Annotated in this window: 116 protein-coding genes, 1 tRNA gene, 1 other RNA gene and 1 pseudogene (2 of these 119 only partly in view); 94 read left to right on the top strand and 25 right to left on the bottom strand. The window is 41.9% G+C overall.

Annotated features, from left to right (window positions below; genetic code table 11):
• From HQQ94_RS08345 to HQQ94_RS22515, 21 genes are all read left to right on the top strand, one after another.
• Positions 1-136 carry the end of a hypothetical protein gene (locus HQQ94_RS08345; protein WP_173293979.1) on the top strand. Its footprint begins 383 nt before the window's first position, so only the last 136 of its 519 coding nucleotides appear in the window; its start codon lies beyond the left edge, outside the window; its stop codon occupies positions 134-136.
• A gap of 38 nt (positions 137-174) precedes the next feature.
• Entirely contained in the window at positions 175-813 is a 639-nt protein-coding gene (gpM, locus tag HQQ94_RS08350) for a phage terminase small subunit (protein ID WP_173293980.1), read from the top strand.
• 109 nt (positions 814-922) lie between these two features.
• The gene (locus HQQ94_RS08355) at positions 923-1378 is read left to right on the top strand and encodes a head completion/stabilization protein (RefSeq protein ID WP_173293981.1); all 456 of its coding nucleotides are present in this window, start codon (positions 923-925) and stop codon (positions 1376-1378) included.
• Complete coding sequence (locus HQQ94_RS08360; protein WP_173293982.1) at positions 1375-1872, top strand: phage tail protein; 498 nt, start codon at positions 1375-1377, stop codon at positions 1870-1872. Before HQQ94_RS08355 ends, HQQ94_RS08360 begins: the two co-directional genes overlap by 4 nt.
• Complete coding sequence (locus HQQ94_RS08365) at positions 1869-2516, top strand: hypothetical protein (protein WP_173293983.1); 648 nt, start codon at positions 1869-1871, stop codon at positions 2514-2516. Before HQQ94_RS08360 ends, HQQ94_RS08365 begins: the two co-directional genes overlap by 4 nt.
• 21 nt (positions 2517-2537) lie before the next feature.
• Complete coding sequence (locus tag HQQ94_RS08370) at positions 2538-3644, top strand: DUF2586 domain-containing protein (RefSeq protein WP_173293984.1); 1107 nt, start codon at positions 2538-2540, stop codon at positions 3642-3644.
• Between the two features lie 33 nt (positions 3645-3677).
• The gene (locus HQQ94_RS08375; protein ID WP_173293985.1) at positions 3678-4130 is read left to right on the top strand and encodes a phage protein; all 453 of its coding nucleotides are present in this window, start codon (positions 3678-3680) and stop codon (positions 4128-4130) included.
• 28 nt (positions 4131-4158) lie between these two features.
• The gene (locus HQQ94_RS08380) at positions 4159-4368 is read left to right on the top strand and encodes a TraR/DksA C4-type zinc finger protein (RefSeq protein ID WP_173293986.1); all 210 of its coding nucleotides are present in this window, start codon (positions 4159-4161) and stop codon (positions 4366-4368) included.
• Positions 4365-4907, top strand: a complete 543-nt coding sequence (locus HQQ94_RS08385; protein WP_173293987.1) for a pesticin C-terminus-like muramidase — start codon at positions 4365-4367, stop codon at positions 4905-4907. Before HQQ94_RS08380 ends, HQQ94_RS08385 begins: the two co-directional genes overlap by 4 nt.
• A gap of 2 nt (positions 4908-4909) precedes the next feature.
• Positions 4910-5302 carry a 3TM-type holin gene (locus HQQ94_RS08390; protein ID WP_173293988.1) on the top strand — a complete coding sequence of 131 codons (393 nt, stop codon included), beginning with the start codon at positions 4910-4912 and terminating at the stop codon, positions 5300-5302.
• Complete coding sequence (locus HQQ94_RS08395; RefSeq protein WP_173293989.1) at positions 5299-5556, top strand: hypothetical protein; 258 nt, start codon at positions 5299-5301, stop codon at positions 5554-5556. Before HQQ94_RS08390 ends, HQQ94_RS08395 begins: the two co-directional genes overlap by 4 nt.
• Complete coding sequence (locus HQQ94_RS08400) at positions 5553-5819, top strand: putative phage tail assembly chaperone (protein WP_173293990.1); 267 nt, start codon at positions 5553-5555, stop codon at positions 5817-5819. Before HQQ94_RS08395 ends, HQQ94_RS08400 begins: the two co-directional genes overlap by 4 nt.
• 41 nt (positions 5820-5860) lie before the next feature.
• The gene (locus HQQ94_RS08405; RefSeq protein WP_173293991.1) at positions 5861-6013 is read left to right on the top strand and encodes a DUF6890 family protein; all 153 of its coding nucleotides are present in this window, start codon (positions 5861-5863) and stop codon (positions 6011-6013) included.
• A 19-nt stretch (positions 6014-6032) separates the two neighbouring features.
• Positions 6033-8180 carry a phage tail tape measure protein gene (locus tag HQQ94_RS22510; RefSeq protein ID WP_254304026.1) on the top strand — a complete coding sequence of 716 codons (2148 nt, stop codon included), beginning with the start codon at positions 6033-6035 and terminating at the stop codon, positions 8178-8180.
• Positions 8177-8539 carry a DUF2590 family protein gene (locus HQQ94_RS08415; protein ID WP_173293992.1) on the top strand — a complete coding sequence of 121 codons (363 nt, stop codon included), beginning with the start codon at positions 8177-8179 and terminating at the stop codon, positions 8537-8539. Before HQQ94_RS22510 ends, HQQ94_RS08415 begins: the two co-directional genes overlap by 4 nt.
• On the top strand, positions 8520-9707 hold the full coding sequence (locus tag HQQ94_RS08420) for a baseplate J/gp47 family protein (protein ID WP_173293993.1): 1188 nt from the start codon (positions 8520-8522) through the stop codon (positions 9705-9707). The genes HQQ94_RS08415 and HQQ94_RS08420 overlap by 20 nt, the downstream gene beginning before the upstream one ends.
• A complete protein-coding gene (locus HQQ94_RS08425; protein ID WP_173293994.1) occupies positions 9707-10291 on the top strand; it encodes a phage tail protein in 585 nt (194 codons plus the stop codon). The genes HQQ94_RS08420 and HQQ94_RS08425 overlap by 1 nt, the downstream gene beginning before the upstream one ends.
• A complete protein-coding gene (locus HQQ94_RS08430) occupies positions 10291-11097 on the top strand; it encodes a phage tail protein (protein WP_173293995.1) in 807 nt (268 codons plus the stop codon). The genes HQQ94_RS08425 and HQQ94_RS08430 overlap by 1 nt, the downstream gene beginning before the upstream one ends.
• Positions 11094-11411: a hypothetical protein gene (locus tag HQQ94_RS08435; protein ID WP_173293996.1), complete on the top strand. Its 318-nt coding sequence runs from the start codon at positions 11094-11096 to the stop codon at positions 11409-11411. Before HQQ94_RS08430 ends, HQQ94_RS08435 begins: the two co-directional genes overlap by 4 nt.
• 4 nt (positions 11412-11415) lie before the next feature.
• Entirely contained in the window at positions 11416-11976 is a 561-nt protein-coding gene (locus HQQ94_RS08440; RefSeq protein WP_173293997.1) for a hypothetical protein, read from the top strand.
• Positions 11963-13387 carry a hypothetical protein gene (locus HQQ94_RS22515; RefSeq protein ID WP_254304027.1) on the top strand — a complete coding sequence of 475 codons (1425 nt, stop codon included), beginning with the start codon at positions 11963-11965 and terminating at the stop codon, positions 13385-13387. The genes HQQ94_RS08440 and HQQ94_RS22515 overlap by 14 nt, the downstream gene beginning before the upstream one ends.
• 526 nt (positions 13388-13913) lie before the next feature.
• Here the strand turns inward: HQQ94_RS22515 and HQQ94_RS08450 are convergent.
• The 3 genes from HQQ94_RS08450 to smpB all read right to left on the bottom strand — a co-directional run bounded on the left by HQQ94_RS08450 (position 13914) and on the right by smpB (position 16011).
• Complete coding sequence (locus HQQ94_RS08450; protein WP_173293998.1) at positions 13914-14561, bottom strand: DUF4760 domain-containing protein; 648 nt, start codon at positions 14559-14561, stop codon at positions 13914-13916.
• A gap of 438 nt (positions 14562-14999) precedes the next feature.
• Positions 15000-15354, bottom strand: a transfer-messenger RNA (tmRNA) gene (gene ssrA / locus HQQ94_RS08455).
• A 159-nt stretch (positions 15355-15513) separates the two neighbouring features.
• The gene (smpB, locus tag HQQ94_RS08460) at positions 15514-16011 is read right to left on the bottom strand and encodes an SsrA-binding protein SmpB (RefSeq protein WP_173293999.1); all 498 of its coding nucleotides are present in this window, start codon (positions 16009-16011) and stop codon (positions 15514-15516) included.
• A 268-nt stretch (positions 16012-16279) separates the two neighbouring features.
• Between smpB and HQQ94_RS08465 the strand changes: the two genes are divergently transcribed.
• A complete protein-coding gene (locus tag HQQ94_RS08465; RefSeq protein ID WP_173294000.1) occupies positions 16280-16714 on the top strand; it encodes an SRPBCC family protein in 435 nt (144 codons plus the stop codon).
• 27 nt (positions 16715-16741) lie between these two features.
• On the top strand, positions 16742-17074 hold the full coding sequence (locus HQQ94_RS08470) for an RnfH family protein (RefSeq protein WP_173294001.1): 333 nt from the start codon (positions 16742-16744) through the stop codon (positions 17072-17074).
• Between the two features lie 70 nt (positions 17075-17144).
• Here the strand turns inward: HQQ94_RS08470 and HQQ94_RS08475 are convergent, their stop codons facing one another.
• Positions 17145-17642 (bottom strand): outer membrane protein assembly factor BamE, encoded by a 498-nt coding sequence (locus tag HQQ94_RS08475; RefSeq protein WP_173294002.1) that lies wholly within the window; start codon positions 17640-17642, stop codon positions 17145-17147.
• A gap of 429 nt (positions 17643-18071) precedes the next feature.
• Between HQQ94_RS08475 and HQQ94_RS08480 the strand changes: the two genes are divergently transcribed.
• The 7 genes from HQQ94_RS08480 (at position 18072) to HQQ94_RS22970 (ending at position 27825) form a co-directional block, all read left to right on the top strand.
• Positions 18072-18887, top strand: a complete 816-nt coding sequence (locus HQQ94_RS08480; RefSeq protein WP_173296575.1) for an SAM-dependent methyltransferase — start codon at positions 18072-18074, stop codon at positions 18885-18887.
• A gap of 71 nt (positions 18888-18958) precedes the next feature.
• Complete coding sequence (locus HQQ94_RS08485) at positions 18959-19165, top strand: Os1348 family NHLP clan protein (protein WP_173294003.1); 207 nt, start codon at positions 18959-18961, stop codon at positions 19163-19165.
• Positions 19166-19352: 187 nt separating this feature from the next.
• Complete coding sequence (locus HQQ94_RS08490; protein WP_254304028.1) at positions 19353-21125, top strand: GGDEF domain-containing protein; 1773 nt, start codon at positions 19353-19355, stop codon at positions 21123-21125.
• An 86-nt stretch (positions 21126-21211) separates the two neighbouring features.
• Positions 21212-23083 carry a GGDEF domain-containing protein gene (locus HQQ94_RS08495; protein WP_173294005.1) on the top strand — a complete coding sequence of 624 codons (1872 nt, stop codon included), beginning with the start codon at positions 21212-21214 and terminating at the stop codon, positions 23081-23083.
• A gap of 98 nt (positions 23084-23181) precedes the next feature.
• Complete coding sequence (locus tag HQQ94_RS08500; RefSeq protein ID WP_173294006.1) at positions 23182-24546, top strand: lipopolysaccharide assembly protein LapB; 1365 nt, start codon at positions 23182-23184, stop codon at positions 24544-24546.
• Positions 24543-25901, top strand: coding sequence for a lipopolysaccharide assembly protein LapB (locus tag HQQ94_RS08505; RefSeq protein ID WP_173294007.1), 1359 nt, complete (start codon positions 24543-24545; stop codon positions 25899-25901). Before HQQ94_RS08500 ends, HQQ94_RS08505 begins: the two co-directional genes overlap by 4 nt.
• A 169-nt stretch (positions 25902-26070) precedes the next feature.
• The gene (locus HQQ94_RS22970; RefSeq protein ID WP_173294008.1) at positions 26071-27825 is read left to right on the top strand and encodes a GGDEF domain-containing protein; all 1755 of its coding nucleotides are present in this window, start codon (positions 26071-26073) and stop codon (positions 27823-27825) included.
• 73 nt (positions 27826-27898) lie between these two features.
• Here the strand turns inward: HQQ94_RS22970 and HQQ94_RS08515 are convergent, their stop codons facing one another.
• Positions 27899-28723, bottom strand: a complete 825-nt coding sequence (locus tag HQQ94_RS08515; RefSeq protein WP_173294009.1) for a zinc-dependent peptidase — start codon at positions 28721-28723, stop codon at positions 27899-27901.
• A gap of 251 nt (positions 28724-28974) precedes the next feature.
• On the opposite strand from HQQ94_RS08515, the gene HQQ94_RS08520 reads away from it, so the two are divergent.
• The 3 genes from HQQ94_RS08520 (at position 28975) to HQQ94_RS23075 (ending at position 30406) form a co-directional block, all read left to right on the top strand.
• Positions 28975-29484, top strand: a complete 510-nt coding sequence (locus tag HQQ94_RS08520; RefSeq protein WP_173294010.1) for a Dabb family protein — start codon at positions 28975-28977, stop codon at positions 29482-29484.
• Positions 29485-29496: 12 nt separating this feature from the next.
• Positions 29497-29721, top strand: a complete 225-nt coding sequence (locus tag HQQ94_RS08525) for a DUF3820 family protein (RefSeq protein ID WP_173294011.1) — start codon at positions 29497-29499, stop codon at positions 29719-29721.
• A gap of 157 nt (positions 29722-29878) precedes the next feature.
• Positions 29879-30406 carry a GNAT family N-acetyltransferase gene (locus HQQ94_RS23075; RefSeq protein ID WP_173294012.1) on the top strand — a complete coding sequence of 176 codons (528 nt, stop codon included), beginning with the start codon at positions 29879-29881 and terminating at the stop codon, positions 30404-30406.
• A gap of 70 nt (positions 30407-30476) precedes the next feature.
• Here the strand turns inward: HQQ94_RS23075 and HQQ94_RS08535 are convergent, their stop codons facing one another.
• Complete coding sequence (locus HQQ94_RS08535) at positions 30477-32231, bottom strand: bifunctional UDP-sugar hydrolase/5'-nucleotidase (protein ID WP_173294013.1); 1755 nt, start codon at positions 32229-32231, stop codon at positions 30477-30479.
• A gap of 106 nt (positions 32232-32337) precedes the next feature.
• A complete protein-coding gene (locus HQQ94_RS08540; RefSeq protein WP_173294014.1) occupies positions 32338-33444 on the bottom strand; it encodes a CNNM domain-containing protein in 1107 nt (368 codons plus the stop codon).
• 226 nt (positions 33445-33670) lie between these two features.
• Here HQQ94_RS08540 and HQQ94_RS08545 point away from each other — a divergent pair, with 226 nt between their 5' ends.
• The 8 genes from HQQ94_RS08545 (at position 33671) to der (ending at position 42552) form a co-directional block, all read left to right on the top strand.
• Positions 33671-34792, top strand: a complete 1122-nt coding sequence (locus HQQ94_RS08545) for a bifunctional tRNA (adenosine(37)-C2)-methyltransferase TrmG/ribosomal RNA large subunit methyltransferase RlmN (protein ID WP_173294015.1) — start codon at positions 33671-33673, stop codon at positions 34790-34792.
• 33 nt (positions 34793-34825) lie between these two features.
• On the top strand, positions 34826-35614 hold the full coding sequence (pilW, locus tag HQQ94_RS08550) for a type IV pilus biogenesis/stability protein PilW (RefSeq protein WP_173294016.1): 789 nt from the start codon (positions 34826-34828) through the stop codon (positions 35612-35614).
• Positions 35614-36528 (top strand): RodZ domain-containing protein, encoded by a 915-nt coding sequence (locus HQQ94_RS08555; RefSeq protein WP_173294017.1) that lies wholly within the window; start codon positions 35614-35616, stop codon positions 36526-36528. The genes pilW and HQQ94_RS08555 overlap by 1 nt, the downstream gene beginning before the upstream one ends.
• 72 nt (positions 36529-36600) lie before the next feature.
• Positions 36601-37716, top strand: a complete 1116-nt coding sequence (ispG, locus tag HQQ94_RS08560) for a flavodoxin-dependent (E)-4-hydroxy-3-methylbut-2-enyl-diphosphate synthase (RefSeq protein WP_173294018.1) — start codon at positions 36601-36603, stop codon at positions 37714-37716.
• 149 nt (positions 37717-37865) lie between these two features.
• A complete protein-coding gene (gene hisS / locus HQQ94_RS08565; protein ID WP_173294019.1) occupies positions 37866-39140 on the top strand; it encodes a histidine--tRNA ligase in 1275 nt (424 codons plus the stop codon).
• A gap of 12 nt (positions 39141-39152) precedes the next feature.
• Entirely contained in the window at positions 39153-39773 is a 621-nt protein-coding gene (locus HQQ94_RS08570; protein WP_173294020.1) for a tetratricopeptide repeat protein, read from the top strand.
• A gap of 11 nt (positions 39774-39784) precedes the next feature.
• Positions 39785-40972 carry an outer membrane protein assembly factor BamB gene (gene bamB / locus HQQ94_RS08575; RefSeq protein ID WP_173294021.1) on the top strand — a complete coding sequence of 396 codons (1188 nt, stop codon included), beginning with the start codon at positions 39785-39787 and terminating at the stop codon, positions 40970-40972.
• A 113-nt stretch (positions 40973-41085) separates the two neighbouring features.
• Positions 41086-42552, top strand: a complete 1467-nt coding sequence (gene der / locus HQQ94_RS08580) for a ribosome biogenesis GTPase Der (protein WP_173294022.1) — start codon at positions 41086-41088, stop codon at positions 42550-42552.
• A 32-nt stretch (positions 42553-42584) separates the two neighbouring features.
• Here der and HQQ94_RS08585 read toward each other — a convergent pair whose 3' ends face one another.
• Positions 42585-43040: a hypothetical protein gene (locus HQQ94_RS08585; RefSeq protein ID WP_173294023.1), complete on the bottom strand. Its 456-nt coding sequence runs from the start codon at positions 43038-43040 to the stop codon at positions 42585-42587.
• 845 nt (positions 43041-43885) lie between these two features.
• Here HQQ94_RS08585 and HQQ94_RS08590 point away from each other — a divergent pair.
• On the top strand, positions 43886-44236 hold the full coding sequence (locus tag HQQ94_RS08590) for a hypothetical protein (protein WP_173294024.1): 351 nt from the start codon (positions 43886-43888) through the stop codon (positions 44234-44236).
• Positions 44237-44620: 384 nt separating this feature from the next.
• Here the strand turns inward: HQQ94_RS08590 and HQQ94_RS08595 are convergent, their stop codons facing one another.
• Positions 44621-45058, bottom strand: a complete 438-nt coding sequence (locus HQQ94_RS08595; RefSeq protein ID WP_173294025.1) for a hypothetical protein — start codon at positions 45056-45058, stop codon at positions 44621-44623.
• A gap of 207 nt (positions 45059-45265) precedes the next feature.
• Here HQQ94_RS08595 and HQQ94_RS08600 point away from each other — a divergent pair, with 207 nt between their 5' ends.
• Entirely contained in the window at positions 45266-45748 is a 483-nt protein-coding gene (locus HQQ94_RS08600; RefSeq protein ID WP_173294026.1) for a peroxiredoxin, read from the top strand.
• A 132-nt stretch (positions 45749-45880) separates the two neighbouring features.
• Here HQQ94_RS08600 and HQQ94_RS08605 read toward each other — a convergent pair whose 3' ends face one another.
• The 8 genes from HQQ94_RS08605 to HQQ94_RS08640 form a co-directional block, all read right to left on the bottom strand.
• A complete protein-coding gene (locus tag HQQ94_RS08605; RefSeq protein ID WP_173294027.1) occupies positions 45881-46537 on the bottom strand; it encodes a 3-oxoacid CoA-transferase subunit B in 657 nt (218 codons plus the stop codon).
• 13 nt (positions 46538-46550) lie between these two features.
• On the bottom strand, positions 46551-47255 hold the full coding sequence (locus HQQ94_RS08610; protein WP_173294028.1) for a CoA transferase subunit A: 705 nt from the start codon (positions 47253-47255) through the stop codon (positions 46551-46553).
• Positions 47256-47281: 26 nt separating this feature from the next.
• Positions 47282-48172, bottom strand: a complete 891-nt coding sequence (locus HQQ94_RS08615) for a hydroxymethylglutaryl-CoA lyase (RefSeq protein WP_173294029.1) — start codon at positions 48170-48172, stop codon at positions 47282-47284.
• Positions 48173-50311: an acetyl/propionyl/methylcrotonyl-CoA carboxylase subunit alpha gene (locus tag HQQ94_RS08620; protein WP_173294030.1), complete on the bottom strand. Its 2139-nt coding sequence runs from the start codon at positions 50309-50311 to the stop codon at positions 48173-48175.
• A 1-nt stretch (position 50312) separates the two neighbouring features.
• Positions 50313-51152 carry an enoyl-CoA hydratase-related protein gene (locus tag HQQ94_RS08625; protein ID WP_173294031.1) on the bottom strand — a complete coding sequence of 280 codons (840 nt, stop codon included), beginning with the start codon at positions 51150-51152 and terminating at the stop codon, positions 50313-50315.
• A 46-nt stretch (positions 51153-51198) separates the two neighbouring features.
• On the bottom strand, positions 51199-52806 hold the full coding sequence (locus HQQ94_RS08630; protein WP_173294032.1) for a carboxyl transferase domain-containing protein: 1608 nt from the start codon (positions 52804-52806) through the stop codon (positions 51199-51201).
• 85 nt (positions 52807-52891) lie between these two features.
• A complete protein-coding gene (locus tag HQQ94_RS08635; RefSeq protein ID WP_173294033.1) occupies positions 52892-54061 on the bottom strand; it encodes an isovaleryl-CoA dehydrogenase in 1170 nt (389 codons plus the stop codon).
• Between the two features lie 86 nt (positions 54062-54147).
• Positions 54148-54546, bottom strand: coding sequence for a MerR family DNA-binding transcriptional regulator (locus tag HQQ94_RS08640; protein ID WP_173294034.1), 399 nt, complete (start codon positions 54544-54546; stop codon positions 54148-54150).
• A gap of 271 nt (positions 54547-54817) precedes the next feature.
• Between HQQ94_RS08640 and HQQ94_RS08645 the strand changes: the two genes are divergently transcribed.
• The 4 genes from HQQ94_RS08645 (at position 54818) to HQQ94_RS22530 (ending at position 60619) form a co-directional block, all read left to right on the top strand.
• Entirely contained in the window at positions 54818-56743 is a 1926-nt protein-coding gene (locus HQQ94_RS08645; protein WP_173294035.1) for a propionyl-CoA synthetase, read from the top strand.
• Positions 56744-57007: 264 nt separating this feature from the next.
• Positions 57008-58561 carry an NADP-dependent phosphogluconate dehydrogenase gene (gndA, locus tag HQQ94_RS08650; RefSeq protein ID WP_173294036.1) on the top strand — a complete coding sequence of 518 codons (1554 nt, stop codon included), beginning with the start codon at positions 57008-57010 and terminating at the stop codon, positions 58559-58561.
• 784 nt (positions 58562-59345) lie between these two features.
• Positions 59346-59984 carry a reverse transcriptase domain-containing protein gene (locus tag HQQ94_RS22525; RefSeq protein ID WP_254304029.1) on the top strand — a complete coding sequence of 213 codons (639 nt, stop codon included), beginning with the start codon at positions 59346-59348 and terminating at the stop codon, positions 59982-59984.
• Positions 59985-60016: 32 nt separating this feature from the next.
• On the top strand, positions 60017-60619 hold the full coding sequence (locus tag HQQ94_RS22530; RefSeq protein WP_309247241.1) for a group II intron maturase-specific domain-containing protein: 603 nt from the start codon (positions 60017-60019) through the stop codon (positions 60617-60619).
• Between the two features lie 82 nt (positions 60620-60701).
• On the opposite strand, the gene HQQ94_RS08660 is transcribed toward HQQ94_RS22530, so the two are convergent.
• The 5 genes and pseudogenes from HQQ94_RS08660 to HQQ94_RS08680 form a co-directional block, all read right to left on the bottom strand.
• Positions 60702-61388 (bottom strand): glutathione S-transferase, encoded by a 687-nt coding sequence (locus HQQ94_RS08660; RefSeq protein ID WP_173294037.1) that lies wholly within the window; start codon positions 61386-61388, stop codon positions 60702-60704.
• A gap of 582 nt (positions 61389-61970) precedes the next feature.
• A pseudogene (locus HQQ94_RS08665) lies at positions 61971-62994 on the bottom strand (transposase).
• Between the two features lie 379 nt (positions 62995-63373).
• Positions 63374-63449 (bottom strand) — tRNA-Arg (locus HQQ94_RS08670).
• Positions 63450-63616: 167 nt separating this feature from the next.
• Positions 63617-64783, bottom strand: a complete 1167-nt coding sequence (locus HQQ94_RS08675; RefSeq protein ID WP_173294038.1) for a flagellar assembly protein FlgT — start codon at positions 64781-64783, stop codon at positions 63617-63619.
• Positions 64784-64986: 203 nt separating this feature from the next.
• A complete protein-coding gene (locus tag HQQ94_RS08680; RefSeq protein WP_173294039.1) occupies positions 64987-66792 on the bottom strand; it encodes a GSCFA domain-containing protein in 1806 nt (601 codons plus the stop codon).
• A 356-nt stretch (positions 66793-67148) separates the two neighbouring features.
• Here HQQ94_RS08680 and HQQ94_RS08685 point away from each other — a divergent pair, with 356 nt between their 5' ends.
• Together HQQ94_RS08685 and HQQ94_RS08690 are read left to right on the top strand one after the other, a co-directional pair.
• A complete protein-coding gene (locus HQQ94_RS08685; RefSeq protein WP_173294040.1) occupies positions 67149-67775 on the top strand; it encodes a FlgO family outer membrane protein in 627 nt (208 codons plus the stop codon).
• Positions 67772-68218, top strand: coding sequence for an LPP20 family lipoprotein (locus tag HQQ94_RS08690; protein ID WP_173294041.1), 447 nt, complete (start codon positions 67772-67774; stop codon positions 68216-68218). Before HQQ94_RS08685 ends, HQQ94_RS08690 begins: the two co-directional genes overlap by 4 nt.
• A 134-nt stretch (positions 68219-68352) precedes the next feature.
• On the opposite strand, the gene flgN is transcribed toward HQQ94_RS08690, so the two are convergent.
• From flgN to flgA, 3 genes are all read right to left on the bottom strand, one after another.
• The gene (gene flgN, locus HQQ94_RS08695) at positions 68353-68778 is read right to left on the bottom strand and encodes a flagellar export chaperone FlgN (protein ID WP_173294042.1); all 426 of its coding nucleotides are present in this window, start codon (positions 68776-68778) and stop codon (positions 68353-68355) included.
• A 5-nt stretch (positions 68779-68783) separates the two neighbouring features.
• Positions 68784-69104, bottom strand: coding sequence for a flagellar biosynthesis anti-sigma factor FlgM (gene flgM, locus HQQ94_RS08700; protein WP_173294043.1), 321 nt, complete (start codon positions 69102-69104; stop codon positions 68784-68786).
• An 82-nt stretch (positions 69105-69186) separates the two neighbouring features.
• Positions 69187-69894, bottom strand: a complete 708-nt coding sequence (gene flgA / locus HQQ94_RS08705; RefSeq protein ID WP_173294044.1) for a flagellar basal body P-ring formation chaperone FlgA — start codon at positions 69892-69894, stop codon at positions 69187-69189.
• Between the two features lie 215 nt (positions 69895-70109).
• Between flgA and HQQ94_RS08710 the strand changes: the two genes are divergently transcribed.
• The 45 genes from HQQ94_RS08710 to HQQ94_RS08930 all read left to right on the top strand — a co-directional run.
• Positions 70110-71030, top strand: coding sequence for a chemotaxis protein CheV (locus HQQ94_RS08710; protein ID WP_173296576.1), 921 nt, complete (start codon positions 70110-70112; stop codon positions 71028-71030).
• Positions 71031-71160: 130 nt separating this feature from the next.
• A complete protein-coding gene (locus HQQ94_RS08715) occupies positions 71161-71994 on the top strand; it encodes a protein-glutamate O-methyltransferase CheR (RefSeq protein ID WP_173294045.1) in 834 nt (277 codons plus the stop codon).
• Positions 71995-72235: 241 nt separating this feature from the next.
• A complete protein-coding gene (gene flgB, locus HQQ94_RS08720; protein ID WP_173294046.1) occupies positions 72236-72634 on the top strand; it encodes a flagellar basal body rod protein FlgB in 399 nt (132 codons plus the stop codon).
• A gap of 2 nt (positions 72635-72636) precedes the next feature.
• Positions 72637-73053: a flagellar basal body rod protein FlgC gene (flgC, locus tag HQQ94_RS08725; RefSeq protein ID WP_173294047.1), complete on the top strand. Its 417-nt coding sequence runs from the start codon at positions 72637-72639 to the stop codon at positions 73051-73053.
• A 13-nt stretch (positions 73054-73066) separates the two neighbouring features.
• A complete protein-coding gene (locus tag HQQ94_RS08730) occupies positions 73067-73879 on the top strand; it encodes a flagellar hook assembly protein FlgD (RefSeq protein WP_173294048.1) in 813 nt (270 codons plus the stop codon).
• A gap of 105 nt (positions 73880-73984) precedes the next feature.
• A complete protein-coding gene (gene flgE / locus HQQ94_RS08735) occupies positions 73985-75367 on the top strand; it encodes a flagellar hook protein FlgE (RefSeq protein WP_173294049.1) in 1383 nt (460 codons plus the stop codon).
• Between the two features lie 209 nt (positions 75368-75576).
• Complete coding sequence (flgF, locus tag HQQ94_RS08740; protein WP_173294050.1) at positions 75577-76320, top strand: flagellar basal-body rod protein FlgF; 744 nt, start codon at positions 75577-75579, stop codon at positions 76318-76320.
• An 11-nt stretch (positions 76321-76331) separates the two neighbouring features.
• Complete coding sequence (gene flgG / locus HQQ94_RS08745; protein ID WP_173294052.1) at positions 76332-77120, top strand: flagellar basal-body rod protein FlgG; 789 nt, start codon at positions 76332-76334, stop codon at positions 77118-77120.
• Between the two features lie 9 nt (positions 77121-77129).
• Positions 77130-77819, top strand: coding sequence for a flagellar basal body L-ring protein FlgH (gene flgH, locus HQQ94_RS08750; protein ID WP_173294054.1), 690 nt, complete (start codon positions 77130-77132; stop codon positions 77817-77819).
• A gap of 12 nt (positions 77820-77831) precedes the next feature.
• On the top strand, positions 77832-78923 hold the full coding sequence (locus HQQ94_RS08755; RefSeq protein ID WP_173294056.1) for a flagellar basal body P-ring protein FlgI: 1092 nt from the start codon (positions 77832-77834) through the stop codon (positions 78921-78923).
• Between the two features lie 195 nt (positions 78924-79118).
• A complete protein-coding gene (flgJ, locus tag HQQ94_RS08760; RefSeq protein ID WP_173294058.1) occupies positions 79119-80126 on the top strand; it encodes a flagellar assembly peptidoglycan hydrolase FlgJ in 1008 nt (335 codons plus the stop codon).
• 43 nt (positions 80127-80169) lie between these two features.
• Positions 80170-82086, top strand: coding sequence for a flagellar hook-associated protein FlgK (gene flgK, locus HQQ94_RS08765; RefSeq protein WP_173294059.1), 1917 nt, complete (start codon positions 80170-80172; stop codon positions 82084-82086).
• Positions 82087-82098: 12 nt separating this feature from the next.
• The gene (gene flgL / locus HQQ94_RS08770; RefSeq protein WP_173294060.1) at positions 82099-83289 is read left to right on the top strand and encodes a flagellar hook-associated protein FlgL; all 1191 of its coding nucleotides are present in this window, start codon (positions 82099-82101) and stop codon (positions 83287-83289) included.
• A 78-nt stretch (positions 83290-83367) separates the two neighbouring features.
• A complete protein-coding gene (locus HQQ94_RS08775; RefSeq protein WP_173294061.1) occupies positions 83368-84189 on the top strand; it encodes a flagellin in 822 nt (273 codons plus the stop codon).
• 239 nt (positions 84190-84428) lie between these two features.
• A complete protein-coding gene (locus tag HQQ94_RS08780; protein WP_173294062.1) occupies positions 84429-85247 on the top strand; it encodes a flagellin in 819 nt (272 codons plus the stop codon).
• A 119-nt stretch (positions 85248-85366) separates the two neighbouring features.
• The gene (locus tag HQQ94_RS08785; protein WP_173294063.1) at positions 85367-85753 is read left to right on the top strand and encodes a flagellar protein FlaG; all 387 of its coding nucleotides are present in this window, start codon (positions 85367-85369) and stop codon (positions 85751-85753) included.
• A 37-nt stretch (positions 85754-85790) separates the two neighbouring features.
• Positions 85791-87161: a flagellar filament capping protein FliD gene (gene fliD, locus HQQ94_RS08790; protein WP_173294064.1), complete on the top strand. Its 1371-nt coding sequence runs from the start codon at positions 85791-85793 to the stop codon at positions 87159-87161.
• A 33-nt stretch (positions 87162-87194) separates the two neighbouring features.
• A complete protein-coding gene (locus tag HQQ94_RS08795; RefSeq protein ID WP_173294065.1) occupies positions 87195-87512 on the top strand; it encodes a hypothetical protein in 318 nt (105 codons plus the stop codon).
• 10 nt (positions 87513-87522) lie between these two features.
• Complete coding sequence (gene fliS / locus HQQ94_RS08800; protein ID WP_173294066.1) at positions 87523-87933, top strand: flagellar export chaperone FliS; 411 nt, start codon at positions 87523-87525, stop codon at positions 87931-87933.
• Positions 87934-88215: 282 nt separating this feature from the next.
• On the top strand, positions 88216-89649 hold the full coding sequence (locus HQQ94_RS08805) for a sigma-54 dependent transcriptional regulator (protein ID WP_173294067.1): 1434 nt from the start codon (positions 88216-88218) through the stop codon (positions 89647-89649).
• Between the two features lie 240 nt (positions 89650-89889).
• The gene (locus HQQ94_RS08810) at positions 89890-91008 is read left to right on the top strand and encodes a PAS domain-containing sensor histidine kinase (RefSeq protein ID WP_173294068.1); all 1119 of its coding nucleotides are present in this window, start codon (positions 89890-89892) and stop codon (positions 91006-91008) included.
• The gene (locus HQQ94_RS08815; protein ID WP_173296577.1) at positions 90995-92353 is read left to right on the top strand and encodes a sigma-54 dependent transcriptional regulator; all 1359 of its coding nucleotides are present in this window, start codon (positions 90995-90997) and stop codon (positions 92351-92353) included. Before HQQ94_RS08810 ends, HQQ94_RS08815 begins: the two co-directional genes overlap by 14 nt.
• A 134-nt stretch (positions 92354-92487) precedes the next feature.
• Complete coding sequence (fliE, locus tag HQQ94_RS08820) at positions 92488-92820, top strand: flagellar hook-basal body complex protein FliE (protein WP_173294069.1); 333 nt, start codon at positions 92488-92490, stop codon at positions 92818-92820.
• An 89-nt stretch (positions 92821-92909) separates the two neighbouring features.
• Complete coding sequence (gene fliF, locus HQQ94_RS08825) at positions 92910-94616, top strand: flagellar basal-body MS-ring/collar protein FliF (protein ID WP_173296578.1); 1707 nt, start codon at positions 92910-92912, stop codon at positions 94614-94616.
• Entirely contained in the window at positions 94603-95652 is a 1050-nt protein-coding gene (gene fliG / locus HQQ94_RS08830) for a flagellar motor switch protein FliG (protein WP_173294070.1), read from the top strand. Before fliF ends, fliG begins: the two co-directional genes overlap by 14 nt.
• Positions 95652-96986: a flagellar assembly protein FliH gene (gene fliH, locus HQQ94_RS08835; RefSeq protein WP_173294071.1), complete on the top strand. Its 1335-nt coding sequence runs from the start codon at positions 95652-95654 to the stop codon at positions 96984-96986. Before fliG ends, fliH begins: the two co-directional genes overlap by 1 nt.
• Before the next feature lie 79 nt (positions 96987-97065).
• Entirely contained in the window at positions 97066-98406 is a 1341-nt protein-coding gene (gene fliI, locus HQQ94_RS08840) for a flagellar protein export ATPase FliI (protein ID WP_173294072.1), read from the top strand.
• A gap of 56 nt (positions 98407-98462) precedes the next feature.
• Complete coding sequence (gene fliJ, locus HQQ94_RS08845; protein WP_173294073.1) at positions 98463-98909, top strand: flagellar export protein FliJ; 447 nt, start codon at positions 98463-98465, stop codon at positions 98907-98909.
• 169 nt (positions 98910-99078) lie between these two features.
• Positions 99079-100689, top strand: coding sequence for a flagellar hook-length control protein FliK (locus HQQ94_RS08850; protein ID WP_173294074.1), 1611 nt, complete (start codon positions 99079-99081; stop codon positions 100687-100689).
• A gap of 131 nt (positions 100690-100820) precedes the next feature.
• Positions 100821-101333, top strand: coding sequence for a flagellar basal body-associated protein FliL (gene fliL, locus HQQ94_RS08855; protein WP_173294075.1), 513 nt, complete (start codon positions 100821-100823; stop codon positions 101331-101333).
• Between the two features lie 168 nt (positions 101334-101501).
• Positions 101502-102530, top strand: a complete 1029-nt coding sequence (gene fliM / locus HQQ94_RS08860) for a flagellar motor switch protein FliM (RefSeq protein WP_173296579.1) — start codon at positions 101502-101504, stop codon at positions 102528-102530.
• Between the two features lie 107 nt (positions 102531-102637).
• Positions 102638-103021: a flagellar motor switch protein FliN gene (gene fliN / locus HQQ94_RS08865; RefSeq protein ID WP_254304176.1), complete on the top strand. Its 384-nt coding sequence runs from the start codon at positions 102638-102640 to the stop codon at positions 103019-103021.
• Positions 103022-103032: 11 nt separating this feature from the next.
• The gene (gene fliO / locus HQQ94_RS08870; RefSeq protein WP_173294077.1) at positions 103033-103407 is read left to right on the top strand and encodes a flagellar biosynthetic protein FliO; all 375 of its coding nucleotides are present in this window, start codon (positions 103033-103035) and stop codon (positions 103405-103407) included.
• On the top strand, positions 103404-104150 hold the full coding sequence (fliP, locus tag HQQ94_RS08875) for a flagellar type III secretion system pore protein FliP (protein ID WP_173294078.1): 747 nt from the start codon (positions 103404-103406) through the stop codon (positions 104148-104150). The genes fliO and fliP overlap by 4 nt, the downstream gene beginning before the upstream one ends.
• Before the next feature lie 7 nt (positions 104151-104157).
• On the top strand, positions 104158-104427 hold the full coding sequence (locus tag HQQ94_RS08880; RefSeq protein WP_173294079.1) for a flagellar biosynthetic protein FliQ: 270 nt from the start codon (positions 104158-104160) through the stop codon (positions 104425-104427).
• A gap of 73 nt (positions 104428-104500) precedes the next feature.
• A complete protein-coding gene (gene fliR, locus HQQ94_RS08885) occupies positions 104501-105298 on the top strand; it encodes a flagellar biosynthetic protein FliR (RefSeq protein WP_173294080.1) in 798 nt (265 codons plus the stop codon).
• Between the two features lie 104 nt (positions 105299-105402).
• The gene (gene flhB, locus HQQ94_RS08890; protein WP_173294081.1) at positions 105403-106536 is read left to right on the top strand and encodes a flagellar biosynthesis protein FlhB; all 1134 of its coding nucleotides are present in this window, start codon (positions 105403-105405) and stop codon (positions 106534-106536) included.
• A 127-nt stretch (positions 106537-106663) separates the two neighbouring features.
• A complete protein-coding gene (gene flhA / locus HQQ94_RS08895) occupies positions 106664-108751 on the top strand; it encodes a flagellar biosynthesis protein FlhA (RefSeq protein WP_375335694.1) in 2088 nt (695 codons plus the stop codon).
• Positions 108752-108762: 11 nt separating this feature from the next.
• Entirely contained in the window at positions 108763-110151 is a 1389-nt protein-coding gene (gene flhF, locus HQQ94_RS08900) for a flagellar biosynthesis protein FlhF (protein WP_173294082.1), read from the top strand.
• 4 nt (positions 110152-110155) lie between these two features.
• On the top strand, positions 110156-111037 hold the full coding sequence (locus tag HQQ94_RS08905; protein WP_173296581.1) for a MinD/ParA family protein: 882 nt from the start codon (positions 110156-110158) through the stop codon (positions 111035-111037).
• Positions 111030-111770, top strand: coding sequence for an RNA polymerase sigma factor FliA (locus HQQ94_RS08910; RefSeq protein WP_173294083.1), 741 nt, complete (start codon positions 111030-111032; stop codon positions 111768-111770). Before HQQ94_RS08905 ends, HQQ94_RS08910 begins: the two co-directional genes overlap by 8 nt.
• Positions 111771-111788: 18 nt before the next feature.
• Positions 111789-112172: a chemotaxis response regulator CheY gene (cheY, locus tag HQQ94_RS08915; RefSeq protein WP_173294084.1), complete on the top strand. Its 384-nt coding sequence runs from the start codon at positions 111789-111791 to the stop codon at positions 112170-112172.
• 13 nt (positions 112173-112185) lie between these two features.
• The gene (locus HQQ94_RS08920; RefSeq protein WP_173294085.1) at positions 112186-112923 is read left to right on the top strand and encodes a protein phosphatase CheZ; all 738 of its coding nucleotides are present in this window, start codon (positions 112186-112188) and stop codon (positions 112921-112923) included.
• A 15-nt stretch (positions 112924-112938) separates the two neighbouring features.
• Entirely contained in the window at positions 112939-115095 is a 2157-nt protein-coding gene (locus HQQ94_RS08925) for a chemotaxis protein CheA (RefSeq protein WP_173294086.1), read from the top strand.
• Between the two features lie 24 nt (positions 115096-115119).
• On the top strand, positions 115120-115343 hold the beginning of the coding sequence (locus HQQ94_RS08930) for a chemotaxis response regulator protein-glutamate methylesterase (protein WP_173294087.1). 889 nt of this gene lie beyond the right edge of the window; 224 of the gene's 1113 nt are visible here — the first part of the coding sequence; its start codon is at positions 115120-115122; the stop codon falls past the right edge of the window.

Here is a 115343-nt window from a genome sequence, read left to right on the forward strand (position 1 = left end):
CGATGCAACGGCTGAGATATCTGCTGCTGCAGATGAAATAAAAGAGGTGATCAGTGAGGTAAAAAAGTCGCCGGAGGTGCCTTTATCCTCGCCATCAAAGAGCGAAATGAAGCCCGAAAAAAGCTTGAACAAGTAAGACTGTCTGGCTCGGCATGTTACGCACCGAGTTTGCATTTGCAGTTAAGTGAACTTGATGGCGACCTTAAACAGTTAAAAGCGTTTGCCAGACGACAAGACAAGATAGCCCATAAACGTGATGTGTTGCTGCCCAAATGGCAACCCATAGTTGATAAATATTTGGCCGATGTAGGCTCAAAGGAGATAGAACCCAGTGATCACCCTATTTTTGCTCGTTCTATTATTTGGCTATTTGATGTCGGCGACTTTGGACGAGCGATTGAGCTTGGCTTTAAGGCCATTGAGCTGGGCCAAGCGATGGCTGCAGGTATTCGCCGCCAGTGGCCGAGTTTTATTGCCGATACCGTTTTTGAATGGTGCGAAATACAAGCAGAGCAGGGCCACAGCGTCGAGCCTTATTTCAGCCAAGTTTTTAGCCAGGTTGCACAGCATTGGCAACTGGCTGAGCCCATTACCGCTAAGTTCTATAAGTTTAAAGGTCTTAACCTACTGCGCAGCACGAACGGCGAGGTTAAGGCGACCCAAGTGGGCGACATCAGCACCTTGCAACAAGCGGATGCCTTGCTAGAAAAAGCCGCCAGTTTGCACAAAGGCGTCGGCGTTAAAACCGTCAGAAATAAAATAGAAATGAGAATACGTGCGTTAGAAGCTTACGGCTCACAAGAGCCAAGCTAGCGTAGGGAACGACTCCCAACCCCTCCAGTGCACTGGCTGAGTGTTTAACGGGCGACCGCTAAAAACCACTGTGACGCCAACTGCACTGAACCTAATTAATGAGAGAGCTATGAGCGGATTTGGTTTTGATGCAGGTGAACAGACAAGCATTGCTATCGACACAGATAGCGGTTGGCCTGAGCTATCAACGGGTGAGTTTCGTACTCATCGCCGCATTCCAGAAACCTTTGAAGAGCAAGCTCTTGCTGATTCACTCAATCGCAGCAGCGCCGAGATCCAGCTGCAATTAACTGAGTACATTGCCGCAACAGGCAAGAATGTCCCGTTTGCACTTGGTATTGGTTTGACCCCTCACTTTAGCGACAAACAGATAAGTATTTATCGCGGCGCGGTATATGCCCGCAGTCATGCGGATTTGTTGGGGTATTTTTCTGCAGTAGACCAAAAGGAAGCGGGCAATAACAAGGCGCAAGACTCAGAACAACAAGACACGATTTTATCTCAAAGTAGCCGTGGCATTCGCTTATTACTCGGCTTAGGCCGTGTTGGAGTGGATTCACTATGAGGAACGAACCCCAGACAAAAACACAGTTGCAGCAATTAACTGAGTTCCTACTCGCCAGTTTACAGCCAGTGATTAAAGCCAACAATATCGATGCGTGGCAAGAGCGCGGCACACTAATATTAAGCGGAGAAGACAAGGGAAGCGATGGCTATCAAGTGGCCAAGTGGAAGCACAGTGCCGTTATAGCGCTTGAAGATTTTCCGCACAGAAAAATAAATCCTTATAACCTATTGGCGATGGTTGCTGCCTATATGTTGGATAGCAATTGGCCGCGTGATATTTACGGTTTAGCGGATCCTGACATTGATATCGATGTGGTGAGTAAAGACAATTCTACGGTATTAATAGAAGTGCAGCTGATGGATGACATCGATCTGATCCCTGATAACAAGGGCCCGATTCAATTTAATGATGGCCGCTATCGGGTATCGCTAGTGCCTATCAATATTGCGGAAAGCATAGATATTGCTGTCAACATAGGCGGTGAATCATGAGTCTGATTATTACCCCTAATTCACACAATGCCCTGACAGTAAAGCAGCAACTTGCCATGCTGGCACTGCCTGCCAATAAACGGATTAAATTATTAAAGCAATTAGGTCGTAGTCAGCGAGCGAAAGCGCGGCAGCGGATACGTGAACAAAAGACCGTCTACGGTCAAAAGTTTGCTCAGCGTAGTGATGGTAAAAAAAGCAAATTATTAAAACGCTTGGGTAAAACCTTAGAACCCTATGTCAAAAATGCTAATCGGCTCGAACTTAAACACAAGGCCAGCTTTACCGGACGTATTGCCGCATTACAGCAAGAAGGTGGTGCTGAACAGATGAGCAAGCAGCGCATGGCTCGTATTCACGGCAAGCCGGATTATAACGCGCTGTGTTCTCGCGCCCAAGCTCGTGCATTAGCCACTGAAGGTTATCAAATTAAACGTAAAAAAGGCCGTACTTATCGTAAAGCAAGTATTAGCGAAATCATGGCCAATGTGTCACAAGGCCAAGCCTCGCTGATTTTGCAGCAGCTGAGAAATAAACCTAAAAAACAACGCTGGAACATTCCGGTACCTGCTCGCCCATTTTTGGGTGACACCCCTGCCAATGTGCAGGCCGAATTAGCCACATTGCTCAGTCAAACGAGATAAATCAATCAAGAGGATAGCCCTATGTCATTAGGTGAAGTAACCGTAAACAATCAAAACCAAGGACAGGGTGAGGTGCAGGCCATCGAGCGGCACTTTCTGTTTGTTGGTTTAGCGGGCAATGAGGCCGAAGAAAGTCAGCTGTATTCGGTTAACGCGCAAAGTGATTTAGAAGGCATGTTCGCAGGCAGTGTACTACGAGAACAAATTATTGCCGCTCAGCTGAACGCGGGACAAAACTGGACGGCGGCGGTGTATCCACTGTCAGACAGTGAAACTATTGCTAGCGCGATTGCTCATGCGAACGAGGTGCAAAGTTTTGAGACTGTGGTGGTGTGTGATGTGCAAACAAGCGCTCAAGCTATCAGTGGCATTGCAGATGTTGTGCTTGGTTTGCAAGGCTCACATGGCCGTTGGTGCTCGGCCATTGTCGCCTTGCTAGGTATTGATAATAGCAGTGAAACATGGTCGGCCTATGAAGCCAAGATGGTAAATATTGTAGCCGATTTAGCCCTGCCGTTAGTGATACCCGTGCCACAACTTAATGGCAATAACGCGGGCGTACTGGCGGGACGTTTATGTAATCGCAGTGTCAGTATTGCCGACTCGCCTATGCGTGTTGCAACAGGCGCGGTTAACGGTTTGGGCGTGATGCCCAAGGACTCAAATGATGCGCCGTTGTCACTAGCCACGCTTAACACCTTAGCTAAAGCGCGTTTGAGTGTGCCGCAGTGGTATCCAGACATGGCGGGGGTTTACTGGGGAGACGGCTCAACTCTCGAAGCCCAAGGCGGCGATTATCAAGTGATTGAAAACCTGCGTGTGGTACATAAAGCCAGTCGTGAAGTGCGGGTACGCGCTATCAGACGGGTGGCTGACCGTATTTTTAACTCAACCCCCGCCAGTATTGAGTTAAACAAAAGCTATTTTATGCAGCCACTGCGGGCCATGAGCAAAAGCATCACAGTCGCCGGAGTGCCGTTCCCCGGTGATATTACCCCGCCGCGTGATGGCGATATTGCCATTGCGTGGATGAGTAAAACCAAAGTCACCATAGCCATGATGGTGCGGCCCTACAACAGCCCCAAATCCATTACCGTCAACATCATGTTAGATCTTAGCGTTCAGTAACGCTGAGACTAACGAAAAGTACTAGGAGCTAACATGCGTTTATCCGGAATGAATTTTAGAACCCACATGGGTGACACTCAAATACAGGTTGATAGTGCCTCGGTGACCATTACCGATAACAGCGGCGTGTCACAAACAGCCGGAGTGCCAGACGGCGCGGTCGATGGTGATGTGGCCGCAAGCGGTGAGCTAACGGTTAATGCGGCTAATTTTGCGCTAATTAGCCAGCAAGCAAAATCAGCCGGTGCATGGCGCGCAATGGAAACGTTCGACATTCAGTTTTATGCGAAAACCGCACAGGATGAAATGAAAGTCGAGTGTTTCGGTTGCCGTATTAAATTGAGCGACTTGCTCGATATCGACAGCAAGGGCGGCAGCGCCAGCTTGTTTAAAATTCCGTTTGATGTGACTAGCCCTGATTTTGTCCATATCGATGGCGTGCCGTATTTACGCCCTGAAGAAATTGAAAACATAGTTCAGTCATAGCACTGAAAAAATAGCACAGAGAATAATAATGGATGATGCAGATTTAGCAGTAAAACACCAAGAACAAGCAGAAGCAAGAGCACGGGCTCAGCGCCTTATTGCTAAGCCTGTAAAACCCAGCGCAAGTCACTGTATTGAATGTGATGAGGCCATTGCTCAAGCACGGCGGCTTGCCGTTTTAGGTGTCGAGCTGTGCATTGAGTGCCAAGAGCTTACAGAGAAAAGGGCAAATAGATGACAAAAGTTCACTTTGGCTTTATTTCAGGTTTAGAAGGTGGCCCACGCTTAACGGGCTATGTGCCGGACTCTCAGTATTCAAATTCTGGGATCACCATTGCCACGGGTTTTGATTTGGGCCAGCGCAGCGTTCAAGACTTGCAGCGTTTATTGCCTCATGCATTGGTCGCTAAATTAAATTTGTATTGTGGGCTAAAGCGGCAGGCGGCGTTATCTGTGTTAGCTCAAAAACCATTAGTGATTAATGAGGATGAAGCCTGTGCCATTGACCTGTGCGTCAAGAGTCAGCTACTTGAACAGCTCACTGAGCGCTATAACCGAGTATCTACTTTACCGTTTAATCAGTTGCCTGAGCACTGCCAAACCGTCATCGCATCGGTGGCGTTTCAGTATGGCGATTTAGCCAGTCGATGCCCTAATTTTTGGGCGCTCGCAATAGCGCAAAACTGGCCCGCCATGGATGCGGAGTTGTGTAATTTTGGTGATAGATACCCGACACGGCGCAAGCGTGAGGCTAATTATTTACGGCTGAGGAGTTAACCATGGGCTGGTTTTCACGCCTATTAGGCGGCGCTAATCCTATTGAGGCCATCGGCAAAGCGGGGGATGCGTTATTTACATCGGATGAAGAACGCCAGCAGCTAAGCAATGATCTGGCAGAGATAAAGCAAAAACCCATGCTAATGCAGGCGCTGGCTAACACTATGGCCGCGCAACATAGATCGGTATTTGTGGCGGGCGCGCGACCCTTTTTAATGTGGGTGTGTGGCTTGGGCTTTTTATTTGCCTTTGTGATTAACCCCATATTGCAATGGTTATTACCAGAACTGGGCACCCCTGAATTGCCACTCGATGTCATGATGGAATTGACTTTAGCCATGTTAGGCCTAGCAGGGTTACGCACCGTTGAAAAAATCAAAGGAGTGGCTAAATGAATCAAGTGGCAGATTGGATGATGGTCGTTATGACATTTATCAGTTTAGTGCTGGGCGTGTTAGTACCGCTATTTTTCAGCCTGACTAATGCCCATAAAAATACGGCTAAAGAGCTGAGCGAACATAAAACCCATGTGGCAGAAAACTATGCCACTAAAGATGACGTAAAAGAGCTGGGCGACCGCATGGAACGCCAGTTAAAAGACGGCATCACCGACATTAAAGAATTAATTAACAACAGGAATGCAGCATGAAGAAGCCCATTACTCTCACCATCGGTACTACAGAATTTAACTTTAACATGACAGCCAATGACCACTCGGATTATATCGATATCATCGGCCGTGGTGGTTCGTTAACGTCGGCGTCAAATAACTTTGTGATCCGCACCATCGATAAAGAGCAAAAAGAAGAGTTTAAAAAATTGCTTGCAGAGTCACCAGGCGCGGAGGTGCAAATAGCGGGGACATTAAAAGGTGAGTTCGCGCCAATTCTGGACATTGCCGTAAAAAAATAACCGCGCTGGTTGAGTCGATTGATAACAACCAGTTTGAGCAGATGTTGACCATTAGACGGCACCTGTTACCCCATGAAGATGACAGTGAGCAGTCGATAGCCCGCGCACTGTGGCTACACAAGAACAATATACAAAACCTTGAAATAGTCACCGCCAACGGGGTGAATAGGGCGTTTTCAGGTAAGTCTAATTAGTAAAGGAGAGTGAACTGTTATGAGCTTACCAAGACCTTTGATGTTCACCGTTGGGTTAGTTGACCAAATTACTAAACCCATCGCTAGAATATCGCAACAGTTCAATGGGCTGGCGTCGAACTATCAAGCAGGCACCATGCAGATGGCCACTGGCGTGGGCGGCATGGCGGCGGCAGGTTATGCGCTGCAAAGTGCCTTAATGCCAGCGATTGAAATGGACCGAGTATTGGGTGAGGTTAAATCGCTGGATGTACGAGATTCAGCCCTTAAGCAATTAGCTAATACTTCTTATGAATACGCGCTTAAATATGGCAAGTCGTCCACCGAATTTGTGAGCTCAAGTTATGACATTCAGTCGGCTATTGCCGGGCTGAGTGATGCCGATTTATCTCAGTTTACACTGGCCTCAAACGTGCTTGCTACAGCAACCAAAGCCGATGCTGGCACCATTACTAATTACATGGGCACCATGTATGGCATCTTTAAAAGCAATGCTAATGCTATGGGTAAAAGTGATTGGGTGAACCAAGTCACAGGCATGACGGCCACCGCGGTGCAAGCGTTTAAAACCACTGGTGCAGAAATGTCGGGTGCATTTACAGCTATCGGCGCAGAGGCACAAAGCGCAGGCGTTGGGATGCATGAGCAAATGGCCATTTTGGGCACGCTGCAAGCGACTATGTCGGGCAGTGAGTCAGGTACTAAGTACAAGGCGTTCTTAGCCGGAGTGGGTAAAGCACAGAAAGCATTGAACCTGCAATTTACCAATGCCCAAGGCAGTTTGCTGCCTATGGTCGACATACTGACCAAAATTAAAGGAAAGTACGGCGAAACCTTAGAGGTGGCAGAAAGTGACGCACTGGCTAAAGCCTTTGGCTCATCTGAAGCGGTATCAACGGTTAAATTACTGATGGGCGATATCGACAGTTTGTCAGGTTCAATAAATGCCCTTGGTCAGGTTAAAGGCATGGGCAAGGCTGAACAGATGGCAGCAGCTATGACCGACCAAAGCGAGCGTTTAAGCCAATCTTGGTTTGTTATTCGTGCCGCGTTTGGCTCTGCCGTGTTGCCCGCGTTTAATGAGTTTGTCGGCTGGGTAGCCGATATGGGTAAAGAGGTGTTGTGGTTTACCCAAACATTCCCCAATTTAACCCGCGTGTTGGGTTATGGTGCCATCGCGATTTTAGGCCTCGTTGCCGCTGGAGGGCTGCTTACTATGACGTGTGGCTTGTTAAAGATGAGCTATGCTGGATTGAAAATAATGCTTTCTGGATTGAAAGTCGTTGGTAATGGGCTGCTATGGGTGAAAAAAGCTCTAACGCTTTCATCTTTGGCTGGAGCTGCTGCCACAGTGATAGAAACGACCATGAGTTGGGGAATGGTGGCAGCAACTAAAGCGGCCACCGCTGCCATGTGGATTGCGAATACTGCTTCTAAGGCGTGGGCTTTAACAACGGGCGTACTTTCTGGTGTTTTTCAAGTGCTACGAACGGTCATTTGGACGGTGACAGCGGCTATGTTAGCGAATCCTATGGTATTGGTAATCGGTGCCGCAATTGTGGCTGTTAGCGCACTGGTGTATTACTGGGACGATTTAGTCGCCACCATGTCAAACTGTGAGTGGGTGCAAGGTTTAGTGAGTGTATTTAGCAATGCATGGGAATCACTAAAGGGCATGTTTATTGATTACCTGAATTGGTATATCGACAAATTGAATTATATACCTGGTGTAGAAATAGACTTGATCCCGAGCATGGGTGAAGTTGACTCTGCCGCATTGCAGTCAACCCTACCTGACGCACTTAAGAACCACAACCAACAGGCTATCCCGTCATGGATGCAGCAAACCGCCGCCAATGATATTGCGCCGCCTGTGCCTATGGTTGGCCCGTGGATGAACAGCCCGTTAGAGGCAGTATCAACCCCGTCAATGCAGCAAACCTTAGATGTATCGTCAATTAACGCTAAACCTGTGGCAAACGAGTCTATTAGTAATGTGATAAGCCCGCGCATTAATCAGCAAGCAGCAATGAGCGCACAGGCCAATAGAGTGGCCAACCAATCAAGCAGTAAGAGCCAGAGCTTTGGTGATGTGATCATTAAAAACCCACCTAAAAACTTCAGTTTGGCTGAAATTGCCGACCAACAGGAGCTAATGACCGGATGAGTACCTTAAATAAATACAGCGATTTGCTTATTGTCGACGGCGGTTTGTCGCTTGATGTCGGCGCACAGCCAAATTTAACCAATACCCGCGCCAGTATTGCGCAAGATGTTAAACATCTACTGATGGAATCGGGCCTTGTAACTAAATTGCTGGCCCAGCGTAGCGTCACCATGCGCAATGACGTGTACACCGAAATGGAATTACTGATTGAAACGGACGTTCGCTTAGTACCAGGTTCTATTAGTTTAGATACTCAATCGCCATCGCTGATTGCGATCACCGCCACGACCTATGAATTTGGTCAACTGGCAGTTAACGTAAGTAATACAGAGGTACGCTATGCCACGCCCACAGGTTGATTTTGAAAAAGTATTAGCGGCCCAAGGGGTACCGCTGACCGCTGATGCGGTAACCGCGCTGATTGAGTCGGATGTGGTGGCTGCAAATTCGATTATTTCGAATAACAGCGCCATGAGTCCGTTTTGGAAACTGTTCGCCGCCTGTGTGGTAACGCCTGTTTTATGGCTGATTAAAACTCTACTGGCCAAACATGTATTACCCGCCATGTTTACTGCCACCGCTACCGAACTCTATTTAGAGCTAAAAGCGTGGGATGTGGGGTTAGAGCGTAAATCTGCGGTAAAGACCCAAGGTAATATCAGTTTTACTAAAACAGACATCAATGCCGAGGTGGTGATTAAAGCTGGCACTAAAGTGCTGAGCGATAACAGTCTTGGCGCTGTTTATACGCTGTTAGTGCTGGCTGATACGATAATCCCAGCAAGCACGAAAACCGCCACTATTTTGTGTGAAGCTATCAGCGCGGGGGCGGGGCATAATTTAGCCTCAGGTTATTACCATGTGTTGCCAACTCAAAACGATGGGATTGCGTCTGTTAGTAATGTGGGCGATTGGATAACTCGTGCAGGCGCTGACAGTGAAAGCGATGAACAGTTGGCGCTGCGCATTCGTGATCAATTTGCCAGTGTGGGCAATTATCATATTGATGCTGTGTATCGCGGAGCCATCGCCACGTTTGCGGGTATTAGCAGTGATTTACTTTATTTTGAGCATAACGCACCACGGGGTCCGGGTACTGCTAATTGTCATGTGATGATGGATGTGGGAGAAACGCCTCAGGCCATGATTGATGACATTAATAACTACATTAATGTGCTGGGTTTTCACGGCCACGGTGATGATGTGCGGGTGCTGGCCATGGCGACGAATCCGATAGCGCTAACGCTGGATATTTGGCATAAACATAATCTATCTGTGCACGATATTGCTGATTTGTTAGTTGGCATTGAGTCACGTATTCGCGCAGCATTTCGTTACTCTGACAATCACGAGTTAATCACTCGCACCCAACCCCAAAGCGAATTTATATTCTCACTGCTGAGCAGTGAACTGCATGCCCAATTGCCGCAACTAAAAAGCATTCGGTGGGGTAATGATGACCTCATTAGTGGCCTTGAATTGCCCCGTATCAATAGCTTAGTTATTACCAATAAGGGGGCGTTTTGATGAATCATAAAGCAATCGACACTAGCCCTAAATTGCCGAAACTGGCGCCACCGTGGTGGATGGATGGGGTAACCCTGCCGTCGACGCCTGAGCCACAAGAGCCCGCCATGTTAAGCGCTGGCATGCAGTCCTTTTGGCAGCGGGTGCGAGGCTGGTTTATTTGGCCGCTAGCCCAAAAAGACCCATTAACCTGCTCATTAGAAATGCTCAATTTATTGGCGTGGGAGCGCAATATTAGCCGGGTGAAAGACGAACCAGAATGGCTCTATCGCAAACGGGTGAATTTTGCGTTTATTAATGCCCGTGATGCAGGGAGTTCACAGGGGTTTATTAATATTATGAGTCGCTTGGGTGTACCTGTGTTAGCGATTGATGAGCGTAAAAGCGGCTTGGATTGGGACGTGATATCTATTGAGTTGGATGACGCGCGAGTGTTAAACGCTGCATTGCTAGGCTCAATCATTCAAGATTATGGACGCACCTGTCGCCGCTATGAATATGTGTCAAATAAGGCCGCATCGGTACAGCTCGCGGTGAGCGAGTGCAATAACGATTATCAAACATTAACAGCGAGAGCTCACTAATGGCACGACTGACTAACACTGGCCTTAATCTGATATCGAGCGCCGTGGGTAATGGCGTTGAACTTGAGATATCCAAATTTGTCTTTGCTAATATCCCAGAGCTTGACCATACAGCGCCTGAATCTGCTGATGAGCCTATGCCAGCACTTGAACATGTAGTATTTGAGGAGGCGCCAACCCGCACAGGTATCATTGATGAAAACCGTGTCACCTACAGTTTAATAATGCCCAATTGCTGCGGTGATTTTAGTTTTAACTGGATTGGCTTGGTGCACACCCATGCAACGCTGGGCGACCAACTCGTTATGTTTGGCTATGTGCCATTAACCCAAAAAACTAAAACCAGAGGGCGGGTTTCGGGCAACGTGCTAACTCGTAATATGGTGGTTGAGTATCTGGGCATTGCGAACGCCACTCCTATTGAAGTATCAGCTGAAAGCTGGATGTTTGATTTTGGTGACGAGCTGACGCTGATTAATCAGCGGATTGATGCGATTGACTCTAGAGTATCGGTGTTAGTTGAAGAGAAAAAACTGGTTGTACTAAATGCTGATAACACGTGCAAGCCAGCTTGTCGTCATCGATTTATGACTCATAGTGAGCAGAGATTACCAATTGCAGATGACGGTAATTTAATGTCATTTGTTGTTGATTGGGCTTTAAATTTAGCCGCTGGGGACTGTCGATTAATCGCACCTATGGGGGAAAAAATTCAAATGCACGATGGTTATCATGATGATGTGTTAATTAGATCTACAGGTGTTGAATTTAGCTTATATCGAATAAATGGAGCATGGAGATTATGAGTACTGGGGTTTTACAAAGTGGAAGTCAAAAAAGAGTATTAAGAGGTAAGTATAATGGCGCTCCTGGTGTTGTTAAAATACCGCCAGTAGATGTAAATAAATCGCATGTAAACATCACCTCTGTTGCATGGACCTCAAGTGCGGGGTCAACAGCGAGCCCAAAAGTGACGGTAGGGTCGGCAGGTTCTGTGACGGTATATTTACGTGATAGCACAACCTTAGAAATTAATAATAAGGTGGCGTATCAGGGAGGTAATTCTTCGTCAACAAAATATGAAAACGTCCCAGTGTTTTGGGAAATTATAGAAGGGTAAGCCCATGAGCCAAATTGCGCTGGATGGCGAATTAATTCGCCTTAAATCATGCAAGTTAACCTTGACCATGCAACTTGCTGAGCAGGACATGTCGGGGCAAACATCCAATACGGCCAGTAGCGAACAAGGCGATAAGGCCAAGGAAATAAAAGTGACCGGCTTAATTCCGTTTACCGATAAATCCATGCTAACCCGCCTGTTTGAATTAGCATTAAGGCGCGATGATAGCGGCAATCGAAAAGTGAGCCGCATTGGATCTGATTTAGCGCGGGCGGTGAAGATTCGCCAGGTGAAATTTTGTGGTCAAATAAACGCGCCGGAACATGGATCACTGATGGCGTGGAATGTGAGTTTTCAGTTACGGGAACATGTCAGCGTGTCTGAAGTGGCCGAGGCTCGCCAAGCAAAAAATGCTGTCAAAGTGGCTCAAAATACAGAGCAAACGGCCAGCGTGATCCCCTCTGCGGCAATAACCGATGCACCGCCAGAAATCGCCATGTCATCAGCTGAACGTTTTTTACATTACATCGATAACTCATTAGGTGATGGCGATGCGGTTACATAAACGCTTAACTGTAGGCACCCAAACGCTAGAAATTGCGGATTACCGTTTAGTGTTAGAGTTATCATCAGCTGGCCGTGGGATCTTTAACGTTAAAGGCGATGTTAAGCGGGGCCAAATTGTGGCCTTTGACATAGGTTACAACAATAAGCTGCAGCGTTATTTCAGTGGCTACGTGACTAAAGTTACCCCAAGTGAAAAGGGTATGAATCGCATTGTGGTGCGGGAGTTATCCAGCATACTCGCCGAACATTTGCCGATTAATATTCGCCATGCTACCTGCAGGCAAGTCATCACCCAGTTAGCCACTGATTGCGGCTTAAGTTTTGTGCTACCCAATAACGCAGATTACCTTGATACACCCGTCCCGAACTTTACCAGCCAAGGCACGGGTTACCAGTTATTAGCCAGTATTGGCAATATATTTACCATTGCGGATTGTGTTTGGTACCAGCAACCGGACGGGCAAATTTATGTTGGCAGTTACCAAGACAGCCGCTGGCCATCAAGGCCAATAGACATAGACCATGGTTTAAGCAGCAATCAATTTGGTAATAGTTGGCAATTAATGGCCATGCCTGCAATGCGCCCTGGTGCGTTGGTGAATGGTCACTGCATCAAACAAGTCGAGCTTGAAAATGATGCCATGACATTAACGTGGACCGCCAGCAAAGCCGACGAACGCACCGAAAAGCGCAAAATAACCAATGTGTTTCCTGAGCTGGCTGGCGGCTATCATCTGCCAAGATGGGCTAAAGTTGTGAAACTGCCTGAACTGCCCACTATTGACGGTGAAAGGCACAGCGATGCATTTTATCCTCGCTATGGTGTTGATGTGCAGCTATTCGATGAAAACGGCAGTGATACCGAATTACTGTTACAAGCTGTGCCACTGCCATTATCTGGTGCAGGCAATCATGCAGGACAATTAGCGCCGCCCGCCATAGGGTCCATTGTAGAAATGGGCTTTGCTTATGGCAGACCCGATAAACCTTTTATTCGTTGTGTACTGCCCTTTGGCTGGGATTTACCCGCCATCAAACAAGGTGAGACTCGCACTCAAGTACGTGATGGCGTGTATCAACATATCGATGATAAGGGCAACTTCGAGAACAAAACCGATGAGTCACTAACCGACATCATAGGTACGTTAGCCAAGCTAACGTGTGAAACCAGAACGGTAGCCGCCAGAGCAGAGCAGTCCTATTGCAGCCCTAAAACATGGCTAGGCAGTGAAGGGGAGAACGTGCTGAAACTATTGTCAGAACTCATGGCCACCGTCAGTTCACTCGCCTCAACCTGTGCCAGCCACAACCACGGCAACAGCCCGCCACCAAATCAAGCGGGCAACTTCAGCAGCCAGTCATCACAAGCCAGCGCCCAAAAAGCCCGCCTCGACCCCATCACCAAGTAAACCAGCCCCACACCACGCCCTGAACACTCAGGGCTTTTTAATACCCAGAATAAAACCTCGAGGTAAAAGAAGGGTATTAACCCACGTAATTCATCACGCGGAATCTTTGCGCCACGGAATCCGCACTCTTCCTCCCCCTCCTGCGCGCTCTTTATCGTCATTTTTTTGCAGTTTTCTAATACTGCAGTTCATATCGCTAGCCCGCCCAGCAGTAGGGGTCTTTCGAAGATCGAAGATCTGAAAAGATCGCGGTTTATTTCAGTGTTTTTCAGTTTTAGCGGTATGAAAGGTTAGGGCCGTGAATGGCGAAACCCGCATAGGCTCTGGAATGTATCTCGATTTCGTGAGGTTTTTGTTGAAAAGGTGTTTTTCGATATAAACATTAAATCATTTAGAATCATATTGTTAAGTTAAGCGTAAACTGAAATTGGTTAGTAGTAATTAAAGCTTACAACAACTAAATATTAGTGAAAACCAACTTATTATCTTTAAGCTTGAGCACGTTTGAAGATCATCTAAATATGCATTACAGTTGGGCGGAGGTTATTTTTCCTGATTTTATATTTGATAAGTCTTTGAACACTTTTTTTAGTTGTTTTTTAGTTTCTTTTTCTTCGAAACTATCACGTCTAATAGCCCATTTAAGTACTAACCAATTAAAACTTTCAAAGAAGGAAACGTTAACTTTTTGTTTTGCATTTATGTAGCTCCTTAACATTAAGCCAATGTATAAAACTGTAGATTTATGGCTGTTATAAAGGTAAATTTCATCATAAATGTCATGCTTCATAGCGTTTGCAGCTTCTTCCCAAGAGTTTAAAGTGTATCTAATGGCTTTAGCTTCTGAAGTCAATGCATGCTCATCTTTAGCATAGTCTTCAAGAGGAAAGTCATGTCTTTTTTTAATTGCCTTAACCATAATATCAACATTATTAGCGTATTCTATGCTATTTAATAGAGATTGCTGGAAGTGTAATGAATTACTCTCTCTTGCTGTTCGTCTGATGTAAAAAATGTTTACTGCTGCGGCAGAAAGTGCAATTACTGCGGATAATATGATTGCACCAGCGGAGTAGTAATCAGAGTGAGCGTAAGAAATGCATGATAGGCCAAGTAAAAGCAGAAAAAGAAAATATACGATGATATAAAATGTGTAATTTTTTCTTCTATGCATCTTTATTTAATCCTTTAAATCTAAAGCAATAAAAAAGAGCTTCTCAGCTCTTTAACGTATTAATTAGGTTTTAATGGTTAGCTTAATAGACCCCAGTCTTCTTCTCTGTATGTTGCCATGCTTCACCTTCCTTTTATAATATATGCAAATTTCATTCTTCTAAGACGTTGAATCTGAAATTCTGCTTAATGCTACGAGTATCCATAACAAATCTATCAAGTAGATAAGCAGAATATAGATGATAAACTGCGTAGGTTCAACAATAATTTACCAATTTTCAGAAAAACAGCTAATAGCTTTTGATTAGTATCTGCGCGAACGACAGTAGACAGTGTAACTTGTGACCATCCGTGGACAAAAACTTAAAGCTGTGTGGGCAATTTGTGGACATTTAGATGTGTCAAAGGGTTAGCCTTTCGGCTAACCCTTTGTTTTAATTGGTGGAGGCGGCGGGGCTCGAACCCGCGTCCAAAAAGCCTACATCCAAGGCGCTACATGCTTAGTCTCTCTTTTGGTTAACCAAGTACACTCCGAAAGACAGGATTGCAATTGGCGAGTTCAGTACTATTTCGCGGTTCACCCCTGAACGTGGTTCCCTCGCTATCAAATGTAAGATGACCATCTAAGAACCAAACCCATTTGAAAAGTTTCGGCAAGATGGCTAGCTAGCCTAAGCTGCTAGAGAGTAGTTAGAGTCGTTTGCAACTATAACGGTGCGGCTTTTTACGAGGCCAACCGCCCCTCGGCATGCTCCCAGGGTTTCGAGAATCTTGTCGAATCCAAAATCGCCCCCAAGTACGACATCATTGTAACGCGTTGCTCACGGTTTACCAAGCTTGTTTTACAACGCGGACTATCGTTTGTTCGTTATCTAAGCGTTTTACGTGTATGACACGTTTTTAATAGCTTGTTTTAATGTTACTTAATACAGTGATGGATGAATATCGAACCACTATTCACCACGGGCTGCTTTTTTCATCGTGCGAGATTTTTCAACTTGCCACTCTCGCTCTTTGGTGTCTTCACGTTTATCGTGTTCTTTCTTACCTTTGCCTAGACCGATTTCTATTTTTACCCAAGCCCCTTTTTGCCAATACATTGAAATGGGTACAATGGTGTAACCTTGGCGATCTACCAGACCTTGGAGTTTATCGAGTTCACGACGTTTCAATAGCAGTTTACGTGATCGCATCGGATCACAGACCACATGGGTTGAAGCGGTATTCAATGGGGCTATAGTGCATCCAAAGAGGTAGGCTTCGCCGGCTCTCATAAAGACATAGCTTTCAGACAAGTTGACCTTGCCCATACGAATAGACTTGACTTCCCATCCCATTAAGGACAGACCTGCTTCCATCTTTTCTTCGAACTTATAATCGAAGGTCGCGCGTTTATTACGTGCGATAGATGCGGAGGAGTTTTTTGATTTTTTTGCATTTTTATTAGCCATAGGCTGGCTATTATACTCACCGACAAAGTTTTTGGAATTGCTGTGATCGATTAATTTTTACTTTATGTAAAATATTGATGCTTTTGATTGTTTTTTATGCAAAAAATATTTTTTTTACGCTGTGTTCTAGGATCCTCAGGAGAGAAAATATGCGTTTTGCTTTGAGCGTGTTAAAATCTGGCCATAGCGATAACTTCAGTTATCTTTTTTAGGTTAGTGTTTTAGCTTTTTGTGTTAACTTTTTATTTTAGGCAATAGAGAGAGTCGAATGCCCCAGATATCCCGCAGTGTGTTAGTGCGCTTTAGTGCCATGCAGATGTATGAAATAGTGAATGATGTTGGATCTTACCAGGATTTTTTACCCGGTTGTGTCGGGGGAAAAGTATTAGCATTTGATGGGCAGACCATGCTCGCATCCGTTGATGTTGCTAAAGCTGGCATTAGTAAGACGTTTACCACAAGAAATCAAATTGTGCCTGGTAAGAGTATTCAGTTGGCGCTTGAAAATGGCCCTTTCAAATATTTAGTCGGAGAATGGCGTTTTACTGAGTTAACCTCAGATGCATGTAAAATTGATTTCGAATTAAATTTCGAATTTTCCAGTAGTTTGGTTGATATGGCGTTTGGAAACATATTTAAAGAGTTAATGACCTCAATGGTCACGGCATTCACTGGTAGAGCAAAAGTTATTTATAGTGAATAATGTTGTTCGCTTTAAAGAGATGTGATCATGAACATAGCGCAAGAACATTTTTTGGTTGAGGTGATTTATGCCTTACCGACTCAACAAAAACGTATTAAAGTCAATGTTGCACCTGGGACGACTTGCATCGAAGCGGTCAAACAAAGTGACATGATGCATTTTTTTCCTGATATCGATCTTAACACGGTTAAATTGGGTATTTTTAGTCGTCAGGTTAAACATGATGAAGTGTTACTTGCGGGTCAAAGAGTTGAAATATATCGGCCTTTAATTGCTGATCCTAAAGATGTTCGTCGCAAACGAGCAGAAAAAGCCAAAGATGAAGGGCGGGTTAATAAGATCACTGGGGCTAAGCTGTAATGCTTGATTCCAATAAAAAGGGCTAACGCATATGCGTTAGCCCTTTTTATTGGATATCATTTAGCGGGCACTAAAACTTCTTACTGGCCTGCGATTCAGCATTGTCATCGACGACAGGTGTTGCATCAGGACGCTGCTCTGGAATGAGTGGAGTTAATGGATCTGTGTCATCGATTTGCGGTGAATCGGGCAATTGACTCTGAGACAGAGGCGTGTTGAAGTCCTCCGCTAAGTCATAATCGCCGACTATGTTCGCAAGCTGATCCTTGTCAAAATGAATGATCAATTCTTTATGGGTGATGCTGGCATCGCGACCACTTTTATAATGGTACACATAATACCAAGTATCATCAGCAAAGCTGTCACGTAGCACAGGACGGCCAAGAATATATTCAACTTGCTCTTTGGTCATCTCAATACGTAGTTTCTCTACTTGTTGAGTTTCTATGTAGTTACCTTGAGGAATGTCAGGTTTATAGATTAACCAGTCAAATACGCTACAAGCGCTCAACGATATTGAGAGCGCAGCAGCGCCCAAAAGGGTAAAACTTTGCTTTTTAATTGTCATCGAATATGCTATTTCCTAAAAATCTGTGGATCATCATACCCAAGCACTCCCTATTCTGACAAGGGTTATCCTTGCGCTAATCCATGAAAAGTAATTTGCTGGTGCCGCCGACTGCTTGTCATGCACACCTTAATGCTATTGAATAACAGGGCATGCTAGCTGATGAGACACCATCTGGTGGATTTTGTTCCTTAAAAATATTCTCTGTAGGCACAGTAGCTATTTTTAATCGGTTTGATGTCAAGTTGACCTAGATTAAGCGGGTTAAATGGCTAAGTTGATTTTAGATTAAGGTAATTTAATAAAGTTAGCGTTTACTTTTAATAACCGCTTGCAAAACACCATAAAAATCATGAAAATGTGCACGTCAATAGCTTGTTAGTTGATAGACCTGCGAATAATAATTAAAATTGAGGTGTAGTGACAGCGATGCTATTAGGGAAGAATCATGCTCAAGGGAGCTTAGTCTGTGTCGGCACAGGGTTAAATTTGGCTGGACAGATCAGCGTATTGAGTCAAAGTTACATCGAAAATGCCGATCTGGTGTTTTCATTAATGAGCGACGGTTTTGCTCTTAGCTGGCTAAAAAGCTTAAATCCAGATGTACGCACTTTACAGCCTTATTATGCCCAGGGTGATGAGATAAAGAATCGCCGTGATACCTATGAGCAGATGGTGCAAGCCATATTGGCAGAGGTGCGCTTAGGTAAAAAAGTGGTCTGCGCTCTGTATGGTCATCCTGGTGTATTTGCTTGTGTGTCCCATTATGCTATCGATGCTGCCAAAGCCGAAGGTTACTCGGCTAAGATGGAACCGGGGATCTCTGCCGAGGCGTGTTTATGGGCCGATTTAGGCATAGATCCAGGCCAGTCGGGTCATCAAAGCTTCGAAGCCAGCCAGTTCATGTTTTATCATCACACCCCTGATCCCACCACGCATCTGCTACTTTGGCAGATTGCCATTGCGGGCGAGCATACCTTAACCCAATTTCATAGCTGCTCAGATCGTTTACAAATTTTAGTTGAGCTATTACAGCAATGGTACCCATTAACTCATGAAGTTATCATCTATGAGGCGCCGACCTTACCGATCGAGACTGCCAGAATTGAGCGTTTAGCGTTAAATGAATTACCGTTTTCGCGGTTAACACAGGTAAGTACCTTACTCATTCCGCCTGCCAAAAAACTGGAATTAAATCATGCCGTATTGGCCAAACTTGGCATCACCGAGTCAGATCTTGGTTAACTCAGGAAATAATTAAGAAAATTAAGTCAGCAAAGTTAAGTCATGTCAACCAACATAACAAGAAGAGATTTATGTCAACATTAAATGATTTTTTACAAAAACTGAGCTCAGATGCAGATTTTATGGCGGCTTTTCAGCAAGACCCAGAAACTGTGATGGAAGAGGCGGAATTAACAGATCAAGAAAAAGAAGCGATACGTTCAGGGGATAAGGATAAATTGACGGCAATGACAGGGGATACTCGTATTTATAAAAAAAATGTTAAGGAATTCGTATAACAAATTTCTAATACGTAAAATTGGATTTTAATTGAGTTTATTTTGTGGCTAAAAAAACAGGCAAAGGATTCAAATGATAGTTAAAAATGGATGGCTAGCTGATAGTTGTAATCCCAAGTGTCATAAGAGTGTTAAAAACATTGTTCAAAGCCTTTTTGCAATAAAAACTTCAATATTGGTTTTAGCCATGTATGTTTTTTTTATGTGCGGATATGTTTCTGCTCAAAATATTGAACTGAGCGAATTAGATGAGCAGCTGAGTTTATTAGAGTCTAAACGGACTAAGTCTTTGCAATTTGTCGCTGACTCGTTAAAAGAGATAAAACCCTTAGTCAATAAAATGAGTTTAGAGCAAAAATATCGTTATACACTGATGTTAGCTCATTCAAAAATAATGTTAGGTCAACAAAATGAAGCATTTTCATTACTCAAACAGCAGATTTCAAGTCCCTTTTCAGAAGAACTGATGCATTATAAAGCACGCTTATTAGTGTTACTGGCTAATGGTTATTCCCATTATAATTATTTTTCAGATTCCCTTAAAATTTTGCATCAATTACTGCCGTTACTCAGTGAAATTGATGATATCGTAATTGAGCTGAATGCATATCGTATCGCCATTGAGTTATTTTTAGAAATGAACATGGACAATGAAGCATTGAAATATGCCAATCTTTTACATACCAAATTCGATGAAATAAAATCACCTAGAGATCAATGCTTTGCAATGCATATTTATGCTGACAGCATCGACGGGGTTTATGGCTTAGAAGCTGATAAATGGTCAGAAATTGAAAACTTGTTTAAGGATGCTTTTGAAATGTGTCAATTGAGCAATGAAAACATGATGATGGCAATAACAATATTAGCGCAGTCTAATATATCGATTAAACGTAAACAGTTTACCAAGGCAAGAGAACAGGCGCAATACGGTTTAAGCTTAGCATCATTGGTGCCTTATCAATATAGCATGGCTGAAGCACATGTATTATTAGCACAAGTGGCGATTGGTGAGGGCACACCTCAATTAGGTGTTAAAGAGTTTAATCAGGCGCTGGATATCGCTTTAAGTTTGAATTTCAGTAAATTACTCAGTGAAATTTACCAGCCGTTAGCCAAGTTACATGAAGACTTAGGTCACACAGATAAAGCATTAATGTACTTAAAGCTGTATCAAAAACATTACACGAAAGTTTTGGGGGAGACACAAAATAATATCATTGCCTATGAGACCACTAAGTTTGATTATATTGAGAAAGAGCGCCAAATCCATTATTTGAATAAAGACCGTGAGCTTTATAGTGCCAAAGCAGAATTGACTGAATCACAACGCAATAATGAGCGAATGCTGTTTCTGTTTATTTGTGGTGGCTTAATTGTGCTGACGGTGTTCGCCATTAGCATGACACTGCAAAAAAGTAAGTATAAAAAATTAGTCCAATTTGATGTGTTAACTGAGGTATATAATCGCGGTACCGGTCAAAACATGGCAGAAAATCAGTTTGTCAAAGGTGCAGCGAATGGTGCTGACTTTAGTGTTCTCTTGTTCGATCTTGATTATTTCAAACTGATTAATGATCAATATGGTCACGCTGTTGGTGACTGGGTGTTAAAAAAGGTGTGCGAGACGGTGGGGAAAAAATGCCGCAGTGGTGATATCTTTACCCGCTTTGGTGGCGATGAATTTGTGATTTTTATGCCCAATACCATTGAGGAAAAAGCATCAGTCATGGCTGAACAGTTCAGGGAGCAAATTATAGCCATTGATACCCGTCATTCAGGCCATACTTTCACCGTTAATGCCAGTTTTGGCATTTCAAGTAATACTGCAGAAGATTTAAGTTTAGATCCTTTATTAAACAGGGCTGATATGGCCATGTACAGCTCAAAAAACCTCGGACGAAATAGAGTATCTGTGTATCGCTCCGATATGCAGGGGTTTAAACAGCAGCATACCTGATTGTATATTCACGGATAAATTATTGTGTGAAAGCTAGATGCTAAGCCAGCTATACTGTATGGTTTTATAATAGGCAAGGGATTGAAATGGTAGTTAAAAATGGACGGTTAATTGGTTTTTATGAGTTTTTAAACAGGATGAGTAAAAGTACTTTAACGGTCAAAACATTCACATGTATTTTAATGACCTATGCAGTTTTGTTTTGTGGATATGTCTCAGCCGAAAATGTCAAGTTGAGCGAACTGGATCAGCAGTTGACTTTGTTAGAATCAAAACGTACTCAGTCGCTAGCGTTTGTCGCCGATTCTTTGCAAGAAATAAAACCTCTAGTTAACCAAATGAGTGCTGAGCAAACATATCGTTATACACTGCTGCAAGCGCATTCATATTCGATGTTAGGTCAATCAAGTGAAGCGATTTCATTGCTCAAACAGCAGATCACCAGCTCCTTCTCTGAAAGATTATTATATTATAAGGTTCGTTCTGTATCTCTTTTAGCTAATATTTATTCTTATTATAATTATTTTGAAGATGCACTCAAAACTTTGCATCTACTATTGCCATTACTGAATGAAATTAATGATATTGATACCGAGGTAATGGGATATGGAGTTGTCATTGATTTATTTGGCCAATTAAATATGCCGGATGAATCCTTAAAATATGCCAAGATTATGTATCAAAATTTTAATAAAATTAGATCTCCAAGAAGAAAGTGTTTTGTAGCATTTAAATATGCGATTAGCATCGATGGTGTCTATGACTTAGACGTTGATAAATGGTTAGAGGTAGAAGCTTTATATCAAGATGCTTTTGATATTTGCAAAAAAAATGATGAAAAAATAGGCATGGTCGGAGCGCTTACTGGACGAGTAAATATATTGCTTAAGCGTAAAGAATACGATAAGGCTAAAAAGTTAACAAAATATGCATTAGGTTTAGCATCAGCAATCCCTTATCAATATAGCATATCAAAATCTCATTTATTACTCGCTCAAATAGCCATGGGTGAGGGGAATGCTGTATTAAGTATTGAAGAGTTTAATCAGTCTTTAGATTTTGCTTTAAGTCTTAATGACAGCAAATTATTCACTGAAATCTATCAGCCTTTAGCTGAGCTACATGAAAGCTTAGGTAATACGGATAAGGCGTTAAAGTACCTAAAGCTGTATCAAATCCATTACACTAAAATTTTAGGTGAAAGCCAAAATCATATCATTGCATTTGAAACCACCAAACTCGATTATATCGAGAAAGAACGCCAGATCCGTTATTTGAATAAAGACCGTGAGCTTTATAGTGCCAAAGCTGAATTGACTGAATCACAACGCAATAATGAGCGAATGCTGTTTCTGTTTATTTGTGGTGGCTTAATTGTACTGACGGTGTTTGCCATTAGTATGACGCTGCAAAAAGGTAAGTATAAAAAATTAGTCCAATTTGACGTGTTAACTGGGGTATATAATCGCGGTACTGGTCAAAACATGGCAGAAAATCAGTTTGTCAAAGGGGCAGCGAATGGTGCTGATTTTAGTGTTCTCTTGTTCGATCTTGATTATTTCAAACTGATTAATGACCAGTATGGCCATGGCGTGGGTGACTGGGTGTTAAAAAAGGTGTGCGAGACGGTGGGGAAAAAATGCCGCAGTGGTGATATCTTTACCCGCTTTGGTGGCGATGAATTTGTGATTTTTATGCCCAATACCAGTGAGGAAAAAGCATCAGTCATGGCTGAACAGTTCAGGGAGCAAATTTTAGCCATTGATACCCGTCATTCAGGCCATACTTTCACCGTTAATGCCAGTTTTGGCATTTCAAGTAATACTGCAGAAGATTTAAGTTTAGATCCTTTATTAAACAGGGCTGATATGGCCATGTACAGCTCAAAAAACCTTGGAAGAAATAGAGTATCGGTTTATGACTCCGATATGCAGGGGTTTAAACAGCAGCATACCTGATTGGATATCTGACTCGATACTCGCGGATAAATTATTGTGTGAAAGCTAGATGCTAAGCCAGCTATACTGTATGGTTTTATAATAGGCAAGGGATTGAAATGGTAGTTAAAAATGGACGGTTAATTGGTTTTTATGAGTTTTTAAACAGGATGAGTAAAAGTACTTTAACGGTAAAAGCATTCACATGTATTTTAACTACCTATGCAGTTTTGTTTTGTGGATATGTTTCAGCCCAAAATGTCAAGTTGAGTGAACTGGATCAACAGCTGACTTTATTAGAGTCAAAGCGGACCCAGTCACCACCGTTTGTTGCTGAGTCTTTGAAGGAGGTTAGTCCTTTAATCAAAGACATGAGTGTAGAGCAAAAGTATCGTTTTAGGTTACTTCAAGCTCATTCTTATGCGATGTCAGATAACCTTGAGGCGGGAATAAAGCTGCTTGTTGGGGAGGTATCTAAGCCATTTGTTTTAGATTTGGCAAAGTATCGAACGAGAATGATGTCTTTATTAGCCAATATTTATGCAGCAGATAATAATTATGTAGAGGCAATACAGACGCTGCAACACTTGTTCCCTTTATTAAGCGATGCGAATGATATTATCAGTGAAGTTCATGGTTACACCTTAGCTGTGGAGTTATTTGGCGAGTTAGGGATGCCTAATGAAGCCTTAATATACGCCAATATTATTTATAAACAATTCGATCAAATAAAGTCACCTCGATATCAATGTTTTACAGCACTTGATTATGCGGCCAGCATTGAGGGCGTGTACGGGGAAGTTGTTGAAAAATGGTCAGAAATAGATGCTTTATATCAAGATGCATTTGAATTTTGCACATTAGCGAATGAGGGTTTGATGATAGCCGAAATCGCGCTAGGTCAAGCACGTATGTTGATTAAGCGCAAGCAGTATGTAGAGGCTTGGGAGTTGACTCAACATGGATTAGCCTTATCGTCATCGATCCCTTATCGGCCTAATATTGCAAAGGCACATCTATTATTAGCTAAAATTGCTCTGTATCAACAACAACCTCAAAGCCAACTTGAGCACCTTGATAAGGCGTTAGCACTTTCTTTAACGATTGAGAATAGTCGATTACTCAGTGAAGTTTACCAATCTTTAGCCAAATTGCATGAAGCGTTAGGTCACACCGATAAAGCGTTAGCTTATCTAAAAGGGTATCAAACTCATCACACGAAAATTTTAGGGGAAACTCAGCGTCAAATCATTGCTCTTGAAGTATCAACACTTGGCAACCTCGCTAAGGTTCGGCAAATAGATGAACTTAACAAAGAACTCAATGCGGTTAAGGCTGAGTTAACGGCAGCTGAGTATGATCATCAACGCTTGATGTTAATGATGAGCTGCTTAGTGACGTTGATTTTATTTACGACTTGTATGGTTTTACTGAAACGTAGCAATGGAGCTGATAGGCAGGTATTTAAAGGATTAAAATCGTGAATTTAAATGGACAGTTAACACATATTTTCAATTTGAAATGTAATGCAATTTTTAATGGTATCATGCAACGTATTGCTACAGTAAAGGCATTAACATGGTTTTTTACCATCTATGTTGCTTTGTCGTGTGGGTATGTTTCTGCACACACTTTTGAACTGAGTGAATTAGATGAACAGCTCAGTTTATTAGAGTCAAAACGCACTCAATCTCTGCAATTTGTCTCTGATTCCTTAAAGGAGCTTAAGCCATTAGCTAACAAGATGAGTGCAGAGCAAAAATACCGCTATACATTGTTGCTAGCTCACTCGAAAATTATGTTAGGTCAGCAAAATGAAGCATTCTTGTTACTTAAACAGCAAGTTATAAGTCCCTTTCCTACAGAGTTAATGCACTATAAAGCGCGTTCTTTATCCTTATTGTCTAATGGTTATGCCCATTACAATCATTTTGCAGATGCTCTTAATATTCTGCATCAATTACTGACGTTACTCAGTGAGATTGATGATATTGAAAGTGAGATGGAAGTCTATCGTATCGCAATTGAGATTTTTGCGGAAATGAACATGGGCACTGAAGCATTAAAGTATGCCAACCTATTGTATAAAAAACTCGATCGATTAAGCTCACCGAGGGATCAATGTTTTGCGATGTATATTTATGCTGACAGCATTGATAATGTTTATGGATTAGATACTGGTAAGTGGGAGGAAATCAAAGGTTTATATCAAAAGTCCTTTGATATTTGTCAGCTAACTAAAGAGAACATGATGATGGGGGCAGCTGTGTTAGCGCAATCAAAAATATGGATTAAACGTAAACAGTTTGTCAAGGCCAAAGAGTTAGCACAATACGGCTTAAGCTTAGCATCATTGGTGCCTTATCAATATAGTATGGCGGAAGCCCATATTATATTAGCGCAAGTGGCGATGGGTGAGAGGGAGCTGCAATTAGGTGTTGAAGAGCTTAACAAAGCATTGGATATCGCTTTAACATTAAATGTCAGCACATTACTCAGTAAAGTCTACCAGCCCTTAGCTCAGTTATATGAAGCATTAGGTGACACAGATAAAGCCTTAGCTTATCTAAAATTATATCAAACTCACCACTCTACAATTTTAGGGGAAACTCAAGGTAAAATCATTGCTTTTGAAGTGGCTAAACTCAGTATTTTGGTTGATGAACACCAAATAGAAGCATTACATAAAGATCTTGATGTCGTTAAGGTTGAGTTAACGAAATCACAAGATGATCATCAGCGTTTGATGCTACTGTTTATGATCAGCAGCTTAGTGGCGCTAATTTTGTTCGTAGGCTATATATTACTCAAACGTCAACCAAAATGTAAGCTAGCTTAATCCAGTCATATCATTAAAATAGTGGGAAGTATGGCTGACTTCTAGTCTTATCTAGTGAGTTTTGCCATCTAGCGGGCATTCTTTATTCAATCATAATGTTTAATTTTTTAGTTCAAGTCATTAGTCTAAATGTTGATTTGATGTTATCTAAATAAAAAGGGAATTTACAGTGCCAGTGTGTCGTTTTATTGTTTTTGCTGTGGTGCTTGCTTGTTACTTTTCCGTTGTCAGTGCTTCTGAGTTTGAAGTAGAAATCGCTCAAATAGAAGATGCTATTACATCATCAGGCACTGAGAATGTACAGCGGATAGAAGAATTATATCAATTGAGGACTAAGTTAACAAAAAGTGAATATGCTAGGGTGCTTATTCTTGATAGTGTGACTAAAATCTTAGCCGGTCGATACGATATAGCATTAAAGCGATTAAATGTTGCTGAAACCTTGCCTGTTTCAGAAATCCAATTAGCACAAATATATACCTATAAAGTTGCTTCATATTTATCAATCAAGCAATATTCAGCAGCATTGGGTATTCTGACTTTGTACCTCAGTCTTGTTGAAAATACTGATAATATAGAAAAGAAAGCGGCTGCTTATGTCAGAGTTGCTGATTTTTATTTAGAATTAGAGGCGTTTGATGAGGTGACTCGTTACGCCAATATGGCGATTCGTACTAAAGGCTTAAGTTCAACAAATAGGTGTTATTCTCTACTTTCATTGGCGATGGCAGAGTTAAATCTCAACAATTATATTAGTGCTAAAAAGAGGTACTTGAAAGCCGTCGATTTCTGTGATGCTAACGCGGTTCCGATGGGGTCTGCTTTTGGCTTAAAAGGCATAGGAGAAATTAATCTTAAAACAGGCGATTTTGATAATGCGTTAATATTTCTTTTGAAGTCTTTGAAAGGTTATCAGTTCTTTGATTATAAAATGGAAATAAATAGTGTTAATGCGCTGCTTTCAGAAACCTATTTAGCATTATCTCAATATGAATTAGCGGCAGAGTTTGCACAAGGTGTGATTAATCTTCCTTCAAACCCTAGTAATTTAAAGCCTAAAAAAATTGCTACTCAGGTCATGGCGAGTCTTTTATATCAAAAAGGTAAATATCAACAAGCTTTTGATTATCTCACATCCTATCAAGTCTTGAGTATCGACATACTTGATGATACGAAAGCTAAGGCTAATGCTTATCAAATGGCAAAATTTGAAAGTGGGGAAAAAACTCGCGAAATCAACTTACTCAATAAAGAGCGTGAACTTTATAGCGCCAAAGAAGCATTAACTGAATCACAGCGTAACCATGAACGTATGTTATTTCTGTTTATTTGTGGTGGGTTAATTGTGCTCACAATGTTCGCGATCAGCATGACATTGCAAAGAAGTAAGTATAAAAAATTAGTCCAATTTGATGTATTAACAGGGATATATAATCGTGCTACTGCTCAAAATATGGCAGAAGATCTGTTTATCAAAGGCACGGCCAATGGTGCTCATTTTAGCGTGATTTTATTTGATCTGGATTATTTTAAACACATTAATGATCAATATGGTCATGCTGTGGGCGACTGGGTATTAAAGAAGGTGTGTGAGACAGTAGCTAAAAAATGCCGCAATGGCGATATTTTTACCCGCTTTGGTGGTGAAGAATTTGTTATTTTCTTGCCCAATACGAATGAAAGTAAAGCATTAAAGGTCGCCGAGCAATGTAGAGAGCTGATCACTACCATTGATAGTCGTTATTCGGGACACCTCTTTACTGTTCATGCCAGCTTTGGTGTTTCGAGCAATACAGTTGAGGATTTGAGTGTAGATCCCATGTTAAACAGAGCCGATATGGCCATGTACAGCTCAAAAGAGCATGGACGAAATCGAGTCTCGGTTTATCATCCTGATATGCAGGTATTTAAGAGCAATAGTTAGCCAGAATAGCTGAGTCGATGTTCGTGAGTCTATGACGGTGCGATAGCTGCGTATCATTTATTTTTATTGTTTTTTAGTGCCAGTTGATGGGATCTAATTTAAAGAAATGGGTGAGTTCAATGTAAAGCGCTCGATGAGATTGGTAGACTTCATCTGGACGTTCGAAAAAAACTTCTGTGATAACCGCAAAGAACTCCGCTGGGTTGGTGGCTCCATAATAGCTAAAAATTGAAGGAGTATTGTGTTGCGCTTGAGTTTGGAGCAGTTCAAATTCTCGTGTTAGCACGGTAGACCAGCGGGTGTAATCACCTATTGAATGTAAAATAGGTGCACCATTAGCATGACCTGCCTCTTGATCGAGTTGATGAGCAAACTCATGAATGACCACGTTATTGCCATTTTTAGGTGCGGCTGCGTCAGCTTGAGTCGTTTGCCATGAGAGGACAACTTTACCTGTTTCCCATGATTCACCAGATAAGACTCTGTGCTGTTCTCCTATTACGCCACCCACTTTTTGCTCTTGATTTTTAACGATAAAAATAGAAGGGTAAACTAAAATCTGTTTTAGTTTAGGATAAAAGTCTGTATTACGATTAAGCAAAAGAAGGCAAGCTTGTGCTGCGATAGTCACTTTTATCTCATCATTAATGATGATCCCATCACAGCCGATAAATTCTTTTTCATTAATAAAAATCTGTATGAGCCCTTTAAGTTGTAACTGAAGATCTGCCGGTAAAGAGCGAAAGTAAGGCATACCGTGTTTGAGAATAGCTCGCCATTGTGCAGGGAAAGGGCTTGATGTGATTTTTTTTCGTTGTTTTGTCACTCTCCATGAGCGTGAAGCAATCCAAGTGATAGATGAGACTGCTAATATCGACACGATAATAATTGCTAGCATAGAAACTCAGTATTTCTAGGTGATGTATATCAATGAGATGTGGGTGGGTTATCGCAATTCAAGTCTGAGCAGAATGATTGTAAGGTGATTTTTTAACTTTGACATTGAATGAATAGGGTGATTTGATCTTAATGTGGTTTTTTTATATGGTGTATATCTCATTTATTTTGTCCTTTAATCTGAATTTTTGATCATAACAATATGTCCAACGAACCAACTAATATCCTCACTATCCATAGGAAAAGTTTAAAATGAAAAGAATAATAATGTTAACCTTTACTGGCTTATTGAGTCTGTCTTCTCTCTCTTTTGCGAAACAAGCAGAGTTTGATGCGGCAATTGAGCCTGTTCAAATGGATCCCGCAGTGCTGACCGCTGCAGACTACAAGCCAGGTAAATTGCAACATATCGTTCTATTTCGGTATGACGAGCAAGTGACGCAAGCCAAAAGAAATGAAGTCGTACATGCTTTTTTGGCGCTGCAACAAGCGTGTGTACGTGATGGGAAACCCTATATTATCTCTATAGAGACGGGAGTCCAAAACAGTCACGAAGGTGTAGCTCATGGCTTTGAGGATGCCTTTATTGTGACCCTCAAATCTGAAGGAGATCGTAATTATTATGTGGGTCAGCCATTTATTAATGAGCCAGAGTATTACGATGCCGCTCATCAAAATTTTAAAGACTTTGTAGGGCCATTACTGCATAAACCAATTGCAACAACAGGCGTGTTAGTTTTTGATTTTAAAGTTAAAAAATAAAAGGCTGCTAGTATGGATGAACAAGTTTTATTAGATGCCATTAATCAGAAGATGCCATTTGGCAAGTATGCAGGGCGTCAGCTACTTGAGCTGCCTGAGCCTTATTTGGTTTGGTTTCATTCTAAAGGGTTTCCTGCGGGGAAATTAGGTGAGCAACTCGCCTTAATGTATGAGATTAAACTCAATGGATTAGAAGACATGTTGCAGCCCTTGCTGAAGAAAATGAAGAAGTATTGAGTGCCAACATCATGACGGTTTTGTGTAACGTTTCTATCGTGTGTTGCCACGAGCATATTGGTTTTACTTGAGAATGGACGCTATTTTCGAATCTGTTGATAGATGATTCTTATTAGCATGATGTTATATTTATCGTTAATTTACATTCAGGTTGTTTATGCCATTAAATTTAGTGATTCTGCCGTACAATAAGCATTATGCTACTGCTGTGAGTCATATTGTTCATGAGTCTATTCATCATATCAATAATTCTCTGTACTCCCATGAGGATAAATGTGCCTGGTCGAGTGCTCCCCGGTCATCATATTATTGGAATAAGCGTTTAAGTCTCAGTCGTGCATGGATTATCGTGGACCTAAATTGTGATGTTAATGGGCGGCCGAGATGCGGTGGTTTTATTAATGTCGAAACCCATTTCTATACTCAAGGCTATATAGATAGTTTGTATGTTCACCCAGATTATCAAGGTAAAGGTGTGGCATATAAACTGTATGAAGTCTTAGAACGTTGGGTGGGTAAGCAGGGGTATTGTGCTTTATCTGTGGATGCATCTCATGGATCTAAATCCTTGTTCCTTTCATGCGGGTTTAAGCTGCGTCATAGAAGCTATCAAGAAAAGCTCGGTCGTGTTATTAGCGGATTTTTGATGGATAAAAAGCTGTCGAAGTCATTAGACAGCTGGTGATTATCTGCTTTTCTCATTCAGTATGCATTATCTGAAAGCCTTTATTTGATACATTTTTAGCCGCTAAATCCTATGTTGATACTGAGCACTCGGTTAAATGACTGGTGTAATTAACATGTGGAGTAAGTGCTTGTGCAAGAGACGTATTGTCACGTTGCATATAACGAATAAAAGCGAGCGGGATCGTCAGGCCATCAATATTCTCCTGAGACTTAGCTTGCAGTAAAGGTGAGTAACCTTCCTTGCCTGATACTGTATAGGCTGAAGAAACACCAAAGTAATAAGCCTGTTTATCGACAGTGAGCCAAGAGTTACCATCTTGCGCTAACACCTCTAGAGAGAGGATTCTTTTTCCTAATGCTTGTCTGCCATCGTAGCAATACTTTAATCCATAAGTGTAGGGGAAACTGCCAGTACCAGTGCCTATCACGCTGTTATTAGTGGCCGAGTTGATGGCTGATTCTATCGCTTGAAATAGGTGAACCCCTTGGATTTCATAGTGTACTAAAGGCAACTCAAACGGAAGCATACGTCCGACAACATAGGCAAGGCTGACTTCCCCCTTGTTGAGCGATTGTCTGACGCCACCTGCATTGTGAAGTGCAAAGTCTACGTGAGTGAGCAGATCTTTAGCTTCATGATAGATACTTTTGCAAACCCAAGGTGCGATTTCACTGCCGTGGGGAAGTGCTTTACTGGGTAAGCGGGTATGAATGAGATTTCTTGGCACAAAGCCCAAAATGTGCTGTTCCATTGCTGTGATCGTCGGTCGATATTGAGTATTAATAATGTCAGTGATTAATTCATCAGCATTATCCCAAGCGATCCCTGGATGCTGCTTGAGCTTTGTGCGAATATTATGGTATTCACTGGGTGAGACACTGTGTGCTGATTCGACAATAAATGATTTATCCAGCATAAAATAGTTATGCCCGTTTAAAGTCGTTACTTGCCCTGATTGATTAAATTCAATATCAGCGAGACCAATGGTTTCTGCGTGTTTACCTGCATGCAAGATAGGCGTGTTATTCACGTTAACGGGGTAAGGTGTGCAACTGAGTCCAAACTCTTCAAAATTACCTTGTAGTGTGTGAGTGTGTCCACCGACAATCAAACTTATTCCCTCGACTTGTTGGGCTAACACTTTATCTTGTTCAAAGCCTAAATGGCTGAGCACTATAATGTGATGTATTCCGCGAGACATTAAGTGTTGGACCGTTTTACGGGTGGTTTCGATAGCATTGATAAAATGAGTATCGGGATCCGGGCGTGCGATCTGAGCCATTTGGTCTAATGTTATTCCAAAAATCGCGAGCTGCTTGTCTTGCAGTGGTGTCATGATAACTTTCGCTATTTCCATTTCATGATCGTATTCATACAGGTTTTTGTGGCCTTTAAGTGCACTGTCTTTAGTGCTGTCTTCCTGGCTAAGATCCATATTCCCTGCCAATAAAGGGAACTCAATACTTTCAAGAAAAGCGTGAATAGGCTCACTGCCAGCATCGACCTCATGATTGCCTATGACCATCGCATCAGGTTTTAATAGGTTGAGCAGGTGTGCATTCGCTGCTCCTTTAAATTGATTAAAATAGAGGGATCCTTGAAAACTATCACCACCATGAAGAAATAGAAATGCCTGCTCGACTGCAATAGCCTGATTTCTGGCTTTATTTACTTGATAATTAATTCTGGCATACCCACCGCTGTGACTATAAATATCATAGATTTTTTTCTCTTCTTGATAGTGGAAGTGGACACGACTACTTTCGAAATGAGAGTGGGTATCGTTAATATGAGCAAGTTTTAGGGTATAGCGAGTTAACATCTAGACGCTCTCTTTGGGCTAACGATGGAGGATTATACATTGTGAATTAGTGACAAAAAAGAGCAACACATGTTGCCCTTTTTATTATGATAGTGCTTGAACTCGGTCACCTCCCGGCAGGCTGAATCCTACCTTTTGAGGTCGTTTGGGTATAGGAGTCGAACTCGCCGTCATCAGAGAATCTTATCCCCTTATCGGTCATGCGCTTTTTCCATAATTTACGCGCAAGTTGCTGCATATCTGTCACTGGATCGTTACTATCAACAATTTCTAATCCTAGCAGTGATTCAATAATATCTTCTAATGAGACGATACCTTCGCCTGTTCCGTACTCGTTGACAACCATGGCTATTTTAGTATTTCGCTTGGTTAATAATTGGAATAATGGCAGTATCTTAGCCGTTTCAGGAACGGCAACTAAATTTCGTTTTAACTCACCAATAGTTGCTTGAGGGGTTATCCGTTCAGCCAGTAAAACTTCGTTGCGGCTGATGTAACCAATAACGTCATCAGGATCTTCATTAAAGATCGGAATGCGAGAAAATGGTGAGGTTTTGTGCTGGAGAGCAAAGGCTTCTTGTGTCATGGAGCTGGGTAAGCTGAACATAACGGTTCTCGGCGTCATGATTGCTGTGACTGGCATCTCTTTGACAGAAAGCATTTGCGTTAAAATTTTAGACTCTTGTTCATCGAGCTCACCGGATTCTCTGCCCATTTTAGCCATCGCGCTCATTTCTTGGCGAATATATTGACCTTCATCATCTTTACCAAGGCATTTCGTCACCTGATGTGACATCCAGACTAAAGGTAACATCAATTTTTCCATCCATAAGAGTACGATAGAAACAGAGGGGGCTAATGTTCGCCAATAGTTAGCACCAATTGTCTTAGGGATGATCTCTGATAAAAATAGGATTAAGAAGGTTAATACGGCTGAGAAAGCACCGAGCATATCATCACCGAATACTTTAGCTGCTTGTGCGCCAGCGACTGCAGCGCCTATTGTATGGGCGATAGTATTTAAGGTCAAAATAGAAACCAGCGGGGATTCGATGTTGTCTTTTTGTTTTTCCAGGCGAGCAGCAGCATGTGGATTTGTTTTTACCAAATTTGCCACATAACTTGGAGTAACTGAGAGTAAAACGGCTTCGAATACGCTACACAGGAAAGAAATACCAATTGCAACGCTAATTATAACAATGAGGGTGATCATTTAGGGAATTATATTTACAGACCAATATTAGTCCAATTAAATTGTACCATTAAAATTATCCTGTTGCCTCTGTTAAGTCGTAGTAAACTGGTGTTATGGGGCATAGTTGCATTGGGAGCTTAGTCGCTAAAAGTGAGGGTGAGCATCGCGGGTAGCTAAAATAGCGTTCTATCTGTATAATTCGCGCCCCTGTTACGTGTATTGTTAGGTGTTGAGGTTAGTCAAAATGAGTCAAAAGAAGATCAATTTATTGGATCTTGACCGTAAGGGTTTAAGAGCATTGTTTACCGAAATGGGTGAACAGCCGTTTCGTGCCGATCAATTGATGAAATGGATTTATCATTTTGGCGTGAGTGATTTCGATGCCATGAATAATATCAACAAAAATTTACGTGTAAAACTTAAGGCGCGTTGTGAAATTGTTGCGTCGGAAATTTCAAGTTTTCAGAAATCTGAAGATGGTACGATTAAATTTGCTATTAATGTTGGGCAAGGACAGGAAGTTGAGACTGTTTATATTCCTGAAGATGATAGAGCAACCTTATGTGTGTCTTCGCAGGTCGGTTGTGCATTGGAATGTACTTTCTGTTCAACAGCTCAGCAAGGATTTAATCGTAATTTGACCGTGTCTGAGATTATCGGTCAAGTGTGGCGAGTCGCAGACTTTATTGGTTTTGTTAAAGATAAGGGTGAGAGACCCATCACTAACGTCGTCATGATGGGGATGGGTGAGCCGCTGCTTAACCTTAAAAATGTGATCCCAGCCTTGGAGATCATGTTAGATGATTTTGGTTTTAGTCTTTCTAAGCGCCGAGTGACGGTTTCTACTTCGGGTGTTGTGCCTGCTTTAGATAAGTTAGGTGATGCAATAGATGTGGCGTTGGCGGTGAGTATTCATGCATCAAATGATAAGTTACGTGACGTGTTGGTGCCCGTTAATAAAAAATATCCTCTAGAAGATTTTTTAGCGGGTATTCGTCGTTATATTGCTAAGTCTAATGCCAATCGTGGACGTGTTACTGTTGAGTATGTGATGTTAGATCATATTAATGATAGTACTGAACAAGCCCATGAATTAGCTATATTAATGAAAGATACGCCTTGTAAAATTAATTTAATCCCCTTTAACCCATACCCTGGTTCGCCTTATGGACGTTCTTCTAATTCACGTATCGATCGTTTTTCAAAAGTCCTGATGGAATATGGCTTAACAGTGATTGTTCGTAAGACTCGTGGAGATGATATTGATGCCGCTTGCGGGCAATTAGCAGGTGATGTTAGAGATAGAACTCAGCGTTTAGCGAAAAAACGCATGCAAGATAATCAAATATCGGTCACAATAAACTAACTCATTGTAATTTTTTGATAGATAGGCTTATCAATGAAGTATAAACTGCCCCAATATGTGATGCTCATCGTACTCTTATCGAGTACCTTGGGGGGGTGTGTGTCAGAAAGTACCTATAGTGGCACAGATATTCCAGTGATAGAGAAAGAATTTAATAATATATTAGCGGCACAAAAGCGGGCGGAGTTAGGGTTAACCTATTTGCAACAAGGTAACAGTCAACAGGCTAAATATAATTTAGATAAAGCGGTTGAGTTCGCTCCTAATATCCAAGATGTGCACATTTCTATGGCGTATTATTACCAAACTGTTGGTGAACTTGATAATGCCGAAACGGCTTATCGTAAGGCGATTAACCTTAGCGATGCCAACGGAGATGGTTTGAATAATTTTGGTGTTTTTCTGTGCCAACAAGCAAGATTTAAAGAGTCTGAGAAGCTATTTCTTAGGGCTATCGATATGCCAAACTACACTCGTTCTGGTGACAGTTATGAAAACTTAGGTGTATGCAGTCGTAAAGCTGGGGAAATAGACAAAGCGCGGGATTACTTTAATACTGCACTTAAATATAATCCTAGGAGCAAAATCACGTTACTTGAGTTAACCGAGCTCGAAATCGGCAACAATAATTACCTTGATGCTCGGGTTCAATTAGCGCGTTACCATAGCGTGATCACTCAATCGGCAGAGAGTTTAACTTTAGGTGTCACGATTGAGTTAGGTTTACACGATGAAAAAGCTGCCAGAAAGTTTGGCATATTACTTTTAGCTAAGTTTCCCTCATCTGATGAGGCTAAGCGATATCGAGCTAGCATGTACTGATGATAAATAAAAAAGTTGATATGCTCAAGGACGTAGCAGACAGTAATGAAACCCTAAGCACATCCGAACAAGTCACGATCGGATCCCTGTTGAAATCCGCCCGTAAGAAGCAAGGGGCGAGTGTTGGCGATATTGCCGGAGAGTTGCATTTGCGACCGTGTATCGTTGAAAATATAGAAGCGGATAATTTCGCTGATATCGCTTCTGCCATCTATGTAAAAGGATATGTAAAAAATTATGCTCGTATTGTTCAAGCTGACTTAGAAAAGATAAAAGCCTGCTTAGACATACAACTTCCTAAGGCGTGTGCACCTGAAATGCAAAGTTTTTCTCGTAAAACTACACGCCAAGCTCGTGATGGACGCTTGATGTTTGTGACATACCTTATTGCTTTAATTCTGTTAGCATTATTGATTTTATGGTGGGTACAAAAATCTGATACACAAGCCAGTGTGGATTTTTCTCAACCAACGATGGAAGAAATTGCTGATTCTGCATCCGAGTCTTTTTCTACCAGAGCATTACCCGATCCTAATGAGGAGCGAGATTCCGGTATCGAGGACACGGATCGAATAACAGAACCTGCGAATGTTGCTGCAACGAGTGAGCCTGTTGTGCCTGAGAAAAATGTAAAACCCGCGACTCAGCAGCAAGCGGTTATTTCTGAGCAGCAATATTCACTATTAAGTTTAAGCTTAGCTGCCGATTGCTGGATTAACGTCAAAGATGCTAATGGCAACGTATTGATTAATGATTTGAAGAAAGCAGGAAGTCAGCTTGAGGTTGAAGGACGTGAGCCTTTTAATCTTACCTTAGGAGCCCCCCAAGTGGTCACAATCAAGCTTAATAATGAAAGTATCAGCTTGGCCGATTATCCCACAGGACGGGTTGCACGATTAACTTTACCATTTTAATCGATACTGAAAGCTTATAATAGACAATGGTGCTTTAGGGCCACATTGTTATAGACATGTAGAGTAAACAAGATGTACAACGAAAATCCAATCAAAAGACGTGCTTCTACCCGTATCTATGTGGGTAATGTCCCTATTGGAGATGGTGCGCCAATTGCGGTGCAGTCGATGACAAATACCTTAACCACAGATGTCGATGCAACCGTGGCACAAATTCGAGCATTAGAGAAAGTCGGTGCGGATATTGTCCGTGTTTCTGTGCCGACAATGGATGCTGCTGAAGCCTTTAAACTGATTAAACAACAGACCAAGATCCCGTTAATTGCAGATATTCATTTTGATTATCGAATCGCACTGAAAGTGGCTGAATACGGTGTGGACTGTTTGCGTATTAATCCGGGTAATATTGGCAATGAATCGCGTATCAAAAGTGTTGTCGATTGCGCCCGTGATAAGAATATACCTATTCGAATTGGTATTAATGGTGGCTCGCTAGAAAAAGATTTAATGGACAAGTACAAAGAGCCAACGCCTGAGGCATTACTTGAGTCGGCCATGCGCCATGTCGATATTCTTGATAGGTTGAATTTTGACCAGTTTAAGGTAAGTGTCAAAGCCTCCGATGTTTTTCTTGCAGTTGAAGCCTATCGTTTACTGGCTAAGCAAATAGTACAGCCTTTACATTTAGGGATCACCGAAGCGGGTGGGTTACGTGCAGGTTCAGTTAAATCGGCTGTTGGTTTAGGCATGTTATTGGCTGAAGGCATTGGCGATACTCTGCGCATTTCATTAGCCGCAGATCCTGTTGAAGAAATTAAAGTTGGCTTCGACATTTTAAAGTCGCTGCGTATTCGTTCCCGTGGGATCAACTTTATCGCTTGTCCGTCTTGTTCTCGCCAAGAGTTTGATGTAATAAGTACGGTTAATGAACTTGAACGTCGCCTCGAAGATATGGTTACCCCAATGGATGTGTCTATTATTGGTTGTGTGGTCAATGGCCCGGGCGAAGCACTTGTCTCTGATATTGGCTTAACTGGCGGTCATCGCAAGAGTGGCTATTTTGATGATGGTGTGAGACAAAAAGAGCGTTTTGATAACGATAACATTGTTGATTCACTCGAAGCCAAAATCAGAGCAAAAGCCGCCATATTTAACGCACGCATTCCTGTACAAGACTTAAGTAAATAGTGATAAGTAAGCCATTGAACTTCGACAGAGGTTCAGTATGTAACAATGAGTCTTGGTAACAATTTTAGTTTAGTAATGATGCGGTCGAGTATATAAGATATACTCGACCGCATTGTTAATTTTATGGTCAAATCGGACGAGTCTATATCGTGGCAAAACAGATCCAAGCTATTCGTGGGATGAATGACATTCTGCCTACTCAAAGCCCTCTATGGCAAAAATTAGAAAGTGCATTAAGAGAGACTGTTGCCGCATATGGGTACAGTGAAATCCGCACTCCTATTGTTGAAAACACGAATCTTTTTAAACGTTCAATCGGTGAAGTTACTGATATTGTTGAAAAAGAAATGTACACTTTTGCTGATCGTAATGATGATAGTCTAACACTGCGTCCAGAAGGCACTGCATCGACAGTACGTGCGGGTAATGAGCATGGCTTACTGTATAATCAAGAACAGCGTCTTTGGTATATGGGGCCCATGTTTAGGCATGAACGCCCACAAAAAGGTCGATATCGTCAATTTAACCAGTTTGGCGTGGAAGTGTATGGGATAGGCTCTGCAGATGTTGATGCTGAAGTCTTGATGATATCAGCACGTCTTTGGCAAAAGTTGGGGATCAGTGAACATGTTACCCTTGAACTTAATACACTCGGTGATCCCGCTGAGCGTGCAACTTACCGTCAAGCACTTATTGAGTTTTTAGAGCAGTTTAAAGAGCAGCTTGATGAAGAAAGCCAACGCCGGATGTACACCAATCCACTACGTGTTTTAGACACTAAAAATCCAGAGGTGCAGGCGTTACTAGTCGATGCGCCTGAATTGATTGATTTCCTTGGTGAGGAGTCTCGAGCCCATTTTTCACATTTATGTGAACTCTTAGACGCAGTTGGTATCCAATACGTCATAAACCCTCGCTTAGTGCGCGGTTTAGATTATTATAATCGAACTGTTTTTGAATGGGTTACGTCAAGTTTGGGGTCACAAGGTACCGTACTTGCCGGTGGGCGTTATGATGGATTAGTGGAACAATTAGGGGGTAAAAATACGCCAGCTGTTGGTTTTGCTATGGGATTAGAGCGTATTGTATTGATGCTTGAGGCACTAGAATTAACCCATGATATTCCAATTGCAGTGGATGTTTATGTTACTGCGATGGGAGATTCAAGTAAAATTGAAGCAATAAAAATTGCTCAATCTTTAAGAAGCCAGTTGCCTAACCTTAGGGTTATGAGTCATTGTGGTGGTGGTAATTTTAAGAAACAGATGAAACGCGCAGATAAAAGTGGTGCAAGAATTGCGCTTGTTATTGGTGAAGATGAACTTGCCAATAATCAAGTTGCTGTTAAGTATCTTCGTGAAACAAAAGAACAAGAATTAGTTGCACATGATGAATTAGCAGCTTATATCGCCAAGCAGATTTAAGAGGAAGATTGCGTGGAAATTTATAGTACAGAAGAACAACAAGTTGACGCTATTAAGCAGTTCTGGAAAGACTATGGAACATCAATTGTTGTCGGGGCGGTAGTCGGTTTAGGCGGTTTATTTGGTTGGAATTATTATTCTGATCATCAAATTGCTCAGGCTGAATCTGCTTCAGAAGCATTTCAAAGTATCAGTGATCCTCAGATGAGTGAAGCGGAGATGCTATCAGCATCTGAGACATTTGCAAAAGATCATAACCAAGAAGGTTATCAGTCACTATTATCATTAATGCTGGCTAAATCGGCGGTTGAAGCGGGTGATCTTGAAAAAGCTGAAACGACATTAAAGAGTGTCATCGCATCTGCTGCTGACACTAGCTTAGTGATGGTCGCGACGATTCGCTTGGCTCGAGTTCAAGCAGAGCAAGGTCAAATTGCCACAGCGATCACCACCTTAGAACAAGTATCTGATCCTGCTTTTACAGCACAAAAAGATGAGCTTAAAGGCGACTTCTTGGTTCGTAAAGGAGATACAGAACAAGCTAAAGTGGCTTATCAAACAGCGGTTGATAACGGTGGGGTCACGACAAGTCCTGCGCTACAGATGAAGTTAGATAATTTGAATAAGGCATAAGGAAACTGCCCATGAAGTCTTGGTGCAAAACATTGCTCGTTTGTGGATTGAGTTTAGGTCTGTTATCAGCCTGTTCATCCAGTGATGTAGAAGAAGAGCCCGTTAGCCCTTTGCCTGACATTGAGGCTAGCATATTTCCCACTATTAGCTGGAGTGCTTCTGTCGGTCAGGGAGTGGGAGCTTATTATTCACGATTACGCCCCGCAGTTAGATACGGAAAACTCTATGTTGCTGATCGTTATGGCGATGTGACAGCATTTGATGAAGTAACGGGTGACATTGTTTGGGAAAGAGATTTTAGCGCAATATTTAAGGACAATATCTTAGCCAAAAATAAAGGTGCGAAACTAGCAGCAGGTGTGACAGCCGCCCGGAATACCATTTTTATTGGTGGTGAAAGTGGTTTGTTGGGTGCACTTGATGCCGAAACTGGCGATACACGCTGGTCTGTTATGGCTGGAGGCGAGCTATTATCAGCACCGACAGTAGCAGAAGACATGGTTGTTGTTAATACCAGCTCTGGTACCCTAGAAGCTTATAATGTCGATGATGGTAAAAAACAGTGGTCTTATGAATCAAAGCTACCTAGTTTGACTTTACGTGGAACAGGCTCTGCCAATTATGAGGCAGGTGGTTTTTTTGTGGGGACTGCCGATGGTAAAATTGCGGTTGTGATTAAAAACAATGGCCAGGCTGCTTGGGAACAAGCCATTTATACTCCTAAGGGGGGGAATGAGTTTACCCGGATGGCTGATGCCGATATGATGCCGCTCATTATAGGGGATAATCTCTATGCGGTAAATTTTAATGGCAACTTAGTGTCGATGGAAGTGAGAACTGGGCGTATTGTTTGGGCACGTAAGTATTCAAGTTTTCATGAATTAACCAACTCAGGAGTGAATCTTTTTCTTGTTGACGATCATAGTCGCATCTACGCTGTAGATAAACGTAATGGTTTAGAGAATTGGAGCAATACTGAATTAAACAACCGTGATTTAACCTCTCCAATGGTATTTAAAGATTACGTTGTAGTAGGTGACTTCGAAGGTTATCTTCATTTCATCAACAAAAGTGATGGTAAAATAGTAGGCCGTGTCGAAATAGACAGTTCAGGTTTATTTAGCCAACCTTTGGTTGTGGGTGATAACATATACGTTCAAACACGAAATGGTAAGATTGCTAGAATAACGCTTCCATAAGTTATTGTTTAGTCAATAATAAGCCCCTGGAAGCGAGTTCTGGGGGCTTTTTGTTTACTAGGTTGATGTATTTTTCGTTAATATTTTAAAAATTGTAGATTAGAGGCATAAAAATGATTCCAGTAGTGGCCCTTGTTGGTCGTCCTAATGTCGGTAAGTCGACCTTATTTAACCGCCTAACACGTACGCGTGATGCCTTGGTGGCCGACTATCCTGGGCTAACTCGGGATCGTAAATATGGTCGTGCTCACCTGTCAGGTTATGAATTTATTGTGGTTGATACTGGCGGGATAGATGGCACTGAAGAAGGCATTGAAACGCATATGGCTGAGCAGTCGATGGCTGCCATTGAAGAAGCCGATGTGGTGTTATTTTTAACAGATGCAAGAGCGGGTTTAACAGCTGCTGATCAATCGATTTCAGAGCATCTTAGACGTCGTGAAAAAACCACCTTTGTGGTTGCTAATAAGGTTGATGGGGTCGATGCTGATTCTGTATGTGCCGAATTCTGGGCATTAGGTCTAGGTGAGGTCTATCAGATGGCTGCCGCTCAAGGGCGCGGTGTGACCAATATGATTGAATATGCCTTAGCACCTTATGCAGAAGCGATGGGCTTGACTCGTGACGAGGATGCTGATGAGAATGCTGAGGAGAAGGAGTACACCGAAGAAGAAGCGGAAGCTGAGCAAACGCGCTTGCAGGATCTCCCAATCAAACTTGCTATTATCGGTAAACCTAATGTCGGTAAGTCAACACTAACTAACCGTATTTTAGGTGAAGAGCGTGTTGTTGTTTATGACTCGCCCGGTACGACGAGGGACAGTATTTATATTCCTATGGAACGTGACGGCCGTGAGTATATACTTATTGACACTGCCGGTATTCGTCGCCGCAGTAAAGTTAATGAAACCGTAGAAAAGTTTTCGGTTATTAAAACATTGAAAGCGGTAGAAGATTGTAATGTCGTGTTACTTATCGTCGATGCCCGTGAAGGGATCGCTGAACAAGATTTAGGCTTGTTAGGGTTTGCACTGAATGCAGGCCGTGCGTTGGTCATTGCGGTCAATAAGTGGGATGGGATCGATCAAGGTATTAAAGAGAGAGTAAAAAGCGAGCTGGATCGCCGCTTAGGTTTTATCGACTTTGCTCGTATCCACTTTATTTCAGCGCTTCATGGGACTGGGGTCGGCCATCTTTTTGAGTCCGTTCAAGAGGCTTATGAAAGTGCGACACGTCGTGTGAGTACATCTATGTTGACCCGTATTATGCAGATGGCACAAGACGATCATCAACCACCTATGGTCAATGGCCGTCGTGTAAAGCTTAAGTATGCACATGCGGGTGGTTACAATCCACCTATTGTGGTTGTTCATGGTAATCAGGTTAAGAAATTACCTGATTCTTACAAACGCTTTATGATGAACTATTATCGTCGTTCATTAAAAGTCATGGGTACACCTATTCAGATACGTTTTCAAGACGGTGAAAATCCGTTTGAAGGGATGAATACCAAAAAGTTAACCGTCAGTCAAGAACGTCGTCGTAAGCGTATGATGACACACATTAAAGATAAAAAATAAGCTTAAGTTCTTAGTGTCTTAAATTGTGTTGATTAAAAGCCAGCTAATTTCATTAAGTTGGCTTTTTTATTATGTGTATGTTGACTTTCATCATGATCAATCATTTCGATAGGATAAAGTCTAAATGCGAATGAGGCGTCAAGTTCAGCTAATTTCTTGATGGAAAGTGCTGATAATGTTTCGGTAAATGCAGGCTCTTCAATAGAAGTGTTATACACTAAGTTGAAACATTTATGATATGCCATATTCCACTGTACTTTTGCTTCACCTGATAAACTCATTATCAATTCGTTGTAATGAGCTATACACTCATCTGGCTTACATGATAACGAGAAACGGATATTGGTTGACCAATCTTTGTGTATGGTATCTGGTGGATACATTTCTGCCAGTTCATTCGATTGATTAAAAACGTCAACGAGTGTCTGAAATGAGGAAAGTGATCTAATTTCAAGATCTAGTTTTATAGGGTGTGTTTTCATTTTCATTGTCATTGTCATTGTCATTTTTTGAAGCTTAGTTGTCAAAGCTAGCTGATTTTAATAGGTAATAAAAAATGTCAATACAGACATATTTTATTAATGGCTCAGCCCAACTTGTCAACGAGTTAACAGTTAGATTAATTGATCATTGATTATATCAATAAATTAAATGGAGCTCAATAATCATACAGCTTTATAACTTAACCAATGCTGAACGGCTTTATTTTTGCGTTTAGTAAATTTAATCGTAAATGTTTGGACAGCTCTTCCTGTATCTTTTACCTGTAATTATTATCGTTACTTAGTCGTCATGAATAAATTTACCTGTATTTCTATAAGAAGTAGAATTGTGGTGTTCAAATGTATTTAAGTTGCTGTTTTTAATGAGATATTAAAGTTTGGATTATTGCCAGAAACAGAGCATATATTCTTCTGTTGAGTCAAAAAAATACAACCAGGAAGAGAGCGACAACATATTGGATGTAAATAGAAATATAGTTTCATAGCTCATTATATTTGATACTGAGTGCTCCGGCAGGCCAGAACTTACTCAGCAGAAGCAATTCGAGTAAAAGAGTGAATTGATAAGCAACCACAAAGAATACGTTATGCAAGCGCGTTAATTACTACTGTATTAATGACATTCTGAGCTTTAGTGACATGAGGAGTCTTGATAGTGTCATGAACGTTTAAGATTATGGTGTTATCAAAAAATACCTGTATTACGTTAGTGCAATCATCAAGGGAATAACTATTGTCTCAATCACTGTCTTATTCAGTTATCCTATGGAACTATGAAACAAGCATATTGAAGTGGCTTGGGTATATTCCTTAAAAGAGTGAGATGTTAGATGAAAAAAAATGAATTAGGTTTACTGTTACTTATCATCATATTAGCGGGTTGCGGTGAAAAAACTACCACTATCACTGATATGCATAAAGAGACACCTCCACCACCTCAAATCATCAAGGCTGGTGATGGCCAAGTTGTACTGCGATTAATGCACAGTTTTCGTGGTAGTGATGATCCTTGTAAGACGGTGGGTGAAACCGCAGCGACGGCAAATTATTTAGATCACACAAGTTGGCTGGTTGCTTGTCCAATCGATGATGCCGGCATTGAAGACATTCAGAGTAATATGCAAGGGCAGATATTGGAAACTCTTGAAGGTTATGTTCTTTTGAATGTGCCTAAAAATTAATATTGTGGGTTGATGTTGATATACCCAATAAATGAGTTGACTTGGGTATATCGGTTAGTCAATGTTTAAAAAATTTGTTGGCATTATATATCACCTCAACATACCTAACAGTTATTGTGGTTGGTCTACACGCATTGAGCGTGGCGGAGAGTAGGGATCACTGAATTTAGCGATTTAGTTATAAGATAAGTTCTCCTAATCTGACAAAGTGGCGCTGTTGTTTGTAAGAGGCTTTGATGTAAACGCGCTTGTCGTATCAAAATTGGGCTAGTGAATAACCTGAATTTTTACTACTGTTGGCAAGTACATTATTAGTTGTTTTTTCTTAACTTTTTCAGAGTGATAGCTTATTTTTAATGAGCACAAAAATAGATTGATATCAACCTATTCTAGTTTACTTAATAATCTTCTCACTTCATCACGGGCACTATCAATGGCGGTGACAAGATTGATCGCGCTTGCTTCTGACTTGCTCAGTGTTTGCCAGTTTTTTTGCCACTCAAATTTTAGTTTCTTTGCTGATAGCGAGACTTCTGGTTCAGTTATTATGCTTAAATCTGCAATAAGATTGACCTTTACCCAGCCTTTTCTTGGGTTGCCTTCAATGACATCTTGGTCGTAATGGGCTGCATAAATAATCCCTTCAAGCTCTGACAGTTGCAATAAAAGTTCAAAACTTGCAGAGCGCATGTTGTTGTTATATTCAGTGATCTCCATGCGCCAAACGTTATAACTAAAGCCGACTAAGGCAAACAGCATACTAAAGACTGCGGTGATCTGAAAAATGGAGATAGACGGAGTTTTTTTTATGTTGATTGTCATATGAGTGCCTTTACTGATGATATTCCATAGACTTATATTTAATCTAGTGACTCATTACTTAACACTGTAAAGTCAATTATTAGAGTATATTTAGGGAATAGACAGTAAAAATTGAATAATAAATTCATCTTTTTCGGTCTACTTTTAATCATAAAGGGTAAAAATTTCCTTTCAAGCCACCAGTAAGCATTCAATAGGGAGCTGAGAATGAAATGGGTAAACAGTTTATTGTTATGGTGTTTGCTGAGTGTCACGCTGCAGGCAGCAGAAGTGCTAAACATGGCGCCAGACTTTACCTTAGCCGAGCCACTGGGCAAGATTCACACGCTAGCTGAGTATAAGGGTAAGCCATTAATATTACATTTCTGGGCCACATGGTGCCCTTACTGTAAGAAGCTTCAACCTGGGCTGGAGAGTATCGCTAACACGTATAAAAATACCGATCTGCAACTTGTTGGGATTAGTTTTAATGAAAACGAGGGAGCAATGCCAGGGCAAACGCTTAAAAAGCGCGGGATACATTTTCCAACGTTAGTTAAAGGGGAGAGTGTTGCAAAGGACTATGGCGTTCCGGGTACGCCTACCACGGTATTTATTAATCGAGCAGGAGAAATCATGTGGGTGACAAATATATCAGATCCACACGATCCGAGTTTGAATGCTGCTGCCGAGTTTATTCTTAAAAAATAAGGAGCTGTGGGGAGATTTTATCTTTTATTCAGTGAGATGACTCTACTTAAGAAAAATACTTGTTAGTGTGGTCAACTCAGTGACCGGCGTTGGTGTGTCGCCAGCTACAGAGTTTTTATTGTGGGGGGACTGTTAAAAGGTCATCTCTGGAACCTGCTCAGGGACGATGAGTTTGCCTGCCGTTTTACTGACTATTTCTTCAACAGACACACCCGGAGCACGTTCAAGTAGGTGGAAAGCACCATTGTTAATTTCCATAAAAGCCAGGTCTGTTAACACACGTTTGATACAACCAAAACCAGTGAGAGGTAATTCACATTTAGGCAGCAGTTTAGATCGCCCCTTTTTGTCAGCGTGCATCATAGTGACTATGATGTTGTCAGCGCCAGCGACTAAGTCCATTGCGCCTCCCATGCCTTTAATCAGTTTCCCTGGGATCATCCAAGAGGCGATGGATCCTTGCTCATCGACTTCAAACGCCCCTAACACGGTTAAATCCACATGACCACCACGGATCATGGCAAAACTCTCAGCGGATGAAAAGAATGATGCACCATCAACAGCAGTAACAGTTTGTTTTCCTGCGTTAATCAAATCGGCATCTATGGTATCTTCGGTTGGAAACTCCCCCATCCCTAAGAGACCATTTTCAGATTGCAGCATCACTTCTATCCCTTTGGGAATGTAGTTTGCCACTAAGGTGGGAATACCAATGCCTAAATTGACGTAATAGCCATCTTTAAGTTCTTGGGCTACACGTTGTGCGAGTTGTTCTCTTGATAATGCCATGATGTCTCCCTTCTTAAACTGATGCTTTTACGGTACGTTGTTCGATACGCTTTTCAAACGTTCCCTTGATGACTCGGTTGACATAGATCCCCGGCGTGTGAATATGATCTGGATCGAGCTCTCCGGGCTGAACAATATGTTCAGCTTCTACTACGGTGATTTTCCCTGCGGTTGCCATCATAGGATTAAAGTTGGCGGCGGTTTTACGGAAGACCAAATTACCCATGGTATCAGCTTTCCAAGCTCTAATCAGTGAGAAGTCGGCAGTTAAGGCAGGCTCTAGCACATAATGGCGACCCCCTATTTCTCGCGTTTCTTTACCGTCGGCGATAGGGGTTCCGTACCCTGTTGCGGTAAAGAAAGCGGGGATCCCTGCGCCACCGGCACGAATTTTTTCTGCAAGCGTACCTTGAGGGGTTAAAATGACGTTTAAGTCACCAGAGAGCATTTGCTGCTCAAAAGTGGCATTTTCACCCACATAAGACGCGATCATGGTATCGATTTGACGTGTTTTAAGCAGCAGTCCAAGCCCAAAATCATCGACTCCAGCATTATTTGAAATGGCGGTTAATCCGGTTACAGCCGATTTTACCATCTGGGCGATCAATCCTTCGGGAATACCACAAAGGCCAAATCCACCGACCATTACGGTCATATTATTACTGAGGCCTACTAGGGCTTCTTGATAAGTTTCAACAACTTTATTGAGTCCAGCCATGATTATTATCTCCTTTGTACAAGGTGCTATGGTGTGATTGCTAGGGCGACTTTTGAGCCGCTAGTTCTGCCCAATGCTTGGCTTATTTTGTTACCTGCTTGAGCCAGTAAAGGTAAATCAATGCCAGTTTCTATCCCCAATCCATGCAGCATATAGACGAGGTCTTCAGTGGCTAAGTTTCCTGATGCTCCTTTGGCATAAGGGCAGCCACCTAATCCTGCAACGGATGAATCTATCACGCTAACCCCCGTTTCTAAACACGCCAATATATTGGCCAAAGCTTGCCCATAGGTGTCATGAAAGTGCAAAGCAAGTTTATCCACGGGCACTTTGTCAGCAACGGCCTCTAGCATTTTACGGGAATGTGTGGGTGTGCCAACGCCAATAGTGTCACCGAGCGAAATTTCATAGCAACCCATCTTGTAAAGAATTTCAGACACTCGAGCGACTTCACTTGTCGAAATATCACCTTCATAAGGACAACCTAATACGCAGGATACGTATCCTCGAACGGGGATGTTCGCTGTGATAGCTCGCTCTATTACAGGGGCAAAGCGTTCGATTGACTCATCAATTGAGCAGTTGATATTACGCTGACTGAAAGTTTCAGATGCTGCGCCGAAGATGGCGACTTCATCCGCCCCAGCGTCAAGTGCGAGTTCCAGCCCCTTTAAATTAGGTGTTAGGGCGCTGTAGGTGACCCCCGTTTGGCGGAATATATTGCGCAGAACATCTCCAGAATCCGCCATCTGTGGTACCCATTTCGGGGACACAAAGCTAGCAGCTTCTATTCGTTTAATGCCTGCTTTGGCTAAGTCTTCAATTAAGATGATTTTATTCTGGCATGTCACTGGTTGTTCATTTTGCAGTCCGTCACGGGCACCAACTTCAAAAATACTCACCTGTTTAGGGTACATTTAGATCTGCTCCTCTTCAGTTTCAGAAGGCTCCACGTCAACCAATAAGACGCCATCGTTCACCAGTTCGCCAACATCAAAGTAAAAGGCATTCACTGTGCCATCGTAAGGTGACTGTATCGTATACTCCATCTTCATGGCTTCCATCACCATTAAGCCTTGACCTGCAGTCACTTTATCACCAATTTTAGCCAGATGAGTAACGACAGTGCCATTCATTGGGGCTTTAAGTTTGTCGGCCAGAGATTCGAGTTCTTCTGTTAGCTCTGTTTGAATCGCACGAAAATGGTAGCTTCTTGAATTGATAAACAAGGTGAAATCATCATCGACTTGGCTTACCTGAACCCTGAATTTATGAGCTTCACTTTTATGGATGTCAGCTTGATTTGTTTTGCCTGACTGTTTACTGAGTGATATTTCAGCATGGAGCACTTCACCGTCTAACTCTCCACTGAGTACATAGAGGTTGTCATTGATGTGCAGTTGAAAAATAGATTTTACACCGATTGACGTTTCAATGAGCGCTAATTGTTGTAATTCATGCCTATCATCAAGCAGTGCTACTTGATGTTGACTGGCACTATTGAGCCTAAAACCACTGACAGATCCCCAAGGAGAATAGGGGTCATGGCTGTTTATCGCACAGACTTCGGCGGCGGCTTTTCGGACACAAATCTGATATAGAGAGGCGAGTGCTAATGCGGTTTGTTCATCTTTAGCAAGATCACCACTGAGTCCTCGGCCAATCAAAGCATCACCATAACGGTCGATAAAATCGGTACTGAATTTTGCATCGCGAAAGGCTTGGTGTTGAGCAATATTGGCCAGAAATTCAATATTGTGTTTAAGGCCGCTGATTTGATAGGACTCTAATGAATGAACCAAACGTTGTAGCGCTCTGGGTCGAGATTCATCCCAAACAATTAATTTAGAGATCATGGGATCATAAAAGTTACTGATCTCATCATTTTCTCGAATGCCGGAATCGATACGCACATGGCCACTTTGTTCTGGCTCACGCAGAAAATTGAGCTTACCACTGGCGGGAAGAAACGCATTTTGTGGATCTTCAGCGTAGATGCGTACTTCAAATGAATGGCCGTGTACTCGTACTTCATCTTGAGTTAGGGGCAGCTGGTGGCCACTAGCGACCATTAATTGCCATTTTACCAAATCTTGTCCGGTAACCATTTCTGTCACCGGATGTTCTACTTGAAGACGAGTATTCATTTCCATAAAGTAGAAGCTATTGTCGGTATCGAGTAGGAATTCGATAGTGCCTGCGCCTTGGTAATTGATAGCGTTTGCCGCCGCGACTGCCGCTGCTCCCATTTTGGCTCTTAGCTCGTCACTCAATCCAGGTGCTGGCGCCTCTTCGACCACTTTTTGGTGGCGTCGTTGAATGGAGCAATCACGATCGGCCAAGTAAATACAGTGACCGTAATTATCAGCAAAGACTTGCACTTCAATGTGACGAGGCTGACGTAGGTAACGTTCCATCAATAATTTATCGTTACCGAAAGAGCTGATGGCTTCACGTCGAGCAGAATGAATCGCGTCAAGTACTTCGGTTTCACTTTCAACAATGCGCATCCCTTTTCCGCCTCCTCCAAAGGCGGCTTTAATCAGTAATGGGAAGCCCATTTTTTTTGCTTCGTTAACGAGAAAATCATCACGTTGATTATCACCATGATAACCAGGAACCAAAGGGACATGAGCGGTACCCATGATTTCTTTTGCCGCGCTTTTACTGCCCATGGCATCGATAGCATCAGCTGTTGGGCCAACAAAAGCGATACCTTCTTGTTCACACAGACGAGCAAATTCAGCATTTTCTGACAGGAAGCCGTAACCGGGATGAATGGCTTGAGCGCCAGCTTTTTTGGCGATAGCAACAATGAGTTCGCTTTTAAGGTAAGAGTCTGTTGGTGCACTGCCGCCGAGATAGAAAGACTCGTCTGCCATGGCAACATGGCGGGCATCGATGTCCGCATCTGAATACAATGCGACGGTTCTGATCCCCATGCTCTTTGCTGTTTTAATAATACGGCAGGCAATTTCGCCTCGGTTAGCAATTAACAATTTTTTAATCAGAAAGGTTTTACTCAAGGCTTTATTTTTTAATGATTGGGAGGCCATGTTATTCGTTTCCTTGCGCCGTATCAGTGTTGATTTTCCAGTCGGGAGTGCGTTTTTCTAAGAAAGCATTTAAACCTTCTTGGCCTTCGGCTGACATGCGAATGCGGGCGATGCGCTCGCTGGTATCATTCAATGTATGTTGATCTATCACCCCGTTTTCAAGGCTAGAGAGTAAGCTTTTTACCCAAGTCATGCCTTGAGGGCTGTTGGCGAGTAAGGCTGCGATAATCGGCGTTGCTTGGGCATCGAGATCCTCACTAATGTCATGGATCACATTAAGAGACAAGGCTTGTTGAGCGTTAAACTTCTCAGCGGTTAACATATAACGACGTGCCATTCGCTGGCCCATAGTCCGAGTGACATAAGGACTAATGATTGCCGGAATAAGGCCCAGTTTGACTTCACTGAGACAGAAACTAGCACGGGAATTCGCAATGGCGATATCACAGCAGCAAATAAGCCCTAATGCACCGCCGTAGGCAGCACCTTGTACTAAAGCCATGGTCGGTTTAGGGAACTTATCCAGCATTGACATCAGCTTGGCTAGCTTATTAGCATCGGCAAGGTTTTGCTCGAAATCCATTTTAGCTTGATCACGCATCCAATTAAGATCGGCGCCAGCACTGAAGTTTTTACCATTTGCTTTAAGGACCAGTACGTTGCAATCATCATTTTCGGCAAAATAAACCAGCGACTGGCTCATCTCGCTTATCATTACCTCATCGAAGGCATTGTGTTTATCCACTCGATCTAGGATCAGTTCGCCCACACCATTTTTTAATGTGCAGCTAACAAAATGTAGTCTGTTCGAAAATTCATTGGTCATGGCCAGGTTATCCATTATCTATTAGCCCGATACTCTCTAGTGTGTTGCCAAGGGCTAGCCCTTACATGCGAAATACGCCGAATTTGGTCTCTTCTATTGGTGCATTGAGTGCTGCTGAAAGCGCTAAACCCACCACATCACGAGTCTGGCTAGGGTCAATAATACCGTCATCCCACAGACGAGCGCTGGCATGATAAGGGTGACCTTCTTTGTCATATTGCTCGACGATTGGCGCACGGAATTGTTGTTCTTCTTCATCAGACCAATCGACGCCTTTACGCGCGAGTCCATCACGACGGACAGTGGCTAATACCCTAGCGGCTTGCTCTCCGCCCATGACAGAAATACGAGCATTTGGCCACATCCACATCATGGTTGGTTCGAATGCTCGGCCGCACATGCCGTAGTTACCAGCACCGTAGCTGCCACCAATAATGACTGTAAATTTAGGTACATTGGCACACGACACAGCGGTGACCATTTTGGCCCCGTGTTTCGCTATCCCTTCGTGTTCATATTTCTTGCCTACCATAAAGCCGGTGATATTTTGCAAGAAGAGCAGGGGGATTTTTCGTTGACAACACAGTTCAATAAAATGCGCGCCTTTTTGGGCAGATTCAGAGAAAAGGATGCCATTGTTGGCAATGATACCGATAGGGTAGCCATGAATTCTGGCAAAGCCGCAGACTAAAGTGGCACCATAGCCAGCCTTAAACTCATCGAAGTCCGAGTCATCGACAATGCGTGCGATGACTTCTTTTACATCATAAGGTTTTTTAAGATCGGTTCCCACAATGCCGTAAAGCTCATTAATATCAAAAAGAGGGGGTTTGGCAGGACTGAGTTGAGACTCAATGGTTTTTTGATGATTGATTCGGGTCACCGCTTTACGGGCAAGTTCGAGTGCATGCTCATCACTTTGGGCCATATGATCAGCCACACCTGATATTTTTGTGTGCACTTCAGCGCCCCCAAGCTCTTCGGCGGTGACCTCTTCACCTGTTGCAGCTTTAACCAGCGGTGGGCCAGCAAGGAAAATAGTGCCTTGCTCTTTAACAATAATGGACTCATCAGCCATGGCGGGGACATATGCGCCCCCTGCAGTGCAAAGTCCCATCACCACAGCAATTTGTGGAATACCTTTGGCTGACATGTGTGCTTGATTATAAAAGATACGGCCAAAATGATCTCTATCAGGAAAAACTTCATCTTGGCGGGGAAGGTTTGCTCCCCCCGAATCAACCAGATATATGCAAGGAAGATGACAACGACTGGCAATGTCTTGTGCTCGAAGGTGTTTTTTCACGGTCACAGGATAATAAGTTCCGCCTTTGACCGTGGCATCGTTGGCAATGATCATGCATTCGACGCCGCTCACGCGCCCTATGCCGGCAATGATACCTGCAGCTGGAACCACATCTTCGTAGAGTTCGTAGGCGGCAAATTGTGACAGTTCAAGAAAAGGAGAACCTGGATCTAACAATTTTTCAACCCGATGGCGAGGCAGGAGTTTTCCTCGAGAAAGATGGCGCTCTCGAGCAATCTCGCCGCCGCCTTGCTCAATGGCATTAATTTTACATTTGAGATCATGCACAAGGTTGCTCATGTCGTCATATTTAGTCTTAAATTCGTCACTACGAGTGTTAATACGACTGCTAAGTTGAGTCACGATTTGGATCCTTTTGAAGCTAAAAACAGATGGAGTAGGAGCACAGAGCAGGACACTAAATTAGTCGTATCTTGTCTGGGTTAACTTACTTAGATTCGTTAAACAGCTCACGACCAATCAGCATGCGGCGAATTTCAGAGGTACCCGCTCCAATTTCATAGAGCTTAGCATCACGTAAAAGTCGACCCGTTGCATATTCATTGACGTAACCGTTTCCGCCTAATAATTGAATCGCATCAAGGGCCATTTTGGTGGCCAGTTCTGCTGAGTAAAGAATGGCCCCAGCGGCATCTTTTCGTGTTGCTTCACCGCGATCACAAGATTTAGCCACATTGTAAACGTAAGATTTTGCCGCATTCATACCGGTATACATATCGGCAAGTTTTCCTTGAACGAGTTGGAATTCACCAATGGATTTACCAAATTGTTCACGCTCATGGATGTAAGGCATAACAATATCCATGCACGCGGTCATGATCCCTAGTGGGCCGCCAGAAAGCACCACTCGCTCGTAATCTAAGCCGCTCATTAAGACTTTTATGCCATTATTTAGTCCGCCAAGTATGTTTTCTTCAGGGACTTCACAATCTTTAAAAACCAGCTCACAGGTATTTGAGCCGCGCATTCCCAACTTGTCGAGTTTTTGTGCGGTACTAAACCCCTTTGAATCACGTTCTACGATAAAGGCGGTGATACCATGAGGCCCTTTATCGAGGTCTGTTTTGGCATAAATAACGTAAGTATGTGCGTCAGGGCCGTTTGTTATCCACATTTTGTTGCCGTTAAGGATATAACGGTCACCCTTTTTTTGAGCCGTGAGTTTCATCGAAACCACATCGGAACCCGCATTGGGTTCACTCATGGCCAAGGCGCCTATGTGTTCACCGCTAACCAACTTAGGCAGATATTTGGCTTTTTGTTCGTTATTACCGTTACGGTTAATTTGGTTTACACATAAATTAGAATGAGCACCGTAACTTAATCCGATAGAAGCAGAGGCACGTGAAATTTCCTCCATGGCCACAACATGCGCTAAATACCCCATGTTAGCACCGCCATATTCTTCAGCAACCGTCACGCCTAACAGCCCCATGTCGCCCAGTACTGGCCAAAGTTCATTGGGGAAAGCATTGTCAATATCGGTTTTTGCAGCGATGGGTGCTATTTCATTGGCAGCGAAGCTTTGTACTGCATCACGCAGCATATCGACATCTTCGCTCAGGCCGAAATTGAGAGATGAGTAAAGTTGAGTCATGGCTTGTGTCCTATCCGTTTAAGTAAAGTACTGATTGCTTATCATGATGTTATTTAATGTCGGTATGCATCTGTTAAGGTGTTGTTTTACTCGCTACTGTGTTCAAGTGCTGCTCGGCATTGCTGTTCGGCCGAATTGAGTTCCATTAACACGACTTTGATGTCATCCATCTGCTGCTGTAGAGATGTTTTTTTATCTTCAATGAGCTCAAGCATCCTATGGAGCTGGGATATGCTGTTTTTGTCTGCATCATAGAGTTCGAATAAACGGCGGGTTTCGGCGAGTGAAAAACCTAAGCGTTTACCACGTAAAATAAGCTTTAGGCGTACTTTATCTTTAAGATGATAGACCCTAGTTTGACCACGGCGTTTAGGTTTTAGTAGGCCTTGATCTTCATAAAAGCGAATACTGCGAGTTGTAATATCAAACTCTTTAGACAGGTCGCTAATTGAGTACGTTGCGAGTGTGATCTGTTTATCACTCATTAAAAAACACCATAAAATTCAACTTTTGCTAAAGATATATGAAGTTTACGTAAAGGTAAAGTAAGTAAGTGAGGTGAGAGTTCATTTTATTCGTGTTTGACAGGCATTGATGGCAAGATTTTCTTCCAGTGATGATGACCAAATTGATACTTTTTATTATTAATATCAAGGTCAAATGTGAAATCCTTATTGTATTAATAATGTGACCAAATTGAGTTTGTAGTGTTACTTTAAGCTGGTTTGTTCAACTTTATGTTTTTAGGGAGAGAAAATGAAGAGTGAGAATTACGCATTACATCAGCAGATACATGCCGATTCTATATCACAACCCGAACAATTTTGGACTGAAGCGGCGCAAGGTTTAGTCTGGAATAAACCTTGGGATCGAGTACTGGATGATAGCAATGCGCCACTATATTCCTGGTTTGTTGGCGGTGAGCTCAATACTTGTTATAACGCTGTCGATCGTCACGTTGAAGGGGGAAGAGGAGAGCGGATTGCTATTGAATATGTTAGCCCTGTTACAGAGACGGCATACGCCATTACCTATCGAGAGCTACTCGCTCAAGTGAGCAAGCTGGCGGGGTACATGGATACTATTGGGGTGAAAAAAGGCGACCGAGTGATCATTTATATGCCTATGGTACCGGAAACGGCTTATGCGATGTTAGCGTGTGCACGCATTGGTGCTATTCATTCGGTAGTCTTCGGCGGTTTTTCAGGTCATGAGCTGGCCAACCGAATTGATGATGCCAAACCTAAGCTTATCCTATCAGCATCTTGCGGTATTGAACCCTCTGGCATTGTGGCTTATAAACCTTTGTTGGATGAAGCACTCTCTCAATCACGTCATAAGGTGGAGCGATGTATTATTCTTAACCGCAGCCAATATCATGCCGAGTTAACACAAGGGCGTGATATCGATTGGAAAAGTGCGGTTGCTGATGCTCCTAGTATTGCATGTCAGAGCATGCCAGCCACAGATCCTCTCTATATTCTTTATACTTCAGGGACGACAGGTCAGCCTAAAGGTGTGGTTCGTGATAATGGCGGTCACGCTGTTGCGCTTGCTTGGTCTATGCGGCATATTTATGGCATTAACGCTGATGATGTCTTCTGGGCAGCCTCAGATGTTGGCTGGGTTGTGGGGCATTCTTATATCGTCTATGGGCCGCTGTTAGTTGGGGCCACAACACTGATGTTTGAAGGTAAACCTGTTGGCACACCTGATCCTGGAATATTTTGGCGAACCATTGCTAAATATCAGGTTAAGAGTTTCTTTACTGCCCCCACTGCGATACGTGCCATTAAGCGAGAGGATCCAGAGGGTGACTTTATCAAAAATATCGATCTATCTCGTTTTCAGACTTTATTTTTAGCGGGAGAGCGTTGTGATCCTGATACCTTGCATTGGGCTGAGAAGCGACTCGATAGGCCTGTTATTGATCATTGGTGGCAGACTGAAACAGGTTGGCCTATTGCGGCTAATTTAATGGGAACGGCTCCTGTTGATGTGAAGGCTGGATCTCCAGCGCTACCAGTGCCAGGTTATCAAGTCGAGGTCGTTGATGAAATGGGGAGTAAGCTTGATGCTAACGTTTCTGGTCATGTCGTCATTAAACTGCCTTTACCGCCAGGAACATTGACGACACTATGGCAAAATGAACAAAGGTATGTTGATAGCTATTTATCTATGTATCCAGGCTATTACCTTTCGGGTGACGCGGGTTATAAGGATGAGGAGGGCTACCTTTACATTATGAGCCGCATTGATGACATCATCAACGTGGCAGGACATCGACTCTGTACCGGACGTTTTGAGGAGGTATTATGTCAGCATGACGCAGTTGCAGAAGTTGCCGTGATAGGCGTTGATGATAAGCTTAAAGGCCAAGTTCCTCTGGGTTTAGTGGTGTTGAAAAAAGGGGTCTGTCTGAGTCATGACTCTCTTTACTTAGAGTTGATAAGCTTAGTTCGGGAGCACATTGGGCCAGTGGCTTCATTTAGATTGGTCAGTGTGGTTCAAAAGTTGCCTAAAACCCGTTCGGGTAAAATCTTACGAGGTACGATGCGAAAAATTGCTGATAATCAAACCTATAAAGTGCCAGCCACCCTAGAAGACCCCCAGACGTTGGAGTTAGTGCGTAATGCCTTAACACGTATGGGTTATGCTGATGCATTACTGCTCAATCATTAATTTATTTGGGGCTCTTAAAGATGAGCTTAGATAGAAAGTGAGGTCGGGGGCGTTCTTTGGTAAACAAATTCACGCGCCCCTAGTAATTAACTTACCAAAGTCTGTATAATCCAACACAAATAATACCTTTTTCTATGCTCCTATGTAGGGCACTCTAGTATAAAGAGAAGGTTAATATCACTTCACTCTTGTTGAGTTAAGTGTGTTTATTTACCAATAATAGATAAGGTCTACCATCTTCTGTTACCTGCGGAAAACATATCAATGGAAAACCACACCAAATTATATGATGTCGGGGTTGTAGGCCTCGGTGTTATGGGGAAAAATCTGGCTTTAAATATTGCCGATAATCACTATCGTGTTGCCGCTTTTGACTTGGATAGTGAGAAGGTTAAAGGTGTTGTGTTACAAGAGCAAACCGAGCGAGTAGCGAGCAAGCATTCTCATATTCCACAGCGTATTATTGGCTGTAATAATCTTTCTGAAATGTTATCTAGTCTCGATAAACCTCGGGTTATAGTATTATCAGTTCCGGCAGGTGCACCAGTAGATGGTGTTTGTCGTGCCTTAATTGAAGCGGGCATTGAGCAGGATGATATTGTTATTGATACAGGTAACAGTCTATGGACTGATACCGTTGAGCGTGAAGCGCGTTATGCAGAGCTGTTTACTTTCTTTAGCTCTGCCGTGTCAGGTGGTGAGATGGGCGCGCGTTTTGGGCCTTCGTTGATGCCAAGTGGTGACAGTAAAGCATGGGAGAGAATTAAACCTATTTGGGAAGCAATAGCGGCCAAAGCGGATCCTGAGACGGGCTTGCCTATCGAGCGTCAAGAGCCGGGAAACCCCGTCATTGAAGGTGAGCCTTGCACGACGTATATCGGTCCTGCGGGCGCAGGGCATTATGTTAAAATGGTGCATAATGGTATTGAGTATGCTGATATGCAGCTTATTTGTGAAGCCTATCATTTATTAAGTGATGGTTTTGCTATGTCGGCGAATGACATTGCTGATTTGTTTGAACGCTGGAATCGAGGCAGCCTTAATAGCTACTTGATGGAGATCAGCGCAAAGGTGCTTAAGCAAGCCGATCCTATATCAGGTAAGCCATTGGTTGAGATGATTCTGGATAAAGCAGGGCAAAAAGGCACGGGTCTTTGGACTGCTGTTAGCAGTTTGCAGATAGGGTGCTCAGCCCCGACGATTGCTGAGGCGGTTTATGCGCGCGCAGTGAGCACTCAAAAAAATCAAAGGCGAAAGCTAAGCCAATTGCTGAGCGGTCCGGTGCCAGTCACGCCATCAATAGAGGAACGTGATCAGTTTATTGAGCAGTTGGAAAGCGCGCTTTATTGTGCCAAAGTCGCCAGTTATGCTCAAGGTTTTCAGTTAATGGCGATGACGGCGAAAGAGCGAAACTGGGCATTGGATTTTGCACAGATAGCAAAAATTTGGCGTGCGGGTTGTATTATACGAGCTACATTCTTGCAATCGATCACCCAAGCCTATCAAGCTGCTGCCATTTCAGGTGGTGAATTAGACAATTTGTTGATGGCCGATACATTCAGTCAAGCATTATCATCAAAGCAGCTCGATTGGCGTAAAGCAGTATCCACGGCCGTTTTAAAAGGGATCCCAGCACCTTGCATCAGTTCAGCGCTAGCTTATTACGATAGCTATCGCTGTGAAGTCTTACCTGCCAATCTATTGCAAGGACAGCGAGATTTTTTTGGTGCACATACGTTTGAGCGTATTGATAAGCCCGCTGGTGACAAGTATCACTTGAACTGGAGTGATGAGAAAAGAGAGATACACAAGGTGTAATGACCTTGATTGCATCAGCTTAAAGCCGAACACCACGTTCGGCTTTTTTGTTTGCCCAGCGAAGCTGGCAAACCCAGCAGGTTGAAAGAAACCTGTATCACCCTGACTAAGGGGAAGATAATCCGAATGGCAAGGGCGTTGCTGGCTAACGGCAGGGTCTGAAGGAAGCCATAGGAAGTGAGGTGTACACAACTAACCGTAACCTGTTTCGGCACTATTGGTGGGTGAGCGTGCAAAATAGCGCGAAGCCCAATACTTAGTCAGACTAATAGTGTGTTTGAGGGTGGAATACCTTATAGGGAGCCAGTGCAGTAACTGGGGAAGCCTGGCATCAGTTCCAGTGATAAGGGCTGGAGGCATTATCCCAAGAGGTGACTCAAGGGAAATGTTGGTGTGAGGTGGCAGATGAATCCGTAGTAGTGAGTAAGGCTCGGCCTGTGAAGCCCAGTAATGGTGTGGAGGATAAAACCAAGCTGACCATCAGCATCAAGTCTGGTGGAGTATTAAGTTGCCAAAAGCGCTTAATATTGCGAAGGGAGGAAGCGTGCTTTAAGTCTGTAATGAGCAGATGTTTTTTTTCAGAGGTACACAAGTCGATTCGCTATCGAAGTCTTTTTGAACTGGTCACCTTAGGAGTAAGGCTCTGGCTTAAGAAACTGTACAAGGGAGTAGTTTTGTCACTGTTTAGTAGATTGCCATTGCGCTAGAACGCTAAGCAACAAAGTGAAATAGACCGACTTTGAGGAAGTCATATCCGTCCCCATACAGCACACATGTGAGGAATATGCGAGTTTATCACAGTTTATACGGGCAACTTCTGAGTAAAGAGAAGCTGTATAAAGGATTTAGAAGAGTGTGGAAAGCCAAAGGCGCGGCCGGCATAGACAGGCAGAGCCTAAGCGACTTCGCCTCAAATCTGAGTGATAACCTCGATCAACTTCTTCATGAACTCAGCACTAAGCAATATCAAGCTCAGCCAGTCAGGCGGGTTGAGATCCCCAAAGAGGATGGCGGCGTGAGATTGCTTGGTATTCCAACTATTAGGGATAGAGTCGTTCAACAACCCCTAAACGATCTACTTAGCCCCATCTTTGAAGAGCAATTTCACCCGTCAAGCTACGGCTATAGGCCAAGGCGAAGTTGTCACGATGCGATCAACAAAGCGACATTGTTTATGCGTCGGTACGAGCTTAAACATGTAGTGGATATGGACTTGTCAAAGTATTTCGATAAATTAGACCACGGGCTAATCTTATCAAGCATCGAAAAGCGAGTTAGTGATGGTAGCGTGCTAAAGCTGCTCGTTCAGTTTTTTGAAAAGTGGTGTGATGGTAGATGGGCACAAGCAAGCGACAGAAGTAGGGAGTCCGCAAGGTGGTGTAATAAGCCCACTGATAGCGAATATCTATCTGGATGCGTTTGATCAAGAGATGAAAAAAACGGGGTCACAGAATAGTGCGCTACGCAGACGATATCTTGATTTTATGTCGCAGCCGAGCAGGGGCAGAAAATGCACTCAAGCAGGCGAAGAAGATACTGGAAGTCGAGTTAAAGCTTGAGGTAAACTCGCGTAAAACCCACATAGCAGACAGCAATGAAGGTGTGAAGTTTTTAGGAGTGGAGATAGGTAGTCGATACACACGTATCGAGCCGAAGAAACTAGCAGGGTTTAAATCGAAGCTAAAACAGATGACAAAGCGCAATGGTGGTAAGCCATTAAGCGAAGTGATCAAAGCGGTGAATCCTATTTTAAGAGGGTTCAGTCAGTATTTTCGGATAGCGAATGCGAATAGGGAGTTCGAGAAAATAGCAAGCTGGCTAAGGCGTAGGTTGAGGAGCGTCCAACTGAAGCTGTGGAAAACGCCACAGCGACTTCACAGACGGTTGAAGCAGATGGGGTATAAGCCCCCGTTTAAATCAATCAAGATGAACAGTTGGCGTAACTCACTGATTCCGTTAGCAAACTATGCGCTGCCCAATAAATGGTTTGATAGCTCAGGGTTAGTGAATCTTGGACATGTAAAAACGGGATATGTGTTCAGCGCAAAGCTGAGTTAAGTATGCAGGAGCCGTATACGAGGTCCGTACGTACGGTTCTGTGAGAGGGATGAGGCGGTAACGCCTCACCCTACTCGATGTGTCAGTAAGTGATCGGACTCAAAGATACGTCACCAGTCAATAAAAAAGCTTCATGTTGGTCAAGCCACAGTGGATATTTTGTCATGGCTTTTGAAAAAAGTGGGCTATCAAGGTGGGCTTTTAGCCAGTGTTGCAATTTAGGATAGGGCGCTTGTAAGTACCATTGACGATCGACTTTGGAAAATTGGCGAATAAAAGGTAACAGTGCGTAGTCAGCCAAGCTTGGCTTATCGCCCATGATGAATTGATGTTGGGTTAATTGAGTTTCTAATCGTAAAATGAAATCTTCGCAGTGATTTCGGTCATCAATTTCTGAGTCTTTATGATAACGCTTTGCACTTTTATATTGCTCTAACAAAGGCTTAAATACCTTATCATTATGCTCTATAAGGTCGAGCATTGTTGGCAATATTGCAGACGATTGAGCATAAAGCAGTGCGTGAGGATCATCTTGCTCAAGCGCCCAAAGCATGATGTCGAGACTTTCATCAATGACTTGAATTTTATCATTGCCTTGAATAATTAAGACAGGAACCGTCCCCTTAGGTGAGACTTGCAACATGGCTTCGGGCTTGTCCTTTAAATTTATAGCCCGCAGCATCACGCTTTGATTGGCTAATAATAGCCCCATTCGTGCTCGCATGGCATAGGGACAATGTTGCAAAGAATATAAAATAGGCAAGGGCATGGTGAGTGTCTGTGATCAGTCTATTTAAGGTTACAACTGTGGTGTGTATAGCGCTTAAAATCAAGGGTTTTGGTTACTTGTCGGATAACAAGTTGCAAATCTATTTTAGTGTTGGGTTCATTTGGCTTATTGATAACCATAGACTCATTGGTGTTTATTGCTTGCAGCAGGTTAATACCTCACTTGTCGGATAACAAGTTTTAAATATCTTTTGGTTGGGTTCATTGGGCAGGTTGGGTGTTTGATTGGCTTATTGATGGCCAAAGTTTCAAATTTTATTAATCACCTGCCGTGGACCTATGTGTAGACATTTCTGCGAGACGCTGTGAAGCCATCCATGGCCGCTTTACGGTTTCATCCTTGAAACCGAAACTCGCAGCCGTATCTACACCTTTGTTAAAAGCAAAGCATTGTTTCTTCGATTGAGATTTTATGATTGCTAACGCGATTTTGGACAGTTATTAGTTAGAGCTGAGACTCTAATTAAACTGACATTGACTAGAAAAAGTACCTTGGTTTATTCGGAACCCCTAATTATTTCCAAGTATTTGTAGATGATTGCTCGATCTCAGTAATATACGACTAAGGCGAGGGGTGAAGTGCATCGCTACTGGCCTTACCTTTGCACCATTGACCACTGTGATGCTGTCTTTTGAAGGCACACATGGCATCCCAGCGACCACTAATACCACTGTATTGGCGGCGAAACTCTTTTGCTGAGGTGATCCAGGCATCGGATGATATACCAAGTTCATCAAGTAATTTAGGACGACTTGCGTCGATGAACCCTCTTTTGTCTGGCCTAATTGCTCTGCCAGTCCAATCGATAAGTTGTAAATAATCACAGAAATGAAATGGGATGCCTGATTGAGGTGCTAAATGAGCTGCACCATCAAATTTGGCAAGGGGGTTGAGTCGCTCACTCGGGATGAGTGTTGATTCATCATTATTTGGTTTATCAGGTGTATTTAGCGCGTTAATGCGCTCCTGAATCGACGTATAATCAGAAGCTTGCAGTGTGTCGGCTATTCCTGCTCTGATAGGGTTTAAATCAACATACATCATGCAGGCTAATAGTGCTTGCTCATCAAGTAGAGCTTGTGACTTAAAGCGCCCTTCCCAGAAAGCCCCCTTTACACTCATCTTCACGGTTGGACCTACGGGCAATCTCTTCGTTTAGGCAGCGCATAAACCAGGATATGCTAGATAAACGCTCGTGCCACTCAGTCAGTAAACCATCAAGAAGTATGCGCTCTCCTTCAATCAAAGCGTCACCATTCATGTATTTAGTGGCTACATCATGGCCCTTGGTAATCTGGCACCATCGGGTAATTATTTCACGGTGGCTCAAAGACTTGGCTTTATCCATGTCAATGTTAAGCACTAAATGGTAGTGATTGTTCATTACCGCATAGGCGCATATATCAATACAAAATATGTTCGAAAGCGCTTTGATTTTATCGACAATCCAGCCGCGACGATGCTCATAACTTTTCCCAGTGAGCTTATCTTCCCCACATAGGTAGGCCCTTCTTACACAACGATTTATTATGTGATAAAACGGCGTTGATTCTGCATCAATGAGGGTTCTTCTAGCTGACGTCATGATCGTTATCCTGAACAATACGTAGTTGAGGTAACGTAAAGGCTAGTAGAGGATATGCTAAAGCACAACAGATTTGGCTGTCCTGTCTTTAGCTGCTGTCTTTAGTATCACCATCCTTGGTGGTCAAGCCGCTAGCCCTATTAAGGATTAAAGAGTGCGAGCTGATGAACAAGAACATCATATGAGGCGTAGGCTAGAGGTGAGTTGGCACAAGATGACGAAACCACGTGATCTAATAAACAGTAACAGTTAACAACAAAAGTCATAGCCAGTCATTGTTAATCAGAGTTGAACTCAAGAAACGGAACAGATAACAATAAAGGTTGATACAGCAGAAAGGAACTGCTCATTAAGTGTCACTATACACTTAACCAAATTATGGTCTCCCCACAGGGACTCGAACCCCGATCGATCGCTTAGGAGGCGACTGCTCTATCCTGTTGAGCTATAAGGAGACGCGAGTGATTATACTGATTTTTTTATAGATGAAAAGGCTTTAAATTTAGTTGCTTAATTCTTATTCGAAAATAAGGCTGGTGTTGCCTCTTTAGGGAGTCAGCCAGTGCTCTTAATCAGTCATTGATCTGTGTATTACGTGCTTTCAATCATTGCCTGCCTGATATTACATCTTAATCGCGATATCGTTAACTTGCACATTATAGGACGCTTTTTGTCCGACAAGAATTGCAGTTGCTGTGTCTTGAGTGACTTGATCTATTTTGACTGTGGCGCGACTTTTACCGGCAACGGCGCGCATTTTATCAAAACGATCTGGCAGGTTTTCTTGTAAAATTAATTGAAACGAATCGCCTATGCGTATGCCATGACGGCGGCCTAGATTAAGAATCAGCCTGTCGCGGTGTTTAGCGACCACCTGACCAAGAATAGGGCGACAACTTAAGCTGTTGTCAATATCTTGTATGGCTTTAATGAGTACCTTGTCAATATTTTTTCCATAAGCTGAGTGCCAAAATCTGTTTTGATTTGACGGCACGGTTTCTTGGCGTTCGAACTCCCAAGGAGCTGATGAGATGTAATCTTGACTCCAGATCTGCTCACCACTGATCCCGTGGTACAGCGAGAGTCTGAGTTGGAAATGACGAATGGGTGCATGATTCCACAACCCCAGCATACTTTGGGTTGCGGGATCGGTTGAAATGTCGATAATTTCTGGTAGTAGTACGTATTGGCTGTCGGTGATCTCACTAAGCCAGCTAGGAAGTCGATAGCCTCTAATATCCACTAAGGCTTGTGCTATATCGAGTCGTTCATTGGCGTGTAGATGAGAAAAACTATTTTTTGATGTTTGTGTCAAGGCATCACCAAGCCGTATGGAGAGTGCTTTTTCAAAGAAACCGATATTACCATAGCGCAACTGAACTCTATTTTTGATTATTGCTTGGGGAACAAGTATTGCTGCTTTTAGTGCTTGACTGTCACATTGAGCTTGATGTGAGCTGGCACCAATCACATCAACTCTTATCATCACGGTTAATTTATCGGCTTCTATAAATTCATTAATTAATTCAATTTTAGTGGCTTGAGATTGTTGCTCGATAGCAAATTTGTCTTGGGTTAGTTGGCCATTGTTGACTGTTTGTGAGCTGGTAAAACTGGCCCCATTTTGCAGTGTGGCATAAGTGAGTGCTTGATGAATGGCATCTTCACGGGCTTTAGTCACATTACCATCGATGATATTGGATTCTCCTTTGACGACAACCCAAGCGGCCATTGATAAAGAAGGGAAGAGTATTGCTGTTGTGAGTAGAAACAAGGTTACATATTTCATCTTTAATCCATCTATTGTGGTCGATATTACTGGCTAGGCGTTCATCGACATAAAAATGACAGGTAAGCTCGCTGCCAAGTATTTTATAGGATAAAGCAAAAATCGTGCCTTTATCATTCAACGGCTCGCTATCGAGCCGTTGAATGATACCTTTACACTGAATTAAGTCAGTACAGCCATGTAAGATCAAGAGCTTGCGGATGTCAGGCTGACCGAGCTCGTTTAGGTGCATTTTGATGTAGTAATGGGGCTAATTTTTGGGCGAGCCAAGTATAATATCTATCATTCCCGTGCGCCCAATCTTGTTTATTATCGGGAAACACAATAGTAGAGGTGTAGTTTTCAGGATCAGCAATTTCCGTATCAAATGTGGTCGCGGCATTAAAAAAGGTGATCCCTAACTGGGTTAATACATACTCCATGGCATCAAAATAAGCATAAATTAAATGGGTGAACGAGCTCGACTCTTCAAAATATTGGCTAAAAGGTGGGTCGGATACCACAATGACTCTATGCCCATGTTCGTGAAGCTTTAACAGGATGGACATTTGTTCAATTAGGTCATCGTTAAAGTAATCGACAAAATCCTTGGTGGTGATTTTAGTTATACCTTCAGGGTAGGCTTGCTTTAGCCAAGTGCCTAGCCGAGATAAATTTCTATGTGTCTGCATAGCGAGGTTGGTTATTATCGTCGAGTTAGATGTTGTCCCGCTTTGCTCATGATTGTGTAAATTGCCCAATATGGCGGACCATAGTTTTCTTGATATTGCACTTTCTAAGGGGACAAAATATTCGGTATCGCAAATAGAAAATTTCTTGTTTGAGAATCCAGATCCATTCATCACCATGCCGCCACAATGTTGAATACTTATATTGTTAAATGCGTTGGATAGTTTACTCATATGACTGTCACCAAAGAGAGTTACATTGTATTTTGTTTGCGGTACTTGGATAGTGTTTAGTCTCTTTGTTGTTTCGAGTAGCTCTTCTTCGCATACCACTTCATTGTTGTCTGGACGGTTAACTTTAGCTTGCAAGAGGTTAATTTTCTGCTCTTGGCGTGGTTGAGCTAAAACCGTTTTATCAATGACACTGCGGAAGTGTTGCATCACATAGTTTATGGCTTGTGGGGTGACCGATCTTAAGTTGGTTTCAAATCTAAAATCTTGAGCGCAAGGGACTGTAATGATCTCGTAAGATGGAAAGTAAGAAAAACGAGGGTTATTATCACTTAAAAAACCTGCAACAGTTCGCAGTAATGATTTAGAGTGCTGATTTGCGACCATTATATGCTTGTCGGTCATAGTCGCAGTCAAAGGGACGGGAGACACGGTCAAAATGATGTGGATGTTAGGGTTTATAGCGTTAAGTTGACTGGCAATATCTTCAAGATCGCCACGGAGTTCTTCATAACTGAAGTTGTGAAATTGATAAATGGAGTCATCGAATAAGCCTGATATGACGCCGGGACAACTTGGGTAGTAGACATCATTGCTATCTTTCCAAGCTTCGGTTAAACCAAGTGTTAATATCAGTACATCAGTTTCAACGAGAGTGGTCCTCATTTCTGCTGCGGCTGCAATTCTAGCAGCAACTAAGTCAGTTTGTGAATCAAAGCCAGCTGGGTTAAAGCTGGGTCTTAACAAGTCATAGAATTTATTATTGTCGATGTAAATGGCACTATTTGTGTCGAATGGCTTTCGAGCATAATTAATATTAAGCCACTGTAGCAGGCATCTAGGAGTATATAAATTGCCAAAGGCAAAACTGGAGACTTGCTGCATTTCAAGCTTGCTTTGATTAAATCGGTATCCACCAGCATTAAGCCACTGTCCTACATGTTGAGCAAAGCAAGAACCAATGGATGAAATTCGGGGGTTGTTAATATTCAATGTAATTTGATGTAGTAGGGGGAAAATATCTTGACCCAGCGTAATACTAGCAACTGCTGTTCGCCAAAATGAGGCCTCACCTTTATCGTTATAGGGTGTAGAATATGTTCCTTGCATAATGTGTTATCTCCATATTTTAAAAAGTTAAATGGCAATAATGTACGGCATTTATCTGACGGATATTCTGTATTGTTTGCTTAGCTGGCAATTATCGTGCCTATTAAAGTAGGATAACTAAAATAACTAACCATACTGTTAGGCTTAAAATGGTCGATAAATGGCTGTCACTGAGGTATTTAGTTATTGGGGGGGCAAATAATCACTGAAATCTTGGCTTGATATTTGCAGCTAAAGTTTATTCTTGGTCATTATGTTGACAGAGTGGGAATTCCCCGCCTTATTGACGACTTATTGTTGATATGGGCATTGGGGACTCCGTCAAATGTTTTTGGTGTTTTATTTAGGACATAGCCATGCGTATCGCGTTTCTGTTGTCGTTTTATTTATTACTTTATGGGTGTGCTCAGAGTGAGAAACTGGATAAGGTCGCTTTTGCCGATGGCAATAGTTTGCCGTTAACGTCAGGCATCAATCATATATCTCAACAGATAGTGAATGAATTGGTGTTGCGAAATGATGCCTTACGGGCAAATCAACCTTTGCTAGTAGCAACGCCTGTGTTGTTAACAGATTTTAATCAGACCAGCGTATTAGGCTTGCAATTACAGCAAGGTTTTATAGCTGCGATGCACGATCATCAGTTTAATTTGGTTGATATTAATGTCGGAGACAACATTCGTGTGACACCCCAAGGAGATTTTTTATTGACCCGAAATTGGCAACAATTGCCGACCGATATTGCGGTTGAACACGTGTTAGTATCGACCATGAGCATGAATAATGGAGGCATGGTTGTGAATGCTAGAATTATTAATATTATCAATAATCGTGTGGTATCTGCTTCTCAAGCGAATGTTGAATTGGCGAATGTGCCAGGTTATTTAATGCCTTCACAAAAGTTGGTCTCTCAAGAGGGGTTATTGTATCGAGATAGCCAGATGGGAGCGAAAGAAGTTAGGGTGATGGGAGATTTGAAATGAATATATGGTTCATCGTCATAATGCTGATATTGTCAGCTTGTGCATCTGAAGATAGATACATAGAGTGGGAAATTCAACAGCCAGAGAGTTTTCCCAAGTTAACAGCTATAGGCTACGCAACATTAGCTTCTCAGCCTTCAAAAGATAAGTCACAACGGGTTTTGATGGCAATGAAAGCATCGAAAATAGCCGCCTATCGTGAGCTAGCTGAACAGGTTTATGGTCAAGAATTATCTGCTAGCAGTAAGGTTAATGAATGGATGTTGACTGATGATATGATTCAAGCTTCTGTAACGGGGATTATTAGAGGTGCTAAAGTGGTAAAAAGCTATCCTGCTGGTGAGCACTATGTTACAGAGTTAGAGCTTGATTTTTCTCAAGTTTGGGCTTTGTACCAACAAAATAACCCTATTCAAAAAATTAAGGATGTGACTTATTTTTAATAAAAATAAGTGTTGCTATGTGATTGATTGTTGAGTGGGTAAGACGTTTTTTCATGTCAGTATGTTAGGCCTGATTACCTATTGAGACTATCTTCTGTGGCGAGTTGATTCTCACCATCACCCTTACTGTATGTTTAGGCTTTTAGATCGTTGCCTAATGAAGGTATGGTTGATGTCTCGCCTTTGCCATTGTAGGTGAGACTCGATGCATTACGACTTACTTGTAAAGCCTGGGCAAAACGATTAACACTGGCGATACTCAGTTCTATTAGACTGGTATTTTCAATATTCAATTGCTGACATTCTGCAAGTTGTACTTTGGCTATTTGTACTTGTTTAGCTAGAGAAGGATCTGTTGATAGCTGAGATAAGTCTGCTTGAGTAGATAATAGGCTATCATTGGCTTTAAGGGCGTCAAGCGATTGAGCTTTACAGGAAGCGAGAGACAGTAATTTTTCAGCATCTTGTTCAATTAATGCATCTTTTTCGGCTGATATTGTGACTTTCAACTCTTGTAATAGCTGATGTTGTTTTTCAATGATACTGGCTAGCTGACTCATAATAATTAGTCGATATCCTTAAGTTCATTTTCAAAAATAGCAATGTTGCTGGCTAACTTTTCAGCATCAATCTTATAACGTCCTTCTGCAATAGCAAGCTTAATTTCAGCCACTTTTTCTTGATCAATCTCTGGTACAGTGCCCAATTGCGTTTGAATTTTTTGCAATTGTTGAGCTTGAGTCGTGATTGAAACAGAATCACTTTTTGATGATGCACTAGCCGATTCAGGGCTATTGCCTGTTTGATCCGTTTTTGGATCGGTTTTATTTGTTGAGACTTTGCTAATATTAGCAGCGGTATTTATTTGTTTAATATCAATAGCCATTGTGAGGCTCCAGAAGTAAAAAAAGAAGAACATATTCTCATATCGGCAATGATAGTGAGAGCTTTAGTTATTTTTTTCATTTTTACATTCTTACCTCAACTTCACCCACTCCGATGACAGTGGCATACAGGTTCTTATTCGAATGCATATTCTTAATACCAATCCTATCACCTAAATTACCATCTCGTAGCGCTTGTCCTACGGTTTTTATTATTAGATTCGAAGATCGTGCTGATATAGATACAGTATCTCCTTTACAGACGAAACACAAATTGTCACTAAAAATGGGGAGATTAGCAGGAATACGTCTTTTTACGCGAGTGCCAATGACTTGTTCGATGGTATCGAATTGCTGGCCTCTTAGGTTGCTTTGATCGACATATTGGATGGCAATATTTGTGCGAGTAAGTAAGTCACCAGAGCCTAACAGCTCTCTTGCCACAACAACGGGGTAGAGAATATCCACACGCACAGCGATAAATATCTGCCATGGGTAATCAAGTTGTGGGCTGTTACAACTTATTTTGACGGTATTGGTTCGCTTTATTGCTCGGTTTGTCGCGAGCGCTGCAATGATCGGTGGTAAGCAAGGGGGAAGGTTGAGACGTTTATCCAGCTTTTGAGGCGTGATGCTAACCTTGGCATTCCCTGTGATATTCATTTTTTTTTCAATAGCCTCTATGGCTAAGTTTGATATGGTCGATAGAGAGGGCACACTCGCTTTACTTGCTCCCAAGGCGTGTGTCGTAAAGAATATGGCTAATAAAATGATAATATTTTGTACTTTCATAATGAATAGACTAGCTTGATTCGCTAGATTACACCTATACTTTCGTCATGACCGTGATGTTACACTTCTCATATTAAGAGATAATTAGTCAGAAACTTGACTATTGCACGGTCTGGTTGTGAGATAGATCTATTCAAGCAATTAATATGCCTACTACGCATTTAAATGATGATATGTAGGTCGGCATGAAGAAAGACGACAAAGGCAAGCGTATTATGTCAAGTGTTCTTGAGTCAGTTAACAAACGAACCCAGCTAGTGGGTGCAAACCGATTAGAGCTTTTACTGTTTAAGCTTAACGGTAGTCAAAGGTTCGGGATCAACGTATTCAAAGTCAAGGAGGTTCTTCAATGCCCACCACTTACCATTCTGCCTAAATTAAATCCGTATGTTAAAGGTGTGGCACATATTCGTGGCTCGACCATTTCGGTGATTGATTTAAGTGCGGCAACGGGTGGCACTCCTGTTGAAAGTGTCGACGGCTGTTTTATTATTATTTCTGAGTACAACCGCAGTATTCAAGGTTTTGTGGTGAGTTCAGTTGAGCGAATTATCAATATGAACTGGGAAGCCATTATGCCACCTCCAGAAGGGGCGGGTGCAAACTCTTACCTTACGGCAGTGACGGAAATAGAGGGGGAGTTGGTTGAAATCCTCGATGTTGAAAAAATTCTTCATCAGATCTCACCGGTTAAAACAGAACTCAGCCAAGAGGTAACAGATTCGTTAACATTAGATAAAGATACGAATTACCATATCATGGTGATTGATGATTCTGCGGTGGCGAGAAAACAGATAATTCGTGCACTCCAATCACTGGGGTTAGAGATTGATACCGCGGTAGATGGTAAGGATGCACTTGATAAATTGACAGCGATGGCGGTCGACATGGATAATGTGTCGACAGAAATCCCATTAATTATTTCTGATATTGAGATGCCCGAAATGGATGGTTATACCTTAACGTCTGAAATTAGGGCTAATCCAAAATTAAAAGACATTAAAATAGTACTGCATACTTCTTTGAGCGGTGTGTTTAATCAGGCCATGGTAGAGAAAGTTGGGGCAAATGATTTTATTGCCAAATTCAATCCTGATGAACTTGCGGCAGCAGTAAATAAACATTTGAGTCTATAATGATATTTGTGCGGACAAGGGCACTATTATATTAAGCTTGTTTATTGTAGCTTGCTAACGTATAAGACTGCGGGGTATATGGTTACTGTTATAATGTAATAGTTTATTTTATTGATATTAGGATATCTAGGTGTCAAACAAATCACTTGCTGAAACTGAGTACACACAATTTAGGTTATTTCTGGAACAACACAGCGGTATTGTGCTGGGTGATAGTAAACAATATTTAGTGCGCAGTCGACTTGCTCCTTTGATGGGGCTTTATAACCTACCATCATTATCAGAAGTGGTTAAACATTCTATGAAGCCTGCTGAGCGACAATTACGGGCTTCAGTCATCGATGCCATGACCACAAATGAAACCTTGTGGTTTAGGGATAAATATCCGTTTGATTTGCTGTTCAATGATCTATTACCTCACTATAGCAAACTTGGAAACCCCCTTAAAATTTGGTCTGCCGCGTGTTCTTCCGGTCAAGAACCTTACTCACTTGCCATGACCATTTTAGAATATCAACAAAAGAAACCTGGTTCTTTATCCGGTAAAGCATCAATATTGGCGACAGATTTATCTCCTTCTATGCTAGAGCGATGCAAGGCAGCTGAGTACGATAACTTAGCTTTAGGACGTGGTTTATCTGATGAGCGTAAGCGTCAATTTTTTGCTGCGACTGCCGATGGCAGCATGGTCATTAATGATAACGTTAAACGCTTAGTGAATTTCAGAGCTCATAACTTACTTGAGAGTTATACCTTATTAGGTAAGTTTGATATTATTTTTTGTCGTAATGTCCTTATTTATTTTGCCCCTGAGGCAAAATCAAAAATATTACGGCAATTTGCTGCCGCTTTAAATCCGAAAGGGGTACTTTTTCTTGGCGCTTCAGAGTCGATTGCTGGATTAACTGATGAGTTTGACATGATCCGGTGTAATCCTGGGATCTATTATCAAAAGAAAACATAAGAATATGGCAGTATTTTTTCATTAGCGAAGGTGTTTACAGCTCAGCGATCCCTTGATTATTCAATATTAAATAAAATAGGCTTTATTTCTTAGCACTATTTCAGTCTTTATCTGCTTAAGTCAGTAAACTGGCTTATTTTTTGATTACTATCCTATTTAAAGAAAGATTATCCCCTCTCAATATTGTTTTTCTGGCATGACTATTGCTTTGTTATTAGCATTAAGCTTAGGAGGCAACTTTATGGCGATTAATTTTGATAAGGCATTAGGAGTTCACCAATATACACTTGGGATCCGTTCTCAACGTGCTGAAGTTATCTCCTCGAATATTGCCAATGCAGATACTCCTCATTATAAGGCGCGCGATGTTGATTTTGATAAAACATTACAAGCTGCAACAACACGTCAACGTGGTTTAAAAATGATGGGTAATGATAGCAAACATTTCGATTTAACCGCCCTTTCTGCGCAAAATTATGGATATAGAATTCCAAATCAACCGGATACAGGTGACGGTAATACGGTTGATATTCAACAAGAGCAATCCGAGTTTATGCAAAATGCATTAGAGTATCAGATGTCGCTGGGGTTTTTAGACAGCAAATTTTCCGGACTTAAGAAAGCATTAAAAGGTAGTTAATTATGAGCTTATTTAATATTTTTAATGTCTCAGGTTCTGGTATGTCTGCCCAATCGGTAAGATTGAATACCACAGCCAGTAATATTGCGAATGCAGATTCAGTTTCCAGCAGTATTGCTGAAACGTATCGTGCTCGCCATCCCATTTTTGAAGCCGAAATGGCCAAAGCAAATCATCAACAACAGTCATCACAATCTGTTGCGGTAAAAGGTATTGTTGAAAGTGATGCACCTTTATTAAAGGAATACTTACCCAATCACCCCATGGCAGATCCTGATGGTTTTATTTATAAGCCCAATGTGAATGTGATGGAGGAGATGGCAGATATGATCTCGGCTTCTCGTTCGTATCAGATGAATGTACAGGTCGCTGAAGCTGCCAAATCGATGCTTCAGCAAACTCTCAGAATTGGCAAATAGGAGGAGGTAAGTCGTGAGCCTCATTAACCCACTCAATAATACTCAACCCGTTGCTGGTGCGTCGCAACCTGTTGTGCCAGCACCGCAAACGACATCGACGGCTCAGGCAGCTAGAACTGAAAGTAGCGGGCAAACAACGACGACAGGTAATCCGTTTCTGGATGCCATTCGTCTTCCCGAAGATTCATTAATACCTGAGGCCAATAATCAAGAGTTGACCCAAGAAGATTTCTTTTCTCTTTTAAGTCAACAGCTATCGATGCAAGATCCATTTAAACCCGTTGATAACGATAAAATGATTGCACAGATGGCATCGTTTTCAACTGTTGATGGGATTAATAATCTTAATGATGAAATCATTAATCTTAATGCTGTTATGACCTCAAGCCAAGCGTTACAAGCATCAGGATTAGTCGGGCAAAAAGTATTAATTCCATCAGATACGGGTTTTATCACAGATATTTCGGATGTGGATCGTGAGTTAAGAGGGGTTGTTAGTACACCTGAAGCGATTAAGGAGATCACTGTGCGTATTGAAGATGAAAAAGGTCAGCTGATTAAGCGTTTTATTATTGATGGGAGTGAAGGTGGGAATGTTGATGTGAGTTGGGATGGGCTTGGTACCAATGGTGAGCCAGCTAGCAGCGGGATTTACTCTATAAAAGCGTCAGGGAGGATAGAGGGTAAAAGTGAAGAATTGGCCGTATCAGCCTATGCTCATGTCACCAGCGTGTCTTTAGGCAATGCCAGTACTGGTGCGATCCTCAATTTACGAGGCGTCGGTGGCATTAAAATTGGAGATGTATTAGCGGTCTCTGAAAGCTAATTAAATTATCTGGTGCCTTAACAAGGGGACTCGATATTAGGTAAAGCGAATAGAAGTGTGGCTGAAAAAGTCATTTTCAGAAGTAAATAGCAATCGAGGTGAATTATGTCGTTTAACATTGCATTAAGTGGTATATCAGCTGCGCAAAAAGATCTGAATACCACGGCGAATAACATCGCTAACGTGAGTAGTATTGGCTTTAAAGAGTCCCGAGCAGAGTTTGCTGATGTTTATGCTAATTCTATTTTCGCCAATGGTAAAACGGCGGTTGGTGGTGGTGTGACGACCAATCAAGTTGCTCAGCAGTTTCAGCAAGGCAGCCTACAGTTTACCAAAAATGCATTAGACATGGCCATTAGTGGCGGCGGTTTTTTTGTCACCGCTCCTAATTTAGACTCTCAAGATGCAACCTTCACTCGAGCTGGTGCCTTTCAAGTGGATGCAAATAATTACTTAGTGGATTCACAAGGTAATTTCTTGCAAACATTTGGGGTTGATAAGGACGGTAATTCGACATCGGTAAGCTTAACCACCACAGGTCCAGTGATTATTCCTGACACCGCTGGCAGTCCCGAAAAGACGGAGGTCATTGGTATACAGATGAACCTCAATGCAGGCGATGCGACCTTAGATCCAACATTATTTGATCCCAATGACCGTGATACCTACAACAATTCAACTGCGGTAACTATGTATGATTCGTTAGGTGAGTCTCATATTTTGACCACTTATTTTGTACGCCCAAATCAAGCAGCCTATACCGGAGCGAGTAATTGGGTGGCTTATTACGCACTTGATGGTAAACAGCTTGATATCGATGTGACGCCAGCTGTTACGTATGATATCGATACTGATGCCGATGGGGTTGCTGACAGTACTGCACCTGCTGAAACTGCTGCTGTGTTAGGCAGTTGGAAAGGTTCAGTATTGACCTTTGATGACACAGGGGCTTTTGCGGGGGATACTCCAGCCCCCCCTGCGACGGTAACGACTGTCGCTCTTGGTGTTACTGGTGCCAATATTTTAGGCCCTGGTACTGATGGTACGCAAACATTGACCATTGATTTTAATAACCCAACACAATTTTCCTCTACGTTTGAAGTGACTTTGCTCACCCAAGATGGTACTACAGTTGGCCGTTTAACCAATGTTGAAGTTGGGGCGGATGGGTTAATTAACGCCAGTTACAGTAATGGCTCAACGGTGCCGTTAGCGCGTGTTGCGTTAGCCCGTTTTGCGAATGAGCAAGGTTTGACTCAGGTGGGTAATACGTCATGGAAAGCGAGTTTAGATTCGGGGATTGCGCTAGCTGGTGAAGCCAACAGCGGTACCTTTGGTAGTATTCGTTCATCAGCGCTGGAGCAATCTAACGTTGATTTGACCACTGAGTTAGTCGATTTGATTTCAGCGCAGCGAAACTTTCAGGCCAATTCAAGAACGCTGGAAGTGAACAACACACTGCAGCAAACGGTGCTGCAGATCCGTTAAAATTAATCATTAAATCGGCTGTTTACTAATGCTAGTCAATAAAACTGACTAGCATTTTTTTATTCATTTTTTAGTGTGGTGGTTATTTTTCTTCAAGACACCATATTTCTATTTTAGTTATCTTTGCTTCTACTCCCGCTTTTTTTGGCGCGCAATTTGCATTGTTTAATGTAGACAAAGATTGATGCAAAAAATTGACGGAGGAGCCAGTGGATAAATTACTCTACGTTGCCATGAGCGGTGCTAAACAGAATATGAACTCGTTGGCCGTGCGAGCGAATAACCTAGCCAATGCCAATACTGACGGTTTTAAAGCTGATATGGCGCAAGCGCGATCCATGCAGGCTTTTGGTGAGGGCTTGCCAACACGCGTGTTTGCGATGACTGAAAACCCCTCTGCAGACTTTAGCTCAGGCCCAATTAAAACCACGGGTCGCGATCTCGATATTGCTATTAAAAATAGTGGTTGGATTGCGGTTCAAGGTGCTGACGGTGGTGAGGCTTATACTCGCTCTGGTAGTTTAAGTTTTGACACTTCTGGTTTGTTACGTAACGACAGAGGTAATCCTATTATGGGAGATTCAGGTCCGATTGTTTTACCTTTACCCATAGATAAAGTGTTGATATCACAAGATGGTATTATCTCCGTTAGGCCTCTAGGTTCGACAGCTGAAGTGATTGAAGAAGTTGGCCAAATTAAAATGGTCAATCCAGGTGATGAAAATATGATGAGGGGCGCCGATGGTCTCTTTAGGCTGACATCGGGTGAAGATGCCCCTGCAGATCCATTTGTTGCGTTAGAAAGTGGAGCTGTAGAGGGAAGTAATGTCAATGCTGTCAATGAAATGGTGTCTCTAATTAGCATTCAACGTCAATTTGAGATGCAAGTTAAAATGATGAAAACCGCAGAAGAGATGGATAAAGCATCTGCTTCACTTATACGCATTAGTTAGGAGGTTATACTATGCATCCGGCACTATGGATAAGTAAGACTGGGCTAGACGCTCAGCAAACCGATATTTCAGTGATTTCTAATAATGTGGCTAACGCCAGTACTGTTGGTTATAAGAAGAGTCGTGCTGTTTTTGAAGATCTTTTATACCAAACGGTCAATCAAGCTGGGGGGGTAAGTGCGTCAAACACTAAATTGCCTAATGGGTTAAATATCGGAGCGGGAACTAAAGTGGTTTCGACTCAGAAGATATTTACTCAAGGTAATATGCTTACCACGGACAATTCATTGGATTTAATGGTTGAGGGACCTGGTTTTTTTGAAATACAGTTACCTGATGGCACAACATCTTATAGTCGCAATGGGCAGTTTACCTTGGATGATAGTGGGCAAATTGTTACATCTGGATCTGGTTATGTGCTGCAACCTGCGATCACTATTCCTGATAATGCAACAGCAATTACTGTTTCTGCAGAAGGAGAGGTGTCAGTCAAAACTGCGGGGGTTGCAGAGAGTCAAGTTGTGGGCCAGTTAAGCATGTCTGATTTTATTAATCCAAGTGGGTTAGACCCAATGGGGCAAAATTTATATACCGAAACTGGCGCAAGTGGTACACCGATTCAGGGGACGGCATCCTTAGATGGGATGGGAATTATTCGCCAAGGTGCGCTAGAAACATCGAACGTGAACGTTACCGAAGAGCTGGTTAATTTGATTGAGAGCCAACGTATTTATGAGATGAATTCCAAGGTGATCTCTGCCGTTGATCAAATGCTGTCCTATGTTACTCAGAATTTATAGGGGCAAGTCATGAATAAGTATTTGTTATTGGTCGCATCAGTCATGGTGCTTATCACGGCATTAACAGGCTGCATGTCAACAAGGGAGAAGCCCATTGCTGATGATCCTTATTATGCACCTGTTTATCCAGAGGCCCCGGCAACGAAAATAGCCGCAACAGGATCTATGTATCAGGCAAGCCAGTCATCAAGCCTTTATTCTGATATTAAGGCGTTGAAAGTTGGAGACATCATTACCGTCATGTTGATGGAGGAGACACAGGCCACCAAAAGCGCCAAAAATGAGATTAAAAAAGGCACGGACTTAACCTTAGATCCTATTTATGCACTTGGGGCCAACATGTCAATTGGTGGTAACCCCATTGATTTTAGATACAATGACAGTATGAATACTAAGCGTGAGTCTGATGCCGATCAGAGTAATAGTTTATCAGGCAGTATCTCTGCCAATGTCATGCAAGTATTGAATAATGGTAATTTGGTGATCCGTGGTGAAAAATGGATAAGCATTAATAATGGAGATGAATTTGTTCGCCTTACAGGGATTGTTCGTTCGCAAGATATTCGTCCTGATAATACTATCGATTCCCCTAGAGTCGCCAATGCTCGTATTCAATATAGTGGCACGGGTACCTTTGCAGATGTTCAAAAAGTGGGCTGGTTTAGCGCTTTCTTTATGGGCAGCTGGTGGCCTTTTTAAGAAGGAATCAAGATGAAAATTAACAGATATTATTTGTTTATCTTATTATGGGTTTCTGCTGTCAGCCAAGCAGAGCGGATTAAAGATATTACCAATGTGCAAGGCGTGCGGAGTAATCAGTTAATTGGTTATGGACTTGTGGTTGGTTTGCCAGGTACAGGTGAAAAAACGAGTTATACAGAACAAACCTTTAAAACCATGCTAAAAAACTTCGGGATTAATTTACCGGATAATTTAAGACCCAAAATTAAAAATGTAGCCGTTGTGGCAGTTAGTGCCAAAATGCCAGCCTTTATCAAGCCAGGTCAAGGTCTTGACGTAACAGTATCGAGTTTAGGTGAAGCCAAGAGTTTGCGGGGAGGAACCTTGTTGCAGACCTTTCTTAAAGGCGTTGATGGGAATGTATATGCCATTGCTCAAGGGAGTATGGTCGTGAGTGGCTTTAGTGCCGAAGGACTCGATGGCTCTAAAGTGATTCAAAATACCCCCACTGTGGGGCGTATTCCTAATGGGGCTATTGTAGAAAGAACAGTGGTCACGCCATTTTCTACAGGTGATCACTTGACGTTTAATTTACACCGTGCTGATTTTTCAACAGCAAAAAGGCTTGCTGATACCATTAATGAACTCCTTGGTCCTGGAATGGCAAGAGCGCTTGATTCGGCTTCGGTACAAGTGAGTGCGCCAAGAGATGTGTCGCAACGAGTGTCTTTTCTGGCCACCCTTGAGAACCTTCATGTTGAGCCCGCATCAGAGTCAGCCAAAGTGATTGTTAACTCACGTACTGGAACCATCGTGGTGGGCAAAGATGTTCGTCTACTACCCGCCGCGGTCACACATGGCGGGTTGACGGTGACGATTGCTGAAGCGACTCAAGTATCACAGCCTAACGCATTGGGTGGTGGACAAACTGTGGTGACAGCCGAGAGTACCATTGATATAAATGAAGAAGACAGTAGGATGTTTATGTTCAATCCAGGCACCACACTTGATGAACTCGTCAGGGCGGTTAACTTGGTTGGTGCGGCACCATCAGATGTGTTGGCTATTTTAGAAGCGCTAAAAGTGGCAGGTGCTTTACACGGTGAACTTATCATTATTTAACCGCTATCGACATGATTCATTGTTCTGTCAAAATTGACTGCTTAGTATATGGCTAACCAGTCAATTTTTTTGGCTAAATAGACATCAATTCAGTTCAATTACCCTCTTAATTTTGACAATTGGTACGTGCTTTGCATTGTTTGTTATCACTAGGCGAATACTGCCTGATTATTGTCGCGATTATTGGAATCGATTATGGAAAAGCTGTCAAACTCATCTCACTTTTTGGACATTGCAGGCTTAGATTCGCTTAGATCTAAAGCTCAAAAAGATGATAAGGCTGCGTTGAAAGAGGTGGCTCAGCAGTTTGAGAGTATTTTTGTACAAATGCTGATGAAAAGTATGCGTGATGCCAATGCCGCTTTTGAATCTGACAATCCAATGAATAGTCAATACACCAAGTTTTACGAACAAATGCACGATCAACAAATGTCCGTCAATCTATCAGATAAAGGCATGTTAGGGCTGGCTGATTTGATGGTGCAACAGCTATCTCCTGAGACAAGTAAGATCACCCCCGCATCAGTACTGCGCGGTAATGCAAATTTACCCGATGGTATTGAGCAAGCTATGGTGCTCAATCGCGCGACAACTAAAGAGCCTCAGATAGCCCTTCAACCAGGGAGGGGGAAGCAAGTGGCAAGTGATCAGCTGCAGACTATTTTGGTCGGCAAGCCATTGCCGTCAGAAGCGCCGATATCGAATATGAAGTTTACTGACCGACATGACTTCGTCACTAAACTGTACCCTCATGCAAAAAAAGCCGCTGCAAGATTAGGCACGCAAGCTGAAGTCTTGATTGCTCAATCAGCGCTTGAGACTGGATGGGGACAGAAAATGGTTCAGAGAACCGATGGAGACTCAAGTAATAACTTATTCAATATTAAGGCTGATCATCGCTGGAAAGGTAATAAGGTAGCAGTTAAAACACTCGAATATGAACAAGGTGTTGCGGTGCAACAAAGAGCCAATTTTCGAGTTTATGATGATATTAAACAAAGTTTTGATGACTTTGTGGGCTTTATTTCTGACGGACCACGTTATCAAGATGCGATGAAAAAAGTGGCTCAACCCAATGAATTTATTCAGGCGTTACAAGATGCAGGTTATGCAACCGATCCTAAATATGCCACTAAGGTCATTAAGGTCATGAAAATGCTTTCTTCAGAGCTGAAAATGGGATTATCTGGAGGAGAGAAATGAATATCTTGATTAACAATATCCAGCAGTTTAGGAGCGTCAGCTAATGGCTTCAGATCTTCTTAATATTGCCCGTTCAGGCGTACTGGCAGCTCAGTCACAGTTAGCGGTGACCAGCAATAATATCACCAATGTAAATACTCAGGGTTATCATAGACAAGTGGCAGAGCAAGTCAGTCTTGATCATCAGCGTTTAGGCAGTAATTTTTATGGTGCTGGCACCTATATCTCAGATGTAAAACGTATCTACAACCATTATGCAGAAAGGGAGTTACGTATAGGGCAAACGAGCGTGAGTGAAGCACAAGCAACTCACACTAAATTAAATGAGATGGATCAGTTGTTTTCGCAAATTGGTAAATCCATTCCTCAAGGATTGAATGACTTATTTTCTGGATTAAACAGTTTAGCGGATATTCCAGATGATCTGGGTATAAGAGGCAATGTGTTAGGGGCTGCAGATCAGTTAGCGATTAGTTTGAATCAGATGCAATCTCATTTAGATGGGCAAATGAAACAAACCAATGATCAAATTGTAGGGATCACTGAACGGATTAATGAAATAGGTAAAGAGTTAGGGCATATCAATGAAGAGTTGATGAAGTTTCAAGGTGAAGACATGGGACTCTTGGACAAACAAGATGCACTTATTCAGGAGCTGAGTCAGTATTCTCAAGTCAATGTGATCCCGTTAGACACCGGCGCCAAGAGTATTATGCTAGGGGGTGCAGTGATGTTAGTTTCTGGTGAAGTGTCCATGTCTATTGGCACAACAACAGGAGATCCTTATCCAGAAGAGCTTAGAGTGACCAGCTCTATCGCTGGGGTAACACTTATCATAGATCCTATCCAAATGGGGGGGCAACTTGGTGCTTTAGTTGAGTTTCGCGATGAAACTCTAGTGCAAGCTCAATTAGAAGTAGGACAATTGGCTTTAGGTGTTGCTGATGCATTTAATCAAGCCAATGCTCAAGGTTTTGATCTTAATGGCGAGATGGGGCAAAACATATTTACCGATATTAACGATGCTGCGATGTCATTTGGTCGAGTCGGTTCTTTTGGCAATAATGTAGGTACAGCAAACCTTAGGGTTAATATCGATGACAGCTCTGTATTAACGGGTGAGCGTTACGAGCTGACTTTTACTGCGCCGGCAACATATGACCTCGAAGATATGACCACCGGTGTCGTCACGCCTTTAACATTAAATGGTACTCAGCTTGATGGAGGGGATGGTTTTTCTATTCATATCGATTCAGGTTCATTTGTTGATGGTGATAAATTTGCCATTCGACCATCATCAAGAGCAGCTGCTGGCATTAACGTGATCATGACGGACGTGAAAGGCATTGCCGCAGCGGCACCAATCATCACTGCCGATGCGGGTAACTCAGGTAACACCTCTGTAGACATGGTGAGTATTGATGATAGGACGAATGCTAATTTTCCTATCGCGGGCTCTGAGCTGACGTTTGAGATTAACACGACCACTAACACGTTTGAAGTCTTTGATGAAAATGGCGTATCACTTGGTGCCGCCGCGCCTTATACGCCTCCATCGATAAGTGCTTATGGTTTTACTTTTGATGTTACAACAGCGGCAGGGGCTACCGATAGGTTTACATTTGATCTTTCATTTGCGCCTGGTGACAACACCAATGCAATATCGATGGCAAAATTAAGTGAAGCTAAGTTAATGAACAGCGGCAGCTCTACCTTAGCTGACGTGTATGAAGAGACCAATTTAGTGATTGGTGGTAAAGCGAAAGCGGCGAGTGTGGCATTGGGGTCCTCCGAGGCGGTATTTTCTCAAGCGTATAACCGGGTGCAGAGTGAATCGGGTGTGAATCTTGATGAAGAGGCTGGCAATCTTATTCGATTTCAACAAGCCTACCAAGCATCAGCACGAATAATGACGACCGCTACCGAGATCTTCGATACCTTATTTAATTCCGTTCGATAGAGGAAAGATAACATGAGAATTTCCACTTCACAGATGTTTAATCAAAGCATTACCAGTGTATTAGATAAGCAAATAGCGACCAGTAAAATTTTAGACCAGCTATCGAGTGGCAAGAGAGTTAATACTGCGGGAGATGATCCTGTTGCTGCAGTAGGCATCGACAATTTAAACCAACAAAATGCCTTAGTCGATCAATTTATGAAGAACATTGATTATGCCAACAATCGACTCAGTGTGAGTGAAAGTAAGTTGGGAGCAACAGAAACATTAGTGAGTTCGACAAGAGAACATATTATTCGTGCAGTCAATGGTTCGTTAAGTCCTTCTGAGCGGCAAATGATTGCCGATGAGCTGCGTGCCACGTTAGAAGAATTATTAGCTGTTGCCAATACCAAAGATGAATCGGGTAATTATATCTTTGCGGGTCACGAAACGGGTGGGCAACCTTTTGCTTTTGATAGTACAGGCAACATGATATATAGCGGTGATAGCGGGGTACGTGAAGCGGTTATTGCCTCTGGGGTTGGCGTTGAAATAAATATTCCAGGCGATAAGGCTTTTATGAATGCTCCTAGTGGGTTAGGTGATTATAGTGCCAATTATCTGCCGAGTCAGGTGGGTGATTTTTCAGTATCAAGTGCCAACATTACTAATCCTGGATCCTACGTAGAAGATACTTATACCTTTACGATGGTTGGAGCAAACTTAGAAGTGCGCAATTCTAGTGCCGTACTTGTGACGACTGAAGTGGGTTTTGATGCTACAAACCCAATTTCTTTCAATGGTGTAGAGGTTAAACTTGACGGTATGCCTACTGCTGGAGATAGCTTCAGTATTGCTCCTGAGTCAGGGATCAGTGTTTTTAATACAATAAATCAAGCAATTACCTTATTGGAAGATCCAAATAAGTTGAATACACCGCAAGGTAAATCTGAATTGGCACAGATATTGAATAATATAGATAGTGGTGTTAATCAAGTCAGTATTGCTCGAGGTGAAACAGGCAACAGCCTTAAAAGCATCGAAAGCTATAGGACACATCATGTGGACGAGAAGATAGTCAATAGTTCAACTCTGTCTATGTTAGAAGATCTTGACTATGCCTCGGCAATTACAGAGTTTGAAAAGCAACAGTTGGCATTAAATGCAGTTTCTAGTGTGTTTAGTCAGGTAGGGTCTGTTTCACTGTTTGATTATATATAGATCACATTTGAATGGATAATCTATTTAATTTAGCCAAGGTCGAATCTTGGCCTTGTAACTAAGAAAGAGGAAGTCAACATGGCTATTACAGTTAATACTAACGTGACATCATTGAAAGCACAGAAGAACCTGAATACCTCAACAGGTAATCTTTCAACCTCAATGGAGCGTTTATCAAGTGGTTTACGGATTAATAGCGCAAAAGATGATGCGGCAGGTCTCGCTATTTCTAACCGCTTGAACTCTCAGGTTCGTGGGTTAGAAGTGGGGATGCGTAATGCGAATGATGCGATTTCAATCGCCCAAATCTCAGAAGGCGCGATGCAAGAGCAAACCAACATGCTTCAGCGTATGCGCGATTTGGCCATTCAATCTGAAAATGGGGCCAACAGCACCGCTGATTTGGAAGCATTAAAAGCTGAAATGGATCAGTTAGCCATAGAGGTAACCGCGATTGGTAATAGCACAGCATTTGGTAACACTAAATTACTTACTGGTGATTTTTCTGCGGGTAAGTTGTTTCAAGTGGGTCACCAAGAGGGTGAGGATGTCACTATTTCTGTGGGTACGCTTAATGCTGCGACATTGTCTGTAAATGCCCTCACGGTGTTAACGTCAGCAGGACGAAATTCATCGCTGAGTAGAATAGATGCAGCGATTAAGGTGATTGATACACAGCGGGCCAAATTAGGTGCAGTGCAAAACCGATTGGCGCATAACATAAGTAATAGTATTAATACTCAAGCTAATGTTGCAGGTGCTAAGAGCCGTATTGTTGATGTGGATTTTGCACGAGAAACAGCGACGATGACCAAGAATCAAGTATTGCAACAAACAGGCTCGGCGATGCTTGCTCAGGCAAACCAGTTACCGCAAGTTGCGCTTGCTCTTTTAGGTTAGGCTATGAGCATGCCATAAAACGACACCTATATAGTCAGTTATGTGGGGTCGTTTTCAGTTCTCTAACGTATTAGTAATGTTTGTTTTTTATTTATTAAATTCTTATCTTTACGTTTTATTTAGAAAAAAAGTTAAAGATAAAAACTCCTCTGCCGTTAAATATACTGTAACCAAAATGCTCAGCCTGGCTAAGAAGACAGGCAAAGTTTCAAGCCAGGTATATAAAGAGGAAACAAATTATGGCTATTACAGTAAATACGAACGTCACATCATTGAAGTCTCAGAAAAATCTGAATATGTCGAGTAGTAATTTAGCGGCCTCAATGGAGCGTTTATCAAGTGGTTTGCGCATTAACAGTGCCAAAGATGATGCAGCAGGTTTAGGTATTTCTAATCGTTTGAATTCTCAAGTTCGAGGTTTAGAAGTCGGTATGCGTAATGCAAACGATGCAATTTCAATCGCGCAAATCTCAGAAGGGGCAATGCAAGAGCAAACTAACATGCTTCAGCGGATGCGTGATTTGACCATCCAAGCTGAAAACGGGGCAAACAGTACTGCCGATTTAGATGCGTTAAAAGCCGAAATGGATGAATTAGCGTTGGAAATTACCTCGATTGGTAGTAATACCGCATTTGGTGATACTAAATTGTTAAATGGAGATTTTTCGGCCGGTAAAACATTCCAAGTAGGCCACCAAGAAGGGGAAGATATTAAGGTGTCTGTTGGTAAGTCTGATGCAGGGTCATTGTCAGTCAATACTTTAGCGGTAGCCACTTCAGCTAATCGGTCTACTTCTCTTGCTAATATTGATGCGGCGATTAAAACTATCGATACCCAACGAGCTAAGTTGGGTGCGATTCAAAATCGTATCGCTCACAATATTAGCAACAGTGCTAATACACAAGCCAACGTTGCTGATGCTAAGAGCCGTATTGTTGATGTGGATTTTGCTAAAGAAACGTCAACAATGACCAAAAACCAAGTGTTGCAGCAAACGGGCTCAGCAATGCTAGCTCAGGCTAACCAACTACCTCAAATTGCTCTATCTTTACTATAATATCAATTAACGCTTAGTTGATACGTGGTAGATAAATAGGTAAGTAGGGAGGTTCGATTCGGATCTCCTCTTGTTGGTTGTAAGATGGTGATGCCATTTGATGTGAGGAGAATACAGTTATGGATATTAATTTAATCAACTCATCCAGTACTGCAGCGGTGAAAATAGAGCCCAGTGTTGGGCAGGTGAAAGCAACGGCTCCAGAGAGTACAGAGCTAGAACGCCGAGCCACAATTCAAGCGGTAGATAAGGCTGAAAAAGAGAATGAAGCTCAGCCTAAAGCCAGCCAAGCAGACATGCAGAAACTTGTTGATGATCTGTCTGATATGATGTCAGTCATGCGTAAAGGGTTAGCATTTCAGATTGATGAATCAGGTAAGAATATCGTTAAAGTAATGGATGTGGATTCTGGTGATATTATTAGGCAAATTCCTAACGAAGAAGCGATAAAGTTAGCACAGAAATTATCTGAAGTCACAGGGCTTTTGATGAAAACTGAGGCGTGATCGTTAGTTTTAAATATGGTTATTTTATGAGGTTTTTATGGCATTAACAGCGACGGGAATAGGCTCAGGGTTAGATATTAATACTATTGTCGGTGTCTTAGTCGATGCTGAAAAAGTCCCTAAAGAAGCCATCTTTAATAAAAAAGAACAGACAATTGATTCTAAGGTATCAGCAATAGGCACATTAAAAAGCGCCTTGTCTACTTTTCAAGACGCGCTTGAGAAACTCAAAGACGGTAATAATATTAACCAGAAATCGGTATCCACAGGAGACAATCAATTTTTCACCGCAACGGCCGATAAAACTGCAGAAACGGGAAGCTATAATATTCAGGTTGAACAACTTGCCACGACTCATAAGGTTGCAGGCATTAATATTGCTGATCCGACAGCTGCTGTAGGTGAGGGTAGCTTAGATCTTAGTGTTAATGGTCAAAGTTTTTCAGTGGTAGTGGGTGCTGCTGAGTCACTTGAAGATATTGCAAGAAATATCAATGATGCGACTGACAATGTGGGGGTGACAGCAACTATTATTACCAGTGATGCTGGTAGCCGCTTAGTACTTAGCTCTGATGTTGAAGGCAGTGATAATCAAATATCAATCGCGGCAACGGACACCGCAGGTACCAGCTTAAATGATATGTTTGGTGGGGTAAACTTGACTGAACTTCAGGAGGCGAAGCCATCAATTATTTATGTTGATGGACAAAAATTGACTTCCCAAAGTAATGAGATCACTGGTGCGGTAACAGGGGTGACGCTTAATCTTACTGATGCAGATGTTAATACCACCAGTACAGTCAAAATAGAATTAGATAAAGAAGGTATTAAAGGAAACATTACCGGATTTGTTGATGCTTATAATAGTTTAATGGGATCCATTGCTAAGCTTAGCGCTTATGATCAAGAGAAAAAAACGTCAGCAGCCCTTCAAGGGGATGCTATGGTTCGCTCGATAGAATCTCAAACACGTAATATGATCAGTTCTCGTGTCAGTGTGGATAGTGAGTCTGTTGCTCTTTATGATATAGGGATTACGGCCGATAGATATGGCAAGCTGTCTATTGACAGTACTAAGTTAGACACAGTGATAGATCAAGACATTGGCAGTATAGAAGGGCTTTTTTCAACTGATGAGACAGGACTTGCCGTGCAACTTGATGAACTGGTTGAAGGTTATGTTAAACCGACTGGGCTTATTGATTCACGAAATAATGCTTATACTAGTGATAAACAACGGTTAGATACGCAACGAGAAGATTTCACCCTTAAAATGGAACTGCTACAGACTCGATTGTTTAAGCAATTTAATGCAATGGACCTTATTGTTGGTCAGTTAAATCAACAGTCTGGTAGTATTATCAGTGGTTTGAACTCTTTACCTGGGGTGGTAAGAAGTGAAAATTAACCTATCTTTGAACCGGAGTAAAATTTGAGTCACATGATAGAATTGGAAAAATTAAATCAATCTCTTACCGAATTGCTAATATTTTTAGATAAAGAGCCAGCCGAACATGAATTAGCAGATGAGTTGGTATCAAAATTGCTGTTATTAGTTGATAAGCGCCAAGTTCTACTTGATAGGTACCTGATAAAGATCAAGCCTGAAGATAAAGCTATGTGGCTAAAAGAGTTAGCGCTTACGCAAGATTTTGAACACAGAGCTAAAGCCATCATGTTACATAGGCAAGAGTTGATGCATTTGAGCAGAAAAAGTAAACGTCAAATTAATGTTTACAAATCAATCGGTGATAAATAGGTAGGTATATATGAGAAAGTCACTGCAATCATATCGTAAAATATCAGTTGAGAGTGAGATATCAGTCGCTTCACCGCACAGAATCATACAGATGATGTTTGAAGGGGCATTACAGCGTTTGGCACAAAGTCGTTATGCTATCGAAAATCAAGATATGGTAAGTAAGGGTGTCTATATTGGTAAATCTATTGGACTTGTTACTGGTTTGAATAATAGCCTTGATATGGATGCAGGTGGTGATATTGCAGGTAATCTGTCTGAACTGTACGACTTTATGTTAAGGAGGATCTCTGAAGCCAATATAAACAATGATGTTCAAGCAATCAATGATGTTATCGATATTCTAAAAACAATTAAAGAAGGATGGGACGCTATTCCGGCCGATATGCATCATGTCGTGTCTCATACAGAAGCAATGTAATTCTTTCTCATGTAGTGACAGGGTGTTCAATTGCTCATTGATTCATCCAAGTCAATTTATTGACTTCATTATTTTGATTTGTTGATTATCTTCAGTAAAAAATCTGCTAAAATCAATTCAATGGAGCATAAAATGCATCAGGTACTTGCTAATAGTTTGCTGATAATACACTATTCCTGTGGTAGTGTTTTGTTCTACACAGATTGGAAACACTACTTCAGTTTTAAAACAATAAACTTAATCATTAATTTCGAATAATAACGAGCGCTTTATGGCTTTTGAATGATGCAAACTGATCAACGAATTCTACTTGTAGGTAAACAGTCTGAGCGAATTAATCGCTTATCGTGTGTATGTGAATTTTTGGGCGAGCAAGTTGAGTTAGTTGCTGTCGATAAACTCGAACTACGTATTAAGAATACTCGATTTAGAGCCTTAATTATCTCTGCGGATATGCAATCTAAAGCGTTACTTCAATCTTTTGCAGTGGCTTTACCTTGGCAACCTATATTATTGTTAGGTGACATGGAAGACATTGTCTCGTCTAATGTGCTCGGCCATATTGAAGAACCTCTCAATTATCCACAATTGACAGAGCTGCTGCACTTTTGTCAGGTTTTTGGGCAGGCTAAAAAACCAGATGTCCCTATAAGTGTCAATCAAACTAAATTATTTAGAAGCATGGTTGGTAGGAGTGATGGGATAGCTCAGGTACGCCATTTGATTAATCAAGTTGCTCCTTCTGATGCTACTGTACTTGTTTTAGGCCAGTCAGGTACAGGTAAAGAAGTCGTTGCAAGAAATATTCATTATATTTCAGAACGACGCGATGGGCCTTTTATCCCTATTAACTGTGGTGCTATACCTCCAGAATTACTGGAAAGTGAGCTTTTCGGTCATGAAAAGGGATCTTTCACTGGTGCGATAAGTGCACGTAAGGGGCGGTTTGAATTAGCTGAAAAAGGAACCTTGTTCTTAGATGAAATTGGCGATATGCCTCTGCAGATGCAAGTCAAATTATTGAGGGTATTGCAAGAACGCGTGTTTGAACGAGTCGGTGGCAATAAGCCTATTCATACCGATGTTCGTGTCGTAGCTGCGACTCATCGTGAATTAGAGTCCATGATTTTAGAAGGTGAATTTAGAGAAGATCTTTACTATAGACTGAATGTTTTTCCTATTGAAATGCCTGCGTTATGCGAGCGAAAAAATGATATTCCTCTGTTGCTGCAAGAATTAGTAAGCCGTGTGTATAACGAAGGTAGAGGTAAAGTACGCTTTACTCAAAGAGCAATCGAGTCACTAAAAGAGCATATTTGGTCCGGTAATGTCAGAGAGTTATCTAATTTGGTTGAACGTTTGACTATTCTCTATCCTGGTGGCTTAGTGGATGTGAATGATTTGCCAATTAAATATCGCCATATCGACGTGCCTGAATATTGTGTTGAAGTCAGTGAAGAGGAGCTTGAACGTGATGCACTCGCTTCTATTTTTAGTAATGAAGAGCCTATCGCTATTCCAGAAACTCGTTTTCCAAGTGAATTACCACCAGAAGGCGTAAACCTTAAAGATCTATTGGCTGAGCTTGAAATCGATATGATTAGACAAGCTTTAGAGCAGCAAGATAACGTTGTGGCTAGAGCGGCCGAAATGCTAGGGATTAGGCGAACAACACTAGTTGAAAAAATGAGAAAGTATGGCATGGGAAAAGAATAGTGGCATAGCGTATTTATGCTTTTATTTATAGACATTACAGCCTCATATATGGGTGATAATATCACCGCTATATGAGGTTTTTTTTATTTATGATGTTTGTTTTTTTGATGATAAGTGATAATTATCATCTTTATTTAGGGTGGTTAAATAATAAAAAAAACATTAATTTAACCTTGTTGTTTTTTTCTGGCTTAAAATCTGCATAAACCCCGTCAGTAGCAATTTTTTGACGGAGTGGATATGCCTGTAAACTCTCAAATACTATGCGATAAAGTGGCTCTGCATGCCAATCAGTGGTTGGACACGGCATCTGGAGTCAATATGTCCAACCGGATTGAACGTATTTTACATGCGATGCCATCGGGGGTTGTCATTATCAATGATGATGGACGAGTGACTGATGTTAATCCGGTAGCATCGACACTATTAGGATTACCTTTAGTGGGGGTAAAGTGGATTGAAGTTATCAATCGTGCTTTTGCTCCTCAAGATGATGATGGGCATGAGGTTTCACTTCGTAATGGCCGTAGAGTCAAACTTGCCATCACTCCTCTTACACCCGAAGCTGGGCAGTTAATCGTGCTCACCGATTTGACTGAAACCCGTCTTCTACAAAAAAATATCTCCCATCTACAGCGACTGTCAGCTTTAGGTAAAATGGTGGCAACATTAGCTCATCAAGTACGTACCCCATTGACAGCTGCTTTGTTGTACGCATCAAATCTAGGTAGCCTAAAATTGACTGATAGGTCAAGAAGACGATTTCAAACTAAGCTAGTCGATAGGCTTAATGAATTAGAGCATCAGGTTAATGACATGCTCTTGATGGCGAAGGGTCGTCCACAAGACAAAGGTGAGCCAGAATATATTTCAACGGTAATGACAAGCGTATTAGCTAATTGTGAGCCTATTGCCGAGCAGCATTTATGCCAGTTAGAGTTTGTTGACACTTCTAATAGTTTATTTTTTGCTAACCATAGTGCGTTAAGCTCTGCGATTAATAATCTTGTTGTCAACAGTATTGAAGCGGGATCGACTAAGGTCAAAATTCAAGGGTATGAAACAGATTCGTGTTTACACATCGACATTATCGATAATGGTCAAGGCTTAGACAAAGCAATGCAGCATAAGGTGCTTGAGCCCTTCTTCACCACAAAGCCACAAGGTACTGGACTGGGATTAGCAGTCGTGCAGTCCGTTGTGGCTAATCATAATGGCAAGATGCAACTTAGATGTGAAAAAAATAATGGGTGTAGAGCTTTGTTGCATTTTCCCAAAATAGTGGGGAATGAAACTGAGCAGTCAAATCCGTTTTACTGCAGTAAAGATGATGGAGGGACTGACTATGTCAGAAGGTAAGTTATTACTGGTCGAAGATGATCGTGCACTTCGTGAAGCCTTACTCGATACCTTATTGATGGCACATTATGAATGCATTGATGTTGCTTCTGCTGAAGATGCAATTATAAAACTTAAAAATGAGTCATTTGATATGGTGATCAGTGATGTGCAGATGGAAGGGATCGGTGGCATAGGTTTACTGAACTATCTTCAGCAACAGCATGCTCACGTGCCGATATTGTTAATGACAGCATATGCGACGATAGACAATGCCGTTAATGCGATGAAATTAGGTGCTGTTGACTATTTGGCAAAACCTTTTGCACCAGAGGTGCTATTAAATCAAGTTTCTCGTTATTTGAAGCCTAAATTGTCTCATGAGCAACCTGTTGTTGCAGATGAAAAAAGTTTAGCTTTATTGTCGTTAGCGCAGCGAGTTGCCACCTCTGATGCTTCTGTGATGATAATGGGCCCCAGTGGCTCAGGTAAGGAAGTACTTGCCCGGTTTATTCATCTCAACAGTTCACGTTCAGAACAACCATTTGTTGCGATTAATTGTGCTGCAATTCCTGAAAATATGCTTGAAGCCACATTGTTTGGCTATGAAAAAGGCGCTTTTACTGGCGCTTATCAAGCTTGCCCTGGTAAGTTTGAACAGGCACAAGGAGGCACATTATTACTTGACGAAATTTCTGAAATGGAGCTAGGGCTGCAAGCTAAACTGCTACGTGTTTTACAAGAGAAAGAGGTTGAGCGTATTGGTGGACGTAAGAATATTAAACTTGATGTTAGGGTGTTGGCAACATCGAATCGTGATCTCAAATCAATGGCAAAATCTGGTGAATTTAGAGAAGATCTTTACTACAGAATTAATGTTTTTCCTCTCACTTGGCCTGCATTGCATCAAAGGCCTGCTGATATATTACCATTGGCGAGACATTTATTGTTAAGGCATGCAATCACCAGCGGGTTCACTGAGGTGCCGAAATTAGAAGAAAGTGCCGTACGCCGATTACTGACTTATCGATGGCCTGGTAATGTCAGGGAGTTAGATAATGTGATCCAGCGAGCGTTAATTATTATGAGCGGACATAGCATTACAGCGAACGAGATTATTATTGATGCTGATGAGGTGATATTAACACAGGATAAAAAACGCCCATCAAGTGGTTTAGAGGATTCTGTTGAATTGGATGCTTTGGGTGATGAATTAAAAGCGCAAGAGCATGTCATTATCTTGGAGACATTGACTCAATGTCAAGGGAGTCGAAAGCTAGTGGCTGAACGATTAGGAATAAGTGCCAGAACACTAAGATATAAAATGGCGAAAATGAGAGATTCAGGTATACAGATCCCCGCATAGTCATGATGGGGATTTATTGATATCGTACTAAAAAATCACATTTTGGCAGGATTATTGCATTTAACTAGTTAACAGTCATTTCTGTCAACTATCTGTCAATACTTTACTTTTAGTCGACTATTTTGGAGGAAGTTATGCAAATTAGTGCTAATTCTTTACTGCAAGAGATGCAGTCACTCAGTGGTGAGATCCCTACTGGGAATATTAATCCCCAAATAACTCAGCAAATAAATAATACATCTGGTAGTGATTTTGGTGATCTACTCTCACAAGCGGTTAAAAGTGTTGGCGAACTTCAGGCCAATTCAGGATCCTTGGCAACTCGGTTGGATATGGGAGATAACAGAGTCACATTATCTGAGACTGTTATTGCCAGAGAAAAATCCAGTGTTGCATTTGAAGCCACAGTTCAAGTTAGAAATAAGCTTATTGAAGCATATAAATCTATTATGAGTATGCCAGTATAATTCATTCGTCATACTCCTTTTTGTATTTTAATAGTATTTTGCTCACACGTTAGAGAATAGACAAGTAGGGATATATTTTGAGTACAGATATGGTTGTAGGTACTGATCCTGCTCTAGATGATGATATGGCAGATGGTGTACAAGAAGAGAATAAATCTGGCGGACTTGGCTCCTTTGGGGGAGTGGATATGTTACGTCAGGTAACGATGATTATTGCATTGGCAATTTGTCTTGCTGTTGCTGTATCTGTGATGTTATGGGCGCAAGAGCCTGAATTCAGGCCGTTGGGGAAAATGGCGACAGAAGATATGATCATGGTGCTAGATGTACTGGATAAAAATAAAATCATTTATAAGATTGAAGGCGATGTTGTTAAAGTACCTGAAGATGAATATCAAAATGTTAAATTGATGTTGAGCCGAGAAGGAGTGACGAGTTCTGCCAGTGAGAATGATTATTTAAGCCAAGATGCTGGGTTTGGTGTCAGTCAACGCATGGAAATGGCAAGATTAAAGCATAGCCAAGAGCTCAATTTAGCAAGAGCGATTGAAGAGTTGCGAAGTGTCAGTCGTGCAAAAGTCATATTGGCCATTCCAAAAGAAAATGTCTTTGCAAGAAATCGTTCAAAACCGAGTGCAACAGTGGTGATAAATGCTCGGCGTGGTGGAGTAGGGCAAGAAGAAGTGGATTCAATTGTTGATATAGTCGCTTCAGCAGTACAAGGATTAGAGCCTACTAGAGTCACTGTGACGGACTCTAACGGTCGCTTACTCAATTCAGGTAGCCAAGATGGAGTGTCAGCAAGGGCTAGGCGTGAATCCGAACTTGTTCAGCAAAAAGAATCAGAATATCGTAATAAAGTTGATTCCATTTTAATGCCGATCCTTGGTCCTGAAAATTTTACTTCTCAAGTTGATGTGAGTATGGACTTTACTGCTGTAGAGCAAACAACTAAACGATTTAATCCCGATCTTCCAGCTCTGCGCAGCGAGATGACGGTTGAAAATAATGCTAACTCTGGGCTCATTGGTGGAATACCTGGAGCATTAAGTAATCAACCACCAATGGAAGCGAATATCCCACAAGATGCACTGAATAAGGATGCAAATGAAAGCAGTAAAAGTTCAGGAACTTCACATAAAGAAGCCACTCGAAATTTCGAATTAGATACTACAATCAGCCATACTCGACAACAAATAGGTGTAGTGAGGCGAGTGAGTGTATCGGTTGCTGTAGACTTTAAGCTAGGGCCTGCTTCGGAAGATGGTCAAGTCAACCGCATACCTAGAACAGAGCAAGAGATGGCCAATATTCGGCGTCTACTCGAAGGGGCTGTCGGGTTTAATACTCAGCGAGGTGATGCGATTGAAGTGGTGAGCGTCCCCTTTATGGATCAATTGATTGAAGAAGCGCCTGCAGTAAAAGCATGGGAACAACCTTGGTTTTGGCGAGCCATTAAGTTAGCCATGGGAGGCATGGTTATTCTGCTGTTGATCTTGTTTGTTGTCAGACCTATGTTAAGTAAGCTTATTAATCCAAATAAAACAGACCTGCCAGATGAGCCTAAATTTGGTGATGAACTTGCTGAGATAGAAGATCAATATGCATCAGATACGCTGGGTATGTTAGACCGCCCTGATGCTGAATATAGTTACAATGATGATGGCTCTATTTTGATCCCTGATTTACATAAAGACGATGACATGATTAAGGCAATTAGAGCGCTTGTTGCTAATGAGCCTGAACTGTCGACGCAAGTGATTAAAGGATGGTTACAAGAAGATGGACAAAGATAAAGAAGTGGCAGAGGGGAGTGCTGGTGGGGGATCGTTAACCGATGAGCTTAGCGGTGCAGAGAAAACAGCAATATTATTGTTGAGTTTAAATGAATCCGATGCCGCTTCTATTTTAAAGAACCTCGAGCCTAAACAAGTGCAAAAAGTCGGCATGGTCATGGCTGCGATGAATGATTTTGGTCAGGAAAAAGTGAAGGCAGTACATCAGCTTTTTCTTGATGAAGTGCAAAAATACTCTTCGATTGGTTTTAACAGCGAAGATTTTGTGCGCAAAGCGTTAACGGCTGCTTTAGGTGAAGATAAAGCGGGTAATCTGATTGAACAGATCATTATGGGAGGCGGGTCTAAGGGACTTGAATCTCTGAAATGGATGGACTCACGTCAAGTTGCGACAATTATTCAAAATGAACATCCGCAAATCCAAACCATTGTACTTTCCTATTTAGATCCAGATCAAGCGGCTGAAATTTTTTCTCAGTCACCAGAAAACACACGTGTCGATTTATTGAAACGGATTGCCAATTTGGAAGAAGTTCAGCCTGCGGCATTGCAAGAGTTAAATGATATTATGGAGAAACAGTTCGCAGGGCAAGGAGGTGCGCAGGCTGCTAAAATGGGGGGGTTGAAGGCTGCTGCTAGTATCATGAATTTCTTAGATACAGGTGTTGAGAGCCAACTCATGGAAAGCTTACGAGAGACGGATGAAGAGATGGCTCAGCAGATACAAGATCTGATGTTTGTATTTGAAAACCTAATCGATGTTGATGATCAAGGTATACAAGCGCTATTGAGAGAAATTCAGCAGGATGTTTTGATGAAAGCCCTTAAAGGAGCTGATGATCTACTGAAAGAAAAAGTTCTCAAGAATATGTCTAAGCGCGCCGCGGAATTACTGGCTGATGACTTAGAAGCCATGGGGCCAATTAGGATAAGCGAAGTTGAAGTCGCGCAAAAAGAAATTTTATCCATTGCGCGGCGTTTAAGTGATAGTGGTGAAATTATGTTAGGCGGTGGTGGCGGTGAAGAGTTCTTATAATGAAACACACTAAACATGAAACGTCAACAGAGGCTGCTCCCCAAGAAACAGAAAGTGAGTTTACTCATTGGCATATCCCTGATATCACTGAAGTGCCATCTGAAGATGCATTAAATCTGTTTGGTCGAAAAATGGTTCAAAAAATCCTCGTAGAGGAACATGAGTCAATTTTACCCCCAACGTTGATCCAAATAGAAGAGATTAGGCAGGAGGCTGAAAAAGAAGGTTTTGCACAAGGAAAAGAGGAAGGGCATCAAGTTGGCCTTGACACTGGTCGCCTTGAAGGCTTAAAACAGGGGCATGGTGAAGGTTTCGAGCAAGGCACAGCGCAAGGTTATCAAGAGGGGATGGAGAAGGCCATCGTGTTGGTGAAACGATTTGAAGGCTTGCTTGAACAGTTTGAGAAACCACTTGAATTACTTGATAGCGAAATAGAACAAGAATTAGTGTCGTTGACATTAAAATTATCTCGCGCTGTTATACATCATGAGATTAACACTCACCCAGAGCACGTATTAGCGGCATTAAGACAAGGGGTGGATTCTTTATCTTTGAGAGGGCAAGAAGTTGTGATCCGACTTCATCCCGATGATCACGAACTCACTCAAGAGTTATATACAATCAATCAACTGGAAAAAAATCGTTGGGATCTGGAAATAGATCCTAGCCTTGCTCGTGGAGACTGTGTCATTTTAAGTCAACGTAGCAGTGTTGATATGAGGCTTGAATCTAGAATAAGTGCAGTGTTAGAAGAATTAGAGAATCATCATGAGAACTTAAATCAAGTTGTTGAGCAACAGAAAAACTCATTGAGTACTGCTGCCATGATGAATAAATTAGATCCACTTGAGAATGCTATAAATCCTGATGTTGCAAATGTCTCTGATGATGAGCCAGATAATGAAATTAGTGGTATTGATAATCAATTATCGGGTGATGAGCTGGATAATGAAATTGGTGGTATTGATAATCAATTATCGGGTGATGAGCTGGATAATGAAATTGATGGTGTGGATAATCAATTATCGGGCGATGAGCAGGGTAATGAAATTGATGGTGAGGATAACCAATTATCGGGCGATGAGCTGGGTAATGAAATTGGTGGTGAGGATAATCAATTATCGGGTGATGAGCTGGGTAATGAAATTGATGGTGTGGATAATCAATTATCGGGTGATGAGCTGGGTAATGAAATTGATGGTGAGGACAATCAATTATCGGGTGATGAGCTGGGTAATGAAATTGATGGTGTGGATAATCAATTATCGGGTGATGAGCCAGATAATCAAATGAATAAGGCGGGTGACACGCTCTCTGATGGTAAGCCCGAATAAAATCAATTCTTTTAACTGGTTTTAATTTGTCACCATTTCATTGTAAAGGATTACATAGTTTTAGTAAAAGGCGAATAAAATGAACAACCGCCACAACAAGTTGCTTAATAAAATAAGACTGCAATCGAATAAAGTGACGCCTTTTATTGCTGAGGCGAGCGGTCAGCTTGTACGCGTTGTTGGATTAACCTTGGAGGCTGCAGGTTGCCGTGCTCCAATCGGTAGCCTGTGTAGTATTGAAACGTTAGCAGGGAGCTTCGGTGCTGAAGTGATAGGTTTCGATGATAAACTGCTTTACTTAATGCCAATAGAAGAGCTTAGAGGCGTGTTACCTGGTGCTAAGGTGACTCCTTTAGGAGAGCAAGGGGGCTTGGATGTGGGGTTGGCTTTACTGGGCAGGGTACTCGATGGTAATGGCTTGCCTTTGGATGGTCTAGGAAGGTTACAAACGGATCAAAAAGCACCTAGGCACTCACTCCCTATTAACCCCCTATCCCGCCGTGCTATCACTGAACCACTCGATGTTGGGGTGAGAGCGATTAATGCAATGTTGACTGTCGGTAAAGGCCAAAGAATGGGATTGTTTTCAGGTTCAGGTGTGGGTAAAAGTGTGCTTCTGGGTATGATGACCCGAGGCACGACAGCCGATATTATTGTGGTGGGATTAGTGGGTGAACGTGGCCGAGAAGTGAAGGAGTTTATTGAAGAAATATTAGGAGATGAGGGGAGAGCTCGTTCTGTGGTGGTCGCAGCTCCAGCTGATACTTCTCCTTTGATGAGGTTGCGCGCCTGTGAAACTTCAACCCGAATAGCGGAACATTTTAGAGATCTTGGTTACAATGTATTATTATTAATGGATAGCTTAACCCGTTATGCTCAAGCTCAGAGAGAAATTGCTTTAGCTGTTGGCGAACCTCCTGCAACAAAAGGTTACCCGCCTTCGGTATTCGCAAAATTACCTAAGCTAGTTGAAAGAGCTGGCAATGGTGGACCAGATCAAGGTTCGATCACTGCATTCTATACTGTATTAACTGAGGGGGATGATCTTCAAGATCCGATTGCAGATGCAGCCCGAGCGATTTTAGATGGGCACATCGTGTTGTCTCGTCAGCTCGCCGATTCAGGACATTACCCAGCGATTGATGTTGAAGCGTCTATTAGCCGTGTAGCACCGATGGTGGTCAGTGCTGAACATTTAGACGCTATGGGGCGTGTGAAGCAAATTTATTCTCTTTATCAACAGAATAAAGATCTTATTTCTATTGGTGCCTACACTCAAGGCAGTGATCCTAGGATCGATAATTCCATTCGCTTACAGCCTGCCATGAATGCTTTTTTAAGGCAAACAATGAAAGAAACACTTAGTTTTGCCAGTAGTGAGCTGATGCTGACTCAATTAGCTGGCCAATGTAAGGTGTAACGTTTTTTTTAATTAAAAGGCTTTTATGGTTACTGATTGAAGGTATTGGAGATTAAATGGCAAAACATGATCCTTTAGATACAGTGCTAAAGCTTACAAAAGAAGCTGAAGCTCAAGCGGGTTTGCAATTGAAATCAGCTCAGTTAATGTTGCAAAAATGCCAAAGCCAGCTGGAAGCTTTAAGAAGCTATCGCCTTGATTATATGAAACAAATAGAAAACTATCAGGGCAAAAGTATTAGTGCAAGTTATTACCATCAGTTTCATCAGTTTGTTAGACAAATAGACGAAGCCACAACGAAGCAGATGGCCTCAATTCAGGATGCAGATACCCAAAGAATACACCGACAACAATATTGGTTAGAGGCACAACAGAAGCGCAAAGCTGTTGAACTTCTTCTTTCTCACAAGGCTGAAAAAAAGCAGCAAGAGGAGCAAAGACAAGAGCAAAAAATGATTGATGAATTTGCTATCCAACAGCTTTATAAAAAACCGATACGGTAGCTTTATTTTTATCCTTATCCAGTATTATACAATAAAATCCAGCCCTTGTTTATTATGGCATTAAAATTGCTTTTATTTATTATATGAATTTTTTTGATCTCAGCGGTCGGTATTTTGACGCTAGTAATGAGCCTTTATTTCATGGCTTATCGTGTTTTTCGGAGGCTTTATGCAGAAAGTGACCAATGTTCTTTTAGCGGGTAATAAGGCTGAAAGCCTGCCTATTGCTGAGATTAAACAAGCAACAGAGCACGACAGTAAATCTATTGGGAATAATGATTTTTCTACCGCATTAGAGCAAGCAGGGATTGAAGGAAAACAACAAGTTAAATCTAAAGTGGATGAAGCTGTTAATCCTACTAATGGCGAGGTTCAAGATGAAGAGCAATTACAAAATGTAGAACAGAGTCTCATTGAATCAACCGTTGAGGATGAATTTAATGCTGAGGATTTGATTGATGTTTCTCACGTATTAGCACAACTTAATTTAGCCGCAGAGTTAAGTGACAGCATTATATTTAGCGGTGATAACTTGCCGCTTGATGAAGCAGTGATAGATGAAGTGGTAGATGAAGTGGTAGATGAAGTGGTAGATGGGGAATCAATTGATGCAATAATGGTGGCGCTCAATATTGACTTGCTAGATGAACAATCTCTTAATGAGTTACAAAATAAAAGTGGACTGACGAAAGAAGAACTACAAGCATTGCCACCTGAAACCTTATCTTTACTTATGACGTTAATTAAAAGTGGTGGAAATAATCAAGAGATTCAAGATGTTCTTGATACAAGTAAAAATATAACGGCATTAACTGATGACGATGTGGTAAATCGTCAAGATGGCTCTGAGAAGAATAAAGGATTAGATGTTAAAATGGTGTCTGATAGACCGCTAGATAAAGAGCCGTTAAAGACAGCAATAGTGAACAATGAGGTAAAAGAATTATCACTCGATAAGCTTAAACAAGTTGAAGCAGATAAAGACAATACTGGTGGTCAGGAGCGAAAGATCCCAATTGCGGGTAAACAAGAATCTATTCATAATGGAAATGAAAGCAAGTTTAGTCATATATTGGGTGAAAAAGTTTCTAGTCAAACTGAAGTTGTCATCTCGAGTAACAGTAAGTTGCTAACAGAAGGTCAAATTACGGCGGAACAACAGCTTAAAAATGCTGATTTGTCAGTTAAATTGACACCGATGAAAGCAGCCGTTGAGCTAAATCCAGCATTTATTGACACATCATCAGAATCCAAACCACAACAGATAAATTCGCAGCTAACACCACAACAAGCTCCGCGAAATGAACTGTCACAAATTCAATTGTCGTTGAAAGAAAGCAATGAACAGCAAGTGCAGATGGAAGACATGATTAAGCGTTTTTCTCCTGTGATGAAACAGCAGTTAGTGACAATGGTTAGTCAAGGAAGGCAATATGCTGAAATTAAACTTGATCCACCAGAGCTGGGGCATTTAATTGTGCGTATCCAGGTTCAAGGTGAGCAGACTCAAGTTCAATTTCAAGTAGCTCAACATCAAACCCGAGATCTTATTGAGCAAGCGATGCCTAGATTAAAAGAGCTCTTGTCTGAGCAAGGAATGCAACTCTTTGATAGCCAAGTTTCCCAAGATAATGGGCAAAATGGGGAGGAGGGAGAAAAGGGAACTGATGAGGGGGAAAGCCAATTGGGTTCTGAACTGGATGAAATGACATCCGAAGAATCGTTAATAAGCTCAAAACAAGCAACAAGTTATCGTTCTGGTATAGATTATTACGCATAAGCGATTAATCTTATAGTGGGCTAATATAAGGAAGTAACCTTATTTTAATTAGAATCCTTATTATGGCTAAGTGGTTTTGTCGGGATTTCGCATATAATGGATGCTAGAGACACTTGTAAAAGGGAAAGAAAATGGCTGATGAAGAATCATTAGAAGTCGAAGAAGGGAATAAACCTAAAAGTAAGAAACTGATCATATTTGGTGTCATAGGGTTCGTTTTATTGTTGGCTATTGGGGGAGGAATTTGGTTTTTTTTAGGTTCTAGTGAGCCTGAAGCTATGGATGATGGCAGCATGGCTGAAGTTGTTGAAGAAGAAAATACCGGAGAAGCATTTTATGTTGGTATGCCAAGACCATTTCTTTTTAATTTACCTGGTGCAACTCGCTCAAGATTAGTTGAAATAAAAGTCCAATTAATGGTGCGAGGAGCTGATGACGATGTCCAAATTCAAAAACACATCCCATTAATTGAAGATGCACTATTGACGACTTTTAGTAGTGCCGATGTTGAAAAGTTAAGTTCGTTAGTGGGTAAAAATGAGTTACGGCAACTGGCTCTACTTAATGTTCAAAATACGTTACAGTCTGTTACTGGGCGTAAAGTGGTTGAAAAAGTATTGTTTACTGGTTTTGTTATGCAATAGTTAACCAATAAGTTGTGTATGTTTACAAATGTTTATTTCAATTTTACAGTAATGACAACGTAGGATCCATTTTACAGGGTGTCTGATGTACGCGTTAGCGCGATGTGCATTAACATTGGTGAAGTTTTGTATGATGAATCGATTCATTTTTAGTTTACATAAGGCTACATTGTGGATTTATTAAGCCAAGACGAAATTGATGCGTTACTGCATGGTGTCGATGATGTAGAGGAAGAGGATGTTAATGAGGGTGACGTAAATACTCGCTCTTATGATTTCTCTTCACAAGATCGTATTGTCCGTGGACGAATGCCAACGCTTGAAATTGTGAATGAACGATTTGCTCGTCATTTACGCATCAGTATGTTCAATATGATGCGTCGCGCGGCAGAAGTTTCAATCAATGGCGTACAAATGCTCAAGTTTGGTGAGTATGTACATTCTTTATTTGTACCGACCAGTTTGAATATGGTGCGTTTTAATCCATTGAAAGGGACTGCGTTAATCACGATGGAAGCGCGGCTTGTCTTTATTTTAGTTGATAACTTTTTTGGAGGAGATGGTCGTTTTCATGCCAAGATTGAGGGCCGTGAATTTACACCGACTGAAAGAAGGATTGTCCAGCTGCTGCTTAAGATTATTTTTGAAGATTATAAGGATGCTTGGGCGCCGGTTATGGATGTCGAGTTTGATTATCTGGATTCAGAAGTAAACCCTGCAATGGCCAATATTGTTAGTCCCACAGAAGTTGTTGTTATTTGTTCGTTTCATATCGAAGTTGATGGAGGCGGTGGTGATTTTCATATCACATTACCTTATTCCATGATTGAGCCCATACGTGAACTCTTAGATGCTGGTGTGCAAAGTGATACACAAGATACTGACATGCGTTGGTCACAAGCCTTAAAAGATGAAATCATGGACGTTGATGTTGGCATCGATGCAACAATTGTCGATCATGAATTTACACTAAAAGATGTGATGGAATTAAAAAAAGGAGACATTATACCGGTTGAATTACCTGAAAATATTATTTTAAAAGTGGAAGATCTTCCCACATATCGATGTACATTAGGTAAAGTTCGTGACAATTTAGCATTACGTATTATTCAGAAAATCCCGCGGCCTGAAACTGCAAAGTCAGAGCTTCAGCTGATTAAACGTAAAGCTAAAGTGAGGGAAGTTAAAGAGTTATAAATGGCTGCTGCCAGTCATAGGTAAAAACAAACCATTAAAATATAAAGGTTGTAAAAATGAGCACTGAAGACACAGATGAAGATACCGGTGATGATTGGGCTGATGCGATGGCCGAACAAGAAGAACCCGGTGATGATTGGGCTGATGCCATGTCCGAACAAGAGCTAAAAGTTGAAACGGTTGAATTAGATGAACTTACCGATACGGCTCCTGCACTGACAGAAGAAGATATTAAGAAGCTAGACGGGATTATGGATATTCCTGTCACCATCTCTATGGAAGTGGGGCGCAGTCTGATTAATATTCGTAATTTATTGCAACTTAATCAGGGTTCAGTGGTTGAGTTAGATAGAGTTGCAGGTGAGCCATTAGATGTGATGGTTAATGGAACTTTAATTGCTCACGGTGAAGTGGTTGTGGTAAATGATAAATTTGGCATTCGTTTAACTGATGTGATCAGTCAAACTGAACGTATTAAAAAGCTTAAATAAAGGTTGAACATATGTTTTCATTGTTAGCTACAGGCGTTGCCACAGCCTCAGAAGCTGTAGTTCCTGTAGAGAAAGGCGCCACGATGGCGACACTGTCTAATATGATGGGAGGACTTATACTGGTTCTCATATTGATTTTTGTATTAGCTTATATTGTAAAACGACTTAATTTAGTCCCAGCTAGTAATGGGTTAATTAAAATGGTAGCTGTAACTTCACTTGGGCAAAAAGAGAAGGTGGTATTAATTGAGGTTGATGGACAGCAATATTTACTTGGTGTGACAGCTCAACAGGTGAATATGATTGATAAGCTCGATAATGCCGTTAACACAGATACGAATACTTTTGCTAATCGATTGCGGCAAGCTAAGACCAAGCAAATATGAATGCTATTTTGATTGTCATCACGTTTACTTTACTGCTTATTTCTCCTGAGCTTTTTGCTCAGAATGGAATATTACCAGCGGTAACGGTATCAACGGGTGTCAATGGTGAAACTCAATATTCTGTCACGATGCAGATATTACTGCTGATGACGGCGTTGAGTTTCTTGCCTGCTATGCTGATTATGTTGACTTCATTTACGCGGATTATTATTGTTCTTTCAATTCTGCGTCAAGCCATCGGTTTACAGCAAGCTCCCTCTAATCAAGTGCTGATAGGAATGAGCCTATTTCTTACTTTTTTTATCATGTCACCCGTATTTGATAAAGTTTATGATGAAGCTGTTAAACCTTACATCGATGAAACGCTTACCATAGAACAGGCATTTTATACTGGGAAAGAGCCGATTAAAGCCTTTATGTTGGCACAAACTCGAGTGACTGATATTGGGACTTTTATTAACATATCAGGCTATAAAAATATTAAGTCGCCTGAAGAAGCGCCGATGAGTGTCATTATCCCAGCCTTTATTACAAGCGAGTTAAAAACCGCATTTCAGATTGGTTTTATGCTATTTGTCCCTTTTTTAGTGTTGGACTTAGTCGTTGCCAGTATATTGATGGCCATGGGTATGATGATGCTATCGCCTATGATTGTATCTTTACCGTTTAAAATTATGCTGTTTGTTTTGGTCGATGGGTGGAGTTTAGTGATGGGCACGTTAGCAAACAGTTTTGGTATTTAGGGACGTTATGAATCCTGAATCCTTAGTTGATATATTTCGAGAAGCGTTATTTGTTATTGTCGTTATCGTTTCTCTTATCATTATCCCTGGTCTTGTCATTGGTCTTGTGGTCGCGGTCTTTCAGGCTGCAACGTCAATCAATGAGCAAACCTTGAGTTTTCTCCCTCGTTTATTGGTTACGTTATTTGCGCTTATGTTTCTTGGTCATAAGCTAATACAAATGATGATGGAATTTTTTTTTACGATGGTGGATATGATCCCTCAGGTCATAGGTTAATGATTTCTTTTTCCAGTCGTCTGCATTCAGCATTTTTGGTTGAATATGTTAATTGTCAAAAAGTATTTTAATTGTGGAGATATTAATCGCGACGCTAATGGACACGATAGCATCCTATATGTGGCCGCTATTTAGAGTCTCCAGTATGCTGATGGCGATGGCGATTGTGGGGGCTAAGACAACACCAGTAAGGGTAAGACTGCTATTATCGATGACAATAACCTTCGCAATAGCTCCTGTTTTGCCTCCTGTTGAAAATGTGGATCTTTTGTCTGTGTCTTCTGTGTTTATCGTCGCTCAACAGATTATTATTGGTATTGCAATGGGATTTGTCACTCTGTTACTTATGCAGACATTTGTGTTGACAGGGCAAATTATTGGTATGCAGACCAGCTTAGGCTTTGCCTCTATGGTTGATCCTTCATCGGGGCAGCAAACTCCAGTGATAGGTAATTTTTTCTTACTGTTAACGACCATGATATTTCTCGCGGTTGATGGTCATTTAGTCTTGATCCGGATGTTGGTGGTCAGTTTTGATACCATCCCAATATCAGATAAGGGATTGAGCATCACCAGCTATAAACTCCTCGCGGAGTGGGGGGCTTATATGTTTGGTGCAGCCTTGACGATGTCGATCACTGCTATTGTGGCTTTGTTAATGATCAATTTGTCTTTTGGTGTGATGACAAGAGCTTCCCCGCAGCTCAATATTTTCTCTATTGGTTTTCCGGTGACTATGGTTGCTGGTTTATTTATTTTATGGTTAACGTTAACGCCAATCATGGAACATTTTGGTGAAGTATGGCAAGCAGCTCAACTATTATTATGCGATATTGTAGAATTACAATGTAACACCGATGGATTGTTTTAGTATTTAACTGTGCAGCGAGTTGGAGATATTAATCATGACTAAAGGTGACGATGTTAAATGTCGATGGTGTATTTTGATGGCTGATCACGCGTTGGCTATCATTTATGTCTGAAAATGATAGCAGTCAAGAAAAAACAGAAGAAGCGACCTCCAGGCGACGCCAGCAATCGCGGGACAAAGGGCAGGTTGCTCGTTCAAAAGATCTAGGAACATCATCGGTATTGCTCGCTTCAGCTATCGGTTTCATGTTGTTCGGAGATGATATTGCCAGTGCTGTCGCGCTAATCATGAAAACAGCTTTTACCATTGATAGGATAAAAATTTTTGACACTCATGAAATGTATCTAATTTGGGGGTTTATTGCTCGGCAGTTAGCCGTGCCCATGCTGAGTTTTATTGTCTTTATCGCTGCACTTGCATTTATTGGGAATAGTGTACTTGGAGGCGTTACATTTTCAGTTAAAGCTTTTATGCCTACAGCGAGTAAAATGAGTCCATTGAAGGGCTTTAAAAGAATGTTTGGTGTGCAAGCATTGGTGGAACTGATTAAAGGTGTTGCTAAGTTTTCGGTTATTGCTATATCGGCTTATTTTTTATTAAGTTATTATTTTAATGATATTTTAGCTCTGTCACGGGAACATCTTCCCGGTAATGTTTATCACGCTTTAGAGCTGTTAGCTTGGATGTTTATTTTGCTCTGTTCTTCAACCATTATTCTGGTGGTGATCGATGTACCATTTCAAATATGGAACCATAATAAACAATTAAAAATGACGAAGCAGGAAGTGAGCGATGAATATAAGGATACCGAAGGCAAGCCAGAAGTGAAAGGGCGAGTGAGACAAATGCAAAGGGAAATGGCACAAAGACGGATGATGAGCGAAGTACCTAATGCTGATGTTATTGTGGTTAACCCGGAACATTATGCTGTCGCTGTGAAGTATGATGCTCTGAAGTCGACAGCACCTTATGTTTTAGCTAAAGGGGTTGATGATGTGGCATTTAAAATAAGAGAAATTGCACGAGAATACGACATCGCGATAGTGTCTGCTCCCTCGTTAGCGCGAGCTATTTATCATACCACTAAAATAGATCAGGAGATCCCAGAAGGACTCTTTACGGCGGTAGCACAGGTATTGGCTTATGTATTTCAATTGCGTCAATATCAGCAACATGGAGGACGGAAGCCCACGCAGATCCCTGCTAACCAATCTATTCCTGATGACTTAAGATATTAATAATTAATCTTATTTTTTTATTAGTAATAGAATGAATACCATTATATAGTGATGAGGTATATTGGCTTAAATATTGCTTAATTAGAGTTAGATGTCAAAGTTTGGACTCTTTTTAATGGATATGAAAGTGAATATAGCGAAGTTAAAAAATATTAAACAAGCTCATTTAAAAGGGCTTGGTACGCCTTTACTCGTTATTGCAGGTTTGGCTATGATTGTTTTGCCAATACCAGCATTTATTCTTGATATCTTATTTTCTTTTAATATCTCACTTGCTCTTGTTATTTTACTGGTATCGATTTATACCAATAGGCCTTTAGATTTTGCGGCTTTCCCGAGTGTTCTTCTTGTTGCTACATTACTGCGTTTAGCATTGAATGTAGCATCTACTCGAGTTGTCTTGCTTGAAGGGCATAATGGAGGAGATGCGGCAGGTAAAGTGATTGAAGCATTTGGATCAGTGGTCATAGGCGGCAATTATGCTGTGGGGTTAGTGGTGTTTTTAATCCTCATTATTATCAATTTTGCAGTGGTAACTAAAGGGGCTGGTCGGATCTCAGAAGTCAGCGCACGCTTTACATTGGATGCGATGCCGGGTAAACAAATGGCGATTGATGCGGATTTAAACGCCGGCGTGTTGAATCAAGAGCAAGCTAGGGTACGCCGAGCTGACGTAACTAAAGAAGCTGATTTTTATGGGGCAATGGATGGTGCGTCAAAGTTTGTAAAAGGAGATGCTATTGCTGGAATTATGATACTTGTAATTAATATCATTGGGGGTTTCGTCATTGGTATGGTCCAACATGATCTCGATTTATCATCAGCGATTGAAATTTATACACTATTGACAATTGGTGATGGGCTGGTTGCTCAGATCCCAGGCTTACTGCTTTCTATTGCTGCTGCGCTTATGGTTACACGTCAAAATGAGTCAGGCGATATGGGTCAGATGATGATGAGCCAGATGTTTGATAGCCCTAAATCCATTGCCATTACCTCTGGTGTGTTAGTGATTATGGGCCTAGTACCGGGTATGCCACACTTTGCATTTCTTTCCTTCGGAGCCATTACAGGCTTTGTTGCCTACAGACTTTATCGTAAGCAAGAGGCTAAACGAGCCGATGCGCTACAACTCGCCCAGCAACCTCCCGCAGAAGTGACCAATCCTAAGCCAAAAGAGCTTAGCTGGGATGATGTGCAACACGTTGATACTATTGGTTTGGAAGTGGGTTATCGTTTAATTCCTTTGGTGGATAAAGGGCAAGGTGGAGAGTTATTAGGACGTATAAAGGGAGTACGCAAGAAGCTTTCTCAGGAGTTAGGTTTTTTAGTGCCAGCAGTTCATATTCGAGACAACTTAGACCTCTCTCCAAATAGTTACCGTATTTCATTGATGGGAGTGGCATCAGGAGAGGCTGATATTCGGCACGATTGTGAACTAGCGATTAATCCCGGTCAGGTATACGGTAAATTAGATGGGATAGAAACCACCGATCCCGCTTTTGGTTTAGAAGCGGTATGGATTGCCCCTGAATTACGAGAACATGCACAATCTTTGGGGTATACAGTGGTGGATGCTGCGACTGTTGTTGCTACTCATTTGAGTCAATTGTTAACGAATAATGCAGCCAAACTGCTGGGTTATGAAGAAGTGCAGCAATTGATGGATATGTTGAATAAGCACTCTCCCAAATTGGTTGATGGTTTTATTCCTGATGTCATGTCGCTGGGTACCGCCGTGAAAGTGATGCAGAATTTACTCAATGAAGGAGTATCCATTCGCGATCTTAAGACCATAGTGCAGACCTTGCTGGAATATGGGCCAAAGAGTAGCGATACTGAAGTGCTTACCGCTGCTGTTCGAATTGCATTAAAGCGAATGATAGTTCAAGAGATTAGCGGCCCAGAAACTGAAATACCTGTCATAACTTTGGCGCCAGAGTTGGAACAAATGTTGCATCAGTCTATGCAAGCAACAGGGGGAGAAGGTCCTAATATTGAACCTAGCTTAGCCGAACGAATGCAAAAATCGTTAGAAGATGCATCTCAAAGGCAAGAAATGATAGGGCAGCCCGCAATATTGCTTACCTCTGGTATGTTACGTTCAACCTTATCTAGGTTTGTTAAACATACTATTCCTAACTTAAGGGTGATTTCCTATCAGGAAGTACCCGATGAAAGGCAGATTAGAATAGTATCTGCTGTTGGCCAGTAGAGGGTATAAAATTGAAAATTAAACGATTTTTAGCGAAAGATATGCGTACAGCTTTAGCTCAGGTCAAAGAGACCTTAGGCTCAGATGCTGTTATTATGTCAAATAAAAAGGTGACTGGTGGCATTGAAATTGTTGCAGCAATCGATTATGACGATCCTAAAGCTAATGTCCCCAAAAAGCCTCAGACATCAAAGTCATCAAAGTTTATGGAATTAGCTGAGGAAAAAATATCCCTTGGATTCAAAAAGCCGGTTAGTTCAGATATGAAAGCAAAGCCTGACGCTGATTCATTACAAGCTCTACTTGAAAGGCAACAGAGTCGGATTGATCAACAAGCTGCAGATAAGCGTAGTGAGTTTGATATGCCTGATTGGGCTAAAAGCTTACAAGCGCCCCAGGCTAAGCAAATAACCTCTAAAGTAGAGGTACCATATCCTCAGAGAACCAAGGTAAACGTTAAAAATAACGGTGACAAAGAAATGGATGTGATGCGCGAAGAGTTGGCTTCTTTACGTAACTTATTAACTCACCAGGTCACATCACTATTGTCGGAGCAGAAAAGCCGAGTGAATCCAGTTGGTGCTATGCTTGAAAGTAAACTGCTAGATGCTGAATTTTCTCCAATGGTGGCGGCAAAACTGTCAGACTTGAGTGAGCATTATCAGCCAGCAGAGCTCGTTAAGGTTTTACCACGCTGCTTAGCCAATATGTTGGATAATCAGGGAGATGATATTGTTCGTCAAGGTGGTGTTGTTGCATTTGTTGGGCCTACAGGGGTTGGTAAAACCACATCTGTCGCTAAATTAGCTGCTCGATTTGCGACACAGCATGGCTCAGATCAAGTTGCATTGATAACCACTGATCATTATCGCATTGGGGCCTTTGAGCAATTGGCAACTTATGGCAAGATAATGGGGTGTCCAGTGAAGCAAGCTCATGATCTCAATGAGTTGGAACAAATTATATATCAGTTTCGTAATCGCAAGCTAGTATTGATAGATACGGCGGGTATGGGTCAGCGAGATGTTAGGCTTTTTCAGCAACTCGATAATTTAGCTGCAAATAGCAGATTACCTATTAGGAGTTATCTGGTACTGTCGGCAACAGGACAAAGAAGAGTACTAGAAGATGCCGTCGCACAATTTAAACGGATCCCACTTTCTGGGGCTGTACTTACAAAACTCGATGAGTCAGTTTCTTTAGCTCCTGCATTGAGTGTATTGATACAAAGTGGATTACCATTAAGTTATATTACTGATGGTCAAAGGGTTCCTGAAGATATGCAAGTTGCTGATACATTAGCATTAGCAAAGAAAGCGCTATCACCATTAGGCAGGAAAGAGCAAGTAATAAAACAGAATTATGAAGGGTCTGATCAAAGGACCTATGCATTTGAGTAAAAAGATGACTCGGGATCAAGCAAGTGGCTTACGTATGATGAATCAACCAAATAACGATAGAGTAAAGGTCATCGCTGTTTCTGGTGGCAAAGGTGGCGTAGGTAAAACAAGCGTTTCTATTAATGCTGCAGTGGCATTGGCGGAAAAGGGCAAGCGGGTGTTAGTTTTGGATGCCGACTTAGGGCTGGCTAATGTTGATATAATGCTTGGGTTACGTGTGGAGTATAATTTATCACATGTATTATCTGGTGATGTAGACTTAGACGATATTATTGTTCGTGGGCCTAAAGGCATTGGGATTATTCCTGCAACTTCCGGTACTCAAGCTATGGTAGAACTGTCTTCTGCTCAACATGCTGGCCTCATTCGAGCATTTAGTGAAATGAGAACTCAATTTGATATTTTGATAGTGGATACTGCTGCTGGGATCTCTGATATGGTGTTGAGCTTCTCGCGTGCATCTCAGGATGTTATCGTGGTTGTGTGTGACGAACCGACCTCTATCACAGATGCTTATGCCCTTATTAAGATCCTCAGTAGAGAGCATGGTGTCTTTCGTTTTAAAATAGTTGCCAATATGGTGCGAAGTTTACGCGAAGGTATGGAACTCTTTGCTAAGCTTAGTAAAGTTACAGATCGTTTCTTAGATGTCGCATTAGAATTGGTTGCTACAATTCCATTCGATGAAAACTTGCGAAAATCTGTACGTAAGCAAAAATTAGTAGTGGAAGCTTTTCCAAAGTCTCCGGCAACGATTGCGTATCATGGTTTAGCGAATAAAATTATTAGTTGGCCGATCCCTCAACAACCAGGGGGGCATTTAGAGTTTTTTGTTGAGCGGTTAGTGCAAAAACCTGAATATCAAGAGGACAGAGCGAGTGAGTAAAAACACGGCATATACTTGTTCAGATAATAAAGCTTCAATTGTTGAACAGTATGCGCCATTGGTTAAAAAAATTGCTCACCATCTTTTAGCGCGTTTACCTGCATCAGTTCAAATTGATGATCTATTGCAGGCTGGTATGATGGGACTTCTTGAAGCTTCAACAAATTTCGATGGCAGTAAAGGCGCAAAGTTTGAAACCTTTGCTGGCATTAGGATCCGCGGTTCCATGCTAGATGAAATTCGCCGTGGAGACTGGGTTCCAAGATCGGTCCATAGAAATCAAAGGCGTGTTGCTAACGTCATTGATGAGTTAGAACAAGAGCTAGGCAGAGATGCAAAAGATACTGAAATCGCTCAAAAACTTGATATATCATTAAATGAGTACCACCATATTCTTAATGATGTTTCCGTTGGCAAAATGATGGGCACCGAAGATCTAGGTGTGTCGGTTGATGTGATAAGCCAAGGTGAAAATCGACAAGACGATACATTTGAAGCAATTGTGAATGTTGAGTTCCACACAGCCTTGGTTGAAGCAATTAAACTTTTATCTGACAGAGATGGGCTAGTTTTGTCGCTTTACTATGATGAGGCATTAAATTTAAAAGAGATTGGGGCCATTCTTGAGGTGAGTGAGTCACGAGTTAGCCAGATATTAAGTCAGGCAATGCTCAGACTTAAAGCTAAACTTAAGCATTGGACACATAATAACGTTAACGTAAATAATAATTAGAGCTCCGCGGAGGGTACTTTGGACAAGAATATGAAGATTCTCGTTGTTGATGACTTCTCAACAATGAGACGTATCATCAAGAACTTGTTAAGAGACTTGGGTTTTAACAACACTCAAGAAGCAGATGACGGTTCAACAGCATTGCCTATGCTTCAAAACGGTGACTTTGATTTTGTCGTCACTGATTGGAACATGCCTGGTATGCAAGGGATTGATTTATTGAAAGCGATTCGTGCTGACGAAAAATTGAAAGGTATTCCCGTATTAATGGTGACTGCAGAGTCAAAAAGGGAACAAATCATTGCTGCAGCACAAGCTGGTGTGAATGGTTATGTGGTTAAACCCTTTACAGCAGCAACATTAAAAGAGAAATTAGACAAAATTTTCGAACGACTCGGTTAATCAAGGTTGTGTTATGCAGGCTATTACTTCAGGGTTTATTTCACTAGAACAAGCGACACAACTTGTAGATCTGCTTACAAAAGGTGAGCAAGAGGAAGCTGATAACTTGTTAAGGGATATTACATCACCGATTCAAACGGAGCTATTCGATGAAGTTGGAAGATTAACTCGGCAGTTACATAGTGCTATTGTTGATTTTCAGGTTGATGATAGGCTATCGACATTAACGAGTACAGAAATTCCAGATGCTAAAGAACGCTTAAATTATGTTATTGAAATGACAGAAAAAGCGGCCAATAAAACAATGGATGCAGTAGAAGATTGTTTACCATTGGCTGACATGCTCGCGACTAATATTCAGTTAGTTAAGCCTAAGTGGACTAAACTCATGAAGCGTGATCTAGCGCTGACTGAATTTAAAACCTTATGCCATGATGTTGAACAATTTGTTGAGCAAAGCGAATTGGATTCCATGAGATTAAAAGAATTACTCAATAACATCTTATTGGCTCAGGATTTCCAAGATTTGACGGGGCAGATTATTCGTAGAGTGATCGATTTAGTTCGAGAAGTAGAAAATAATTTAGTTTCTATGCTTACTGTATTCGGTGATCAACCTGCTAGTGAAAGCTTACCAATCTCAGATACAGGTATTGAGGCCGAAGGTCCGATAATTAATGCCGAGGAACGAGAAGATGCCGTTGCAGGTCAAGATGAAGTTGATGATTTGTTGTCGAGTCTAGGTTTCTAATTAGGAGTCATATTAATGTCATTCGATGTTGATGAAGAGATACTGCAGGACTTTTTGATAGAAGCTGGTGAGATTTTAGAGCTTCTATCAGAACAGTTGGTGGCTTTGGAAAATAATCCAGAGGATACGGAACTGCTAAACGCGATCTTCCGTGGATTTCATACGGTTAAGGGGGGGGCGGGTTTTCTTGGTTTGAATCCTATGGTAGCCGTTTGCCATGAAGCAGAAAATACATTTGATTTACTGCGTACAGGTAAGCGAGGTGTTTCTGCTGAGTTAATGGATATTATTTTGCAGGCTGTTGATGCAATCAACTCCATGTTTGCTCAGACGCAAGCTGCTGAAGAGCAGGATGATGCTGATCCCGAATTGCTTGCTAATTTAAAATTACTCAGTGCGGGTCAATTATTACCTAATGAAGGCGGTGCTGAAGAAGCGGCGGCTCCAGCTGAAGAATCAGAAGAGACTGCGGCAAGTGATGTTAAGGATGACGCTGATTCTGGCATGGATCTATTTGATGAAGAACCAGCTGCTATCGATAGCAGTGAAAGCATAGACGAAATAGATGAATCTGAGTTTGAAGCACTCCTTGATGCACTTCATGGAAATGATGCTGCTGATAAACCGGCAGCGGATGAAGTTGATCCAAATAGTGATATTACAGATGATGAATTCGAGTCATTATTAGATAATCTACATGGTTCTGGTCAGTTTAAGTCAAATGAAGTTGCTCCAGAGGCCCCTGTTGATTCTGATGACATTACCGATGATGAGTTCGAAAAGTTACTCGATGATTTACAAGATACTGATACTTCTGAAAAAGCATCAACTCCACCAACTGAAGTGGAAGCCAAAATAGAACCTGAGCCAGAAAAAGCCGTGACGGCGGCTCCTGTAGCAGCTAAAGAAGCACCAGCTGCGGCAGCTGCGGCAGCTAAAGAAGCACCGGCACCTAAAGCTAAAGCGGCAGGTAAACCCGCCGCAAGTAATATGCCTCAGGCTGAAACAACCGTTCGTGTCGATACCGCGCGTTTAGATCAGATCATGAATATGGTTGGTGAATTGGTTTTGGTCAGGAATAGACTTCTTAGTCTTGGTATCGCACGTGATGATGAAGAAATGTCTAAAGCGTTAGCTAACTTAGATCTAGTTACTGCTGATCTGCAGGGTGCGGTGATGAAGACGCGTATGCAGCCAATTAAGAAAGTATTTGGCAGATTCCCTCGAGTTGTTAGAGATTTAGCGCGTACCTTGAAAAAAGAAATTGACCTTAAGATGATCGGTGAAGAGACCGATTTAGATAAAAATCTAGTGGAAGCACTCGCCGATCCCTTAGTTCACTTAGTGAGAAACTCCGTTGATCATGGTATTGAGATGCCTGATGATCGTGAGGCTACAGGCAAGCCTCGAACAGGGACTATCGTTCTTTCTGCAAGTCAGGAAGGTGATCACATCTTACTTAAAATTGAGGATGATGGGGCAGGGATGGATCCTGTTAAATTAAAAGAGATCGCCATTAGTCGAGGTGTGTTGGATGAAGATACAGCATCCAGAATGTCTGATACTGAAGCTTATAATTTGATTTTTGCGCCTGGTTTTTCTACTAAAGTTGAAATTTCAGATATTTCAGGGCGCGGTGTTGGAATGGATGTGGTCAAAACTCGTATTGCTCAATTGAATGGTACGATTGATATCGATTCTTTGAAAGGCAAGGGGACAGTCTTAAAGATTAAAGTTCCCTTAACTCTTGCGATTATGCCTACATTAATGGTTCAAGTTTCTACGCAAGTATTTGCTTTGCCTTTGTCAAGTGTGAGTGAGATTTTTCATTTAGATTTAACTAAAACCAATGTAGTGGACGGTCAGTTAACTGTTATTGTTAGAAAAAAAGCCGTGCCACTATTTTACCTTGAACGTTGGTTGAGTCGCAATCCTAGCACATCTTCACAGGGTAAAGAAGAGCACGGCCATGTTGTTATTGTTCAATTAGGAACCAAGAAAATTGGTTTTGTGGTCGACTCTTTAATTGGTCAGGAAGAAGTGGTTATTAAGCCACTTGGTACTTTGCTTCATGGTACACCGGGAATGGCTGGTGCGACTATAACATCAGATGGTGGTATCGCACTTATCATAGATATTCCAGGATTATTAAATAATTATGCAAAAAAATAAAATGATATGCGAATAGGAAATTGAATGAGCATTAAAGTTCTTATTGTTGACGATTCAAGTTTTTTTCGTCGAAGGGTAAGTGAAATAGTCTCTAAAGACCCTGATTTGGAAGTGATAGGAACGGCAGTAAATGGTGTAGAAGCGGTGAAAATGGCTGCGGAGCTTAAACCAAATGTTATTACCATGGACATCGAGATGCCAGTTATGGATGGTATTACAGCGGTACGTGAAATTATGGCGAATTCACC

The sequence above is a fragment of the Shewanella sp. VB17 genome (genome assembly GCF_013248905.1).
GTDB lineage: Bacteria > Pseudomonadota > Gammaproteobacteria > Enterobacterales > Shewanellaceae > Shewanella.

Excerpts from the sequence above, each read along its gene's own strand:
- HQQ94_RS08355 (WP_173293981.1), top strand. The coding sequence starts at position 923 with ATGAGCGGATTTGGTTTTGATGCAGGTGAACAGACAAGCATTGCTATC.
- HQQ94_RS08360 (WP_173293982.1), top strand. The coding sequence starts at position 1,375 with ATGAGGAACGAACCCCAGACAAAAACACAGTTGCAGCAATTAACTGAG.
- HQQ94_RS08365 (WP_173293983.1), top strand. The coding sequence starts at position 1,869 with ATGAGTCTGATTATTACCCCTAATTCACACAATGCCCTGACAGTAAAG.
- HQQ94_RS08370 (WP_173293984.1), top strand. The coding sequence starts at position 2,538 with ATGTCATTAGGTGAAGTAACCGTAAACAATCAAAACCAAGGACAGGGT.
- HQQ94_RS08375 (WP_173293985.1), top strand. The coding sequence starts at position 3,678 with ATGCGTTTATCCGGAATGAATTTTAGAACCCACATGGGTGACACTCAA.
- HQQ94_RS08380 (WP_173293986.1), top strand. The coding sequence starts at position 4,159 with ATGGATGATGCAGATTTAGCAGTAAAACACCAAGAACAAGCAGAAGCA.
- HQQ94_RS08385 (WP_173293987.1), top strand. The coding sequence starts at position 4,365 with ATGACAAAAGTTCACTTTGGCTTTATTTCAGGTTTAGAAGGTGGCCCA.
- HQQ94_RS08390 (WP_173293988.1), top strand. The coding sequence starts at position 4,910 with ATGGGCTGGTTTTCACGCCTATTAGGCGGCGCTAATCCTATTGAGGCC.
- HQQ94_RS08395 (WP_173293989.1), top strand. The coding sequence starts at position 5,299 with ATGAATCAAGTGGCAGATTGGATGATGGTCGTTATGACATTTATCAGT.
- HQQ94_RS08400 (WP_173293990.1), top strand. The coding sequence starts at position 5,553 with ATGAAGAAGCCCATTACTCTCACCATCGGTACTACAGAATTTAACTTT.
- HQQ94_RS08405 (WP_173293991.1), top strand. The coding sequence starts at position 5,861 with ATGTTGACCATTAGACGGCACCTGTTACCCCATGAAGATGACAGTGAG.
- HQQ94_RS22510 (WP_254304026.1), top strand. The coding sequence starts at position 6,033 with ATGAGCTTACCAAGACCTTTGATGTTCACCGTTGGGTTAGTTGACCAA.
- HQQ94_RS08415 (WP_173293992.1), top strand. The coding sequence starts at position 8,177 with ATGAGTACCTTAAATAAATACAGCGATTTGCTTATTGTCGACGGCGGT.
- HQQ94_RS08420 (WP_173293993.1), top strand. The coding sequence starts at position 8,520 with ATGCCACGCCCACAGGTTGATTTTGAAAAAGTATTAGCGGCCCAAGGG.
- HQQ94_RS08425 (WP_173293994.1), top strand. The coding sequence starts at position 9,707 with ATGAATCATAAAGCAATCGACACTAGCCCTAAATTGCCGAAACTGGCG.
- HQQ94_RS08430 (WP_173293995.1), top strand. The coding sequence starts at position 10,291 with ATGGCACGACTGACTAACACTGGCCTTAATCTGATATCGAGCGCCGTG.
- HQQ94_RS08435 (WP_173293996.1), top strand. The coding sequence starts at position 11,094 with ATGAGTACTGGGGTTTTACAAAGTGGAAGTCAAAAAAGAGTATTAAGA.
- HQQ94_RS08440 (WP_173293997.1), top strand. The coding sequence starts at position 11,416 with ATGAGCCAAATTGCGCTGGATGGCGAATTAATTCGCCTTAAATCATGC.
- HQQ94_RS22515 (WP_254304027.1), top strand. The coding sequence starts at position 11,963 with ATGCGGTTACATAAACGCTTAACTGTAGGCACCCAAACGCTAGAAATT.
- HQQ94_RS08450 (WP_173293998.1), bottom strand. The coding sequence starts at position 14,561 with ATGCATAGAAGAAAAAATTACACATTTTATATCATCGTATATTTTCTT.
- smpB (WP_173293999.1), bottom strand. The coding sequence starts at position 16,011 with ATGGCTAATAAAAATGCAAAAAAATCAAAAAACTCCTCCGCATCTATC.
- HQQ94_RS08465 (WP_173294000.1), top strand. The coding sequence starts at position 16,280 with ATGCCCCAGATATCCCGCAGTGTGTTAGTGCGCTTTAGTGCCATGCAG.
- HQQ94_RS08470 (WP_173294001.1), top strand. The coding sequence starts at position 16,742 with ATGAACATAGCGCAAGAACATTTTTTGGTTGAGGTGATTTATGCCTTA.
- HQQ94_RS08475 (WP_173294002.1), bottom strand. The coding sequence starts at position 17,642 with ATGACAATTAAAAAGCAAAGTTTTACCCTTTTGGGCGCTGCTGCGCTC.
- HQQ94_RS08480 (WP_173296575.1), top strand. The coding sequence starts at position 18,072 with ATGCTATTAGGGAAGAATCATGCTCAAGGGAGCTTAGTCTGTGTCGGC.
- HQQ94_RS08485 (WP_173294003.1), top strand. The coding sequence starts at position 18,959 with ATGTCAACATTAAATGATTTTTTACAAAAACTGAGCTCAGATGCAGAT.
- HQQ94_RS08490 (WP_254304028.1), top strand. The coding sequence starts at position 19,353 with ATGTATGTTTTTTTTATGTGCGGATATGTTTCTGCTCAAAATATTGAA.
- HQQ94_RS08495 (WP_173294005.1), top strand. The coding sequence starts at position 21,212 with ATGGTAGTTAAAAATGGACGGTTAATTGGTTTTTATGAGTTTTTAAAC.
- HQQ94_RS08500 (WP_173294006.1), top strand. The coding sequence starts at position 23,182 with ATGGTAGTTAAAAATGGACGGTTAATTGGTTTTTATGAGTTTTTAAAC.
- HQQ94_RS08515 (WP_173294009.1), bottom strand. The coding sequence starts at position 28,723 with ATGCTAGCAATTATTATCGTGTCGATATTAGCAGTCTCATCTATCACT.
- HQQ94_RS08520 (WP_173294010.1), top strand. The coding sequence starts at position 28,975 with ATGAAAAGAATAATAATGTTAACCTTTACTGGCTTATTGAGTCTGTCT.
- HQQ94_RS08525 (WP_173294011.1), top strand. The coding sequence starts at position 29,497 with ATGGATGAACAAGTTTTATTAGATGCCATTAATCAGAAGATGCCATTT.
- HQQ94_RS23075 (WP_173294012.1), top strand. The coding sequence starts at position 29,879 with ATGCCATTAAATTTAGTGATTCTGCCGTACAATAAGCATTATGCTACT.
- HQQ94_RS08535 (WP_173294013.1), bottom strand. The coding sequence starts at position 32,231 with ATGTTAACTCGCTATACCCTAAAACTTGCTCATATTAACGATACCCAC.
- HQQ94_RS08540 (WP_173294014.1), bottom strand. The coding sequence starts at position 33,444 with ATGATCACCCTCATTGTTATAATTAGCGTTGCAATTGGTATTTCTTTC.
- HQQ94_RS08545 (WP_173294015.1), top strand. The coding sequence starts at position 33,671 with ATGAGTCAAAAGAAGATCAATTTATTGGATCTTGACCGTAAGGGTTTA.
- pilW (WP_173294016.1), top strand. The coding sequence starts at position 34,826 with ATGAAGTATAAACTGCCCCAATATGTGATGCTCATCGTACTCTTATCG.
- HQQ94_RS08555 (WP_173294017.1), top strand. The coding sequence starts at position 35,614 with ATGATAAATAAAAAAGTTGATATGCTCAAGGACGTAGCAGACAGTAAT.
- ispG (WP_173294018.1), top strand. The coding sequence starts at position 36,601 with ATGTACAACGAAAATCCAATCAAAAGACGTGCTTCTACCCGTATCTAT.
- bamB (WP_173294021.1), top strand. The coding sequence starts at position 39,785 with ATGAAGTCTTGGTGCAAAACATTGCTCGTTTGTGGATTGAGTTTAGGT.
- der (WP_173294022.1), top strand. The coding sequence starts at position 41,086 with ATGATTCCAGTAGTGGCCCTTGTTGGTCGTCCTAATGTCGGTAAGTCG.
- HQQ94_RS08585 (WP_173294023.1), bottom strand. The coding sequence starts at position 43,040 with ATGAAAATGAAAACACACCCTATAAAACTAGATCTTGAAATTAGATCA.
- HQQ94_RS08590 (WP_173294024.1), top strand. The coding sequence starts at position 43,886 with ATGAAAAAAAATGAATTAGGTTTACTGTTACTTATCATCATATTAGCG.
- HQQ94_RS08595 (WP_173294025.1), bottom strand. The coding sequence starts at position 45,058 with ATGACAATCAACATAAAAAAAACTCCGTCTATCTCCATTTTTCAGATC.
- HQQ94_RS08600 (WP_173294026.1), top strand. The coding sequence starts at position 45,266 with ATGAAATGGGTAAACAGTTTATTGTTATGGTGTTTGCTGAGTGTCACG.
- HQQ94_RS08605 (WP_173294027.1), bottom strand. The coding sequence starts at position 46,537 with ATGGCATTATCAAGAGAACAACTCGCACAACGTGTAGCCCAAGAACTT.
- HQQ94_RS08610 (WP_173294028.1), bottom strand. The coding sequence starts at position 47,255 with ATGGCTGGACTCAATAAAGTTGTTGAAACTTATCAAGAAGCCCTAGTA.
- HQQ94_RS08615 (WP_173294029.1), bottom strand. The coding sequence starts at position 48,172 with ATGTACCCTAAACAGGTGAGTATTTTTGAAGTTGGTGCCCGTGACGGA.
- HQQ94_RS08620 (WP_173294030.1), bottom strand. The coding sequence starts at position 50,311 with ATGGCCTCCCAATCATTAAAAAATAAAGCCTTGAGTAAAACCTTTCTG.
- HQQ94_RS08625 (WP_173294031.1), bottom strand. The coding sequence starts at position 51,152 with ATGGATAACCTGGCCATGACCAATGAATTTTCGAACAGACTACATTTT.
- HQQ94_RS08635 (WP_173294033.1), bottom strand. The coding sequence starts at position 54,061 with ATGACTCAACTTTACTCATCTCTCAATTTCGGCCTGAGCGAAGATGTC.
- HQQ94_RS08640 (WP_173294034.1), bottom strand. The coding sequence starts at position 54,546 with ATGAGTGATAAACAGATCACACTCGCAACGTACTCAATTAGCGACCTG.
- HQQ94_RS08645 (WP_173294035.1), top strand. The coding sequence starts at position 54,818 with ATGAAGAGTGAGAATTACGCATTACATCAGCAGATACATGCCGATTCT.
- gndA (WP_173294036.1), top strand. The coding sequence starts at position 57,008 with ATGGAAAACCACACCAAATTATATGATGTCGGGGTTGTAGGCCTCGGT.
- HQQ94_RS22525 (WP_254304029.1), top strand. The coding sequence starts at position 59,346 with ATGCGAGTTTATCACAGTTTATACGGGCAACTTCTGAGTAAAGAGAAG.
- HQQ94_RS08660 (WP_173294037.1), bottom strand. The coding sequence starts at position 61,388 with ATGCCCTTGCCTATTTTATATTCTTTGCAACATTGTCCCTATGCCATG.
- HQQ94_RS08675 (WP_173294038.1), bottom strand. The coding sequence starts at position 64,783 with ATGAAATATGTAACCTTGTTTCTACTCACAACAGCAATACTCTTCCCT.
- HQQ94_RS08680 (WP_173294039.1), bottom strand. The coding sequence starts at position 66,792 with ATGCAAGGAACATATTCTACACCCTATAACGATAAAGGTGAGGCCTCA.
- HQQ94_RS08685 (WP_173294040.1), top strand. The coding sequence starts at position 67,149 with ATGCGTATCGCGTTTCTGTTGTCGTTTTATTTATTACTTTATGGGTGT.
- HQQ94_RS08690 (WP_173294041.1), top strand. The coding sequence starts at position 67,772 with ATGAATATATGGTTCATCGTCATAATGCTGATATTGTCAGCTTGTGCA.
- flgN (WP_173294042.1), bottom strand. The coding sequence starts at position 68,778 with ATGAGTCAGCTAGCCAGTATCATTGAAAAACAACATCAGCTATTACAA.
- flgM (WP_173294043.1), bottom strand. The coding sequence starts at position 69,104 with ATGGCTATTGATATTAAACAAATAAATACCGCTGCTAATATTAGCAAA.
- flgA (WP_173294044.1), bottom strand. The coding sequence starts at position 69,894 with ATGAAAGTACAAAATATTATCATTTTATTAGCCATATTCTTTACGACA.
- HQQ94_RS08710 (WP_173296576.1), top strand. The coding sequence starts at position 70,110 with ATGTCAAGTGTTCTTGAGTCAGTTAACAAACGAACCCAGCTAGTGGGT.
- flgB (WP_173294046.1), top strand. The coding sequence starts at position 72,236 with ATGGCGATTAATTTTGATAAGGCATTAGGAGTTCACCAATATACACTT.
- flgC (WP_173294047.1), top strand. The coding sequence starts at position 72,637 with ATGAGCTTATTTAATATTTTTAATGTCTCAGGTTCTGGTATGTCTGCC.
- flgE (WP_173294049.1), top strand. The coding sequence starts at position 73,985 with ATGTCGTTTAACATTGCATTAAGTGGTATATCAGCTGCGCAAAAAGAT.
- flgG (WP_173294052.1), top strand. The coding sequence starts at position 76,332 with ATGCATCCGGCACTATGGATAAGTAAGACTGGGCTAGACGCTCAGCAA.
- flgH (WP_173294054.1), top strand. The coding sequence starts at position 77,130 with ATGAATAAGTATTTGTTATTGGTCGCATCAGTCATGGTGCTTATCACG.
- HQQ94_RS08755 (WP_173294056.1), top strand. The coding sequence starts at position 77,832 with ATGAAAATTAACAGATATTATTTGTTTATCTTATTATGGGTTTCTGCT.
- flgJ (WP_173294058.1), top strand. The coding sequence starts at position 79,119 with ATGGAAAAGCTGTCAAACTCATCTCACTTTTTGGACATTGCAGGCTTA.
- flgK (WP_173294059.1), top strand. The coding sequence starts at position 80,170 with ATGGCTTCAGATCTTCTTAATATTGCCCGTTCAGGCGTACTGGCAGCT.
- flgL (WP_173294060.1), top strand. The coding sequence starts at position 82,099 with ATGAGAATTTCCACTTCACAGATGTTTAATCAAAGCATTACCAGTGTA.
- HQQ94_RS08775 (WP_173294061.1), top strand. The coding sequence starts at position 83,368 with ATGGCTATTACAGTTAATACTAACGTGACATCATTGAAAGCACAGAAG.
- HQQ94_RS08780 (WP_173294062.1), top strand. The coding sequence starts at position 84,429 with ATGGCTATTACAGTAAATACGAACGTCACATCATTGAAGTCTCAGAAA.
- HQQ94_RS08785 (WP_173294063.1), top strand. The coding sequence starts at position 85,367 with ATGGATATTAATTTAATCAACTCATCCAGTACTGCAGCGGTGAAAATA.
- fliD (WP_173294064.1), top strand. The coding sequence starts at position 85,791 with ATGGCATTAACAGCGACGGGAATAGGCTCAGGGTTAGATATTAATACT.
- HQQ94_RS08795 (WP_173294065.1), top strand. The coding sequence starts at position 87,195 with ATGATAGAATTGGAAAAATTAAATCAATCTCTTACCGAATTGCTAATA.
- fliS (WP_173294066.1), top strand. The coding sequence starts at position 87,523 with ATGAGAAAGTCACTGCAATCATATCGTAAAATATCAGTTGAGAGTGAG.
- HQQ94_RS08805 (WP_173294067.1), top strand. The coding sequence starts at position 88,216 with ATGATGCAAACTGATCAACGAATTCTACTTGTAGGTAAACAGTCTGAG.
- HQQ94_RS08810 (WP_173294068.1), top strand. The coding sequence starts at position 89,890 with ATGCCTGTAAACTCTCAAATACTATGCGATAAAGTGGCTCTGCATGCC.
- HQQ94_RS08815 (WP_173296577.1), top strand. The coding sequence starts at position 90,995 with ATGTCAGAAGGTAAGTTATTACTGGTCGAAGATGATCGTGCACTTCGT.
- fliE (WP_173294069.1), top strand. The coding sequence starts at position 92,488 with ATGCAAATTAGTGCTAATTCTTTACTGCAAGAGATGCAGTCACTCAGT.
- fliF (WP_173296578.1), top strand. The coding sequence starts at position 92,910 with ATGGTTGTAGGTACTGATCCTGCTCTAGATGATGATATGGCAGATGGT.
- fliG (WP_173294070.1), top strand. The coding sequence starts at position 94,603 with ATGGACAAAGATAAAGAAGTGGCAGAGGGGAGTGCTGGTGGGGGATCG.
- fliH (WP_173294071.1), top strand. The coding sequence starts at position 95,652 with ATGAAACACACTAAACATGAAACGTCAACAGAGGCTGCTCCCCAAGAA.
- fliI (WP_173294072.1), top strand. The coding sequence starts at position 97,066 with ATGAACAACCGCCACAACAAGTTGCTTAATAAAATAAGACTGCAATCG.
- fliJ (WP_173294073.1), top strand. The coding sequence starts at position 98,463 with ATGGCAAAACATGATCCTTTAGATACAGTGCTAAAGCTTACAAAAGAA.
- HQQ94_RS08850 (WP_173294074.1), top strand. The coding sequence starts at position 99,079 with ATGCAGAAAGTGACCAATGTTCTTTTAGCGGGTAATAAGGCTGAAAGC.
- fliL (WP_173294075.1), top strand. The coding sequence starts at position 100,821 with ATGGCTGATGAAGAATCATTAGAAGTCGAAGAAGGGAATAAACCTAAA.
- fliN (WP_254304176.1), top strand. The coding sequence starts at position 102,638 with ATGGCCGAACAAGAAGAACCCGGTGATGATTGGGCTGATGCCATGTCC.
- fliO (WP_173294077.1), top strand. The coding sequence starts at position 103,033 with ATGTTTTCATTGTTAGCTACAGGCGTTGCCACAGCCTCAGAAGCTGTA.
- fliP (WP_173294078.1), top strand. The coding sequence starts at position 103,404 with ATGAATGCTATTTTGATTGTCATCACGTTTACTTTACTGCTTATTTCT.
- HQQ94_RS08880 (WP_173294079.1), top strand. The coding sequence starts at position 104,158 with ATGAATCCTGAATCCTTAGTTGATATATTTCGAGAAGCGTTATTTGTT.
- flhB (WP_173294081.1), top strand. The coding sequence starts at position 105,403 with ATGTCTGAAAATGATAGCAGTCAAGAAAAAACAGAAGAAGCGACCTCC.
- HQQ94_RS08905 (WP_173296581.1), top strand. The coding sequence starts at position 110,156 with ATGACTCGGGATCAAGCAAGTGGCTTACGTATGATGAATCAACCAAAT.
- HQQ94_RS08920 (WP_173294085.1), top strand. The coding sequence starts at position 112,186 with ATGCAGGCTATTACTTCAGGGTTTATTTCACTAGAACAAGCGACACAA.
- HQQ94_RS08925 (WP_173294086.1), top strand. The coding sequence starts at position 112,939 with ATGTCATTCGATGTTGATGAAGAGATACTGCAGGACTTTTTGATAGAA.